A 115,343-nucleotide genomic window follows, 5' to 3' on the forward strand; every position below is an offset into this window, starting at 1 on the left:
CCCAGCAACTCGCGAACGTCCGGGTAGGCGTAGAACGCGCCGGTGGGAACGGGGCAGTGCACGCCCTCGATAGCGTTAAGACCCTCGACGATGGCGCGGCGGCGGCGGTCGAAGGCGGCGTGCATGACCTTCACGTCGTCCTGCGGGCCGGTCAGAGCGGCCAGGGCGGCACGCTGGGCGATGTTATTGACGTTGGAGGTCATGTGCGACTGCAGGTTAGAAGCCGCCGCGATAACGTCGCGAGGACCAATCATCCAGCCCACGCGCCAACCGGTCATGGCGTAGGTCTTGGCCACACCGTTGAGAATTACGCAGCGATCGGCCAGCTCAGGTACGGCCTTCAGAATCGAAACCGAGCCGGTGCCATCGTAGGTGAGGTGCTCGTAGATTTCGTCGGTCAGAACGAAGATGCCCTTCTCCAGAGCCCACTGGCCGATGGCGCGGGTTTCCTCTTCGGTGTACACGGCACCGGTCGGGTTGGAGGGGGAGACGAAGATGAGCGCCTTGGTTGCGGGGGTGTAGGCTTCCTCGAGCTGCTCGACGGTGACCTTGTAGTGCTGGTCGCTACCGGCAAAAACCTCGATGGGGTTACCGCCGGCCAGGCGGATGCATTCGGGGTAGGTGGTCCAATAGGGAGCCGGCAGCAGAACGTCGTCGCCCTCGTCAATGACCGTGGCGAAGGCCTGGTATACGGCCTGCTTGCCGCCGTTGGTCACGATGACCTGGGAGGGATCGACCTCAACGCCGGAGTCGCGCAGGGTCTTGTCCGCGATGGCCTTCTTCAGCTCGGGCAGGCCGGAGGCGGGGGAGTAGCGGAAGTTCTTGGGGTCCTTCAGCGCTTCGTGGGCGGCATCCACAATGTGTGCGGGGGTAGCAAAGTTGGGTTCGCCGGCGCCGAAGCCGATGACGGGGCGTCCCTGAGCCTTGAGTGCTTTGGCCTTTGCATCAACGGCAAGGGTTGCGGAGGGTGCAATGGCACCGATACGGCTGGAAATGCGCGCCATGGGGGCTCTCTTCTCTCTTGTTGTGTGTAGCGGGGGCGAAACGCCGGTGAGGTCGTAGCCGGCGGGCCCGTTGGAGGGCGTACGGGTGCGTCACCTCGTGCGTTCCTCGTGTGTAAAGATGCGTTCTTCCTTATAGGATACGGGGCATCGCCGGAGATAGGATACCTCCGAAAGAAAGAATGGACAGCCTTTTTCTGAAAAAATATTGCGTTTTGGAGTTGCACGAGCGCGTCGGCATGGTTTAGAGTTAGTTCTGCACCCGCAAGGGTGTAATTGTTTGCCCCTCTAAAGCCCACTGGCTTAGGAGGCAATGGAGGAGCGAACGAGTGAGAAGCAACTCTCACGCCGAAGCTCAGGCTTCAAAGGGTGGTGGCTCAATTGGTAGAGCAGCGGTCTCCAAAACCGCAGGTTGCAGGTTCGAGTCCTGTCCGCCCTGCTCAAATTGCCTCAATAAACGATTGTACGCCCGCACTCCGGGCGTACTTTTTTAGATACAGAAAGGGGCAGAAGAAATGGCATCGTCTGCTACTGCCACTCAGGCTGCTGAGTCTGGCGCATCCTCAAAGAGCGATGAGAAGCGCGGTTTCTTCGGCCGTATTTTTGCATTCCTTCGCGAAGTTATCGCGGAGTTGAAGAAGGTTACCACTCCCACCGGACGCGAGCTGATTGGTTACTTCCTCGCGGTTCTGCTGTTCGTCGTGGTGATGCTCCTGCTGATTTCCGGCCTGGATTATCTGTTCGGCCAGGGAGCATTCTGGATCTTTGGTAACGGAACGATTCAGCGTAACTAGCTAACCGATACCGAGCGCATCCCCGGTGGGGTGTTGCGCCGAGTATCATAATTTTTCCCGGATTATTGATTGGTGCTGCGTATGCAGCGCAGCCAGATCGTAAGCGATAGAAAGTAGGAGCGACGTGTCCGAGCAGGAACTGGTATCCGAGATTGAAGAGGTCGAGGTAGCCGCTGCTGAGGCTGCCGAAGAGGCCGAAGCTGTCGAGCAGCTGGCCGAGGAGGCTACCGAGGCTGTTGAGGCAGCCGAGGAAGCTGCCGAGGTGGCTGAGGAAGTCGACGCTCTGGAAGAATTCAAGTCGAAGCTGCGCCGTCAGGTGGGCGATTGGTACGTGGTGCACACCTACTCGGGTTACGAGAACAAGGTGAAGACCGGTATCGAGACCCGTATCCAGAACCTCGAGGCCGAGGATGAGATCTTCGAGGTCCAGGTTCCCATGGAGACCGTGGTCGAGTTCAAGAACACCGTGAAGAAGACCATCCGCCGCGTGCGCGTTCCCGGCTACGTGCTGGTCCGTATGGAACTGACCGACCACTCGTGGGGCGTTGTGCGCCACACCCCGGGCGTGACCGGCTTCGTGGGCCAGGATGCGTACAACCCGGTTCCGCTGCGCATGGAGGAGGTCTTCGAGATGCTCCTGCCCGTCTTTGAGGAGCAGCAGCAGAGCCAGGGCCTGCCCGTCTCCAAGCCCGTCGTTGAGTCCGACTACACCGTGGGTGAGAACGTCCGCGTGAAGTCCGGCGCATTCGAAGGTATGGACGCCACCGTGTCCGAGATTAAGGCCGAGGCTCAGCAGATTGTCGTGATGATTTCCGTCTTCGGCCGCGACACCCCCGTGACCCTGAGCTTCACCGAGATCGAGAAGATCTAGCGAGGCTGTAGCGCATGAGCGAGCCCGGTACCCGAAAGGGGCCGGGCTCGCTCTGCGTTAACCCGCATCTTTTCATTCCCGCCGCCGGTCGTTCGTTCCGGCGCGCGCCTCCGATATTAGTGAATACCGATGAACACTGGATTAAGCGGCGGATTAACGCTAAAATTTTGGTTTGTGTATGCGCACGTCACGCTTTCGTGCGCGCACGCCGATGGCCGCGCCACGGTCATCACCCTGCCGGCGTACGCTCCTGTGCGTCGGTTCCCAGCTAAGAAAAGGACCCTACATTGGCTCCCAAGAAGAAGGTCACTGGCCTCATTAAGCTGCAGATCCAGGCAGGCGCCGCTAACCCGGCTCCCCCCGTCGGCCCCGCACTGGGCTCGCACGGTGTGAACATCATGGAGTTCTGCAAGGCATACAACGCTGCAACCGAGTCGCAGCGCGGTAACATCATCCCCGTTGAGATTACCGTCTACGAGGATCGCTCCTTCACCTTCATCACCAAGACCCCTCCGGCTGCCCAGCTGATCAAGAAGGCTGCTGGCGTTGCTAAGGGTTCCGCTGTTCCCCACACCACCAAGGTTGGCTCGCTGACCGAGGCTCAGGTGCGCGAGATCGCAGAGACCAAGATGCCCGACCTGAACGCAAACGACCTGGATGCAGCATCCAAGATCATCGCAGGTACCGCTCGTTCCATGGGTATCACCGTCGAGTAATTTCGGTTCGCCGAATAGCCGAGTGATCGGCACCGTAGATTTTTCTACACAGAACTTGTAAATGCCCGTCGAGTGACGGGATGTGGCAGAGCCGAGCGCGGCTCACGAGACCACAACTGCATAAGGAGAAAAGCAGATGGCAAAGCGCAGCAAGGCGTACAAGGCAGCTGTAGCCAAGATTGAAGAGGGTAAGCTCTACACCCCCGCCGAGGCAGTCGCCCTGGCGAAGGAGACCTCTTCCACCAAGACCGACGCAACCGTTGAGGTTGCAATGCGTCTGTCCGTTGACCCCCGTAAGGCAGACCAGATGGTTCGCGGTACCGTGAACCTGCCCCACGGCACCGGTAAGACCGCTCGCGTGGTCGTTATCGCAGCAGGCCCCAAGGCTGCTGAGGCCGAGGCAGCTGGCGCTGACTTCGTTGGCTCCGACGACCTGATCGCAAAGATCGCCGGCGGCTGGACCGACTTCGACGCAGCGGTTGCAACCCCCGACATGATGGGTAAGGTCGGTCGCCTGGGTAAGATCCTGGGTCCCCGTAACCTGATGCCGAACCCCAAGACCGGTACCGTGACCATGGATGTTGCAAAGGCTGTTGCAGACATCAAGGGCGGTAAGATTGACTTCCGTGTTGACCGTAACTCCAACCTGCACTTCATCATCGGTAAGGCTTCCTTCACCGCTGAGCAGCTCGAGGAGAACTTCCAGGCAGCACTGGAAGAGATTAACCGTCTGAAGCCCTCTTCGGCTAAGGGTCGTTACATCTCCAAGGCAACCGTTGCTACCACCTTCGGCCCCGGTATCCCCGTTGATCCGGCTTCCGTTGCTGCCTAAGGTATGCACCTGTAGCGTCTAGCATTCGCTAGTGATCGCCCCTGACGTTTAGGCGTCGGGGGCGATTTTTTGTGCATGATTTTGTCTATGTGAGGATTCAAAACACAGTGTGAAGATTCAAGACATTGCGTGACCGGCGTCAGTTAAAGTGCGTCATGGACTTCCAGTTTTTATAGGCTTAAAACGTAGAATGAACTCCTGGCCGTGATTACCCCGGCACCTCTAAAACCGATGGCGGAGGAAGCCCAAGCGCTTCCTATCCGCTCCCAATCTATGACGAGAGATAGAACCCATGTCTTCTTCCACCCAGAACGCGCAGCTGGCCCGTTGCGGCCTCAGCCTGCCGGTCAACTATTTTGCCGTGGCACTGGGCACCGGGGCCCTGGGTGCGGCCTGGCGTACTGGTGCTTCGAAGGGTATGGCGCCTGACTGGGTGGGTGAGAGCATCCTGGCTTTTAACGCCGTGGTGTGGCTGCTCCTTGTGGGTTTCCTGGTTCACGCGGTGGTGAAGTACCGCGCATGGGTGTGTAGTTTTTGGGAGCATCCGGCGCGTACTTGCTTCTTTTCGCTGATTCCGGCGACGACGGCGCAGGTGGGCGCGGCTCTCTACCCGTATGCGGAGGTTCCGGCTCTCACGCTGGTTGTGCTGGGCGCTGTGGGTCAGTTGTATTTCGCCTCTCATCGTATTGCCGGTACGTGGCGTGGCGGGCATGCACCTGAGGCAACCTCACCGGTGCTGTATCTGCCGACGGTTGCGACAAACTTCGCGACTGCTACGGCGATGGGCTTTGTGGGTTGGCATGATATGGCGATGCTCTTCTTCGGCGCGGGCCTGATTTCGTGGTTTAGCATTGAGGGCGCGATTCTGAGCCGCCTGCGCACCCTGACCCCCTTGCCGCAGGGGGAGCGCGGCATTATTGGTATCCAGATGGCACCGCCTTTTGTGGGTGGTAACGCCTACCTTGCGGCTAACGGTGGCACGGTGGATTGGTTCTTCCTGGTGCTGACCGGCTACGGCATTTTGCAGCTGATTTTCCTGATGCGTCTGCTCCCGTGGACTCTTGAGGGTGGTTTCTCGATGAGCATGTGGGGCTTCTCCTTCGGTATGGCTTCCATGGCGGCGAGCGGTATTCGCTTGACGGCTGCTGGCTCGCTGGGGTTGGTGGGTCCTGCGCTAACGGTGGCGGGTACGGCTTTCTTGATTTTCCTGTGGGCGGGCACGCTGTACTTGGCTGTGAAGGGACGCCTGTTGGTGCGCCCGAACTAAGGTTCCCGTGTGAGGCGCCGGCGTGAAGTTAGTGTGCTGTTGTATGACGGCGCTTATCTTCTGCGCCTATGCCGTGGGTGGGTTTCGGCGATAATGGGGGAATGACTTCTGCATCCTATTCTTCTGCCGCGGCGGAGCCTTTTGAGGGCCTGCGTATTCGAGGCGTCGCGAAGACCTTTGGCGCCGGTACGACGGTTCTGAATGAGATTGACCTGGATGTGCACCCCGGCGAGTTGATTTCGCTGGTTGGTTCCTCGGGTACCGGTAAGTCAACGCTTCTTCGCATTATTGCCGGCCTGGAGGACCCCACGACGGGTCGGGTGACCTACGGCGGTCAGCCTCTGGAGCGCGGCTCGGTGGGTGTGGTGTTTCAGCGTCCCATTCTGTACCCGCACCTGAGCGTGAAGGATAATATTCTCTTCCCCACGCGTCTGCATGGTTTTTCCGGTGAGGCCGATATTGACTATTACCGCGAGCTGCTGGCAGCCCTGAAGCTTGAGGGCTTGGAGAACCGCAAGCCTTCGCAGCTGTCGGGCGGTCAGGCCCAGCGCGTGGGCATTGCCCGAGCCCTTATCCGTCGTGCTCCCGTGGTTCTTTTTGACGAGCCCTTGGCCAGCGTTGACGAGGAGATGAGCGCGAGCATCCGAGCCGATATTGTGCGCCTGCACGAGCGTTACGGTTTCACCGGCTTGTACGTGACTCACGATCAGAACGAGGCGCTCATGCTGGGTCATCGTGTGGCGGTCATGGACTCCGGCTACCTGGTGCAGGTGGATACCCCGGCTCGTCTTTTGGACTATCCTCACACCCTGCAGGTGGCGAAGCTGCTTTCGGCCCCCGCGCTGAATCTGCTGGATATCGAACCGGAGGATTCCCTGCCCGCCGATTGCCGCCTGGCGATTCGCGCCTCCTCCTTCTACGAACTGGGTGGGGGAGAATCCGAACAATTGCACGGTGTCCTGTCGGCGCAGGTTCTGGGGCAGCGTCACCTGGTGGGCGGTATGCTCTACCGCGCGGCCCTGAGTGAGACCGCAACTTTGCCTGTGGCCTCGGAACAGCTGGGGGCGGACGGTCATCCCGTGGAACCCTCGAATGTTGAAAATGCTGAGTACTCGGTGCGTGTGCCGGCCGGCCAGGAGCTGGAATTCTTCCTCTCTGATGCCGGGGGAATCTCCTACGCAATTGGTAGCGATGTGCAGCTGGGTGTTGCTCCGCAGCGGTGCTTCCTCTTCTCCGGGGGCAAACGCTTCTACCTGGGCGGATAGCTCGAGTTTCGGTGTTGTTTCGACGTCGAGCTGAGGCTGGTAAATCCCGCTGTTGGCGGAGGTTCTGAGCTTTTAAGTGATTAACCCCGCTTAACGGCGGGATTTTCCTGTTTTAACTTGCGGCCTGCCCGAGAACCTGAGATGATAAACGAACCAAAGACCGCCGGTCTAGAACTATGTCCTTTATCCCCACTTCGGTGGAGGTTAAGAACAGGGTTCTGATAAGAGCTGATTTCCCTCAAGAAATCGCCGCCCGCGTAGGTGCCTCGAAGTGAATAGCCGCAAACCCCTGAGGGTTTCGTCTATCGTGCCTCGTACGCCTGCGCGTCGAGGCATTTTTTATTGCTTGCAATAGTGCTTCGAGGCTCTACCGGCGACCTTACAAGAATCGGAAGAAGGAACTACCATGGCGACTCAGGAAAAGATCGCTGCAGTATCCGAGCTGAAGGAACTCTTCGAAGCTTCGAACGCAGTCATCCTGACCGAATACCGCGGTCTCACTGTTGCACAGCTCAAGGAGCTGCGTCGCGCACTCGGTGCAGAGACCGAATACGCCGTGGTGAAGAACACGCTGGCTGCTATCGCAGCTAAGGAAGTTGGCATCGACGCATTCGAAGGCCACCTCCACGGTCCCTCCGCACTGGCATTCATCAAGGGCGACCTGATCGATGCTGCCAAGGGCCTGCGTGACTTTGCCAAGGCTAACCCCCAGCTGATCGTGAAGAACGGTTACTACGAAGGTGCCGCTCTGTCCGAGGACGACGTCAAGCGTTACGCTGACCTGGAATCCCGCGAGGTTCTGCTGTCCAAGGTTGCAGGTGGTGCAAAGGCTACCATCGCACGCATCGCACAGGTTGTGGACGCACTGCGCGTCAAGCTGGAGGAGCAGGAAGGCGCAGCTCCCGCTGCTGCCGAGGAGGCTTCGGAGGAGGCATAAGCCCCTTCGTGCTACTGCACCAGCCGCTGAGATACTCAGCAGCGCACAACGCAACAGCGTATGCGCACCCTTAGTTTGACCGACCCCTACGGGGTGGGTACCCAAGATTTACACAGCGGGGCGACCCGCACAGATAGTGAAGGAGCCAAACAATGGCTAAGCTGTCCATCGAAGAACTCATTGCAGCATTCAAGGAACTGTCCCTGGTTGAGGTTTCCGAGTTCGTCAAGGCATTCGAGGAAGAGTTCGACGTCACCGCAGCTGCTCCCGTTGCAGTTGTCGCAGGCGGCGCAGCAGGCGAGGCTGCTGAAGAGAAGTCCGAGTTCGACGTTGTCCTGGAGTCCGCTGGCGACAAGAAGATCGCAGTGATCAAGGAAGTTCGTGCCCTGACCTCCCTCGGCCTGAAGGAAGCAAAGGACCTGGTTGACGGCGCTCCCAAGACCCTGCTCGAGGGCGTTTCCAAGGAAGACGCTGAGAAGGCTAAGGAGCAGCTCGAGGCTGCCGGCGCATCCGTCACCCTCAAGTAATCGACTTCTTCTCGATTCTTACGCGGGCGGTACATCCACTGGATGTGCCGCCCTGCGGCATTTAACGTCCTCTGTGGTGCCTCTCTCCTTGGCCCGGTACGGGGCTCCGGGGTGCCGTATGATGGGATGAGACAACCCAGACATTCTTCCTGACGAAAACGGATAAGACATGAGCGAGCAGAAGAAAAAGAATCAGAAGTCCTCGCCCCGCCCCGCCCGTGACCTGGCGGCAGAGGCACAGCAGATCCTGGATGCTTTTGGTGCCGGAGTTCGCGAAGATCGCGACTACCCCGCCCTGCACCTGGCTCCTCCGGTCGGCCGCCTGAACGACCCGAACGGCCTTGTCTTTGACGGCAAACGCTACCATGCTTTCTACCAGTACTCGCCCCTGCACCCCGAGCGCATGGTGTACTGGCGTCACGCCGTGAGCGAGGACCTGACCCACTGGACCGATGAGGGCACCGCACTGGTCCCGGACAGCCGCTACGACTCGCACGGTTGCTACTCGGGTTCCGGAATTAAGGTTCCCGGCGGTTTTGAGTTCTTCTACACCGGTAACGTCAAGGACTCCAAGGGCAACCGCGAGACCTACCAGATTCTTGCCACCGCCGGTGAGGACGCCAAGCCGACTCGTCAGCTGCCCCCGCTGATTTCCGGCCCCGAGGAGGGCTACACCGCCCACTACCGAGACCCGCACGTGTTCCAGCGTGACGGTCGCTGGTGGATGGTCATCGGCGCTCAGCGCGAGGATAAGACCGGTGCCGTGGTCGTGTACACCTCCGAGGACCGCCGCGAGTGGACCTTCCTCGGTGAGCTGGGCATTAAGGATAAGACCCTCAAGGGCACCTACATGTACGAGTGCCCCTCCCTGCTGAGCATGCGCGATGAGCTGACCGGCGAATTGCGTGATGTGCTGATCTTTAGCCCGCAGGGACTGGAGCCGCTGGGGGAGAAGTACAACAATATCTTCCAGAGCGGTTACATTGTGGGCTCGCTGGATAACAAGACCCTCAAGTTTAAGGTGGAGACCCCCTTCACCGAGCTGGATGCGGGCTTCGAGTTCTACGCCCCGCAAACCATCTCGGGCACCGGTCTGAGCGCCGACCCGGAGGCACCGCACACCGCAAGCGGCGATGCCCCGGTGATGATCGCCTGGCTCGGCAACGCGGATCAGGATGACCTGCCCTCGTGGAGCCACCGCTGGGTGCACATGTTCACCTACCCGCGTGAGCTACACCTGCGCAACGGTAAGCTCTTCCAGCGTCCGGTTCCGCAGCTGAACGACGCGATGGAGATGAAGCCGCTGTACCGCGAGGAGGAGAAGGGCAAGCTCGTCGAGCTGAAGAACGCCCTGACCTTCCGCCTGCGCGGCCGCGTGAACGTGGCTGATGAACGGGTGAAGATCAAGATTAAGGACACTCACGGCGTGGCCCTGAGCATCGTTCTGGATAAGGACTTTGTGCAGATGGACCGCGGCGGTACCCGCTACACCGAGGGTGGTAGCCTGCGCCGTCGCAGCCTGAAGCGTTCGAAGATTCGTGAGTTCGACCTACTGGTGGACGGCTCGGCAACTGAGCTGTACGTGGGCGGCAAGCTGGCCGCCTCTATGGGTGCAGAGGTTATGACGGCTCGCACCTTCTTCAAGGGGGATAAGCGCCGCGTTCGCCTGACCGGTGGCGAGGTGCTGTCCCTGGAGTACGGCCGCCTCTAAGCCGTTTTCTAAGCGTTAGGAGCCGCCCGCACGGGTGGTTTCCGGTAATTTCTGAATATGTCTGAGGGCTCACTTTCCGTGTGGAGGGTGGGCCCTCGCTTTTAAGAACTTTCCCGTGATACCATGTTTTACATCCGATATGTCAAACGTATGACATATGCATGACATGCACACACAGACATATCTCACCTCATTCACAAAGCATCATACGGTGGTGCTCCAAACAAAGGAGAGCGAGCGTGGACCACAAGTCAGTGGCACAGCGCGTGCTGAAGGACGTCGGGGGCGCCGGCAATATCGTTGCAGCCGCACACTGCGCAACCCGCCTTCGCCTCGTCCTGAAGAACCAGGACAAGGTCGACCAGGCAGCAATCGACAACGACGAAGACCTCAAGGGCAGCTTCCTTAACGCTGGCCAGTTCCAGATCATCGTCGGCCCCGGCGACGTCAACGAGGTGCATAAGCACCTCATCGCTGCTGGCGCACCCGAGGCATCCAAGGACGAGCTCAAGGAAATTGCTTCCAAGCAGGGCAACATTGTCTCCCGCTTCATCAAGACCATTGCTGACATCTTCGTGCCGCTCATCCCGGTGCTGGTCGGTGGCGGTATGCTGATGGCGCTGAACAGCGTGCTGACCTCCAAGGACATCTTCGGTCCCGAGAGCTTCATTGCAATGCACCCCGAATGGGCTGACTTTGCGGACATTGTTAACATGCTCTCCGCCGCTCCCTTTGCCTTCCTGCCCGTGCTGGTCGGCTTCTCCGCCACCAAGGTCTTTGGCGGTAACCCCTACCTGGGTCTGACCATGGGTGCCGCAATGGTCTCCCCGGCACTGATGAACGGCTACAAGGTCGCAGCATCCCTGGCGGGTGCTGAAGGCTCCGACCCGATGAAGTACTGGAACCTCTTCGGTCTGCAGGTTCAGCAGGCGGGCTACCAGGGTACCGTGCTGCCCATCATGCTGGTCGCCTTCATCTTGGCGAACATCGAGAAGTTCTTCCACAGGGTCCTCAAGGGCACCATCGACTTCATCTTTACCCCGACCCTGACCATCCTGATCACCGGCTTCCTGACCTTTATCCTGGTCGGCCCGCCCATGTTCGCAGCCGGTACCTGGCTGGGTGAAAGCATCAACTGGCTCTACACTGTTGCCGGCCCGCTGGGTGGTCTGATCTTCGGTACTGCATACGCATTCATCGTGATGACCGGTATGCACCAGGCATTCCCGCCCATCGAGATGAGCCTGTGGGCAACCGGCGGTTCCTTCATCTTCGTCGTTGCCTCCATGTCTAACGTGGCTCAGGGTGCTGCCGCAGCCGGCGTCGCACTGACCACCAAGAATAAGAAGATCAAGGGTGTTGCTACCGCATCCGCACCCTCCGCATTCCTGGGTATTACCGAACCCGCAATGTTCGGTGTCAACCTGGCTCTGCGCTGGCCCTTCTACATTGCAATCGTCTCCGCAGGTATCGGCGCAATGGCCGCATCCATCCTGAACGTGAAGGCAAAGGCACTGGGCGCTGCCGGTTACATCGGCTTCCCCTCCATTAACGCTAGTGTTGGTGCCGGTTGGGCTGGCTTCTTCGGCTGCCTCGTCCTGACCACCGTCATCGCCTTCGTCGCCTCCTTCATCTGGGGTAAGAAGGTTGAGGCTGGTAACACTGAGGAAGCCGAGGCTCCTGCCGCTCCTGTAGCTACCGAAGCTTCCGCCGAGGCTCCTTCGGCAGCTTCTGCTGAGACCTCCGGCGAAGGCGTTGAGCTGGGCGCTCACCTGGTGGGTACTGTGGTGCCTCTCGTAGACGTCAAGGACCCCACCTTCTCCTCCGGCGCGCTGGGCGCGGGTATCGCGGTCGAGCCCACCGAGGGTAAGCTCTACGCACCGGCTGACGGCAAGATCACCGTCGCCTTCCCCACCGGCCACGCATACGGTCTGCGCACCGAGGACGGCCTGGACCTGCTGATGCACATCGGAATGGACACCGTGGAGCTGGACGGCAAGCACTTCGAGCCCAAGGTTGCTAAGGGCGACACTGTCAAGCGCGGCGATGTCATCGCTGAGTTTGATATTCCCGCGATCAAGGCGGCTGGCTACCCGCTGGCCACTCCGTTGGTTATCACGAACTCCAAGAAGCTGGCCGAGTCGGTGCAGGACGCTCAGAATTCCGGCGCGGCTGTGACCAACGCTGACTCCGTGCTGAAGGTTGTTCTGAAGGCTAAGGCTAACGCATAGTCTGTACACAGAGTGAGTAGATAAACTCTCCATTTTTGAACACCCCGTATCTTTTCCTTGAAATGATGCGGGGTGTTCAAATTTTTTATGGGCGGCTAAATAGAAAGGGTGAATAACTATTCATATAAATTATGCATAATGGTGCAATATTTGCTGTCGGGAGTCTGTGCATATGCATGTAAAATGTCTTGATTAGGCACGATTCGTTAGCCATGAGGACGGAATACAGCTAATATTTATGTAGACTTCAAGCTTTCGTAAAGGGTGAATATGTCCTCGGAATCCTATACCGTCCGCACCGCCGAACCTCACGAGTACTCGGAGGTAGTGGAGGTGCTTATCTCGGCTTTTGACGGTGACCCCGCCATGATGGCCATCATCGGTGGCAAAAACCGCCGTAAGGAGATGGAAAAGCTCCGCGCTATTATGACCCTGCAGGTTTACGGTAATTTTAAGGACCGCGGACGAATCGACGTTGCCGTGGATGATTCCTCGGGCAAGATTGTTGGCGTCTGCCTCTGGAATAACCCGGAGTCCCAGGAAGGATCATTCCTCAACGAAATCAAGCAGATTAGTGCCTACTACCGTGGACTGGGGCCGGTTACCCTGGTTCGCGCCATCATGATGGAGCTGCACCTGCTCAAGTATCGCCCCTCGTACAAGCACTGGTACCTCTTCAACATTGGTGTGCTGGAGGAGCTGCGCGGCCGCGGTATTGGCAGCAAGCTCCTTGACTACGGCACCGCCCGCCTTGAAGGTTACCCGGCCTACCTCGAAGCGTCGACCTACGACAGCGCTCGCCTCTACGAGCGTCGCGGCTTCCTCTCCCTGGGGCCTCTCGGGGGTATCTTCCCGAAGGCTCACGCGGTCGGCATGGTGTATCCCGCAATCGGCCCCGCGGAAGTCGTCGCCCGTGCCGCCGGTCAGGCTTAGCGCGACGGCCCGGTCGTAATTCGGGTACTCAAGAGCCCCACAAGATCCTAAACGTAAAGATTTGCCCCGCCGCTCCACAAATGTGGAGTGGTGGGGCGAATCTTTGGAAGAAAAGCGGGGGAGAGCTACTGCAGCTCGTCCGGCGCCGAGGTGTCCGGCTCCACGAGCGAGAGATCGGGGATGGTTCGCACGGTAGCCCCCAGGTGCAGCTCGATGGGCAGCACATCCCCGGGAAGGTATGCGGAACCCTCGGAAGTCGAATCTGCGGGTGCCGCGGAGGCGGTCGATGCATCCTGTCTTTCGATAAGCTCCAGCAGGCGCTGAACGGCTCGTTGAGCGATTCCCTCGATGGGCTGAATGACGGTTGCGAGTTCCGGCATGAGCAGCTGAACGGTCTGTGTACCGTCGTAGCCGATGACCTGGAAATCCTCGGGAACGCGGCTACCTCGCGTGCGCGCCCAGCCCAAGGCCAGCGCGGCGTAGTTATCGTTGGAGGCGAACACTGCATCCACAGGCTCGGCGCTATCGGCTCGCTCGTCTAAGTAGCGGTATAGCATCTCGCGCTTAAGGCCGAGGGAGGGGCGGAAGCCAAGCTCCACAAACTCGGGGGTCAGGCCAGCATCGAGCATTGCTTCGCGGTAACCGCGCTGACGCTCATTGTGCTCGCCCAGGGTGGAGGTTACGTGCACAATTGTCTGGGCGCCCGTGGCGATAAGGTGCTCCGTGGCCGCGTGTGCGCCGCCGTAGTTATCGGAGCGGATGTTGGGGTAAAAACCGGTCTCGCGACGGTCTACCGTCACCAGGGGGGCCTGGGCATGCGGGACGTTCACGAGCGCATCCGAATGGGCGCCGGTGATGATGCCGTCCACCTGATTGGCGAAGAGCATATCGAGATAGCGCTTCTCCTGCTTGGGGTGGTCTTCACTATTGCAGAGAATCACCCTGTACCCGGCATCGGCCAGGTGATTCTCGAGCTGGTACACCATCTCTCCGTAGAAGGGGTTGGCCACGGTGGGGAAGATGAGACCCACCGTCTGGGAGCGCTGACCCTGCAGGCTTCGGGCGATGGCGTTGGGCCGGTAGCCGAGTTGCTGGACGGCCTCGTGCACCTTGGTGCGGGTGGCCTCGCTCAGGTAACCGCGGTTGTTGAGCACTCGGGATACGGTGGTGGGGGAGACGCCCGCCAGTGCGGCAACGTCGCTGAGTTTGGGCTTCGCCACGGGGCTCCTTTGTGGTTGAGACAGGATATGCTAAACGATTGACATATCTCTATCAACTATACCTTCTGCTGGATGGGAACGCCGATAACACCCACGGTGAAACCAGCCTTCCCACCCCGCATGAAGTGTCCCAGGCTTAGAAGACCGGAATAATGCGCGCGCGTGAACCCGCAGGATGCGCCCCGCCGGTTACCGTGGAATCGTCGAGCACCGCAAAGTGCGTGGCGGCTGCCAGGGAAGATAGCATGTGCGAAGCCGACTTCGGTAGCGGATAGGCCACGCCCTCGGTCACCCGGACGGGCACCAGGCGAGTCGTCACAGCCTTGCGCAACGTGGGAACATCCTCGGCAAGAACGGCCGCGTCTGCTGCGGGCAGGGGCATGGAGCGCAGGCCGGCCAGAAGAGGCGGCAGGTAGGAGTAGAGAGCCGTATAGGCGGCCAACGGGTTACCCGGAAGGCCCAGTACGAAACGCTGGTGACCGGCGTTCGGCCCGGTTTCGGGTACCGGCAGGCTTGCGGCCAGGGCCGGGTGGCCCGGACGCACATCCACCGACTCGAAGATATAGGTCGCTCCCAAATCGTTGAGGGCCTTACGCACCATATCCACGCCCGAGGTGCTCGAGCCGCCCGTAAACACCAGGATGCGCGCGGTGGAGGTCGTCAGGAAGGTCGAGAATTCGGACTCGACGTCGGCCAGGCGGGCCGAGGGGCGAACCTCGCATCCGGCCGCGGCGATGGCATGCTCCACGAAACCTCCGAAAGCGTCGCGCACCTGACCCGGGTCGGGCAGGCCAAAGGTAATCACCTCGTTACCGGTGAACGCGCAACGCACCGGGATGGGCGCGTAGACGGGCAGCTCATCGAAACCGTTCGTGCCCAGAAACGCTGCCATGCGGGAGGAGATGCGCTCGCCGTGGCGAGCCAGGTAATCACCGTGCTGTAGCTCCACGCCGGCGAAACGAATATCGGTTCCGGGGGCGGGCGGTTCAAATCCCTCAGCCATCTCCAGGTAGTGGATGCTGGCTCGGGTATCGGCGGAGGCCAGGGAATCGGCTCCCTCGTAGTTGCTGGTGTGCTCCTCGCGCACGATGGCCTCGGTGCCTTCGGGAATCAGGCCGCCGGTTAGAATCGGGGTGGCCTCGCCCGGGCTAATCGGCACGGTGAGACGGTGAATATTAGCTCGAGAATCCTCCGGGTAGGAAGGCCTCACCAGACGCCAGGGCGGGTTGCCCGCCACAGCGTAGCCGTCCATCGCGGAGGAGCTGTAGTGCGGCACCGGCATCATGGCGTGCACGTCTTCGGATAGGTAATGGTCAATCGTCGCTAAGAGAGGAAGAGCCTCGGCCTTGGTGTCCGGGGCGGCCTGTGTGCCGGCGGCGTGCAACAGCTCGCGCGCCTGATCCCATGAGACGGCGGGAATATGGTGGGACATGGTACCTCGTGTGTGCTGAAGCGGCGTTAGTTGGCCGCTGAAAGTAGATGCCCGTGGTAGCGGGGCGGTCTAGTAGCTAGACCACAGGGAAGTGGTGTACCCCAGTCGCTCCGCTTGCTCCCAGGTATCGACATCGGCGGTGTGCTGGGCGGAGAGCTCAACGCTGACCGGGTTGAGACGGCGCAGGAAGGAACGGACGGAGGCGTTGGTGGTGCCCTCTGAAAACACCGAACGGATGCTCTCATAACGGTAGATACCCACCAGCGGCTGGTAGATGCCCCCAGAAACCCCCCAGAAGCCCTCGGACGCGGGGGAATCCCCCTCATGGCTGAGAGGTCGGGCAGTCGCATCGTTGGCCGCGGCGGTACGCATAAGTAGCTGCACCGCGGGAGCGATGCGCGGGGTATCAACACCCAGGATGAGGCACCATTTCGGCGTCGGGGTGCCGGAGCCCTCGCATTGGGCCGCCACGCGTTCTAGGCCTGCGTGAATGGCCGCGGCCGGTCCAGAGAAGGGTGGGTCTTCTCGGGTGAGTAGAACGTCGGAGGGGACGGGCAGGGTATCGGGCCCGACCACAACTCGCGGCGAGGCCTGCCGTACCGCCTGTAAAGCGCAGCCGAGAAGCGTATTCGTGCCGTTCGAGAGCGAGGCCTTGGGCACATGCCCTAGGCGGCTGGACTGCCCGCCGGCCACGACAACCGCGGCGCAGGAGAACTCGGGGTACTCGGGAAGAATCGGGGGAATCGCGGCGGGCGACGGCGAAGAATCGCTCATCCTAACCACCCGCGAAGGGGGGAAGGACATCAACTCGATCGCCATCGGTTAGCGGCGCGTCGGCATCGGAGCGGGTGCCGTTGACCAGGAAGGAACACTGCTCCATAACCTGGGCCAGGGTCAGGCCGGAGGGGGTGGTCCCCGTAAGCTCCCGGCCCAGGTAGGCGATGAGCGCGCCCAGGGTCGGCGAATCAATGTCACTCGGGGCCATCGACAGCTCGGCGGTACCCGCCGCCGCGCGCGCGGCAGCAAAGAAATGAACCTGCATCATGCTCCTAATGCTATACGAGGGGGCGCGAAAAACAAGGGGGTGCGCGGGGCGGCTAGGGGTTAGCCTCCGATGGCGCTCATGGAGCGGCTCGCCTTGGCAAATTCCTCAATATCGAAGTCTGCGTCTTCCTTGCCGTGGGCGCGCGGTTTAAACCACATGCCTTCACGCCAGCGCAGGGCCAGCTCATCGTCCGTGGCACCGGAGCGCAATAGCTGCATGAGGTCGGTCTCGGTGTCGGAGAAGAGGCAGGAACGGATCTTGCCGTCGGCCGTTAGGCGGGTGCGGGTGCAGGCGCCGCAGAAGGACTCGGTCACCGAAGCGATGATGCCCACGCGGCCCAGGGATTCGGTGCCGTCGACGGGGAACCCCGCCTCATCCAGCACGGTGCCGAGCGGGTAGACCTCCCACAGCCGGGCGGGGGAATCGCCGCGTGCTTCGCGTACCGAACCGAGCACGTAGGCGGCCGAAAGCTTCTCTCGAATCTCAGCAGCGGTGATGGTACCCTCACGGGTCCAGCGGTTGTCTGCGTCCAGGGGCATCTGCTCGATGAAGCGCAGCTGGTAGCCACCCTTGAGCGCCCACTCGAGGAGCTCGGGAGCCTGCCCGTCGTTGAGGCCGGGCATGAGCACGGCATTAATCTTGATGGGCCACAGGCCGGCTTCGGCGGCGCCATCGATACCCTTGAGCACGGCTTCCAGCTTGTCGCGTCGGGTGAGCTCGGCGAAGGTCTCGCGGCAGATGGTATCCAGCGAGACGTTGATGCGGGTCAGCCCAGCCTCGGCAAGGGCTGCGGCCCGCTTGTCCAGGCCGATGCCGTTGGTCGTAATGGACAGGGGAACCTCGGGGTGCTCCTGATGGATGCGGGAGATAATGTCGACCAAATCAGCGCGGACGAGGGGTTCACCGCCCGTGAAGCGAATCTCTTCGACGCCCAGCTGGGAGATAGCAATATCTGCAAGGTGCGCAATTTCTTCGGCGGAAAGCAGGTTTTCCTTGGGGAGCCACTGCAGTCCATCGGCCGGCATGCAATAAATGCAACGAAGATTACATTTATCGGTTAATGAGATGCGCAGGTCGGTTGCGGTGCGTCCCCAGCGGTCGAGGAGCGGACCGCTGTTCGTAATATTTGGGAGCTTCCTCCGCGGCTTTGTGGAGGTCTCAGATTTTTCGGGCGTCACAAAAGCAGCACCGCTGTTATTCGCAGAAGATAAGGTGCTTAACAAAGGGCCTGCAATCAGCTGAGAGCGGCCAGAATCTGCCGTGTACGCCATGGAAAACCTATGTAGAAAATTAGTATATTTCGGGTAACAATATGATTATTCCACGTTCGAAGACCCATTACATAGTGTGTGAAGGGTAAGTTACATTCGCGGTGACCCAAAGAAACCGCGATAACGTGTCATGGTGTACGCAAGCTAGGGGGCGTACATAAATTGTCACAAAAGCCTCGCGTGGAGCACCTCACCTCATGCAACTAACACGACTAGTTCAAGGACAAAGTACTTTCATGAAGACTCCTCTCGCCGCTCTTAGCGCACTGGCTGCTGCAACCCTGACTCTGACCGGTTGCGGCTCTTCCCAGGCCTCTTCCTCCGCTGCATCTCAGGCATCCTCCGGCAAGATTCAGGTCTTCGCCGCAGCATCCCTGAACAATGCGGGCGCCGACCTGGAGAAGGCCTACGAGGCAGCTAACCCCGGCGTTGACATCACCTTCGTCTACGAGGGCTCCGCAAAGCTCGTCACCCAGATCGAGCAGGGCGCAACCCCCGACATGCTTATCACCGCAGACACCAAGAACATGGACAAGGCTAAGAAGCTGGACGAGTTCTCTGGATCCGACTCCACCGTTCTGGTCACCAACAAGCTGGTTCTCGTTACTGCTGAAGGCAACCCCGGTAAGATCAACAGCCTCGACGACCTGAAGACCACCGAAGGCGTCGTCGCAGTCTGCAAGGAAGACGTCCCCTGCGGCACCCTGGCACACGAAGAGCTGAAGAAGCACGACATCACCCTCAAGAACGCAACCACCGAGGGTAAGGTCACCGACGTGGCCACCAAGGTCACCACCGGTAACGCCGATGCGGGCTTCATCTACACCACCGACCTCGCAGCTGCCAAGAAGAAGGGCGTAAACCTCGGCTCTGTCGACCTGCCGGACGTTGAGCCCAACGAATACCCTGCAGCGCTGAGCAAGACCGGCGCATCCTCAGATGCCGCTAAGAAGTTCAACGAGTGGCTGAAGACCTCCGACGAGGCCAAGAAGATTCTCGCCGGCTACGGCTTCAACACCACCAAGTAGTCTGTAAACGCTAACCCGCCCGCTCAGCGGGGTTAGCGCGAAAAGCCGGGATGCGGTGGCACCTTATAGAAGTGTGCCACCGCATCCCGTCACGCCTTTTACCCACTACTTGTGGGATACCCACTCCCATTCACCGCCTTCGCATCCCAACCCCTCACGAATCTATGTCTGCATCTTCTTCTGCCCGTCGCGCGCAGCGATCTTCGGCTCGTCTTTTTGCGTCGGTTCCCCGATCCTTCACCATCCCAGCTTTCATTGGTCTTCTGGTGATTGCCGGTCCGCTCCTGGGCCTGTTCCTTAACGTCCCGTGGAGCCAGCTCGGGACCGTCTTCACTCCGCAGGTGATGGGCGCGGCTAATCTTTCGCTCTCAACGGCTGCCGTCTCAACCCTGATTTGCGGTCTTCTGGGTGCCCCCATCTCCCTGCTCCTGTCCAAGGTGCTGAATCGTTCGCGCCTGCACCGATTCGGTGCGGTTCTCTACGCCATCATCTACACCCCGGTGATTCTCTCCCCGGTGGTTTCGGGTCTGGGGCTGCTCTTCTTCTGGGGCCGTAAGGGTCTAATCGGCTCGTACCTCTATCAGGCTGGTATTTCGATTCCCTTCACCTCGAACGCCGTGATTATTGCGCAGACCTTTGTGGCTCTTCCCTTCTTCGTGGCCACCGCGGTTACCACGTTGCAGGCCATTCCCCGCGAGTACGAGGAAATCGCGCTGGTCGAGGGTGCCGGTCCCGCCGAGGTGACTTTTAAGGTGCTCCTGCCCCTGGCGGCTCCCGGTCTTGCCACCGCTTTTCTGCTCTCCTTTGCTCGTGCGCTGGGTGAGTACGGCGCAACCGTTACCTTTGCCGGTAACGTGCAGGGTAAAACCCAGACTATTCCCCTCGCGATTGACCTAGCCATCAACAGTAGTGACCTCCCGAGCGCCCTGGGTAGTGCCCTCATCCTCATCAGCCTCTACCTGGGAATCTTTGGCGTGCTGGGCCTGGCTCGCACGCTCAAGAAGCTACGCGAGCGCCTCGGGTAGCCAAGTTACGAGGGCAGGCCGTTAGGTGGCACTGTATTTACCCGCCCCCGGGTGCACCGTACACTGTTTATATCCGTATGTCGCACGATAGGAACCGCAATGATCGCTCCCGAGTTCAACGGAACTCCCAACACCGAGGAATACCGCGCCTACCTGGCCCTTCTCCTTCGAGAGGTCTTCATCGGCACGGCGGAGACCGTTCCTCTCGATCATGCGGCAGGCCGAATCCTCGCCCAGGATGTCACCGCCCGCATGGATGTGCCCAGCTTCGACAACTCGCAGATGGACGGCTACGCGCTCACCGCGGCTGCCGTCGATCGTGAGGACCGCATCTTTACGATCGGCCGCGAGATTCCCGCGGGTCGGCCCCTGCAGCGCTCCCGTGCATCCGATGACCTGACCTACCCGATTATGACCGGCGCTCCCATCCCCAAGGGATACGATGCGGTGATTCCCGTAGAGCAGTCGGAACGTATCGAGTACCCCGACCTTCCCGAGTCTTTCGGCCGTCCCAGCGAGAAGATTAAGCTGGCCACCGGCCGCGTGGGGCAGTTCGTGCGCCGCCGCGGCGAGGATGTTGTGACCGGCCAGGTGCTTGCCCGCGCCGGACAGCGTGTGACCCCCGCTCTGCTGGGCGCGCTCGCCTCCCAGGGGTACGCACGTTTGACCGTTGCGGCGGGCCCTCGCGTGCTGGTGTGCACCGGCGGCGACGAGATTCGCTCCGGTACCGCCGGTGAGGACAACGCCTCCCCGGACGACCTCGCGCAGGGCCAGATTTTTGACGCCAACGGTCCGATGCTCAGCGCCATGCTACGTGAGGACGGCGCGACGGTTCGCCGCATCGCAATCGGTGACGACCCCGTTGAACTGCTACACCGTCTGGCTGCCGAGTACGAATCCTTCAAACCGGACATCATTATTACGTCCGGCGGTATCAGCCACGGCAAGTACGAGGTTGTGCGTAACGCCATCGCTAAGGCGCACGAGGCGGACATCCTGGTGCCCGTCTCATGGTTCGGCCACGTGAGCCAGCAGCCCGGCGGTCCCCAGGGCGTGAACGTCCTGGACTTCAAGAGGCACCGCGTCCCCATGATTTCCTTCCCCGGCAACCCCGTGAGTACCCTCATCTCCTACGCGCTGATTCTGCGCCCCTACCTGCGCGCTGGCGGCCCCTACGGTGTACCCCACGCGGTAGCCTCCGAGCAGGCCACCCTTGATAACGCACCCCGCGGCGTGCTGGTGACCGATACTTCGCTCACCGCACCGCCGACTAAGCGCCAGTTCCTGCGCGGCACCCTCGCCATGGTGGAAACCGAGCCGGGCACCTACCGCGTGGAGCTGTATCCGGACGTCCTCTCCGGTTCGCACCTGCTACATCGTGCCGCTCAGGCCGACGTGCTCATCGAACTTTCCCCGGGCATGACGTACACCGGGGGAGAGGCCGTGCCCTACCACCGTATCCGCCTTACCGACGATTAATAGACACCCCTTGAGACGCGCCGAGGTAGCCCCTACGGTGCTCTATCGACGAACACGATACGTCAATTTATAGATTCCAGGAGACACGATGACCTCTACCCCCGAACAGGACCTCACCCATGTGCGCGCCGACGGCTCGGCACACATGGTCGATGTGACGGAAAAATCCGTAACCACCCGCACCGCGGTGGCTGAGGCAACCGTCCACACCCGCCCGGACGTCATCGAGAAGATTTTTGACGCCGACCTGCCCAAGGGCGATGCTCTGCCTGTGGCGCGCGTTGCGGGCATTATGGGCGCCAAGCGCACTCCCGAGATCATTCCGCTCTGCCACCCGCTGCCCCTGGGCAAGATTACGGTGGATTTCGAGCGCGGACCCGACTTTGTGCGTATCGAGGCGTCCGTCAAGACTCGCGGTGTGACCGGTGTTGAGATGGAGGCGCTGACCGCGGTTTCCTCGGCCGCGCTGACCGTCTTCGACATGATTAAAGCCGTTGACAAGCACGCCGTGATTACCGATATTCGGGTCCTGGAGAAGAGCGGCGGTAAGTCCGGCGATTGGTCCGTGCGCGCAGATTCGTAGAATGAAGAAACGGGGTTGGCGTAGTGGTGCGCCGTCCCAAAGGAGGAAAGTATTCAATGAGCACTGACGATTTCACGATGCCTGAGAACCTGACCGGTCTGGTGATTGTCGCCTCGACGCGTGCGGCTCGCGGTATCTACGAGGATAAGTCCGGCCCCATCGCGGTGGAGTGGCTACGCTCGCGCGGTTTCGAGACCCCGGATCCCGTGGTGATTGAGGACCGCGAGATTATCGATTACTTCAACAACCTGGTGGCCGAGGGTAAGAAGAACGGTAACCTGCCGACTTTTATTCTGACCAGCGGTGGTACTGGCTTGAACTCTGATGATCAGACCGTGGAGGCCGTGCGCCCGCACCTCGATAAGGAAATCCCCGGTATTATGCACGCCTTCTGGATGAACGGTCTGAAGAATGTTTCTTCAGCTGTTCTCTCTCGCGGTGTAGCCGGCGTGATTGACCGTACCTTCGTGATGACCCTGCCGGGATCGCGCGGTGGTGTAAAGGATGGCGTGACCACTCTTGATCCGCTGGTCGAGCACATTTGCCGCCAGATGGAGGACTACCATGACCACTAAGCCGAAGGTCGATTCTGCGGTTCCCGCCGAGGCTCCTCTGGACCATTCCGGTGATCAGGGCGCTGAACCCAGCGGCTCGACCGTTATCTTCACCGATATTACCGAGGCTCCGCTAGAGCCCCTGTACGCCGCCGCGAAGGCCGAGGTTATGACTGAAGCCATGGGAGCCCTCGTGATTTTTGACGGTATTGTGCGCAACCACGATCACGGTAGCGCGGTACGCGGGCTGTCGTACAGTGCGCATCCGCAGGCTCGCGAGTACATTGCTGAGGTGGCTGCCGAGGTGGCTGCCGAGCTGGACGGTGTGCGCTTGTGGGCGGTACACCGCGTTGGCCCCATCGCCATCGGCGAGTCCGCTCTGACCGTAATGGCCGCAGCCGCCCACCGCGGCCGCGCCTTCGATGCCTGCGAGCTGGTGGCGGATCGAGTCAAGGCTCGTGTACCCATCTGGAAGGAACAGGAACTGCTCGATGGAAGCATCGAGTGGGTTGGCGTGGACACCTCGCCCTGCTAATCCGCAATCCTACATATTCTTATATTTTCATATAAGCCTGCCAGAGAGGTATCCTCTGTGGCAGGCTTTCTTTTTCTCAATGTATCGCTTCGCTGAATACCCCTCAGAAAGGTTGCAGCAATGTCCCATGTTTCTTCACGTGATGTCGAGGAACTCTCCGATGCCGAGCGTGCGTTTTACTCTCGTCAGCTGATTCTGCCCGAGATGGGGTACGAGGCCCAGCTGGCACTCAAGGGCGCGCGTGTGGTGGTGCTGGGAGCCGGCGGCCTGGGGGCTCCTTCTCTGCTATATCTGGCGGGTGCAGGTGTGGGGCACATCGTTGTGATCGACGACGATCGGGTGGATACTTCCAACCTGCACCGCCAAGTGATTCACACGTATGCTCGCGTCGGCAACTCCAAGGCTGAGTCGGCGGCGGAGTCTCTTCGCGCTCTGAACCCTCACATTCAGGTTGATGCGGTGTGCGCACGCCTGGCGGCTGAGAACGTTGATGAACTGCTGGCCGGCGCAGATCTCGTGCTCGATGGCAGCGATAACTTTGAGTCGCGTTACCTGGTATCGGAGGCTGCAGCTCGAGCCGGTATTCCTCACGTGTGGGCCGCCATTCTTGGATTCGATGCGCAGCTCAGTGTTTTCTGGGCAGGCCACGGCCCGGTGTACGAAGACCTTTATCCTCATGCTCCCGCTGAGGGGAGCGTACCCTCGTGCAGTACCGCGGGGGTCGTGGGGGCTATGGCTGGTGTTGTGGGTGCCGCGATGGCGATGGAAGCTGTAAAGCTTTTGACGGGGGTGGGTAACCCCCTTATAGGTGAGGTAGGCCTATATTCGGCATTAGGTGGAAGGTGGGAATATATACCCCTTGTAGCTAGTGCGCAAGCTGAGCCTAAGAAAACGCCTGAATTGCCCCAAAAAACGAACAAGAAGGCCCAAAATCGCGTAATAATTCGTAATATTCCAAATGATTTAACTGGCTCTTCCATACCTTCTACCCCCTCTGTGGTGAGTGCTCGGGAGCTTAAAACGATGCCAGAGGGCGAAAAGATTGCCCTTTTGGATGTTCGAGAACGAGTCGAATTTGCTGCTTTTGCTATAGAGGGGGCGATTAACCTACCCCTGACGGAGATTCTGGAATCGTCTCGAAAAGGTGATTTAAAGGCGCTAATTGGGCGTAAAATCCCTCCAAACGCTCGAGAAATCGTTATTTACTGCACCGGGTATACGCGAACGGTTGAAGCGGCACGTGAGATAGCGCCCTTGGAAGACCGTCCGGTGCGTATGCTCGAAGGCGGAATCTCGGCCTGGCTTACGGTTTAGATAACCTTTTAAATTCTTAATTAGGGTAGGTTTTTATTCTGTATTTTCTATGCTGAGTTTCCGATATATTGGCAGTATGGAACAAGCATCACAGATTAAGGGCCCGGACGGCCCCCTTACCGATCAGCTGATTAAGTTCGGTAAGTTCTTCTCCCGCTGGGACGAGACTGACGACGGCCGCGCCGTCTTCCGTGAAGGCGGCCGCGAAGGTGACGCCTTCTACCGCGACCGTTGGAGCCACGATAAGGAAGTTCGCTCGACCCACGGCGTGAACTGCACCGGCTCCTGCTCCTGGAAGGTGTACGTCAAGGACGGCATTATCACCTGGGAGGCGCAGGAAACTGACTACCCCTCGGTTGGCCCCGATCGCCCCGAGTACGAGCCCCGCGGTTGCCCCCGCGGTGCAGCCTTCTCGTGGTACACCTACTCGCCCACCCGAGTTAAGTACCCCTACATTCGCGGTCCCCTGCTGGAAATGTACCGCGAGGCAAAGGCTATCCACAGCGATCCCGTGGACGCCTTCCACTCCATCGTGTCCGACCCCGCTAAGCGTTCCCGCTACGTGAACGCCCGCGGTAAGGGCGGTTTGGTGCGCTCGACCTGGGCTGAGGCTCTCGAGCTGATGGCCGCTGCCCACGTGCACACCATTAAGTACTACGGTCCCGACCGCAACACCGGCTTCACCCCGATTCCGGCAATGTCCATGGTCTCCTTCAGCGCGGGTGTTCGCTACATCCAGCTGATGGGTGGCGTGATGACCAGCTTCTACGACTGGTACGCCGACCTCCCCGTGGCTTCCCCGCAGGTCTTCGGTGACCAGACCGACGTTCCCGAGTCCGGTGACTGGTGGGACGCTGCGTACCTCATCATGTGGGGTGCAAACGTTCCGCTGACCCGTACCCCGGATGCCCACTGGGTCTCCGAGGTCCGCTACCGCGGTACCAAGGTTGTCACCGTGAGCCCCGACTACGCCGACAACACCAAGTTCGCTGACGAGTGGCTGCCCGCACAGGCAGGTACCGACGCAGCGCTGGCAATGGCTATGGGCCACGTCATCCTCAAGGAAAACTACGTCGACCAGCGTGTCGAGTTCTTCGAGGACTTCTCCCTGACCTACACCGACCTTCCCTTCCTGGTCACCCTGGAGACCCGTGAAGACGGTGTGAAGGTTCCCTCTAAGTTCCTGACCGCAGCTAAGCTCGCTGGCGAGGCTGAGCAGGCTAACTCCGACTTCAAGCCTGTCATGATGGACCGCGAGACCGGTGAGGTCTTCGTTCCTAACGGCACCATGGGTCACCGCTACGCAGCCGAGGACCAGGGCAAGTGGAACCTGGACCTGCAGGGCCGCAAGCCGATTCTGTCAATCCGCGACCTGCCCCAGGGCGAGTCCGCTGCCGTCGAGATTAAGATGCCGACCTTCGACGACCCGAAGGGTCACGGCGACGTCATCACCCGTGGTGTGCCTGTTGCCTACGTTGAGGGCCACGAGGTCACCACCGTCTTCGACATCATGCTGGCACAGTACGGTGTTGGTCGTAAGGGCCTGCCCGGTACCTGGGCTAAGGACTACGACGACTGGAGCGTTCAGAACACCCCGGCATGGCAGGAGCCGATTACCTCCGTGCCCGCCGAGGCCGTTATCCGCATTGCCCGTGAGTTCGCTAAGAGCGCCCTGGATTCCGGCGGCCGTTCCATGGTGATTTTCGGTGCGGGTATCTGCCAGTGGTACCACGCTGACACCACATACCGCGCTATCCTCGCCCTGCTGAACCTGACCGGTTGCCAGGGTCGTAACGGCGGCGGTTGGGCTCACTACGTGGGCCAGGAGAAGGCACGTCCGCTGACCGGTCTGACCAACATTGCAAACGCACTGGACTGGAGCCGTCCGCCGCGTCACATGATTGGTACCGGCTTCTGGTACATGCACACTGACCAGTTCCGTCAGGACGCATACTCCACCGACTACCTGCAGTCCCCGCTGGCTAAGGGCGAGCTGCGCAACGTTCACACCGCTGACGTCGTGGCACGCTCCACCCGCATGGGCTGGATGCCGTTCTACCCGCAGTTCCCCGAGAACTCGATGGACCTGGCAGACAAGGCAGAGCAGGCAGTGGCACGCGGCGAGGCATCCTCGAACGCAGACTACATTGCTCAGCGCCTGAACTCCGGTGACCTGGAGTTCTCCGTCGAGGACGTTGACAACCCCGTCAACTGGCCCCGTACCCTGACCCTGTGGCGTTCGAACCTCTTCGGTTCCTCTGCAAAGGGTGAGAGCTACTTCCTGAAGCACCTCGTCGGTAGCATGGACAACGTCCAGGGTGAAGACGCAGAGACCCACCCGAAGGAAGTTAAGTGGGTTGACGAGGCTCCCCAGGGCAAGCTGGACCTGCTGGTCACTTCGGACTTCCGTATGACCTCCACGACCCTGCTGTCCGATATCGTTCTGCCGACCGCTACCTGGTACGAGAAGCACGATATCTCCTCGACCGATATGCACCCGTTCCTGCACGCGTTCTCCCCGGCAATTGACCCGCCGTGGGAGGCAAAGACCGACCACGAGACCTTCAAGGCACTGGCGTTCGAGTTCAGCCGCCTGGCTAAGAAGCACCTCGGCGTCCGTAAGGACATCGTTTCGGTCCCGCTGCTGCACGACACCCCCGGCCAGATTGCTCAGCCTGGCGGCCACGCACCCGACTGGAAGAACACCCCCGGTATGGTGGGTGTACCCGGCAAGAACATGCCGAACTTCGTCACCGTCGAGCGCGACTACGGTGCACTGTACGACATGTACACCACCGTTGGTCCGCTGTTCGACAAGCTCGGTGCTACCACCAAGTTCGTGACTTACGACCTGAAGCACGAAGTTGCCAAGATGGCTAAGGAATTTGGTGTGATGGACTCCGGTAAGGGCGCAGGCCGTCCCGCACTGGACACCGACGTGAAGATTGCCGAATCCATCATGATGATTTCGGGTACTTCTAACGGTGAGGTTGCTGTCAAGGGCTTCAAGGAGCTCGAGAAGCAGACCGGTCTGCACCTGATGGACCTGGCAGAGGGTAACGAGGAACGTCGTATTACCTTCCCCATGACCCAGGCCGCACCGCAGCCCGTGATGACCTCTCCCGAGTGGTCCGGTTCGGAGACCGGCGGTCGCCGCTACGCTCCGTTCACTGTCAACATCGAGAAGAAGAAGCCGTTCCACACCCTGACCGGCCGTATGCACTTCTTCCTCGACCATGACTGGATGCACGAGATGGGCGAGGCCCTGCCGATTTACCGTCCGCCGCTGGACATGACCGGTCTGTACAACGAGCCCGAGCTCGGCACGACCGATGGTGTTTCGGTTGCTGTTCGCTACCTGACCCCGCACAACAAGTGGGCTATCCACTCGCAGTACTTCGACAACCAGTACATGCTGAGCATGTTCCGTGGTGGTCCGGTCGCTTGGATGAGCCCCCAGGACGCCGAGAAGATTGGCGTCAAGGACGGCGAATGGGTTGAGTGCGTGAACACCAACGGTGTCTTCGTGGGTCGTGCGGTTGTCTCGCACCGTATCCCCGAGGGTATCTCCTTCGTTTACCACGCTCAGGAGCGTATGGTCAGCCCGAAGTCTGAAATCACCGGCAAGCGCGGTGGTATTCACAACTCGGTGACCCGTATTCTGCTGAAGCCCACCCACATGATTGGTGGCTACGCTCACTTGGCGTTCGCCTTCAACTATCTTGGACCGACCGGTAACCAGCGAGACATCGTCTCGTACATCCGTCGCCGTAAGTCCCAGGAGGTAACTTTCTAATGCGCGTTATGGCACAAGTTGCTATGGTGATGGCACTCGATAAGTGCATCGGCTGCCACACCTGCTCCGTGACCTGTAAGCAGGCATGGACGAACCGAGCCGGTACCGAGTACGTCTGGTTCAACAATGTGGAGACTCGCCCCGGTCAGGGTTACCCCCGCCGTTACGAGGACCAGGAAAAGTGGAAGGGCGGCTGGGTGCTGAACAAGCGCGGTCGTCTGGAGCTCAAGAGCGGTAACCGCTTCCAGAAGCTCTTCTCGATCTTCGCTTCCCCGATTCAGCCCGAGCTCAGCGACTACTACGAGCCCTGGACTTACGATTACCAGAACCTGACCACCGCGCCCCTCGGTGATGACTTCCCGGCAGCAAAGCCGGTCTCCCTCATCACCGGTGAGGACACCAAGGTCGAGTGGGGTATGAACTGGGACGACAACCTGGCTGGTGCAACCGAGTATGGTCACCTGGACCCGCTGGTTGAGAAGGTCCGCAAGAAGGCTGAGGACAAGATTAAGTTCGAGTTCGAGCAGACCTTCATGTTCTATCTGCCTCGTATTTGTGAGCACTGCCTGAACCCCTCCTGCATGGCTTCCTGTCCCTCCGGCGCTATCTACAAGCGCGCCGAGGACGGTATCGTGCTGGTGGACCAGGACCGTTGCCGTGGTTGGCGTCAGTGCATCACCGGTTGCCCCTACAAGAAGGTGTACTTCAACCACAAGACGGGTAAGGCTGAGAAGTGTACCTTCTGCTACCCCCGTATTGAGGCTGGTATCCCGACCGTGTGTGCTGAGACCTGCGTGGGTCGTATGCGCTACATCGGTGTCTTCCTGTACGACGCAGACCGTGTGACCGAGGCTGCTTCGGTTCCGGACGAGAAGGATCTCTACGAGGCTCAGCTGTCGCTGATGCTTGATCCTTACGACCCGGCCGTGATTGAGCAGGCGCGTAAGAACGACATCCCCGATGCGTGGATTACTGCGGCTCAGAAGTCTCCCGTGTACAAGCTGGCCAAGGAGTGGAAGGTGGCTCTGCCCCTGCACCCCGAGTACCGCACCATGCCGATGGTTTGGTACGTGCCGCCGCTGTCCCCGATTGTCGACCTGCTCAAGGAGCAGGGCCACGACGCTGAGAACAGCAACAACCTCTTCGGTGCTATTGAGGCTCTGCGTATTCCGGTGGAATACCTGGCTGAGCTGTTCACCGCAGGTGATACCGAGGTCGTGACGAACGTTCTGCGTCGCCTGGCTGCTATGCGTTCGTACATGCGTGACATCAACCTCGGTGGCGAAGGCAATGAGGAGATTGCCCAGGCGGTTGGCATGACCGGTCAGCAGATCTACGAAATGTACCGTCTGATGGCTATCGCAAAGTACAACGAGCGTTACGTCATTCCGAAGGCTCACATGGAGGACGCCCACAACCTCGAGGAAATGGGCTGCTCCCTGAGCGTGGATGGCGGACCCGGCATGTACGGCGATGCGTTCAACGACATGGAGGGTCGCCCGACCCCCGTGTCCACCGGTGTCTACGAGGCTAACAACAAGGTCAGCTTGTTCAGCTGGGACGGTTCTTCCCGCCCCGACGGCCTCTTCCCGAATACCACCGGAAAGAAGTAATAAGTGGCTGGATTCTTTTCCAAGCTCATGGGCAAGGCCGGTTCCGAGGCTCAGGCCTCGGAACCGGCTCAGCCGGAGAATCCGTTCGATATCGACTACGGACCCGGCGAAGACAAGGACTCGGTGATTTACCAGGTCAGCGCTATGCTCCTGGGCTATCCCGATGAGCAGATGCTGGAGGTTCTCCCCGAACTGGTCGCCATCACCGCGGCTACTGAGGACGAGTCCTTCATCGCAGCTGTTGATGCGATGCAGAAGTGGCTTACCTCCAAGGATTTGGAGGACGTGCAGTCTGAGTACGTGCAGGAATACGATCTTTCGCGTCGTCACTCCCTGCACCTGTCGTACTGGACTGATGGTGATACTCGCCGTCGCGGTGAGACCCTTCTGCGTTTCAAGCAGATGTACCGCGACTCCGGCATGCTGACCGTTTTGAACGGTGAGCTTCCGGATTACCTGCCGCTGGTGCTCGAATTCTGTGCGCTGGTTGATCGCCGTAAGGGTCGCTCGGCTCTGCAGGCGTACCGTCCTTCCCTTGAGCTTCTCCGCCTTGCAATGAAGGACGGAAGCTTGCCCCACTACGGGTTGTTGCAGAGCATCTGCGCGACTCTTCCCGGCGTCTCTCCCGAGACCCAGGAAGAGGTCCAGCGGATGGCCGGCTACGGCCCGCCCGTCGAGACTGTTGGCCTGAATGGTTACGCTGATCATCAGCTGCTCCAGCAGGCGCAGGCTCGTTCTAACTAGTTTTATCCCTGAGGAGACAACACGTGTACGTACTTGCTTCTGAGAGCGCAGAACACGCTGCACACGCTGTAGCCGACCCGGGCGTCGTAGACATCCTGCTGTGGGGCGTTTTGCCCTATGTTGCACTGGTCGTTCTGATTGGCGGCACCATTTGGCGTTACCGTACCGACCAGTATGGCTGGACGACCCGTTCGTCGCAGATTTACGAAGGCAAGTGGCTTCGCATCGGTTCGCCGCTGTTCCACTACGGCCTGGCCGCCGTCTTTATGGGCCACGTTGGTGGCCTGGTGGTCCCCAAGTTCCTGACTGACCTCGTCGTTTCGGATGAGACTTACCACATTGTGGCGCTGGTTGCAGGTTCTGTAGCGGCTGTTGCCACCATCGTTGGTATGTTTATCTTGCTGGGTCGCCGTGCAACGAACTCTGAGGTTCGTGCGGCTACCACCCGCAATGACGTTTTCATGTACATCGTCCTGGTTCTGGTGATTCTTGCCGGTACCGCGGCTACCCTGATTTCGGCAGTGAACCCGTCGGGCGGTCTGCCCCCGGTCAATGGCCACGAAGTTCACTTCAACTACCGTGAAACCATTGCCGTGTGGTTCCGTTCGCTGTTCTACTTCCACCCCGAGGTGGCTCTGATGGTGAACATCCCTGTAGCTTTCAAGATTCACATCATTGTGGCTATGGTCCTGTTCATTATTTGGCCCTTCACCCGCCTGGTGCACGCACTGACCGTGCCGCTGCACTACGTCTTCCGCCCCTACACCGTGTACCGCACCCGTGGCGGTCAGCGTGTGGGTGCACGTCGAGGCTGGGACCCGATTGGTACTCTCCCGCGTGAGCGTGCCGACCGCTAATACACATATCCATATTGCAAAAGAGGAAATATGAGCACCCCTGCTGCACCGAGCTACGACCTAAAGAAGGGTCAGCTTTTTAACGTTCTGCTGGCAACGTTCATCTCGACCATCGGCTTCTGGGCCTGGACTATTGTTGGTCCGCTGGCCAAGCTGTACGCCAAGCAGATGCACCTGGACACTGGTATGACCAGTGTTCTGGTGGCTATGCCGATCTTCATCGGCGCTATCGGCCGTATTCCCGCTGGTGGTCTGACTGACCGTTACGGTGGTCGTATTATGTTCACCATTGTTCTGGCTGTCAGCGCACCGCTGGTTCTGCTGGTGGGCGTGGCTGGTCAGATGAACTCTCTGCCCATGCTGCTGATTGTCTCCTTCTTCCTGGGTATTGCGGGTACCGTGTTCGCTGTGGGTATTCCCTTCAGCTCGGCATGGTATGACGCATCGAAGAAGGGCTTCGCAACCGGCGTGTTCGGTGCAGGCATGGTGGGTACCGCGGTTTCCGCATTCGCTACCCCCCGCCTGGTGCAGGGTATCGGTTACTTCCCGACTCACATCCTGATTGCTGTGATTTGTGCAGTAACCGCCGTGATTTCTTTCGTGTTCCTGAAGGATTCCCCGGCAACCATTGGCCGTGAGGTCACCCCGCTGATGCCGAAGATTATTCGCGCATTCAAGGTGAAGACCACTTGGCAGCTCTGCTTCCTCTACGCAGTTGTGTTCGGTGCCTTCGTGGCATTCTCGAACTACCTGCCCACTTACCTGAGCAACATCTACCACTTCGACGCTAATGACGCTGGTCTGCGTGCGGCTGGCTTTACCGCTGCCGCTGTGGTGGCTCGTCCCTTCGGTGGTGTTCTGGCTGATAAGTTCGGTCCGAAGATTATCTCCCTCATCTCCCTGGGCGGTGTGGTGATTCTGGCAGTTATTACCGCATTCCAGCCTAATGCTGAGCACGTGTACGGTGCTGTCTTCATCCTGATGGGTGCTCTGCTGGGTCTGGGCCACGGCTCGGTCTTCGGCTGGTTGGGTCGCGTTGCTGACCCGAAGAACGTTGGTGCGGTGTCCGGTGTGATTGCTGCTACTGGCGCGCTGGGTGGCTTCTTCCCGCCGCTGGTGATGGGTGCAACCTACAACCAGGAGCACAACAACTACTTCATCGGTCTGATGCTGCTGGCCGTGACCGCGTTCCTCGCCTTCCTGTCGGTATTCCTCGTGCCGCACGGTGGCAAGCCGGATCACGCTAAGAAGTAATCCATTGAAGATATTTAGATATTCCTCGTAAGAGGTATATCTGAGCTTGTTTTCATAGGGGCCCCGGTTCGTTCTTCCGGTAACGGAGAATGAACCGGGGCCTTGCTCTGTTCGGTATCAGGGGCGAGAGAATCCTTCGAGTCGTCAATATGAGGGTTAGGAGAAGAGTTATCGTCTCCGAGCATGTCGAATCGTGATAATGGTGAGAAAAATGTGCGGAGATGTGGGACACTTAAAGCGTTCGACTCGTCGCAATAGCGCGACGTGACCCCTCTACGGTTTGCGCCGACCAATAGGAGAATCCTATGTCCTTTATTGATCGTCATCTCGGCCCCCGTTCCGCAGACGCAGAGCAGATGCTCGAAACCCTGGGATATTCTTCCCTGGATGCGCTGATGGACGCTGTCGTCCCCTCGCAGATTCGCCTCGACGGCGAGCTGCAGCTTCCTGCCCCTCTGTCGGAGCATGAAGCTCTTTCGAAGATTGCCGGCTACGCCGCTAAGAATAAGGTCCTGGCACAGATGATTGGCGCCGGTTACTACGACGCTGTGACCCCCGCTGTTCTGCGCCGCAATATTCTGGAGAACCCCGGTTTCTACACTTCCTACACTCCCTACCAGGCTGAGATTTCTCAGGGTCGCCTGGAAGCTCTGCTGAACTTCCAGAACACCGTGATGGAGCTGACCGGCCTGGAGATTGCTAACTCCTCGCTGCTGGATGAGGCTTCCGCTGTCGCTGAGGCCGCAGTTATGATGTACCGTGCAAACCGCAAGGTGAAGAACGGCTTCTTTGCTATTGACTCTCGATGCCTGCCCCAGGTTATTTCGGTGACCCGCGGCCGTGCGGAGATGCTCGGTATTCCCTTTGTCATCACTGATTTCTCCGAGGGCCTGCCCGAGGGCGACCTGTACGGCATTATCCTGGCTTACCCCGCCCAGGACGGCGAAATCCGTGATATCGAACCGCTCATCAAGGCTGCTAAGGAACGTAACGCCCTGGTGACGGTGGACGCCGACCTGTTGGCTCTGACCCTGCTGAAGTCTCCCGGTGAACTGGGCGCAGATATCGCAGTTGGTAACACCCAGCGCTTTGGCCTGCCCTTCTTCTTCGGCGGCCCGCACGCCGGCTACATGGCCGTTCACAAGGGCATGGAGCGCACCATGCCGGGCCGTCTGGTGGGTGTCTCGAAGGACCCGACCGGCAAGCCGGCCTACCGCCTGGCCCTGCAGACTCGTGAGCAGCACATCCGCCGCGAGAAGGCTACCTCTAACATCTGTACCGCTCAGGCTCTGCTGGCCATCGTCGCGGGTGCTTACGCGATGTACCACGGTCCCGAGGGGCTGCGCGCTATCGCGAACCGCCTGCACACGAACGCTGCACGTATGGCAACCGCTCTGGAGGCTGCAGGCTACGGCATCGCTCACGAAACCTTCTTCGACACCATCGTGGTAGAAGCCCCCGGCCGCGCTGATGAGCTCGTCGCAAAGGCCCTGGACGCCGGTATCAACATCCGTCGCTTCGACGAGGACCGCGTAGGTATTTCGGTGGGCGAGTCCCACGACGACGAGGTGCTGAAGGCCCTAGTTTCCGCTCTGGGCGGCACCCTCGGTGAGGCAGATTCGAAGTACGATCTGGCCTCCGACCTGCTGCGTACCGACGACTATATGCAGCACCCGGTCTTCCACAAGTACCGCTCCGAGACCGAGATGATGCGCTACCTGCGTCACCTGGCAGACAAGGACCTGGCCCTGGATCGCACTATGATTCCGCTGGGCTCGTGCACCATGAAGCTGAACGCCGCAGCTGAGATGGAACCCATCTCCTGGCCCGGTTTCGCCAACATCCACCCGCTGGTTCCTGAGGACCAGGCAGAGGGCTGGCACGAGCTGATTAAGGACCTGAGCGATTGGCTGGTTGCTATTACCGGTTACGATGCAGTGTCCCTGCAGCCGAACTCGGGCGCTACCGGTGAGTACGCCGGCCTGCGCGCTATCCGTTCCTTCCACGAGGCTAACGGTGACCACGAGCGCGATACCGTTCTGATTCCGCTGTCTGCTCACGGCACCAACGCTGCATCTGCAGCTCTGGCTGGTCTGAAGGTTGCCGGTGTGGCAACCGCTGCTGACGGTTCGATTGATGTTGATGACCTGAAGGCAAAGATCGAGAAATACGGTCCCAAGGTTGCCGGCATCATGATTACCTACCCTTCCACTCACGGTGTGTTTGAGGAGCAGGTTGCTGAGGTCTGCCAGCTGGTTCACGAGGCGGGCGGCCAGGTGTACCTGGATGGCGCGAACCTGAACGCTCAGATGGGCTTCGCTCAGCCGGGTAAGTTCGGCGGCGACGTTTCGCACCTGAACCTGCACAAGACCTTCTCCATTCCTCACGGTGGTGGCGGCCCCGGTGTTGGCCCGTTGGCTGTTCGTGAGCACCTGGCGAAGTTCCTGCCCGGCGACGCATACCGTGCTGACTCTGAGGGTAAGCTCCCCAACGACGCTGCACTGCCGATTTCGCAGGCGTTCTTCGGTTCTGCCGGCGTTCTGCCGATTAGCTGGATGTACATTGCGATGACTGGTGCTCAGGGTCTGAAGGACTCTTCGCAGTACGCGGTGCTGAACGCAAACTACATTGCGAAGAAGCTTAACGACAAGTACCCGGTGCTGTACACCGGCCCCGGCGGTCTGGTCGCTCACGAGTGCATCCTGGACCTGCGTCACCTGACCGATAAGTCTCACGTGACCGCAGAGGACGTCTGCAAGCGTCTGATGGACTACGGCTTCCACGCACCGACCCTGGCGTTCCCGGTTCCCGGCACCCTGATGGTTGAGCCGACCGAGTCCGAGTCCAAGGAAGAGCTCGACCGCTTCATCGAAGCGATGGAGACCATCTACGACGAGATCATCGAGGTCGCCGAGGGTAAGGTCGCCGTTGAGGATTCCGTCCTGCGCAACGCACCGCACACCGTTGATGTGGTCAGCGCAGACGAGTGGGATCGTGCGTACACCCGCACCCAGGCTGCCTTCCCGGTTCCGAGCCTGCGCGTCAACAAGTACTTCACTCCGGTGGGTCGTATTGACGGTGCCGGCGGTGACCGTAACTTCGTGTGCGAATGCCCCCCGATGGAGGCTTTCGACCTGGAAGCATAAGGAGCGTTTGACGCTCTAGGGGTAGCCACTGGGCTCACCCCGCCCCGCCCGTCTCCTCGTGAGACGGGCGGGGTAGGCTCCCTACCTGGTCCTCTGCCGGAGAGGGAGATATAACCACAATGATTGCAATAACAGCACAAAGCTGTGCGTGAGGAGAATCTAATGTCCCCTAAGAAGACCTCCCTGTACCCGGTTCACGAGAAGCTGGGCGCATCCTTCACCGATTTCGGTGGCTGGGATATGCCCCTGAAGTACTCGAACGACGTTGCCGAGCACGAAGCCGTTCGTACCCGCGCGGGTATCTTCGACCTCTCTCACATGGGTGAGTTCCGTGTGACCGGTCCGGACGCCGCAGCATTCCTTGACTACGCTCTGGTGTCGAACATGTCCATCCTGAAGGTTGGCAAGGCAAAGTACTCCATCCTGGTCAATGACAAGGGTGGCGTTATCGACGATCTGATTACCTACCGCCTGGGCGACGAAGAGTTCATGGTTGTTCCCAACGCGGCCAACATTGACACCGATTACGCTGCTATGAGCGAGCGCCTGGGCGACTTCAACGTTGAGTTCGTCAACGAGTCGGATCAGACCTCCCTGATTGCTGTTCAGGGCCCTCGCGCGGAGGAGATTCTGCTGGCAGCCGGTGCCTCTGACGAGAATGCCGTGCGCGAGCTGAAGTACTACGCATCCGTGCCGCTGACCATCGCCGGCGTTGACGTTCTGCTGGCCCGCACCGGCTACACCGGTGAGGACGGCTTCGAGCTGTTCGTACCGAACGAGCACGCAGTTGAGCTGTGGGACAAGCTGGCTGCCGCCGGTGAGCCCTTTGGCCTGACCCCCGCGGGTCTGGCTTCCCGCGACTCCCTGCGTCTTGAGGCCGGTATGCCCCTGTACGGCCACGAGCTGAGTCTGGACATCACCCCCTTCGAGTCCGGCCTGGGCCGCCTGGTTGAGATTGCGCTGGAGAAGAAGGCCGCCGACTTCGTGGGTCGCGAGGCACTGTCCGAGCTGGCAAAGTCCGAGTCTAAGCGTATCCTGGTGGGTCTGAAGGCTCAGGCGAAGCGTCCTGCTCGTGCCGGCTCCAAGCTGGTGGACTCCGAGGGCAATGAGATTGGTGAGGTTACCTCCGGTATTCCTTCCCCGACTCTGGGCTTCCCGATTGCTATGGCTCTGGTGAACCGCGAGTTCTCGGAGCTTGGCTCCACCGTCGACGTGGACATTCGCGGTAAGCGTGCACCCTTCGACGTTGTGGCTCTGCCCTTCTACAAGCGCGAAAAGTAACGAAATATACTGCGTGAGGTAACCTCCGCGAGGTGAATGGCGCCGTGTTTCCGAGAGGACACGGCGCCTTTCGCGTGTCGGGGCGGCAACTGAGACGAAGCAGCCGGGGGAGAGAGGAGGAACCGAGGCGTACCCTCACCTTAGTTTCTGCATCCTCGGAAGTGCGTTAGGATTAGAGCGGTTAGTCAAGGAGGACTGTCCGTTATCACTACCTCATATGAATTAGGTGGAATACCGGGCCGGATAGTTTTCGGTAACCGGTATTCCGCGCGACTGCGCCCCGCAGGGCGCAATGACTTCGAAAGACAGAACGTGGCGATTAATCAGAGCACCCCCAGCAGCGCCCAGAAAAAGGCGGAGGCCCTTCCCTACGACATCAGCGTTTTTGAGCTGTTCAGTATTGGTGTTGGTCCCTCCAGTTCCCACACCGTGGGTCCCATGCGTGCGTCGAATCGTTTCGTGGCTGAGCTGATTGATGAAGGTCTGCTGGACCGCGTGACCGGCGTACATATCGATTTGTACGGTTCGTTGGCGGCAACCGGTGCCGGTCACGGTACGATGAGCGCCGCGTTGAAGGGGCTGTGCGGCTTCGTTCCCGAGACGATTGATATCGCCGCTGCGGAAGCGATGATTGAGCGCAATAGTGTTGACGGTACCCTGCCTCTGGCCGGATATCCTTCCTCCTCATACGGAGTGAATGCTCCCGGCGGCGAGGAGAACAAGGTATACGGCCCGGTGGTGCACTACCGTGAGATTGACATGACTCTGCGCCCTCTGACTGTTCTTCCGCGCCATACGAACGGCATGAAGATTGCCGCGTTTGCGGGGGAGGAGCTACTGCTGGAGCGTACCTACTACTCGATTGGTGGTGGCTTTATCGTTGAGGGAGACGAGGAAGCTACCGGCGGTGCCTCGCTCACGAACCCGCCCTACCCCTTTGGGTCGGGTGCCGAGCTCGTCGAGATGGCGAACGAGGCTGGCCTGTCGATTGCACGGCTGAAGATGGCGAATGAGTGTTCGCTACGCACGGAGCAGGAGGTGCGCGCGGGCATCCTGCATATCTATCGCGTCATGAAGGAGTGCATCGGCTCCTCTCTGGCTCGTGTGGGGTATCTGCCCGGTCCGCTGAAGGTGCGTTGCCGTGCGGGTGCGTGGCACCGTGACCTGATGGTGGAGGATCCCGGCAAGTCTCCGGAGTTTGCGATTGACTGGGTGAACCTGATTGCTCTGGCTGTAAACGAGGAGAACGCCTTTGGCGGCCGTGTGGTGACGGCCCCGACGAACGGTGCATCCGGCATCATTCCGGCGGTGCTGCACTACGCGATGAACTACACCCCGGGTATCCGCCATTGCGGCCAGGCCGCCCGTGAGCAGGCGATCGTGGACTTCTTCCTGGCTTCGGCCGCCGTGGGTGTGCTGTACAAGAAGCGCGCCTCGATTTCTGGCGCCGAGGTAGGTTGCCAGGGCGAGGTGGGCAGCGCCAGCTCGATGGCTGCTGCAGGCTTGGCCCAGGTGCTGGGCGGAACCCCCGAACAGGTGGAGAACGCGGCCGAGATTGCGATGGAGCACAACCTGGGTCTGACGTGTGACCCGGTGGGTGGGCTGGTGCAGATTCCGTGTATCGAACGTAATGCGATGGCCGCGTCGAACGCCGTGACTGCAGCGCGCATGGCTCTGCGCGGAGATGGTATGCACCGTGTGTCGCTGGATCAGGTGATTGAGACGATGCGCCAGACCGGTCTGGATATGTCGCACCGTTACAAGGAAACTTCGATGGGCGGCCTGGCCGTTAACGTGGTGGAGTGCTAGGTTCCTTGCGGTAGCGGGCGGGATCTCAGGAGGATGAGCCCTCGAGAACCGACCGGCGACCATCCGTGTATGGTCCTTCTTCGGGATGGAAAATACATTTCTGTGTCAGGTTTGCACTCGCTCTTTGGGTATGGTAGACAAAATAGATTTCTTCCTGTATCGTTAGTATTTACGCTTTCCCTAACCTTTGTGCCTTCATATAGCGGTGGGCACGGGCTGAAGGTGACGTTTTCCGTCCGACATCTGTAGCTTCGAGCACCGTTTATGCGGGGGCCGAGGTCGTCATGTCGCCGGTAAAGTCGCCGGGAGGCTGATTGCTAACAGACATGTCTGTGGAAGGATCCCCATTTTGGTCGCTTCGAGCACCTCTAACCATGACGCCGCTAACGGCGCAGAGAACGTCTCGCGCCGAATTTCATTCGCGAAGATTAACGAACCGCTGAAGGTTCCCAACCTGCTTGCTATCCAGACCGATAGCTTCGACCGCCTCGTAGGTAACGAGCGTTGGCTGGAGCGTCTGGAGTCCGCGCAGGCTGCTGGTGACACCTCTGTTCCCGCAAAGTCCGGTCTGGCTGAGATCTTTGAAGAGATTTCCCCGATTCGCGACTTCCAGGAGACCATGCAGCTCTCCTTCTCCGAGCCCGAGTTCGCCGACCCCAAGTACTCCGTCGAGGAGTGCAAGGACCGCGACGCAACCTACTCGGCACCGCTGTATATCAAGGCTGAATTCATGAACCTCGCTACCGGCGAGGTTAAGCAGCAGACCCTGTTCATGGGCGACTTCCCCCTGATGACCGAGGCCGGTACCTTCGTGATTAACGGTACCGAGCGCGTGGTTGTCTCCCAGCTGGTGCGTTCCCCCGGCGCCTACTTCGAGAAGGCTCCGGACCGCACCTCCGATAAGGACATCTACTCGGCCCGCGTGATTCCCTCCCGCGGTGCATGGTTTGAGCTTGAGATTGACAAGCGCGACCAGGTGGGCGTTCGTCTGGACCGCAAGCGTAAGCAGTCCGTGACCGTTCTGCTCAAGGCTCTGGGCTGGACCGAGTCCAAGATTCTGGCTGAGTTCGGTCAGTACGACTCCATCCGCGCAACCCTCGAGAAGGACTCCGTCAAGGACCGCGATGAGGCTCTGCTGGACATCTACCGTAAGCTGCGCCCGGGTGAACCCCCGACGGTTGAGGCTGCCCAGGCTCTGCTGGACAACATGTACTTCACCCCGCGCCGCTACGACCTGGCCAAGGTCGGCCGTTACAAGCTGAACCGTAAGCTTGGCGTGGACGTTCCCCTGGATTCCCCCGAGGCCTCCGTGCTCAGCCAGGATGACATCGCCCAGATGATCCGTTACCTCTGCGCTCTGCACGCTGGCGAGACCAGCATCCCGGGCGTACGCGACGGCAAGGAAATCTCCCTGAAGGTCGACATCGACGATATCGACCACTTCGGTAACCGCCGCATCCGCACCGTGGGCGAGCTGATTGAGAACCAGATCCGTACCGGCCTGTCCCGTATGGAGCGTGTGGTCCGCGAGCGCATGACCACCCAGGACGTTGAGGCTATCACCCCGCAGTCCCTGGTGAACATCCGCCCCGTCGTGGCAGCTATCAAGGAGTTCTTCGGTACCTCTCAGCTGTCCCAGTTCATGGACCAGAACAACCCGCTGGCGGGTCTGACCCACAAGCGTCGTCTGTCCGCTCTGGGCCCTGGTGGTCTGTCCCGAGACCGCGCAGGCATGGAAGTGCGAGACGTGCACCCCTCGCACTACGGCCGCATGTGCCCCATCGAAACCCCTGAAGGCCCGAACATTGGTCTGATTGGTTCGCTGGCAACCTACGGTCGCATCAACTCCTTCGGTTTCATCGAGACCCCCTACCGCGTGGTGACCGATGGTCGCGTGACCGATGAGGTCCGCTACCTGACCGCTGACGACGAGAAGTCTGTTGTTATCGCGCAGGCAAACGCGCCTCTGAACCCGGACCGCACCTTCGCTGAGAACGAGGTTCTCTGCCGTGCAGGCGATGGTTCTGGTGAGGCCGTTCTGGTTGCTCCCGGTGCCGTTCAGTACATGGACGTCTCCCCGCGCCAGATGGTGTCCGTGGCTACCGCCCTGATTCCTTACCTGGAGCACGACGACGCTAACCGAGCACTGATGGGTGCTAACATGCAGCGTCAGGCTGTGCCCCTGCTGGAGTCTGAGGCTCCCGTGGTTGGTACCGGTATGGAGAAGTACGCAGCACTGGACTCCGGTGACTCCGTGCTCGCGAAGAAGCCCGGTGTGGTTTCCTCCGTGGACGCTAAGACCGTTATCGTCCGTAACGACGACGGCTCTGTCTCAACCTACCCGATCATGAAGTTCTCCCGCTCGAACCCGGGTAACTGCTACAACCAGCGCGTTGTGGTGAAGGAAGGCCAGCGCGTCGAATACCGCGACGTTATCGCTGACGGCCCCTCCACCGACGGTGGCGAGCTGGCACTGGGTAAGAACCTGCTCGTGGCATACATGCCGTGGGAAGGCCTGAACTACGAGGATGCGATCATCCTCTCCCAGCGCATGGTTTCTGAGGACGTGCTGACCTCGATTCACATCGAGGAGCACGAGATTGACGCCCGCGACACCAAGCTGGGCCCCGAGGAGATTACCCGCGACATCCCGAACGTGTCCGAGGATGTTCTCTCGGCTCTGGACGAGCGTGGCATCATCCACATCGGTGCCGAGGTTGAGGCTGGCGACATCCTCGTTGGTAAGGTCACCCCCAAGGGCGAGACCGAGCTGACCCCCGAGGAGCGCCTGCTGCGCGCAATCTTCGGTGAGAAGTCCCGCGAGGTTCGCGATACCTCTCTGAAGGTTCCTCACGGTGAGTCCGGTACCGTCATCGGCATCCGCATCTTCGACCGCGAGAACAACGACGAAGACGATCTGCCCCCGGGCGTGAACCAGCTGGTCCGCGTGTACGTGGCTCAGAAGCGTAAGATTACCGACGGCGACAAGCTTGCAGGCCGCCACGGTAACAAGGGTGTTATTTCTAAGATTCTGCCGATCGAGGATATGCCCTTCCTGGAAGACGGTACCCCCGTGGACGTCATCCTGAACCCGCTGGGCGTGCCCGGTCGTATGAACATTGGTCAGGTTCTGGAAGTCCACACCGGTTGGCTGGCTAAGCAGGGCTGGAAGATTGAGGGCGAGCCCGAGTGGCTCAAGCACATGCCGAACTTCCCGAAGGAATCCGGCCCGACCCGCCTGGCAACCCCGGTGTTCGACGGTGCCCACGAGGACGAGCTGTTCGACCTTATGGACCACTCGAACCCGAACCGCGATGGCGACCGTCTGATCAACCGTTCCGGTAAGGCACGTCTGATTGACGGCCGTTCCGGTGAGCCGTTCCCGGACCCGATTTCGGTTGGTTACCAGTACATCCTGAAGCTGCACCACCTGGTGGACGACAAGATTCACGCTCGTTCCACCGGTCCGTACTCGATGATTACCCAGCAGCCCCTGGGCGGTAAGGCTCAGTTCGGTGGCCAGCGCTTCGGTGAGATGGAAGTGTGGGCGCTGGAAGCATACGGCGCCGCATACACCCTGCAGGAAATCCTGACCGTCAAGTCCGATGACGTGGCGGGCCGTGTGAAGGTTTACGAGGCTATCGTGAAGGGCGAGAACATCCCCGAGCCGGGTATCCCCGAATCCTTCAAGGTTCTGATCAAGGAAATGCAGTCCCTGTGCCTGAACGTTGAGGTGCTCTCCACCGACGGCAAGATTATTGAGATGAGCGACTCGGAGGAAGAAGGCTTCCGGGCAGCAGAAGATATGGGCGTGAGCCTGACCCACGACGAGCCCAGCTCGGTCGACGAGGCATAAGCACCGCCTCCTTCTAGGGTGGGGAACCCCGCATGCGCTCGCATGCGTTGTGGGGTTCCCACCCACCAACCCAAGTCTTCAGAAACTTACAGAAAGAGATTAGGACCGATATGTCCAACGAATCTTCGCTTGGTTTGATGCGAATTGGCCTCGCCACCGCCGACGACATCCGTCGTTGGTCCTACGGTGAGGTTAAGAAGCCCGAGACCATCAACTACCGTACCCTGAAGCCCGAGAAGGACGGCCTCTTCGACGAGCGTATCTTCGGCCCCACTAAGGACTGGGAGTGCTACTGCGGTAAGTACAAGCGCGTGCGCTTCAAGGGCATCGTGTGTGAGCGCTGTGGCGTTGAGGTGACCCGCTCCAAGGTGCGTCGCGAGCGCATGGGCCACATTGAGCTGGCCGCTCCCGTGACCCACATTTGGTACTTCAAGGGTGTTCCTTCCCGCCTGGGTTACCTGCTGGATCTGGCTCCGAAGGACCTGGAGAAGGTCATCTACTTCGCTGCGTACATGATTACCAGCGTTGACGAGGAGGCTCGCCACGAGGACCTGCCCATGCTGCAGGCCGCTCATGACCGTGAGAAGCAGGAGCTTGAGGCCGCTCTGAACGCCGATGTGAACGCCATCAGCCGCGAGGTTGAGTCCGAACTGGCTCGTATTGAGGCAGAGGGTGGCAAGGCTGCTGAGAAGCGCAAGCTGCGCGATAACGCTGAGCGTCAGCTTGCCTCCGTGCGTAAGCGCTACGAGCGCGAGGCTGCTCACCTGGAGAACGTGTGGGAGCGTTTCAAGTCCCTGAAGGTCGCTGACCTCGAGGGTAACGAGGCTCTGTACCGTTCTATGGTGGACAAGTACGGCATGTACTTTGAGGGTGCCATGGGTGCCGAGGCTATCAAGAAGCGTCTGGAGTCTTTCGACCTGGAAGCTGAGGCCGAGGCTCTCAAGGAGATCATTCAGACCGGTAAGGGCCAGAAGAAGACCCGTGCCCTGAAGCGTCTGAAGGTTGTTAACGCCTTCCTGACCACCAACAACTCCCCGCTGGGTATGGTTCTGGACGTTGTTCCGGTCATCCCGCCGGAGCTGCGCCCGATGGTTCAGCTGGACGGTGGCCGCTTTGCGACCTCCGACCTGAACGACCTGTACCGTCGTGTGATCAACCGTAACAACCGCCTGAAGCGTCTGCTGGAGCTGGGCGCTCCCGAGATCATCGTGAACAACGAGAAGCGTATGCTGCAGGAAGCTGTGGACTCGCTCTTCGACAACGGCCGTCGTGGCCGTCCGGTGACCGGCCCCGGTAACCGTCCCCTGAAGTCTCTGTCGGACATGCTCAAGGGTAAGCAGGGCCGTTTCCGTCAGAACCTGCTGGGTAAGCGCGTGGACTACTCCGGTCGTTCCGTGATTGTGGTTGGTCCGCAGCTGCAGATGCACCAGTGTGGTCTGCCCAAGCAGATGGCGTTGGAGCTCTTCAAGCCCTTCGTCATGAAGCGTCTGGTGGAGCTGAGCCACGCTCAGAACATTAAGAGCGCTAAGCGTATGGTTGAGCGTTTCCGCCCGCAGGTTTGGGACGTTCTGGAAGAGGTTATCGCCGAGCACCCCGTGCTGCTGAACCGTGCACCTACCCTGCACCGCCTCGGTATTCAGGCATTTGAGCCGAAGCTGGTTGAGGGTAAGGCTATCCAGCTGCACCCGCTGGTTTGCTCCGCGTTCAACGCTGACTTCGATGGTGACCAGATGGCAGTTCACCTGCCGCTGTCTCCCGAGGCCCAGGCTGAGGCTCGTATCCTCATGCTGTCCTCGAACAACATCCTGAAGCCGTCGGATGGCCGTCCCGTGGCCGTTCCCTCGCAGGATATGATTATCGGTCTGTACCACCTGACCACTCCTCGCGATGGTCAGAAGAACGAGGGCCACGCTTTCTCCTCGGTTTCTGAGGCTCTGATGGCGATGGATCGTCACGAGATTGAGCTGTACACCAAGGTGAAGATCCTGCTGGACGGCGACCAGTTCGTTGCTCCCGAGGGCTGGGAAGCTCCCGAGGGATATAAGCCCGGCGACCCCGTGTTGCTGGACTGCACCGTTGGCCAGGTCCTGTTCAACCAGGCTCTGCCGAAGGACTACCCCTGGTTCACCGGTGTGGCAGACAAGAAGGGTCTGGGTAGCCTGATTAACGATCTGGCTGAACGTTACCCGATGGATGTTGTGGCTCGTGCCCTGGATAACCTGAAGAACGCAGGTTTCTACTGGGCATCCCGTTCGGGCGTGACCGTGGCCGTCTCCGATATTGCTACTCCCTCCGAGAAGCCGGCAATCATGGAGCGCTACGAGAAGCAGGCTGCCGCAATTCAGGACGACTTCGAGATCGGTACCATTGACGATGAAGAGCGTCGTCAGGAGCTGATTAAGGTTTGGACCGAGGCTACCGACGTGGTTGCTGAGGCTATGCGTGAGAACCTGAGCTCTCACGGCGGTCTGAACACCATTTACCGCATGGTGACCTCTGGTGCACGTGGTAACTGGATGCAGGTCCGTCAGATTGCGGGTATCCGTGGTCTGGTGTCGAACCCGAAGGGTGAGATTATGCCTCGCCCGATTAAGTCCTCCTACCGTGAGGGCCTGTCGGTTCTGGAGTACTTCATCGCAACCCACGGTGCACGTAAGGGTCTGGCTGATACCGCACTGCGTACCGCTAACTCGGGTTACCTGACCCGTCGTCTGGTGGATGTGTCGCAGGACGTTATCGTGCGTGAGCATGACTGTGGCACCCGCCGCGGTCTGATGCTCCCGCTGGTTGACGCCGACGGCAACCTGCACCCGGATGTTGAGACTTCGATTCACGGTCGTACCCTCGCGGTGGACGTGAAGGACGAGGCTGGCAACGTTTTGGCTGAGGCTGGCGCTGACGTTTCCGATGAGCTCATCGAGAAGCTGTTCAAGGCTGGTGTGAAGGAGCTGCGTGTCCGCTCGGTTCTGACCTGTGAGTCGGCTATCGGCGTGTGCGCACTGTGCTACGGCCGTTCGATGGCTTCGAACGTTCTGGTCGACATTGGTGAGGCTGTTGGTATTATTGCGGCTCAGTCGATTGGTGAGCCCGGTACCCAGCTGACCATGCGTACCTTCCACACCGGTGGTGTGGCGTCGGCAGACGATATTACCCAGGGTCTGCCCCGTATTCAGGAGCTGTTCGAGGCCCGTACCCCCAAGGGTGTCGCCCCGATTTCTGAGGTGTCCGGTCGCGTGACCATTGAGGATACCGAGAAGTCCTACAAGATTGTGGTGACCCCGGACGACGGTTCTGAGCCCCAGTCCTACACCGTTCTGCGCCGTGCGGCTTCTAAGCTGCAGAATGGCGATTACGTCCACGTCGGCGACCAGCTGGCTACCGGTTCTGTTGATCCGAAGGAGGTCCTGCGTATCCGCGGTCCTCGTGAGGCTCAGAAGCACCTGGTGAGTGAGGTTCAGGGCGTGTACAAGTCGCAGGGTGTGGAAATCCACGACAAGCACGTCGAGGTTATCGTCCGCCAGATGCTGCGTCGCGTGACCGTGATTGAGTCCGGTGACACCGACCTTCTGCCGGGTGAGCTGGTCGATAACATCGTCTTCCAGACCGCAAACCGCAAGGCTCTGCTCGAGGGCAAGAAGCCTGCTGCCGGTCGTCCCGAGATGATGGGTATTACCAAGGCTTCGCTGGCTACCGAGTCCTGGCTGTCGGCGGCCTCCTTCCAGGAGACCACCCGCGTTCTGACTCAGGCAGCTATGGAGGCTAAGACCGACCCGCTGCTCGGCCTGAAGGAGAACGTGATCATCGGTAAGCTGGTTCCTGCCGGTACCGGTCTGGCACGTTACAACGATATTGAGGTTGAGCCGAGCGCTCAGGCTACCGCTGAGCGTCTGCAGTCTCTGGACACCTTCGGCGGCGGTTACCCGAGCGCTTTCCAGATCGACAGCGAGGTGTACTCCTACGGTAACAACGGCGGTTTCCGTGCCGTTTCGCTGGATGAGTACGGCCGTGGCCTGGAGCTCTAAGCTTCCTGCTGCTCGCTAGGTCTGAAGCCTAAGCATTCATAAAAGCGCGGATACTCGAGATTTCTCTCGGGTATCCGCGCTTTTGCATATTCGCGTGTGGGTGGGATATGAGAGAGAAGGAACCCAGGCTTTTCCAATCACGATGGTTGTGACAGGGGTTAAGGGTTTTCTGAATCCTGTCTTTAAGATTTGATACGGGTGCGCGTTGAGTTCGTTGTTTCTCCAAAATATTTTGGGAGGATCTCGGCGGAAACAGAATTTACGCAGAGGGAAAAATTCTCTTGATTGCAAATTTTTGCGGTGGGGGAGGGTGGTTAGGTTTACTGAGTTTACTAGAGTAATCACCCCTTTATAGACCATTCATTCGTTTTTATTGAGCAATATAAAGAATATATATTCTTGTATATTAGGATGATTGGGTGATTGGAAAACGCTCTGACTTGGATTTACTCTTGAAGGCATGCATATCACTCCAGTCACTTCCGGATCGGGGGGAAATAGCTTCACCCTGCATACTTCCGGTATCGCTCCGTGTCCCTCGTTCCAGCAGGTATTCACGTCCTCGTCGGCAACGAAGGCCAAGAACTCTCTGTTTTCACGACTCGTCATGCCCAAACGATCTCTGGCACGTGTGGGCGCCGCCTGCCTGATTGCCGCCTCTGCAATTTTGCCTTCCGGCCAGATGGCCGGGGTGGCCCCCGCGGCTCAAGCCTCCCAAGCCACGCCCTACCTCGTGGGTGCCGGCGCAGCCGATATTACCGGTGAACCCGGCGAGGTCGGTTTCATGGGCTACGGCGAGACTTCCCAGAAGGGTAGTGGCGTGCATACCCGTCAGTATGCTCGCGCCTTTATTGTTGTTGACCGTGCCAGCGGTCAGCGTAACCTCATCGTGGTGTTGGATGCTCTCACTGGCTGGCAGTCTCTCCGAGATGAGCTGGTCAAGCGTATCCGCGCCGAGTATGGATCTGAATACTCGGAATCGAACATCATGATTACCGCAACTCATACGCATGCGACCCCGGGCGGCATTACCCACCAGAGCCTGTACAACATCACGACCCTGGGATTTCACCAGGACACCTTTAATGCCCAGGTTGAGGGAACCATGAAGGCCGTGCGTCAGGCAACGAGAGACCTGGCCCCTGGCAACCTGACGGTCTCGACCTCTAAGCTCACGGGTGTGGGTGTGAACCGTTCGCGCGAGGCTTATAACCGAGATTCGCAGGAGCTGCGTTCCAAGCTTCCGAACGGTACCGACCCGACTAACATGACCCTGCGTCTGGAGCGTAACGGTAAGACTCGCGCGGTGCTGAATTGGTACGCGTTGCACCCGACCTCTCTGACCTCGAAGAATACCCTGATTTCAAGCGATAACAAGGGCTACGCCGAGTATCTGCTGGAGAACCAGGATCACGGCATTGACCGTAATGTCCCGGGTAGCGGAGATGGTTTTGTGGCCGCTTTTGCCAATGCAAACGCCGGTGACGTTTCTCCGAATACGTGGCTCAAGCCGGGTCAGGGGCCCACCAAGGATGACCATCAGAACCTGAAGATTCAGGGGCAGAAGCAGGCAGATGCCGTGCGTGCCCAGCTCAAGAGCGCAGGTAACTCGGTAGGCACCGGCCTGGATTCGCGAATCTCCTACTTCAACTTCTCAGGTATGAACGTTGACGCAAAGTACACCGGAACCGGCCGTAACGAACGCACCTGTCAGGGATTCTTGGGCACCGCTTTTGGTGCCGGCTCGACCGAAGATGGCGGTGGCGGCTGGGATGTGTATAAGGAAGGTTCCGGACGTCCCTCGATTTTGGGATTCCTTGCTTTTACTCCGAGCTCCGCTCAGATTAGCTGTCAGAAACCGAAGGGTGTCCTCTTCTCTGCTAAAAATGGAACGATCATTCAGGAGAAGTTCCCCGTTCAGATTATGCGTTTCGGTGACTACTACCTGCTCGGTATGCCGGGCGAATTTACCGGCGCGGTGGGCGTGCAGTATCGTCAGGACGCCGCTAAGCTCTTCGGCGTGCCCGAGTCGCATATTATTCTGCAGGGGTACACCAACGCCTATGACCACTATGTGACGACCCCCGAGGAGTACGATTCGCAGCAGTACGAGGGCGGCGCAACCCTCTTTGGTCGTTATACCTCCAGCGCTTTCCGCCAGACGATTAACGAAGTGGGTACCTCCCTGAAGAACGGTACTTCTCTGAGTATCGGCGATCGTCCGCAGGATCGTCGACCGGTCTCCAGCGCTCAGGGCAAGGTCGTCTATGACAGCCCGATGTTTGGCACGCGATATGGGCAGGTCACTCAGCAGCCGCAGGACGCTATTGCCGGTCGGCAGGAGGTTTCCGCGCGCTTTGTCGGCGCTCACCCGAATAACAATATTCATCACGACGGTAGCTACTTCGTGATTGAGCGTCGAGAGGGCAATGCGTGGAAGTACTACACGGGCGATAACAACCCGGATACCTTCTACGAGTGGAAGCGCATGGGTATTGCCGCCTCGCAGGTGACGGTTCGTTGGAAGGTTCCCTTGAATACCCCAAAGGGCCAGTACCGCATTCGTTATTTCGGCACCGCAAAGAAGATTACGGGTGCGAAGACCAACTTTGAAGGTCAGACTCGCCAGTTCCAGGTTGTCTAAATACTGACAGCAACGGGATTGGGCGATGCTTGCGCCTTTGCCGGTACATGAGAAGTCGCCAAGAACTCGGGTTCTTGGCGACTTTTCGTATATTCGTATAACGGGGTGTCGGGGTGATGCCGTGGGAGTCGACAAGGACAGAATTGCAAACATGTAATTTAAGTGGTGCAAATCACTGGAAACTGCCTTCAATATCTGCTTAAAAGTGGAAAATCCGCGCAGTCCCGCTAGATTAAGCCGAGTTTAACCTGTATAGTCTTATGCGAAGTACTTGAGCTCGGTGTACTGGATCCACCCTTGGTGGGTTCCCTCGGGACTTTCCGAGGATACGGGCAAACGAATCAATGGCAGTATGGATACCGTCCTTTGGCGTTGCTTTTTGCTGACGCCTAAATGCCATTTTTACGTGTGCCCAAAAACTTTTCGTCTTCGGATGAAAAGGAGACAGAACTCGCCGAGAGTTGAGGAACCTATAGAAACCAACCGGAGTGCCCAGTGCACCCGAGCGTTTCTGATAACCGAGAGCACCCATCCGCCGCGATGGGGGCCAGTAAGTTTATACGGGCTTCTCTAACGAGAAACCCGATCAAGCAACGGAGAAAACGTGCCTACTATTCAGCAGCTGGTCCGTAAGGGCCGGACTCCCAAGGTCGTTAAGACCAAGGCGCCCGCACTGAAGGGCAACCCCATGAAGCGTGGCGTGTGCACCCGTGTGTACACCACCACCCCGAAGAAGCCGAACTCGGCACTGCGTAAGGTCGCTCGTGTCAAGCTCAACGGCGGCGTCGAGGTTACCGCATACATCCCCGGTGAGGGCCACAACCTGCAGGAGCACTCGATTGTGCTCGTTCGCGGTGGTCGTGTGAAGGACCTCCCCGGTGTTCGCTACAAGATCGTTCGTGGCGCTCTGGATACCCAGGGTGTTAAGGGTCGCGGCCAGGCTCGCTCCCGCTACGGCGCTAAGAAGGAGAAGAAGTAATGCCTCGTAAGGGTCCCGCTCCCAAGCGTCCCCTCGTAAACGATCCTGTTTACGGTTCTGCGCTGGTCACTCAGCTGATCAACAAGGTTCTGCTGGACGGTAAGAAGTCCGTCGCAGAGCGCATCGTCTACGGTGCCCTCGAGGGCGTCGAGAAGAAGACCGGTTCCGATCCGGTCGCAACCCTGAAGAAGGCTATGGACAACATCAAGCCTTCTCTCGAGGTTCGCTCCCGCCGCGTTGGCGGTGCAACCTACCAGGTTCCGGTTGAGGTTCGCCCCGGCCGTTCCACCGCTCTGGCTCTCCGCTGGCTCGTTGGCTTCTCCAAGCAGCGCCGCGAGAAGACCATGACTGAGCGTCTGATGAACGAGATCCTGGATGCGTCCAACGGTCTCGGTGCCGCTGTGAAGCGTCGCGAGGACACTCACAAGATGGCCGAGTCCAACAAGGCCTTCGCACACTACCGCTGGTAATTCTCCGTTTAGAGCCTGCCGAGTCGATTCGAGTCGGCAGGCTTTCGGAGTATCTCATTTAGGGAGAATAACGTGGCACTTGACGTGTTCACCGACCTTAACAAGGTCCGCAACATCGGTATTATGGCGCACATCGACGCCGGTAAGACCACCACCACTGAGCGCATTCTGTTCTACACCGGTATTAACCACAAGATCGGTGAGACCCACGACGGCGCTTCCACCATGGACTGGATGGCTCAGGAGCAGGAGCGAGGTATTACCATTACCTCCGCAGCAACCACCTGCTTCTGGAAGGACAACCAGATCAACATTATCGACACCCCCGGTCACGTCGACTTCACCGTTGAGGTTGAGCGCTCCCTGCGCGTCCTCGACGGCGCAGTTGCTGTGTTCGACGGCAAGGAAGGTGTTGAGCCCCAGTCTGAGACCGTTTGGCGCCAGGCTGACAAGTACGATGTCCCCCGTATCTGCTTCGTCAACAAGATGGACAAGATGGGTGCTGACTTCTACTTCACCGTTCAGACCATCATCGACCGCCTGGGCGCACGTCCGCTGGTTGTTCAGCTCCCCATCGGCGCTGAGAGCGACTTCCTCGGTGTTGTTGACCTGCTCGAAATGAAGGCATACGTCTGGCCCGGCGACGCCAAGGGTGACGTGAGCATGGGTGCTTCTTACGAGGTTCAGGACATTCCTGCTGACCTGGTTGAGAAGGCTGAGCAGTACCGCTCCGAGCTGGTTGAGGCTGTTGCTGAGTCCAGCGAAGAGCTCATGGAGAAGTACCTCGAAGAGGGCGAACTGACTATCCCCGAGATCAAGGCTGGTATCCGTCAGCTCGTGATCGCAGGCGAGGCATTCCCCGTTCTCTGTGGTTCTGCATTCAAGAACCGCGGTGTTCAGCCCATGCTGGACGCTGTGATCGAGTACCTGCCCTCCCCGCTGGACGTTCCGGACGTTGTCGGCTCCAACCCCTCCAACGAGGAAGAGAAGCTGACCCGTAAGGCATCCGCAGACGAGCCCTTCGCAGCACTGGCGTTCAAGGTTGCAGCTCACCCGTTCTACGGTCAGCTGACCTACACCCGTGTTTACTCCGGTGTTGCAGCTCAGGGCCAGCAGGTTCTGAACTCCACCAAGGGTAAGAAGGAGCGCATCGGTAAGCTCTTCCAGATGCACTCCAACAAGGAGAACCCTGTTGAGGAGATCACCGCAGGTCACATTTACGCAGCAATCGGTCTGAAGGACACCACCACCGGTGACACCCTGTGCGACCCCGCACACCCGATTGTTCTCGAGTCGATGACCTTCCCCGACCCCGTGATCTTCGTGGCTATTGAGCCCAAGACCAAGGGCGACCAGGAGAAGATGTCCACCGCTATCCAGAAGCTTTCCGCTGAGGACCCCACCTTCACCGTTTCGCTGAACGAAGAAACCGGTCAGACCGAAATTGGTGGTATGGGTGAGCTGCACCTGGACATCATCGTTGACCGTATGAAGCGCGAGTTCAAGGTTGAGGCTAACGTTGGTAAGCCTCAGGTTGCTTACCGCGAGACCATCAAGAAGGCAGTCGAGAAGGTCGACTACACCCACAAGAAGCAGACCGGTGGTTCCGGTCAGTTCGCAAAGGTGCAGGTCTCCTTCGAGCCCCTGCCCCTGGATGGCGAAGAGCTGTACCTGTTCGAGGACAAGGTCACCGGTGGCCGCGTTCCTCGCGAGTACATCCCCTCGGTCGACGCTGGTATCCAGGACGCCATGAAGTTCGGTGTCCTCGCTGGCTACCCGATGGTGGGCGTGAAGGCAACCCTGCTCGACGGTGCTTACCACGACGTCGACTCCTCCGAAATGGCGTTCAAGATCGCCGGTTCGATGGTCTTCAAGGAAGGCGCTAAGCGCGCTAACCCGGTCCTGCTCGAGCCGCTGATGGACGTTGAGGTTCGTACCCCCGAGGAGTACATGGGCGACGTGATCGGCGACCTGAACTCCCGCCGTGGCCAGGTTCGTTCCATGGAGGACGCATCCGGCGTGAAGATCATCAAGGCTCTCGTGCCGCTGACCGAAATGTTCGGTTACATTGGCGACCTGCGTGGTAAGACCCAGGGTCGTGCAGTGTTCTCGATGGCATTCGATAGCTACGGCGAGGTTCCCAAGAACGTCGCTGACGAGATCATCCAGAAGAGCCGCGGCGAGTAATTCTCGCGACTCACCCGTGGGCCACGGGGTAAAACCCGTGGCCCACAGCGAAATTTTTCCATTAAATCCATCATTGAGAGCATGGACAGTTTCATCTCTGCGGTGTAATCCGCTATTGTAGACGCTAGACCGTTTTATAACGGGATGCGCCGGAGTGAAGATCCGCGTGCATGTTTTCAATCGTTCTAGGAGGAACACTCTTGGCTAAGGCTAAGTTCGAGCGCTCCAAGCCTCACGTTAACGTCGGTACCATTGGTCACGTTGACCACGGTAAGACCACCCTGACCGCAGCAATCTCCAAGGTTCTGGCTGACAAGTACCCGGACCTGAACGAGAAGCGCGACTTCGGTATGATCGACTCCGCTCCCGAGGAGCGCCAGCGCGGTATTACCATTAACATTGCTCACATTGAGTACCAGACCGAGAAGCGCCACTACGCACACGTTGACGCTCCCGGCCACGCTGACTACGTCAAGAACATGATTACCGGTGCGGCTCAGATGGACGGCGCAATCCTCGTGGTTGCTGCTACCGACGGCCCCATGGCACAGACCCGCGAGCACGTTCTGCTCGCTCGCCAGGTTGGCGTCCCCACCCTGCTGGTTGCACTGAACAAGGCAGACATGGTTGACGACGAAGAGCTCCTCGACCTCGTCGAGATGGAGGTCCGTGACCTCCTCTCCTCGCAGGAGTTCGACGGCGACAACGCCCCTGTCATTCGCGTTTCCGCACTGAAGGCTCTCGAAGGCGATCCCGAGTGGGTTGCTAAGATCGAGGAGCTCATGGACGCAGTCGACACCTACATCCCGGACCCCGTGCGTGAGAAGGACAAGCCCTTCCTCATGCCCATCGAGGACGTCTTCACCATCACCGGTCGTGGCACCGTGGTGACCGGCCGTGCAGAGCGCGGTACCCTGAAGCTGAACTCCGAGGTCGAGATCGTTGGTATCCGCCCGATCCAGAAGACCACCGTTACCGGTATCGAGATGTTCCACAAGCAGCTCGACGAGGCATGGGCAGGCGAGAACTGTGGTCTGCTGCTGCGTGGTCTGAAGCGCGACGATGTTGAGCGTGGTCAGGTTGTCGTGGAGCCGGGCTCCATCACCCCCCACACCGAGTTCGAGGCAAACGTCTACATCCTCTCCAAGGATGAGGGTGGCCGTCACAACCCCTTCTACTCCAACTACCGTCCTCAGTTCTACTTCCGTACCACTGACGTGACCGGCGTTATCACCCTCCCCGAGGGCACCGAGATGGTTATGCCCGGTGACAACACCGAGATGACCGTTGACCTGATTCAGCCCATCGCAATGGAAGAGGGCCTCGGCTTCGCTATCCGTGAGGGTGGCCGCACCGTTGGTTCGGGTCGCGTTACCAAGATCATCAAGTAATTGCCGTAAACTTTACGACAATTCGCTGGTGACCTGCCGGAGGGTTTTCCCCTCCACCAGGTAGCGATACTTAAGGACCCCCGCAGTTTTGCGGGGGTCCTTTTGTTATGCCCAGAACCGGTCTCGTAGTGGTCTTGCCATAGCACCTAGACAAAATCGTAGGCCGACCAGCGCAGGACCGGGCCGGATAACCCCCTCACGGTACCCGAGCATTTAGAAGGGACCACACAGAAAAATACGGGGGAAGAAAATCTAGAAGAAGAGCAACGGGGCGGAGGACAGGCCACGAAAGTGCGCGGGGCTTCGGAAACGTTCTGCCCTGTGACCGCAGACCTTGCTAGTTGTTCCTCGTCGCAATGGGGGATGGCGGAAGCGACAAAGAAGCGGCCCTCAGCCGTATGAAGCTGAGGGCCGCTTGAAGGTGGGGCGCCTTGGAAAACACGGCTTACCGTGACTTCTCAGGGCGTTAGCGAGGCAACGTCACTACGCCGAACGCCCGTCCCCTTCAGGAACGGAGTAGCCGCCACCGGGAGGCGGGGTCTGCGCCGGCGGAATAGACTGGCTATTCACCGATTGTGGTGCCTGCCCGCTGGGAGACTGCCCAACATATCCCTCGGCCGGGGGAAGAGCGGTAGCTTGAGAAACCGGAGTCTGCTCCACCGGAGTCGACGGGACGCCGCTGTCATCCTGGTGGCCACTTTGACGGGCAAGGAGCCTCCAAATGACGCCGGCAATAAGAATCACCGAGATGATGAGCAGGAAGAGCGGGTTGAGACCATTGAGCGAAATGGCAAGATCCACCGTCACCAGTACGGCCGATACGTATGCCCACGCCTTGGGGAGTACAAGACCGGCCAAGAGGGTCAGGCCAATGCCCAGTACGAGGAGGATAACGTCAGGGCCCCCGGTCGGAATTCTCCAAAGAACCAGCGTCAGGAGCGCCTGAAGACCCAGAGCGCAGTACAGGAGAGTAGACGACACCTGTTCATTGACGGGACGATGCGCTGCCAAATTCTTGAAAACACCAACCGCAGCGATGGCGAGAACAATCAAAAGGGCAATCTCCAGCACCAGGACGATGCGAGGTGCATCAGAATAATGCAGCATCAGCCGGGAGATAGAGAGGCAGAAAGCCGTCGTTGCGATGGTAGGTACCTGCTCCACTCGGCATACGGACATCAGACACAGCGTGCTTAGACCCCATAGGAGGGCGTTGAGCTCTACGTGAGTGGAGCTTAGCAGGCCCATTAGCGTGGCGAAATAGAGTACGCCCAGTGCGGGAACCATCAGCAGATAGTTGATCGGACCAAAAATACCCTGAGCCAGGGGGAGACGGGGCGCAAACTGCGAGGTGGGTGCAGGCAGGGGACCGTGCATCGGAAGAACAATGTTCCTAGAGCCCGCCTGGACGACTATGGAAGGACGTACGTTAGGATGCAGAACGGGATTCTCTCGGGGGATGAGGACCTTCAATACCCACAGAATAACGACAGCCAGAAGTGCGGAGTAGCCGAAGAACTCGGCGTGGTCCGAAGGAGCCGGAACCCCGGAGACATTCCAGAGAGCAGTGATACAGAACGTGCTCACGCTCAGAGAAGCACCGGGCTGTAGGTACGGAACCTTCAGAGCAACGCCAACACCCCAAACAGCAATCAGCAGAGCCGGAGCACCGACGGAGAGAATGGGATCCTCAAGATATAGCAGGCCGCCGGTGAAAGCGCTGTAGCAGGCCGCCACCGTAAAGACTCCCGTCGCGATGTATAGCTCGGCAATGCGGCGAGTGCGGGCATAGAGGAGAACACTGTACAGGGTTTGCGCAGCCATTAGAGCAACGAAGAAGAAATGGACGACCATCGTCTTCACATCGTTATTCATGGACAGAAGCAATAGCGACCAGCAGATAGGCAGACGAGAAACAGTCAGAATCTCGGTGCGGATTGCTGAACGAGGGGGCAACATAAGACCGAGCGCCGCGTATAGCACGGTGATCAAAGTCGGGAGAACAGCGACCCACAGCGTGTACCCTGCGATATCCAAGGTACCTGTTATCACCGTGGCGAGGGCGCTACGGTAGTACAGGGTCCCGACCAATCCGATCAGAAGAAGCCCGTAGAGACCAATACGCGTCAGAACCAGCAGGGTGTAGCGCATATCGTCACGGTTTGAAATGCCGAAGATACGCCCCAACAGCAGAATGGCCAAAAGGCTGAGTAGAAGAAGCGCTGCGGAGAACATACCGAAGTAGGCCCAGAAATGCTGGGCAATCGTCTTGACGGTAATGTCCACGAACATCGAGGCGAGCAACGACAGAGAACCAAGGAACAGGTAAGCCAGCCCCTCGGGGGTTCTCCGTAGACCCGGGATCCCCTGAATCTCAGCAGAGGGAAGAGCGAAGATGAGCAGGCCCGCAAGTGCAAATACGAGTGCGAAGACCAGACGCATCTCGATGGGCTGCATGTCAGGGAAGAGGGTCGTCGCAAGCAGGAAGAAACCTAGCGCATACCCGAGGGTGCTCATCATGGATCCCGCGAAGCGTAGTTTGACGTCGCTGCGGCTCAAAATATAGATGATGGTAGATGCGCCAAAGAAGAGGTAGAAATCGCCCTGGGTGTTCCCATTCGCGATATTGATCAAGAGGGCGATGCAGGGGAGAAATGCCGAGAGGGCCAGCAACGCCATCGGCCGAAGAGCCTTACGGTAGGTCAGGCAGCTAATCAGATAGAAGATACCGATACCCCAGGAAGCGGGGAAGATCGTGTGGGGAGTCTGCACGTACGGTAGAAGCTCGGCCCAGCCGCTTTCTACATAGGGGGAAGCTATGGCGAGGGCGGCTACAAACGCACAAGAAAGGAGGATGAGACCGAAGCCTGCGTCGTAGGTAGGAAGCCACTCGAACTTCTCGCGAGGCAACTGAGCAGCAGAAGAGCTCCAAGGAATCTTGGATACCGTAGCCTCCTGATGCTGAATGGGACGTTGCGCATTAGCCGTAGTGCGCACGCGGGGGACGAAGACGTACACAGAAACAATGTTGGTGACGAGTACGGTAATCGCAAAAATCGAGGGAGTCCAGACAATTTGGTTCAACTCATCAGCAAATGCCAGGACAGCAATAAGCGGGTAGATTCGTGCCTGAACAAAGTAGTCAATCTTCCCCTCCATGCACAGGAAGAGGATAGCGTGGACAGACATCACCGTGAAGGCGATACCCATGTCCAGAGAGGACATCTCATAGGTAAAGAAGAAAATGGACGCCGCGGTGACCGGAACAAAAATTCGTGATGAATCAACGAGACCTTCGCGGATACCCCGTGGAGCGGCTTCGGGAACAAAGTGAAGTACGAGTCCCAAGACAATCGCTACGACCGTGAGGACAATGAAGTACCAAACGAAGGGGAGCTCAACCACCCTCGTGGCGGCCAACGAATCTGAAATAAAGAAAGAAATTAGGAGATAACCCATGACACGGTTACGCATCAGAGTACATGCTCCAATAATTGCGGCGGTACCGATCAGAGAAGTGATAAGCCAGATGAAACGGCCCTGATCCCAGATACCGAGGATATACGTGGCAATACCCGTGAGGGGGATGAAAGCCAAGCCGGTCGCCGTAAAGGAATAGGAAGCGATGCGCAGACGCTTCACGAAACGGTAGGTCAACAGGCCCGCACCGTAAAAGACAACGGCTCCCAGCGCTAACGCGAGGACGCGAATCAGCGCCGTCTCGTCGGTCGAGGAAGTAACCGAAGTAATGAAAAGGGCAGCAGCTCCAATGAGCAGAAGCGAACCGATGTACAGAACAATATTGAGGAAGAGGTCCTCGTTCATCCGCTGAGGATGCGGTGTTTGATGAGAGTACATTTCTCCGCGGGTGACCTGCGACGGTGCAGGGGAGGGAGGGAACGGTGCTTGCTCGTTATAGGGTTGGTTGATGGGGGAGTGCGTGTGACTGGGTGCCCGGTGAGGTTGTGTCGGCTGAGACATGATTTCTCCTTAGGCTAAGTGGTACTTCTACCATACGAGTACTACTAGGCTTGAAAGCTATATTTCGGGGTATAAACTGCATGGAAAATACTGAAAGTAGGTTTAGAAGTCTCTGTGAAGGACACACCGGGCGATGATGTCTGGTTACGGAGAGGGGCAGGAAGGTCTTTTAAGTGTTCTTAACCACTTAATGAACGTTGGCATTGCGAGAACCCCCGAATATTTGAGAGAATTGACGACGTTGTCAAAGTGTCTATCTGTATCAGATAGGCCCACGTATGACCCGGTCCGAAGGATGACGGGACGAGTTTGTCTAGAATATAGACGACACGCCCGAGTTCGGGGGTCGGTACTCAGGCGGGGTGAGGAACCCGGCAAGGCCGGATTCAGTCCGTTCTGGGTGGCGCACGTGATGAATATATCGCGTTCCTTAAGCGCTATAACAAAGGAGCAAAAGCTCCGATACAGGGAATACATCAAGAAAGAGAGTCCGACAGATGGCGGGACAGAAAATCCGCATCCGTCTGAAGTCCTATGACCACGAGGTCATCGATTCTTCGGCACGGAAAATCGTCGAAACGGTCAAGGGCGCAGGCGCAACTGTAGTTGGCCCCGTGCCGCTGCCGACCGAGAAGAACGTCTACTGTGTTATTCGTTCTCCCCACAAGTACAAGGACAGCCGCGAGCACTTCGAGATGCGTACGCACAAGCGTCTGATCGACGTTGTTGATCCGACCCCCAAGGCTGTTGATGCCCTCATGCGTCTCGACCTGCCGGCAGACGTAAACATCGAGATCAAGCTGTAGAGGATCGCATCTAATGACTAACAAATTCGAGCGCCAGGTGAAGGGCCTGCTGGGCACCAAGCTCGGCATGACCCAGGTCTGGGACGAGGACGGCAAGTTTGTGCCCGTCACCGTCGTCAAGGCTGATTCTAACGTTGTTACCCAGATCCGTAACCAGGAGACTGACGGCTACGAAGCTGTTCAGATTGGTTTCGGTGCAATCGACTCTCGCAAGGTTACCAAGCCCCTGGCTGGTCACTTCGAGAAGGCCGGTGTTACCCCCCGTCGTCACATTGTCGAGCTGCGTACCGCAGATGCTTCTGAGTATTCCCTCGGTCAGGAACTGACCGTTGAGCTCTTCGAAGCAGGCCAGAAGGTCGACGTCGTTGGCAAGACCAAGGGTAAGGGCTTCGCAGGTGTTATGAAGCGTCACGGCTTCAAGGGTGTTGGCGCGTCTCACGGTCAGCACAAGAACCACCGCAAGCCCGGTTCCATCGGTGGCGCATCCTACCCCGCACGCGTGTTCAAGGGTATGCGCATGGCTGGCCGTATGGGCGCAGCACGTCACACTACCTTGAACCTGACTATCCAGGGTGTGGACGCAGAGAACAATGTCCTGCTGATCAAGGGCGCAATCCCCGGTCCCAAGGGCGGCGTTGTTCTGGTTCGTACCGCTGTGAAGGGAGCCTAATACATCATGGCTGTTAAGACCCTTAAGGTAGACCTGCCCGCAGAGATTTTCGACGCGCAGGCATCCGTGCCCCTGCTGCACCAGGTTGTCGTTGCACAGCTCGCAGCAGCACGTCAGGGCACCCACAAGGCTAAGAACCGCGGCGAGGTTTCCGGTGCAGGCCGTAAGCCCTTCAAGCAGAAGGGTACCGGTAACGCACGTCAGGGCTCCATCCGTGCACCGCACATGACTGGCGGTGGCGTTGTTCACGGTCCGACTCCGCGTAACTACGCACAGCGCACCCCCAAGAAGATGATCGCCGCTGCACTGCGCGGTGCTCTCTCTGACCGCGCTCGTCACGACCGCGTCCACGTTGTCGAGAACTTCATCTCCGGTGAGACCCCCTCGACCAAGGCTGCAAAGGCTGCATTCGCAGCTATCACCGAGCGCAAGAACATCCTTCTTGTGATTGCTCGTGCAGAGGACGTTGTGGCTCTGTCCGCACGTAACCTGGAGAACGTCCACGTTCTGTACGTCGACCAGCTCAACACCTACGATGTGCTGGTTTCGGACGACGTGGTCTTCACCAAGGCAGCATTCGACGCATTCGTTGCTGCAGCTCAGAAGAAGGAGGGCGCTAAGTAATGAGCGTTTCCACCAAGTCTGTATACGACGTGATCATTGCTCCCGTCGTTTCCGAGAAGAGCTACGGTCAGCTCGACGAAGGTAAGTACACCTTCGAGGTCGCTACCGATTCCAACAAGCTGGAAATCAAGCAGGCCATCGAGAAGATCTTTGACGTCAAGGTTGCATCCGTCAACACCATCAACCGTCAGGGCAAGCGCAAGCGCACCCGTTTCGGTTGGGGCGCTCGCAAGAACACCAAGCGTGCGATTGTGACCCTCAAGGAAGGCACCATCGACATCTTCGGCGGTCCGCAGGCATAAGCCCCGCGGAGACCACTTTAACGAAGGAAGAAATATCTAAATGGGTATTCGTAAGTACAAGCCGACGACCCCGGGTCGCCGCGGTTCGAGCGTTGCTGATTTCGCTGAGATCACCCGCTCCACCCCGGAGAAGTCCCTGCTTCGTCCGCTTCACAAGACCGGCGGCCGTAACAACACCGGCCGCATCACCACCCGTCACAAGGGTGGCGGCCACAAGCGCCAGTACCGTCTGATCGACTTCCGTCGTCACGACAAGGACGGCGTGAACGCACGCGTTGCACACATCGAGTACGATCCCAACCGTACCGCACGCATCGCACTGCTGCACTACGTCGATGGTTCCAAGCGTTACATCATCGCTCCGAACAAGCTCGCTCAGGGCGACATCGTCGAGTCCGGTCCCGCAGCTGACATCAAGCCCGGCAACAACCTGCCCCTGCGCAACATCCCGGTTGGTACCGTGATTCACTGCGTCGAGCTCCGCCCCGGTGGCGGCGCAAAGCTGGCACGTTCCGCTGGTGCTTCTGTCCAGCTGGTTGCTAAGGAAGGCAAGTACGGCCAGCTCCGTCTGCCCTCCGGCGAAATCCGCAACGTGGATGTTCGCTGCCGCGCAACCGTGGGCGAGGTCGGCAACGCCGAGCAGTCCAACATCAACTGGGGTAAGGCTGGCCGCAACCGCTGGAAGGGCATCCGCCCGACCGTCCGTGGTGTGGTTATGAACCCGGTTGACCACCCGCACGGTGGTGGTGAAGGTAAGACCTCCGGTGGTCGTCACCCGGTTAACCCCAACGGTAAGCCCGAGGGTCGTACCCGCCGTCCCAACAAGGAAAGCGACAAGCTCATCGTTCGTCGCCGTCGTACTGGCAAGAAGCGCTAAGGAGCCTGAAACATGCCTCGTAGTTTGAAGAAGGGCCCTTTCGTTGATCAGCACCTCTACCTGAAGGTTGCAGCTCAGAACGAGAAGGGCACCAAGAACGTAATTAAGACTTGGTCGCGTCGCTCGATGATTATCCCCGACATGCTCGGTCACACCATCGCAGTGTACGACGGTCGCAAGCACGTGCCGGTGTTCATCACCGAGTCGATGGTTGGTCACAAGCTCGGTGAGTTTGCTCCGACCCGCACTTTCCGCAGCCATGTGAAGGACGACCGTAAGGGCAAGCGTCGCTAATCGGTTCATACCGATAAGCTAACGTTTCCCTTTCGGCAATAGACGAAAGAGAGATAGGCAATGGAAGCCAAGGCATCAGCGCGTTTCGTTCGCGTTACGCCTATGAAGGCCCGCCGTGTCGTCAACCTGATCCGTGGTAAGCAGGCGGAAGAGGCTCTGGCGATTCTGAAGTTCGCCCCCCAGGCAGCTTCGGAACCGGTATACAAGATCGTTGCTTCGGCAGTAGCTAACGCTCGTCAGAAGGCAACCCAGCAGGGTCTGCCCTTCCGCGAGGAAGAGCTGTTCATCAGCGAAGCATTCGTGAACGAGGGCCCGACCATGAAGCGCATTCAGCCCCGCGCTCAGGGTCGTGCATACCGAATCAACAAGCGCACCAGCCACATCACCGTGGTAGTTGCTACCCCGGAGAAGGAGGAGGACCGCTAAATGGGTCAGAAAATTCACCCGAACGGTTTCCGACTGGGCATCACCACTGACCACGTCTCCAAGTGGTTCGCTGATTCCAACAAGCCCGGCGAGCGTTACGCAGACTTCGTCCGTGAGGACGTGAAGATCCGCGAGCTGCTGGCAAAGAACCTGGATCGCGCAGGCGTTGCAAAGGTCGAGATTGAGCGTACCCGTGACCGCGTGCGTGTGGACATCCACACCGCTCGTCCCGGTATCGTGATTGGCCGTCGTGGCGCAGAAGCAGACCGCATCCGCGGCGAGCTCGAGAAGCTCACCGGCAAGCAGATTCAGCTGAACATCCTCGAGGTTGCTAACCCCGACCTCTCCGCTCAGCTGGTTGCACAGAGCATCGCAGAGCAGCTCGCATCGCGTGTTGCATTCCGCCGTGCAATGAAGAAGGCAATCCAGTCCGCACAGCGTGCAGGCGCAAAGGGTATCCGTATCCAGTGCTCCGGCCGTCTGGGTGGCGCTGAAATGTCCCGTTCCGAGTTCTACCGCGAAGGCCGTGTGCCCCTGCACACCCTGCGCGCGAACATCGACTACGGCTTCTTCGAGGCCAAGACCACCTTCGGCCGCATCGGTGTGAAGGTCTGGATCTACAAGGGCGACCTGACCGACAAGGAGCTGGCAGCTCAGCAGGCAGCAAACAACCGCCGTGGCAACCGCCGCGATGGTGACCGCCGCCGCCAGGGCAACCGTGGTCCTCGTCGCGAGCGCCGCAACGAGAACGCTTCGGCAAAGGTCGAGGCCAAGACTGCAGAGAACGGTGAGGCATAAATGCTTATTCCCCGTCGAGTAAAGTACCGTAAGCAGCACCACCCCAAGCGTAGTGGTCTCGCAAAGGGCGGCACCGAGGTTAGCTTCGGTGAGTGGGGCATCCAGGCCCTGACCCCCGCATACGTGACCAACCGTCAGATTGAGGCTGCACGTATCGCAATGACCCGTCACATCAAGCGTGGCGGTAAGGTCTGGATTAACATTTACCCGGACCGCCCCCTGACCAAGAAGCCCGCCGAAACCCGTATGGGTTCCGGTAAGGGTTCGCCCGAGTGGTGGGTCGCAAATGTCAAGCCGGGTCGAGTCATGTTTGAACTCGCCGGTGTGTCCGAAGAGGTGGCTCGCGAGGCAATGCGCCTGGCAATCCACAAGCTCCCGATGAAGGCACGTATTGTGCGTCGCCGTGAAGGTGGTGAATAAGCGAGATGGCAGTAGGCTCCAAGGACCTGAGCATCGAGAAGCTCGCAGCACTCTCTAACGAGGATCTGGCTGCAAAGCTGAGCGAAGCGAAGAAGGAACTCTTCAACATCCGCTTCCAGGAAGTCACCGGTCAGGCTAATGCAGGTCGTCGCCGCACTATTAAGCGCGACATCGCACGTATCTACACCGTGCTGCGTGAGCGCGAGCTCGGTATTCGTCCCGCAACTGAAGGTGAGTCCAAGTGAGTGAAGTAAAGAACGAAGAGCGCGGCTACCGTAAGACCCGCCGCGGCTACGTTGTCTCCGACAAGATGGACAAGACCGTTGTCGTCGAGGTCGAGGACCACGTGAAGCACGCTCTGTACGGCAAGGTTGTTCGCCGTAGCTCCAAGATCAAGGCACACGATGAGCAGAACACTGCAGGCATCGGTGACCTCGTTCTGATTGCAGAGACCCGTCCGCTGTCCGCTTCCAAGCGTTGGCGCGTCGTGGAGATTCTGGAGAAGGCTAAGTAAGCCTTTCCGCAGAATCATCTGCTAGAGCAATAATGGCCCCTTCCCCACAACTGTGGGGGAGGGGCCATTGCTATACCCCGAGATGAGAAACATCGCGAGCTAAAGAACGTCATATTTGGAGATTGGTCGTCATATATAGAAACAGTACTTTTGCCGGGGTCGGCTTTCTGTAGAGCATAAATAATGATCTGACCTGGATAAATATGGGAAAAGGCAGATTTTACGGGCAGTAGATGGGCAACAGGTACTGGGGGAAGACTTAGACAGAGCTGAAAATAGGTTGAAAACCTCCTGAGAAGGTGTTTATCATCGACTCTATAAGTGCTTAGCTATGCCTTGCCTATATATTAGGGGTAGTCGAGCACCTAATCCGGAGGTTGCACGACCTTTGGAGAAGTATCATCAACACATCATCGAGGATTACCATGACTTCTTCACCCAAGCCCTCACGCAAGCTGCTCGCCGTTGCCAGCGCCCTCTCCGTCGTCGCAGGATCGATGACCATGATTCCCGCATCTTTTGCGGCTAACGGCAATTCCTCCCTGCCCGCAGCATCCAGCGCACAGAACTCTAATGACGAGTGCCGTCATTTTAGCGTAAGCGCTACCCAGTATCAGGGTCTGCCCGGCCAGTACCAGCTGGCTTACGCACCGGCTACCTCTACCCTGTTCACTTCCTTCTCCTCCGGCCGTCCTCCGATCCTGACCGGCGGTTTGGGCTCCTGGAATGTCTCCTCCACACCGAGCCTTGCATCGGTCTACCAGTTCCCGACCGTGGACTTCACCCCTCGCGGAGCCACCGAACCCTCGGGTAAGCAGATTGCATCCCCCTACGGTGTCGGCTATGACGAGGCTACCGGTTACGTGTGGGTGACCCAGACTCGTAACAGCACCGTATCCGTGGTGGATCCCTCGACCAAGAAGGTGATCTGGACCAGCGCAGAAGGCGAAGTTGATCATCCTCGTGAGGTGCGCATCGACTCCGCAACCGGTAAAGCTTTTGTTTCCGGCTCCGGCGGCATTAGCGTCTTCGACACCACCCAGCACACCCTGGTCAAGAAGATTGAATTCACCAATGCCAAGGGCGAACCTGACACCGCAATGAACATGCACGTAGACTCCGCTGATGGCAAGGTCTACGTCCCTACCCTGAGCGCAGGCACCCTGAAGGTAATTAATGGCAAGACTCTCGAGGTTGAGAAGACCATTGAGCTGCACAAGGACAGCGCAGATATCGCTCTGAACGCCTCGGACGTCACTATCGACAAGTCCCTGAAGGAAATCTACGTAAGCTCTCAGGGCGACCGAAAGACCGGGGCCAACTCCGGTGTGACCGTCTACGATCTGGAGACCGGCGCATATAAGAAGTCCATTCCCTTCGGTAAGCAGGCTCTTGCCATCACCTCTGACGAAGCTCGTGACCTGCTCTACGTTACCGATTACGGTACCGGCAACGTGGGCGTGATTGATGCGCGTACCGGCACCGTTGTCTCCGAAGTCTCCACCGGCGCTACTAGCGGCGCAAATGACGTGCTGGTTACTCCCGATGGCTCGGCCTACGCCTTGGCTCGAAGCACCGAGGACGCCTCCCCGATCGAGACCAACTACACCATCGACCCGGCTACCGGTGAATACCGAACCTCCAGCACCGAACCCAAGGGCAAGGACAACGCCGACAGCCCGATTACTCCCGGTGTCATGGTGAAGCTCAATACCACCATCGAGACCACCGCAAAGTCTGCCTCGCAGGCCTCTTCTGAGGAGCTGGTGAAGACCTACACCGACGGCGCCAAGCTGTACACCACCAAGGATTGGACCAAGGGCGAGACCCTGAAGCTGCGCGGTGAGGGCTTCAAGACCCAGGACGGCAAGGGCTCCGTTGTTGCCGTCAAACTGAACAAGGGCAAGATCAGCGCTAAGGAAGAGCCGAAGCTCAACGGCAAGGAAGGCAACAGCGCGGGCGTGTGGGCCTACATTCAGGCCGATAAGAACGGCAACTTCACCGCCGAGCTGCCCTACCCCACCACCGCTAACTCCAGCCTGAAGGACAATCTGAATACCGGTGACCAGATTTCCGTGGCTCTGCTCTCCGGTTCGATGGTTGAGAATGACACCCCGCGTGGTGGTGAGGCCCTGAAGGCAACCGTCACCGAGCAGAAGGCCGCAGACACCACCTGCGCAACCGTCGAAACCTCCAAGGTTGCTGCTGCTCCTTCCGGTGTGACTACTCAGTACCCTGCGGGTACTCCGCTGACCATCGCCAAGAACGATGAGCCTACCCCCACGCCGAGTGATTCGGCTAAGCCTGAGCCGACTACTCCGGCCCCGAGTGATTCGGCTAAGCCTGAGCCCTCCACCCCCGCCCCGAGTGATTCGGCTAAGCCTGAGCCCTCCACCCCCGCCCCGAGCGATTCGGCCAAGCCTGAGCCCTCCACCCCCGTACCGAGCGATTCGGCCACTTCGAACGAGGTTGTGCACGAGTACAAGGATGGCGCTAAGGTTTACTTCCCCAAGACTTGGGAAGGCGAGAAGCTGACCTTCCGCGGTGAAGGCTTCAAGACCAAGGACGGCAAGGGCTCGGTTATCGCAGTCAAGCTGAACAAGGGCACCATCTCAGCCAAGGAAGAGCCGAAGCTGGAGGGTGCAGAAGCTAACAGCTCGGGCGTGTGGGCCTACATCAAGGCCGACGAGAACGGTAACTTCACCGCGACTATCGATCGTCCGACCGTTGCCAACTCCAACCTGAAGGAAGAGCTCAAGACCGGTGATAAGGTAGCTATTTATCTGCTCTCCGGCTCCCTGACCGAGAACGATAACGCACGTGGCGGCATGGCCGTCGAGTACACCTTCACGACCGAGAACCAGCCGAAGAAGGATGAAGCTAAGGACGCCCCCGTGAACCCCTCGGCTCCTGAGCCCTCCGCACCGGCCGAGTCGAAGGATCAGGCTAAGGACCAGTCCAAGGCTCCTGCAGATTCCCTGAAGCCCTCGGCCCAGGAGAAGGGCAACAGCGCTTCGAAGACCTCCGCTTCTTCGTCGCAGAACACCTCTTCTTCTAACGGCTCGAACTCTTCGAAGTCCTCGAAGTCTTCGCTGGCTAACACCGGTGCCTCCGGCGTCTTGATTGCATCTGGCCTGGGTGCCCTGGCTCTGGTCGCGGGTGCCGGTATTCTGGTGGCTCGTCGCCGCAAGGCATAAACGTCGATGAAGCCATGCGGTCTTCCCAACGCTGTTCTGGGGAGGAGGAGCATGCTTCCATAATCGGTTTGCGTAAACCGTAAAATAGCCCAGGGGCGGTTCCCTTCCTTATGAAGGGAGCCGCCCCTGGGCTATGCCCGGAGGAATGTCTCGGGCAAAAAGAAAACCCGCACCGAAGTGCGGGCTTAATGGTCAAAGCGAGGTTCGGTCCCTAGACAAACGGATTAGCGAGGAAAAAGGGACCCAAGAAATCTGTCCGATAAGGACCGAACCTCTTGTTTGACGCATGCGTCTCTTCTATTATGGTACATCTCGCTGAATTTCGCACCTTCAGCGGGAGTTTTTGGCAAAAAACTTGGTTTTTGAAAAAATCGCCCTAAATTTCTAAACTTTTTGGCCGATTTTTGCAGAAACTCGATATCCCGGGCCGTTATCTGAAGAAATGTTACGAAATCACTGCCGGATTCCCCACCGTTCTTCTGTGGCTACAGCCGATGTAGAAGAGGTGGCTCTCAAGCTTGGGTTCCCCGCAAGGCCATGATTTTCGGAAACCTTTGGAAATGCGTGGGCTCACCGGGCCGCAGACGACCCGAGGTCGTTTATCCCCGCGGTCACGTCCTCCACAGCGTATGATGTAGAGCAGCATTGCGAGGTATAAGACCCATGCTGCCTCTCATCTTGCGGCTGTGGTACTTGAGCTGCACATATCTGTTCCCCCTACACACAGACCTTCGGAGGAAGAATGTCCCAGTCGAATAACGAAACACAGCAGGGAGTCTCAGGTGCTCGCCAGATCGTGGAGCGACAGCCCGGACTAGCCGGGCAATATCAGGTTGCTTACAACCCCGAACGGGATGTTCTCTTCGTGACCGGTAGCTTCAACCACACCAAGACCCATGGCACCCTGTGCGCCACTCTTGCACGCCTGAATGCCCACACCTTGGAGACTGAACTCACCGCGTATCTGCCCGTGGTCGAGGACCATAACCCCGGCCAGGAAGGCCTCTACCAAATTCAGGCCGCTTACGGGCTGGCCCTCGACAATCAACGCGGTCTGGTATGGGCCGGAGGAACCCGAACCCAAACGGTCACCGCGTACTCTCAGGATGACCTTTCGCTCGTGTGGGATTCACGCTCCGAGGATATTGAGATGCTCACCCCGCGCGAGCTCTACGTGGCTCCTGACGGATCTGTACTCGTGACCGGTGCCGGCGGTTACCAGGTTATTTCTGCTGCTAACGATAAGGGGGAGCGCACCGTCAGCCCCCTGCGGGATTTTGGTCCCGCAATGCTACTCGGTCCCATTGCCGATGAGGAAAGCGGCCTGCTGTATGTCCCGAATATTATCAAGGACGAAATCTGGGTTATCGATCTGAAGACCTGGGAGCGGGTTAATGTTTTTCCCGTGCGGGGTGGTCAGGATGCTGAAACCTCCGTTATGGTACACGGCGCGGAGATTGACCCCGCCCGTGGGGAGCTTTATATTTCGGCACAGGGAGCTGAAAGCAAGAACTCCGGCCTGTACATTCTGAGCCTGGAGGGCGAACAGCTGGCTTATATTCCCTTTGGCCGGATGCCCACCGATATTCTCTTCGATTCGAAGCGTCATCTGCTCTACGTCGCGGACTTTGGCGGTAAGGGAGAGCCCTCCATCGCCGGTGGTGGCACCATCACGGTGATCAACTCTTTGACCCGAGAAGTTGTTGAGACGATTCAAGTAGCTCCTACCCGCATCAATCATCAGGTGCTGCTCTCCGACGGCTCGGTAATCGCTATCGACAAGGCCGGAGACTATCCCGCGGCTACCGTACCCTACGTGCTGGATGCTCGTAGCGGTCAGTATTACGAGTCGAAGAACGAATCACGCCCCGGAGAAGAACTGAACTCTATCGTTCGCGATGGGTTGGCTCGTGTGCGTGTTACGGGGGAATAGTCGGAGGACTCAGAGGGCTCTGGCTCGTTGAACCTTGGGCGGCAGCCCGTGTTTTCCAGTGGGGGAGAGGCCGAGATGTTAGCGCGAATAGCGCTCGCGATGCGTAGAAAATAGGCCGGATGCGCGATGTATTTAAAGTATCCTCGGCAAGCCTGTCACGGGATATATCAAAAAGTAGTAAAATATAAATATCTACCACCTTTGTTTGACACATTGCGCGGTAGATTTCTCGAGGCCCCTTCAGTTTCTTATGCGTCAGGAACTACACGAAGGGGCCTCCTGCTTTAACTGTCTAATAAGGAGTTCACTCCCGCTAGGCCCGATGCATGGGCGGAAGATGTCTGCAATGATGCGGTAAGACTGGGGTAAGACAGGCGCAGAAGAGACGGTAATCATGTTTGTGAAACCCTTGCAATGCCCGAGTGGTTCCTGTAGAGTATTAAGACTGTGCGGCTGTATCCAAATAGCCGCGCAACCACGGGCTTCTCGTGCCAGTGCATAATGCCGCTAATTACGGGTGGATACGCCCGCTTCACGCGGGTCCAAATGCTTCTGGCATGGGTTTGCCCCAGGCGTTTCCGCTAACCCCTTCCCTAGAGCTGGGGCCCGGGGCGTCAACCAATCCCGTAAAAATGTTCCGCAAGGCTGGCTCACGCCTCAAGTGAGTCGGAACCGGCGAGACGACAGGAGAAATATGATTCAGCAGGAGTCGCGACTGAAGGTCGCCGACAACACTGGTGCGAAGGAAATCCTGACCATCCGTGTTCTCGGTGGTTCCTCGCGTCGCTACGCAGGCATCGGCGACATCATTGTCGCAACCGTCAAGGATGCAATCCCCGGCGGTACCGTAAAGAAGGGTGACGTTGTCAAGGCAGTCGTCGTCCGCACCAAGAAGGAAACCCGTCGTCCCGACGGCTCCTACATCAAGTTCGACGAGAACTCCGCAGTGATCCTGAAGAACACTGATGGTGATCCCCGTGGTACCCGTATCTTCGGCCCCGTGGGTCGTGAGCTTCGCGACAAGAAGTTCATGAAGATCGTTTCGCTGGCTCCGGAGGTGCTCTAATTCATGGCTAAGATCAAGTCCGGCGACCTGGTTCAGGTTATTTCCGGTGCAGATAAGGGCAAGCAGGGCAAGGTTCTGAAGGTTCTCCCCAAGGAAAACCGCGTGATTGTTGAGGGCGTTAAGGTCGTCACCAAGCACACCAAGGCTAACCCCCTGACCGGCGCAGCAGGCGGCATTCAGAAGGTTGAGGCACCGATCCACGTTTCTAACGTTGCGATTGTTGACCCCGAGACCAAGAAGCCGACCCGTGTTGGTTTCCGCCTCGAGACTGTAGAGCGTGACGGCAAGGAGCGCACCGTTCGCGTGCGCGTTGCTAAGCGTTCGGGTAAGGACATCTAATGACCGAAACCAAGATCACCCCCCGCTTCAAGACCAAGTACGCTGAGGTCGTCGTTCCCGCTCTGCAGGAAGAGTTCAAGTACGAGAACGTCATGCAGACCCCGAAGATCGTTAAGGTCGTCGTAAACATGGGTGTTGGCGAGGCAGCTCGCGACGCAAAGCTCATGGATGGCGCTATTCGCGATCTCACCGCAATCACCGGTCAGAAGCCGATTGTTACCCGCGCTAAGAAGTCCATCGCACAGTTCAAGCTGCGCGAAGGTATGCCCATCGGTGCACACGTCACCCTGCGTGGCGACCGCATGTGGGAATTCCTGGACCGCCTCGTCACCCTGGCACTGCCCCGAATCCGCGACTTCCGCGGCCTCTCGGATCGCCAGTTCGACGGTAACGGTAACTACACCTTCGGTCTGACCGAGCAGTCCATGTTCCACGAAATCGATCAGGACTCGATCGACCGCGTGCGTGGCATGGACATTACCGTGGTGACCTCCGCGAAGACCGACGACGAGGGCCGTGCCATTCTGAAGGCACTGGGCTTCCCGTTCAAGACCAAGTAACGACTACGTTGTAGGTCCAGACCCCGTTACCGCGGGGTAGGGAAACCACAACGAGGAAGGGCACAAGCCCACAATGACTATGACTGATCCGGTCGCAGATATGCTGACCCGTTTGCGCAACGCAAACTCCGCATACCACGACACCGTATCCATGCCCTACTCCAAGCTGAAGTCTCGCATCGCCGAGATCCTGAAGGCTGAGGGTTACATCGCCGACGTTAAGGTTGAGGATGCAAAGGTCGGCAAGACCCTGACCCTCGTCCTCAAGTACGGTCCGTCCCGCGAGCGTTCCATCGCTGGCGTGCGTCGTATTTCCAAGCCGGGCCTGCGTACCTACGCAAAGTCCACCAACCTGCCCCAGGTTCTGGGTGGCCTCGGCATCGCAATCCTGTCCACCTCTTCGGGTCTGCTGACTGACAAGCAGGCTGCGAAGAAGGGTGTGGGCGGCGAAGTCATCGCTTACATCTGGTAGTCGGTTAGAAGAGAAAGGAAGAGAATAATGTCACGTATTGGACGTCTCCCCATCTCGGTTCCCGCCGGCGTTGAGGTTAAGGTCGATGGCAACCTGGTCACCGTTAAGGGCGCAAAGGGCGAGCTCTCCCACAAGGTTGCTTCCCCCATCACTGTCGCTCTGAACGACAACGAGATCGTCGTGTCTCGTCCCAACGACGAGCGCCTGTCTCGCTCGCTGCACGGTCTGACTCGTACCCTGATTCAGAACCTGATCATCGGCGTGACCTCCGGCTTCGAGAAGAAGCTGGAAATCGTCGGTACCGGTTACCGTGTGACCCCGAAGGGTAACGACCTGGAGTTCGCTCTGGGCTACTCCCACCCGATCAACATCACCGCTCCCGAGGGTATTACCTTCGCAGTGGAGGGTGCTAACAAGCTGACCGTGTCGGGTATCGACAAGCAGCTTGTTGGTCAGGTTGCAGCAAACATTCGTGGTCTGCGTAAGCCCGATCCCTACAAGGGCAAGGGTGTTCGCTACGCAGGTGAGCACATCCGCCGCAAGGTCGGAAAGGCTGGTAAGTAAACATGGCTATCAAGTCGAAGGCAGCGCAGCGTGCACGTCGTCACGCTCGCATCCGCAAGTACGTTTCGGGTACCGCTGCGCGTCCGCGCCTGTGCGTCACCCGTTCGACCCGTCACATGTTCGTTCAGGTTATCGACGATGTCAAGGGCGTGACCCTGGCATCCGCTTCCACCATGGAAGCAGAGCTGCGTGCAGCTGACCTGGACAAGACCGCTAAGGCAAAGCGCGTTGGTGAGCTCGTTGCAGAGCGCGCCAAGGCAGCAGGCGTTGAGGCAGTCGTGTTCGACCGCGGTGGTAACAAGTACCACGGCCGTGTTGCAGCCGTTGCTGACGGTGCACGCGAAGGGGGTCTTGCACTCTAATGAGCGAGCAGAACGTAAAGGAAACTCAGGTGAGCGAAGCAGTAGTAGCTGAAACCGCTGAGACCTCCAACCAGCGCGAGGAGCGCCGCAACAACCGCGGCGAGCGTCGTGGCCGTGGCGAGCGCCGCAACAACCGCGCTCGCGAGGAGGAGAAGGACAAGTACATCGAGCGCGTTGTGACCATCAACCGCGTTTCCAAGGTCGTCAAGGGTGGTCGTCGCTTCAGCTTCACCGCACTGGTCGTCGTTGGTGACGGTAACGGCCTGGTCGGCGTTGGCTACGGTAAGGCTAAGGAAGTCCCCGCAGCAATCTCCAAGGGTGTCGAGGAAGCAAAGAAGAACTTCTTCCGCGTTCCCCGCATCGAGAACCGCACCATCCCGCACCGCGTGCAGGGTGAGGCAGCTGCAGGCGTTGTGATGCTCCGTCCGGCAACCGCTGGTACCGGTGTTATCGCAGGTGGCCCCGTGCGTGCAGTACTCGAGTGCGCAGGCATTCACGATGTGCTGTCCAAGTCGCTCGGTTCCTCGAACCAGATCAACATCGTTCACGCAACCGTTGCAGCACTCAAGCAGCTTGAGGAGCCCCTGGCAGTGGCAGCCCGCCGTGGCCTGCCCACCGACGAGGTTATCCCCAGCTACCTGCGCAACACCAAGTCTGATAAGGCAGGTGCGTAGTAATGGCCAAGCGTATTCAGCCCAGCGACGCAAAGCTGGAAATCACCCAGGTCAAGTCCTATGTTGGTCAGAAGCAGAACATGCGTGAAACCCTCCGTTCCCTGGGCCTCAAGCGCCCCGGTAACAAGGTTGTTCGCACTGCTGACCCCGTCACCGTTGGCATGGTTAACACCGTTGCTCACCTGGTGAAGGTTGAGGAGGTCAAGTAAAGATGGCAGAAGCTATCAAGATTCACGATCTGCGCCCGGCACCGGGTGCCCACAAGGCAAAGACCCGCGTTGGCCGCGGTGAAGGCTCCAAGGGTAAGACCGCAGGTCGCGGTACCAAGGGTACCAAGGCACGCTACCAGGTTCGTGCAGGCTTCGAAGGCGGCCAGCTGCCGCTGCACATGCGCCTGCCGAAGCTGCGCGGTTTCAAGAACCCCTTCCGCACCGAGTACCAGGTTGTTAACCTGGACCGCATCCAGGAGCTGTTCCCCAACGGTGGCGACGTCACCGTTGAGGCACTGGTTGCCAAGGGCGCCGTTCGCAAGAACGAGCTCGTGAAGGTTCTGGGCAACGGCGAAATCTCCGTCAAGGTGAACGTTGTTGTCGACAAGGCATCGGCTTCCGCTATCGAGAAGATCGAGGCCGCTGGCGGTTCCGTAACCGTTAAGTAGTCTTAGCTACTGAAAGCCCCCGCTCGGATGATTCGAGCGGGGGCTTTTGCATGAAAAGTTATTCTGAAGGTTCTATATATCTGTTTTGGTATATATCGATAGGTTGCTTGAAGGCCCTTTGACAGTGCGCGAGAGGTAAAAATCACGCTAGAAGAATATAAAACATACATATTCTCGTGAGAAGTTATCTTTCATCCGCCCAAACACGATAGACTGGAAGATGTGTTTACTGCGCCCTAAAACTCTTTGAGGGGAGGGGCGCCCCATAGATTTACAGGAGGACATGTGCTGAGCGCAGTGGGGCGAGTCTTTAAGACTGCCGATTTGCGGCGTAAGCTGCTGTTTACCCTGGCAATGATTGTGCTGTACCGTTTGGGTACCTTTATCCCCGCACCGGGTGTTTCCTATGGAAACGTGCAACAGTGTCTTGAAGCCAACACTACCAGTGGTGGAGTCTACGATATTGTGAACCTCTTCAGCGGTGGCGCCCTGCTGCAGCTGTCAATCTTTGCCCTCGGCGTGATGCCGTACATTACTGCATCCATTATCATTCAGCTGCTGCGCGTGGTCATCCCGCGATTCCAGGAGCTGCATGAAGAGGGTGCCCAGGGTCAGGCAAAGCTAACGCAGTACACCCGTTACCTCACCATCGCTCTCGCACTGCTGAACGCTACCACCATCGTCTCGATGGCGCGCTCCGGCGTTCTGCTGGGTAATTGCCCCGGCATCATCCCCCAGGATGACGTGATGCACATTCTGCTCATCATCGTCACCCTGTGCGCCGGTACCACCGTCATCATGTGGATGGGCGAGCAGATTACCGAGCGCGGCGTGGGCAACGGTATGTCCTTGCTGATTTTCACCTCTATCGCCTCCTCCTTCCCGAATGCTTTGGGCTCCATCCAGAGGACCCACGGTTGGGGTATTTTCGCAGCGGTCTGCGGTATCGGCCTCGTCGTGATGCTTGCCGTGGTGTACGTGGAGCAATCGGTTCGCCGTATCCCCGTGCAGTACGCCAAGCGTATGATTGGTCGTCGCACCATCGGCGGAACCAGCACCTACATTCCGCTGAAGGTCAATATGGCCGGTGTGATTCCGCTGATTTTTGCCTCCTCCCTGTTGACCCTGCCCGGTCTGCTGGCTCAGTTCAACACCCCTACCGACGGCTCAACCCCGCCGGACTGGGTGAACTGGATTAACGCATACCTGGTGCGTGGCGATCACCCGCTGTACATCGTTCTCTACTTCTTCATGATTATTGGCTTCGCCTACTTCTACGTGGCGGTTACCTTTGATCCGGTTGAGGTCGCGGACAACATGAAGAAGTACGGCGGTTTCATCCCCGGTATTCGTGCGGGCAAGCCGACCGAGCGTTACCTCAGCTACGTGCTTAACCGCATCACCCTGCCCGGTGCGCTGTACCTGGGCGTCATCTCCATGATTCCCCTCGTTGCGCTGATTCTGTTCAACGCAAACCAGAACTTCCCGTTCGGCGGCGCGTCGCTGCTGATCGTGGTGGGTGTTGGTCTTGATACTCTCAAGCAGATTAACGCCCAGCTCCAACAACGAAACTACGAAGGATTGCTCCGATGAACCGTCTGCTCATCGTTGGCCCTCCCGGTGCCGGTAAGGGCACCCAGGCCGTCAAGATTGCTGAAGCGCTGAAGATTCCCGCCATCTCCACTGGCGATATCTTCCGCAAGAACATTAAGGAAGAGACCGAGCTCGGTAAGGAAGCGAAGTCGTACATCGACTCCGGCAACCTGGTTCCCGACTCTGTCACCAACAACATGGTGCGTGCCCGCCTCGATGAGGGCGACGTCTCCAACGGATTCCTGCTGGATGGCTACCCCCGCAACACCGCACAGGTGCACGAGCTCGACTCCATCCTGGAAGCCAAGGGCGAGAAGATCGACCGCGTTCTGCTGCTGGTGGCCGACAACGACGAGCTGGTCGAGCGTCTGCTCAACCGCGCCGCTGAGCAGGGTCGCACCGATGACAACGAAGAGGTCATCCGTCACCGCCTGAAGGTCTATGAGGAAGAGACCGCACCGCTGATCGCGATTTACCGTGAGCGCGGTATCGTCAAGGAAGTGAACGGCCTGGGCGAAATCGCCGAGGTGACCGAGCGCATCCTCGACGCACTGAAGTAACCCTCTGCTGTACCCCCGCGATTGTGGTGCCTGATGCATCACAAAGACTTGCGGGGGTACAGTGCTGTCTGTAGAGTTCTAAGCTTGGGCGTGTAGCCCCCCCAACCCAGAAGGAGCCGTATCGTGGCACGAGTCGAAATCAAAACCAACGCACAGCTTCAGCAGATGGCTCGTGCCGGAGTCATCACCAGCCGCGCCCTCGATGCGGCTGTCGCTGCCGCGCGCCCCGGCGTGACTACGGCCGAGGTGAACGCGGCCTTCGAGCGCACCATGCTGGAACTGGGAGGAACCTCCAACTTCTACGGGTACTACGACTACCCGGCTACCGTATGCACCTCCGTCAACCACGAGGTGGTGCACGGAATCCCCGGCGACTATGTTCTGAAGGACGGCGACATCCTTTCGATTGACGGTGGCGCATATGTGATTGACCCCGCCACCAACCGTCAGTGGCACGGCGATTCTGCACGCACCGTACTGATCGGCAACGCGAGCGAAGCCCGCGCCGAGCTGTCCGCCGTTACCCGCGAAGCCATGTGGCACGGTATCGCCGCACTGGCCACGGCAAAGAAGGTCGGTGAAATCGGCCTGGCTATCGAAGCATACGTTACCGAAGAATACGGCGATAAGTACGGCATTATTGAAGACTACGTGGGCCACGGTATCGGTTCGCAGATGCACATGGCTCCGGATGTGCTGAACTACGCCGTGCGCGACTTGGGCCCCCGAATTAAGCCCGGTATGGCTTTCGCTATTGAGCCGATGCTTGTCACCGGGTCCATTGAAACTAAGGTCCTTTCTGATGATTGGACTGTTGTGACCGTTGACGGATCCGATGCCTGCCAGTGGGAACACTCGGTTGCCGTGCACAGCGAAGGTATCTGGGTTCTGACTGCAGAAGACGGTGGCGCAAGCGAGCTGGCCCGTTTCGGCATCACCCCCGTGCCCATCCCCGCCTAATACAGTCGCCAGTGGGAAGTAGCCCACGCGACGCATCCCAAGCATCAACCACACAGGAAGAAGCTCCATGAGCGAAACTCTTACCGGGTGCGAGAAAACCGAGCCTACCTCGACGAAGGTACCGGTCGAAATCTCCACCACCCGCCCCAAGCCCGGGCAGATTACCCTCAAGGCCCCGCGCCGCACGAAACCGCCGAAGCATATTGCGGATTTCGACATGGCCGGCCGCCGTGAATTTCTGAAGGAACTGGGTTACCAGCCCTTCCGTGCGTCCCAGCTATCGAAGCACTACTTTGAGCGTTTGGTGACCGACCCCGCCGAGATGACGGATCTGCCCGCCAAGGAACGCGAGCAGATGGTCGCGCAGGCCATGCCCCGACTGCTGACTCCGGTACGCACGCTGGAAGCAGACGGTGGGGATACCATCAAGGTCGTGCACCGTCTCTTTGACGGTGCGCTCATTGAGTCCGTCATTATGCGCTATGACAACCGCGTGACCATGTGCATCTCCTCGCAGGCTGGCTGCGGTATGAACTGCCCCTTCTGTGCAACCGGTCAGCAGGGTTTGACCCGTAACCTCTCTACTGCAGAAATTGTGGAGCAGGTCGTAGCTGGTGCCCGATATCTGAAGCAGATGAAGGGCCTGGAAGAAGCAGAAGGCGGTTCTGAGGATACTCGTCCGCTGCGTGTTTCCAACATTGTCTTCATGGGTATGGGTGAGGCGCTCGCTAACTACAAGTCGACGATGGGGGCCATTCACCGCCTGATTGATCCGGCTCCGGAGGGCCTGGGTATCTCGGCGCGCGGTCTGACCATGTCGACCGTGGGCCTGGTTCCGGGTATCCGCAAGTTCGAGATGGAGAAGCTGCCCATCACTCTGGCGCTGTCTCTGCACGCGCCGGATGATGAGCTGCGTGACGAGCTGATCCCGATTAACCAGCGCTGGAAGGTCGACGAGACTCTGGACGCCGCCTACGACTACTACCGCACGACCGGTCGTCGCATCTCGATTGAGTACGCGCTGATTCGCGATATTAACGATCAGGGCTGGCGCGCTGATCTGCTGGGCAAGAAGCTGGCGCAGCGCGGCCGCGGTTGGGTACACGTGAACCCGATTCCGTTGAACCCGACCCCGGGTTCGAAGTGGACGGCTTCTCGCAAGGGCGTGGAGCAGAACTTCGTGGAGCGCCTGCGTGCCCACGGTATTCCGACGACGATTCGCGATACTCGCGGTTCCGATATTGACGGTGCATGCGGCCAGCTTGCTGCTAAGGAAGAGGAAGAGTAGCAGATGTGTGGACGGGGCGGTGCCCCTCCTCCTTGAAAAATGTCAAGGCGTTTTTCGGGGACTTGCTCGGGAATGAGCCGGGTGAGGGGGGCCGCCCTTCTGTCTTCCGCGGAGTCGTGATATGCGGGATGCTTTACCTCTTAGCATTGCGGGTTAAGTGCCAGATGTCATAAATATCACGGTTGTTTTTAAAGATGATTTGCCGTAGAGTTATGAGTTGGTTGTTTATGCCGGTGTTAAGTGCGCCTTAAAACGCCTGCACCTCACCTCGGTGAGCTCATAAACAGAAGATACATTTGTCCGACGCAACTGCGCCGGGCACCGACGTTAGCGGAGGATATGGCTAAGAAAGACGGCGTCATCGAGATCGAAGGCTCTGTGGTTGAAGCTCTGCCCAACGCGATGTTCCGTGTTGAGCTGGATAACGGCCACAAGGTTCTCGCACACATCTCGGGCAAGATGCGTCAGCACTATATTCGAATCCTGCCTGAGGACCGAGTGGTAGTGGAACTGAGCCCCTACGACCTTTCCCGAGGTCGTATCGTCTACCGTTACAAGTAAACCCGAGATAAACGTCGCCCACCGGCGGCGTTTAAATCGTGTTCAAAGGGATAAATAGTTCCCCAACGTAAGTGAGGGAACCTCTTATCTCGCCAGTAATCAAGTTGCAATCAAAAGGAATGCGATGAAGGTCAAGCCGAGCGTTAAGCCGATCTGCGATAAGTGCAAGGTGATCCGCCGTCACGGTGTGGTCATGGTGATCTGCGAAAACCCGCGCCACAAGCAGCGCCAGGGCTAATCCCTAGCAGCTGACTTCATAACCGCCTACGGGCGGAATTGTCATAGGCACCGCTCCGAAGTAGCGTCCAATGTGGCGACTTCGGATACCTCCGGACTCAGAGGCCGGGGACCGGGACAGAACAACCCGGGCAGTGATGCTAAAGACCTCTGGAAAACAACAAGGAGAAGCCAGTATGGCACGTCTCGCTGGAGTTGATATTCCCCGCGAAAAGCGCGTGGAAGTTGCTCTCACTTACATCTACGGCGTGGGTAAGACCCGTGCACACGAAACCCTCGCTGCTACCGGCGTCAACCCTGACACCCGCGTCAAGGACCTGACCGACCAGGAGCTCGTGGCACTTCGTGACTTCATCGAAGGCAACTACAAGGTTGAAGGTGATCTTCGCCGCGAGGTTGCAGCTGACATTCGCCGCAAGGTCGAAATCGGCTCCTACCAGGGCCTGCGCCACCGCCGCGGCCTGCCGGTTCACGGTCAGCGCACCAAGACCAACGCACGTACCCGTAAGGGCCCGAAGCGTACCGTCGCAGGTAAGAAGAAGTAAGACACGTTGCTCTGTTGGGTATCTCTACCCGACCAACGTATTAGTAAACCTTTGTAGGAGAATCAAAAATGCCTCCCAAGACTCGCGCTGCGGCAGCTCGTAAGACCAACCGCCGCAAGGTTAGCAAGAACATCGTTGCTGGTCAGGCTCACATCAAGTCGACCTTCAACAACACCATCGTCTCCATCACCGATCCCACCGGTGCAGTGATTTCCTGGTCCTCCGCTGGCGACATGGGCTTCAAGGGCTCCCGTAAGTCTACCCCCTACGCCGCTCAGCTGGCTGCCGAGGCCGCTGCAAACCGCGCCAAGGAGCACGGCGTCCGCAAGGTCGACGTCTTCGTCAAGGGCCCCGGTTCCGGTCGCGAAACCGCAATCCGTTCCCTGCAGGCTGCAGGCCTCGAGGTCGGTTCGATTCAGGACGTTACCCCCGTTGCACACAACGGCTGCCGTCCTCCGAAGCGTCGCCGCGTCTAATTAGGTTTCGTCCTAATCCCTCGACGGGTACACTCCACGGAGCGTACCCGGAGAGCACAGACACCCGTCTGCTTCCTAAGATATGTTTTCCCCAACCTGTGGGCTCATATAGCGGAGCTCACCGAAAGGAAACAAAGTGCTCATTGCACAGCGCCCCACTCTGACTGAAGAGGTCGTAGCGCCCAACCGCTCGCGCTTCACCATCGAGCCTCTGGAGCCCGGTTTCGGCTACACCATGGGTAACTCCCTCCGCCGTACTTTGCTGTCCTCCATTCCTGGCGCCGCTGTTACCAGCGTCCGCATCGATGGTGTACTGCACGAGTTCAGCACTGTTCCCGGCGTGACCGAGGACGTCACCGAGATCATCTTGAACATCAAGAAGCTCTCCATCTCTTCTGAGAACGACGAGCCCGTCGTGGCCTACCTGCGCAAGCAGGGCGAAGGTGAACTGACCGCAGGCGACATCGAGGTTCCCGCTGGCGTGGAGATCCACAACCCGGACCTGCACCTGGCAACCCTGAACGCCTCGGCAAACTTCAACGCTGAGCTGGTTATTGAGCGTGGTCGCGGCTACGTGACCGCTGCACAGAACAAGGTCGGTGACGGTGAGATTGGCCGTATTCCGGTTGACTCCATCTACTCCCCGGTTCTGAAGGTTACCTTCAGCGTGAACGCGACCCGTGTTGAGCAGCGCACCGACTTCGACAGCCTGACCCTGGACGTCGAAACCAAGGAAGCCATCGCACCGCGTGACGCCGTTGCTTCTGCAGGCAGCACCCTGGTCGAGCTCTTCGGCCTGGCACGTGAGCTGAACATTGCAGCTGAGGGTATCGAAGTTGGCCCGTCGCCCGCCGACGAGTCCATGGCCGCCGATCTGGCACTGCCGATCGAGGACCTGAACATGTCCGTCCGCTCCTACAACTGCCTCAAGCGCGAGGGCATCCACACCGTGGGTGAGCTCGTGACCCGCAGTGAAGCTGACCTGATGGACATCCGTAACTTCGGTGCTAAGTCCATTGACGAGGTCAAGGCAAAGCTCATCGAGCTCGGCCTGGCCCTGAAGGACTCCCCTCCCGGTTTCGAGCCTGCTGCACGCCCGCTTGATGACGAAGACGGTTCCGGCGAATAATTTCGACCGAATAGTTCACCCGGTTCCACCGGGATCAGTCAAACTTGATTCCCTAAGAGGCTCCGCTGCTGGGGCGTTAGGGAACGCAACTATGGAGATTTAACTATGCCTACTCCCACTAAGGGTCCCCGCCTCGGCGGTTCCCCGACCCACGAGCGCCACATGCTCAACAACCTGTCGGCGCAGCTGTTCCAGCACAAGCGCATCACCACCACCCTGACCAAGGCAAAGCGCCTGCGTCCGGTGGCAGAGCGCTTCATCACCTTCGGTAAGAAGGGCGACCTGGCTGCTCGCCGTCGCGTGCTGCGTTCCATCACCGACAAGTCCGTCGTGCACGAGCTCTTCACCGTTATTGCTCCGGCAATGGCAGAGCGCCCCGGTGGTTACACCCGCATCATCAAGATCGGTAACCGTAAGGGTGACAACGCTCCCATGGCAGTCATCGAGCTCGTCATGGAGCCCGTTGCAACCAAGGGTGCAGTTGCTGAGGCAACCAAGGTTGCTGAGAAGGCAGCTGAGGCTCCCAAGGCTGAAGCAGCTGAGGGCCTGCCCGCAGGTTCCCACGCACCCCTGGAGTCCGGCGAGGCTCCCGAGGGCTTCGAGGTTAAGGGTAACGCCGATTCCATGAAGTACCACGTGCCCGGTTCTCGCTGGTACTCCAGCACCAAGGCTGAAATCTGGTTCGACTCCGCTGAGTCGGCAGAGGCTGCAGGTTACGCCCCCGCAGGTGGCGCAGCAGCACAGAAGGTTTCCGAGTAATACGGATCCCAGCTGATTTAGGCTAAGCCTAAAATATGTCAATCCGCCGTCCACTGCTGTGGGCGGCGGATTGGTGTATCTGCATACTTAACGAGGAGACGGTTCTTTGCGCATTCGCTATACAAGAACCGATCCGTATTCTTCAACCGTCCTTTACCGCTGAAAGGCACACCAATGCATAACGCTACTGCTTTAGAGAACCGTGAAGAACAGCCCTTCACTGCTACGCACCGCGTGCGAATTGATTGTGCCTACGACGGTTCTCTTTTTAGCGGGTGGGCTGCCCAACCGAATCTGGTTACCGTGCAGGGGGTCATTGAGAACGCCCTTGAACTGATTTTGCGGGCGCCTCACCGTGTGGTGGTCGCGGGCCGAACCGATGCCGGTGTGCATGCGGAGGCCCAGACCCTGCATTGCAATCTGAACGATGAGGATTGGACTCGCCTGCAAGGTCGAACGGGGGAGGACGACCCGACGGCTGCCCTGGGCCGCCGCCTCACCGGCGCTCTTCAGCGTTGTCTTTACGAAGCGGAAGAGCAGTTGAACTTGCCGAAGAACGTTCGCGGTATTCTGCAGGGCGCTATTCAGATTCATCGCGTGAGCGAAGTTTCTTTTGAATTTGATGCGCGCTTTTCGGCTACCGGTCGCCGCTACGTATATCGCATTGCAGATGGCGCGGCGGATGGTCTTAACCCCCTGCACCGTACCTACACCTGGGCAGTACCTGAGCGTCTGGATTGCGCTGATCTTAACGAATCGGCACAGCAACTACTCGGTCTGCGCGATTTCCTCTCCTTCTGTAAGCCGCGTGAAGGCGCGACCACGATTCGTGAACTGCGAGAGCTTAGCTTCACTCGCACAGAGAGCGGTCTTATTGAGGTGCGTGTGGTGGCTGATGCCTTCTGTCATCACATGGTGCGTTCGCTTGTGGGCGCGCTGGTGCTCTACGGCACGGGTAAACGTGACGCCGCCTGGTTGCGTGAGCGGATCGAGAACCCGGGACGCGAGGCTTCACTGACTCTGGCGCCTCCGCATGCTCTGGCACTAGCTGAGATTTACTACCCTGCCCCGGAGTTGTATGGAGAGCAGGCGGAACGTGCTCGAGCAAAGCGCGAGGACTACGAAGCACAGAGCGCTTAACACCCTGTGTATATTGAGTCTCGTCACATGCTGAAAGTGATGAGGGGCTCAACAGGGGAGTGCAATCGTCGAGGGTGAATTACACGGATGGAATTTAAAATGTGTTTAAGGCAAAAAAGCCCTATTTTTAAGGCTTTGGCGGTGGATTAAGCACTCGACGTCCTGTATAGTCTTGATATGTTGTGCGTGTTCTACCCGAGCGCGCTCTAAATCGCTGTCTAGTTGCAGGACGTTAAGGCGGTCTAGAGTACGGGCAGAACGGGCGGCAGCTCGGTCCTCACCCGGGTGTTCGTCATGCACGTAAGTAAAAGGCGCGATACCCAACTAAGCGCCGTATGTACATTTCGAGACAAAGGCCAATATTTTGCGCACTTATACTCCCAAGCCCGGCGAAGTCGAGCGCCAGTGGCACGTCATTGACGCCACCGACGTTGTTCTCGGCCGCCTCGCAAGCCAGACCGCTATCCTGCTGCGCGGTAAGCACAAGCCGACTTTTGCTCCCCACGTTGACACCGGTGACTTCGTTATCATCGTGAACGCTGAGAAGGTCGCCCTGACCGGTGCAAAGCTCGAGCAGAAGCGTGCATACCGCCACTCGGGTTACCCCGGCGGTCTGAAGTCCGTGAACTACGCAGAGCTGCTTGAGACCAACCCCGTTCGCGCGGTTGAGAAGGCTGTTAAGGGCATGCTGCCCAAGAACAAGCTTGCTGCACAGCAGCTCAAGAAGCTGAAGGTCTACGCTGGCCCCGAGCACCCGCACGCGGCACAGCAGCCCAAGACCTACGAATTCAACCAGGTCGCCCAGTAATTCGGGCCTACGAAGAAACAATAGGAGAAATCGTGGCTCAGAACGAAGAGCAGATCGTAGTCGAGGAAGAGCTGACCAGCTACACCTCGGAGTCCGCTGCCCCCGCAGCGGCTAAGGCAGCACGTCCGGCACTGACCGTTGCAGGCGCAGCAGTTGGTCGCCGCAAGGAAGCAGTGGCACGCGTTCGCGTTGTGCCCGGTTCCGGTAACTGGACCATCAACGGTCGTAGCCTGGAAGACTACTTCCCCAACAAGCTGCACCAGCAGGACGTCAACCAGCCCTTCAAGCTCCTGGAGCTCGAGGGTGCATACGACGTCATCGCACGCATCAACGGTGGTGGCCCCTCCGGTCAGGCAGGTGCTCTGCGCCTGGGTATCGCTCGTGCACTGAACGAGATTGACCGCGAGAACAACCGCCCCGCACTGAAGAAGGCTGGCTACCTGACCCGTGACGCACGCGTCATCGAGCGTAAGAAGGCTGGTCTTAAGAAGGCACGCAAGGCTTCGCAGTTCTCCAAGCGTTAATCGCTGGTTTTTACGAAGCGTTACGCCCCGCTTCTCCTTCGGGAGATTCGGGGCGTTTTGCGTATCTACTGACCGTGAGCGTTACAAGGTTATAGGGTGCATATAACTGTTACGTTTGTTCATCGAAGAGCACACCGGTAGAGTTAAAGAGTCAAAGCAGACAGGAAGAAAAGAGTACTCATGGCAGAGCAGAATCCCTCCACCCAGCCCGAAGAGAAGGCAGTGGAGGCTCCTCAGACTGAATCCCACCACCACGCCGCTGAAGGCGCACACGCACACACCGGTTCTGAGAAGAAACAAGCCATCAAGGAAGCCCTGAAGCCCCAGGCACGCCGCACCTCCGTTGTCGAGGACTACTCGGCAGAGCTGGACGAAATGGCTTCCCTTACCCGCGCCCTCGGCAAGGACAAGAAGGACGACGAAACCTCGCAGGCATGGAAGAAGGGCTACCCCTACGACACCAAGCTCAGCCGTAAGGCATACGAGAAGGAAAAGCGCGCCCTGCAGATTGAGCTGCTGAAGCTGCAGCTCTGGGCGAAGTCCACCGGTCAGAAGATCCTCATCATCTTTGAGGGCCGTGACGCAGCAGGTAAGGGTGGCTCCATCAAGCGCTTCACCGAGCACCTGAACCCCCGTGGCGCTCGCGTTGTGGCACTGGAGAAGCCGACCGATATCGAGCAGACCCAGTGGTACTTCCAGCGTTACATCAAGCACCTGCCCTCCGGCGGCGAAATCGTCCTGATGGACCGCTCCTGGTACAACCGTGCCGGCGTTGAGCGCGTTATGGGCTACTGCACCCAGGCACAGTACTTCGAGTTCATGCGCGAAGTTCCGGACCTGGAGCGCATGCTGGTGAACTCCGGTATCCATATCATCAAGTTCTGGTTCTCCGTCACCCGCGAAGAGCAGCTCGCACGCTTCACCTCCCGCCGTACCGACCCGGTTCGCCAGTGGAAGCTTTCCCCCACCGACCTGGCATCCCTGGACAAGTGGGACGACTACACCGCGGCGAAGGAAGCAATGTTCTTCTACACCCACACCGGTGACGCCCCCTGGACCGTTATCAAGTCCAACGACAAGAAGCGCGCACGTCTGGAAGCAATGCGTTACGTGCTCTCCCAGTTCGACTACCCCTCCAAGGACGAGGCAGTCGTGGGCGAGCTCGACTCGCTAATCGTCCGCTCTGCATCGGACGTTTTCGAGGATGAGTCCGGTGACTCTCCCGACGGCTTCCCGGTCGTCAAGTAAGCGTTGATAGATAGGGGAGAGCAACAACTCAACCCTGCGGCGATATAACCGACAAACAGCTTGCGCTGTGAAGGTGCCTGCCTCTCTTTTCCCTCTCTGGGAACTGAGAGCAGGCACCTTTGCGTGTCTATAGAAACATTGGCTATGAAGCAGATATGTAGCCGCTGAAAATCACTTTCTGATTCTGAAGAAAATGCGGTGTATACGCCTGAGGAGAGTTATGCGCATCGTAAAATGAAAGGGTGACTGAACGACTTTTTGGAACCGACGGCGTACGCGGTCTGGCAAACGATGTAATTACTCCCGCCCTGGCTATGGAGCTCGCGCAGGCGGCCTCTATTGTGCTGGGCTTTGACACGGTAGAAGAGGGCGTACGCCCCCGTGCCGTAATCGCAAATGACTCCCGATCCTCTGCAGACTTTATTGTCTCTGCGATGAAGGCTGGCTTCGCTAGCGCAGGTGTTGACGTGCTGGACGCCGGCATTGTCCCCACCCCCGCAGCAGCTTACCTGGTGGCACACACCGGTGCTGACTTCGGCGTGATGATTTCTGCATCGCACAACCCGGCAGCGGACAACGGCATTAAGTTCCTGGCCCGAGGCGGCCAGAAGCTGGAAGACTCCGTTGAGGACGCCATTGAACGCGTTTATCGCGAGAAGTCCTTCCGCTACCCGACCGGTGGTGCTGTGGGTACCGTCAAGCCCCTGGAGAACGGTACCGAGGCTTACGTGAAGCACCTGGTCTCCACCCTGCCCGAAGGCAAGCCCCTCGCAGGCAAGAAGATTGTTCTGGACTGCGCAAACGGTGCGGCATACGCAGCATCTCCCGCAGCTTTCGAAGCGTTGGGTGCAGAGGTCATCGCACTGGCTGTAGAGCCCAACGGCACCAACATCAACGACGGCGTGGGTTCCACCCACCCCGAGAAGCTGCAGGCAGCAGTCGTTGAGCACGGCGCGGACCTCGGCATCGCCCACGACGGCGACTCCGACCGTTGCCAGGCAGTTGACGAAAAGGGCAACCTGGTAGACGGCGACCAGATTATGGCTATCCTTGCTGTTGCTGCTAAGCGCGAAGGCAAGCTCGCAAAGGACACCCTCGTCGCAACCGTGATGAGCAGCCTGGGCCTGGAGCTGTACTTGCGCGAGCACGGCATTACCCTCGGCCGCACCGCTGTGGGCGACCGCTACGTCCTCGAGTCTATGCGCGAGCACGGCTACAACCTCGGCGGCGAGCAGTCCGGCCACGTTATCATGAGCGACTACGCAACCACCGGTGACGGCGTTCTGACCGGCATCCAGCTGGCAACAGAGGTGGCTCGTAGCGGTCAGACCCTCTCGGAACTGGCATCCCGCATGCAGCCCACCCCGCAGCGCCTGATTAACGTCAAGGGCGTTGACCGTGCGGCGGTCAAGACCAACGAGGCGCTCGCTACCGCTGTCAGCGAGGCTGAAGGCGTACTGGGTGCCAGCGGCCGCGTGCTGCTGCGTGCATCCGGCACCGAGCCTCTGGTGCGCGTGATGGTTGAAGCTGCCACCCAGGAGCAGGCTGATGAGGTTGCTCAGCAGCTGGCTGACGTTGTGGCTAAGGAACTGGCACTCTAAAGGTATTCTTCCCTAACGGAGGATCGAGAAAGGGCTGGGAAGGTGTAGAGATACCTTCCCAGCCCTTCTGCGTTATCGGGAACAGGCACAGGGGAAGAGGATGCGGAAAACCCCCGTATCCACAGGGGATACGGGGGTTGAAAGTTAGTGGTAGAGAGCAGAGAAATTACTTCTTTGCCAGAGCGTCGCGAATCTCCTTCAGGAGTGCGATCTCGGTCTCTTCCTCTTCTTCCTCTTCCTCAGCCTTGTTCTTTGCAGCCAGCTCGGTCAGCTTCTGAACGGGCACAACAACTGCGAAGTACACAGCAACTGCGATCAGGATGAAGTTGACAACAGCGGTCAGGAACACGCCAACCTTGATCTGGTCGAAGACCAGGAATTCATCGAAGTTGGGGGACTTAACCAGCATCGAGATAGCCGGCATCAGGACGGACTGGACAAGTGCGTTCACCACAGCGGTGAAGGCGGTACCCATAATCAAACCAACTGCGAGGTCGATGACGTTACCGCGGATCAGAAAATCTTTAAAACCCTTAAGCATGAGATATAGAATAGCGCCTTTTAGGTGTTCAAAAAGCAGTATCTTGAGAAAATTTTCGTTGTAAAGCATGTGTTTTTCTTCACAGCAGTTCTATGGTGCCCAATACTTAAGGTCTAGGTAACATAAAGTATGAGTAAAAATCTCTGAAACCTGCGAAAAATCGCGGATATACGGGACCTGTCCGCGAAAAAATATGCATCTACTGTGCCTATTTATTTCCGACACGGAAGCTAGAAATACGATACACATCACCACTCGACGCACCGGGCAAAGCCGAAAGCTTAGCCCAGACCCTAGTTAGCATTTGCATAATCGGGTGCCGCACCCGTACCGATAAACTCCTCAAAAGTCTTCGCACCCGAAGACACATACTCCTGAGCAATCTGCACACCCACATAGCGGTAATGCCACGGCTCAAAACGATAACCGGTCACCGACTGACGACCATCAGGGAAACGCAAAATATATCCGTAACGCGGAGCATTCTTCGCCAACCACTGACCAGCCAGCGTATCGCGGTAACACTCCTCCAAACGGCAACCCTCAGGAGAAGCAAAATCAATCGCCAAGCCCGTCTGATGCTCCGAATAGCCGGGACGAGCCGACAACTGGTCCGCCACCTGCTGACCGTTCACCGAAACCCAATACTGATAGGTTTGCTGCTGCACCGCATACGAACGATACGCGCTAGAAACAAGCAGAGTCACGCCATCAGTAGCGGCCGCATCAATCATCGTATCCGCCGCCTTCGCCGCCTCAGCACGCAATTGATGACCGTAGAACTCCACCAGGTCACTCGGCTCCCAATCCTGCTGCGCAAAGGGGCGCATCTTATTCACGAGGCAACGCAACGAGTCCGGCTGCGACTCAACACTGGGCTGAGCAAGAGCCAGTGGGGAAGAAGAGGCGCTCGCAGAAGCACTGGTAGCAGAAGTAGCAGGGGAGGGTGCGGCAGAAGAAGTCGCCGCAGTGGAAGAGGCGCTAGACGAAGCCGCCGGAGCCGCCGCAGACTCAGAAGCAGAAGCGCTCGCTGCAGAAGATGAAGAAGACGCCCCTTGACCCTGTGAACCACAAGCCGCCAACAATGCGGTACCGCCAACCCCCAAAGCGGCACCCAAGAGAGTGCGGCGGTTCACTGCAGAACTATTAACCGCAGAACTATTAAGAGACTCCTGAGTGGTAGACGTACGGTGCAGAGACTTCACAATAACTCCTCATCATGGCGTAGACGCAAACAAAAGCGCCGGAAGCCTAAACCCATCCCGCGAGGGAGTGGGCCTCCGGCGCTCTCTACTAGAATGCACCACAATACCGGCTAAAAGCCGCACGCGAACACTAAAAACCTAAAGAACCTCTAGTTCTTACGCAGAAGAACCTGCTCCACGGTATGCTCGGCACCCTTCTGCAGAATCAAATGCGCACGAGCGCGAGTCGGCAAAACATTCTGCACCAGATTAGGCTCATTCACGCTCTTCCAAATGCCGGTCGCTACCTCAACCGCCTGCTCATCGCTCAGCTCCGCATAACGTTTGAAATATGACTCCGGATTCGCAAAAGCCGAAGAACGCAGAGTCAAGAAACGATTCACATACCAGCGCTCAATATCCTCAGTGCGGGCATCCACATAAATAGAGAAATCAAAGAAATCACTCAGCGTCAGATCGGAAGTCTCCGGACCCTCAGCCTGCGAAGGTGCCAAAACATTCAAACCCTCAAGAATCAGAACATCCGGTGCGGTGACCTCAATATGCTCATCCGGCATGATGTCGTAATACAGGTGTGAATACTTCGGCGCCACCACACGCTCGGCACCGGACTTCACCTGCGACACAAAATTCAACAGGGCACGGCGATCATAAGACTCCGGGAAACCCTTACGGTGCATAATGCCGCGACGCTGAAGCTCCGCATTCGGGTACAAGAAACCATCCGTAGTCACCAGCTGAACCTTCGGAGTAGAAGGCCAACGGCTCAAAAGAGCCTGCAAAATACGTGCCGTCGTCGACTTGCCCACAGCAACAGAACCCGCCACACCAATAATGAACGGGACACGCCGCTGAGACACATGCAGAAAATCATTCGTCATATGGTTCAACGAAGAAGCAGCAGTCACATACAGATTCAGAAGACGAGAAACCGGCAGATAAATACGCTGCACCTCTTCAAGGTCGACAGTTTCACCCAGACCACGAAGAGACTCAATTTCCTCAGCACTGAGGGGGACAGAAATCTCATCGGCTAGGTGCGACCAACGGGAACGGTCAAGATGCATGAAGCGGTCATCGCCAGAAAAATACGGTGCGGTGCTCATTTATCTAAGTGTACGAACTTTCAGCCTGCGGGGAAAATACCCGCCCTCACGGTTTGTTTGTAGAAATAAATGTATGAGAAGAAAAGGACAAAACCCAATAAAGCTAGGAAAGCCACAATAAACGTGACGTATAACGGCATTTCACCGTGCGCATATCTGGATACTTGTGGGATAAACTTATAGCATGTGTGGAATCGTAGGATATGTAGGTCTGGACACTGCTCCGGACGGTAACAAGTTTGACCACAACGCATACGATGTGGTCCTCGAAGGTCTGCGCCGCCAGGAATACCGCGGCTATGACTCTGCTGGCGTGGCACTCGTGTGCCCCGACGGTATCGTATTCCGTAAGAAGGCAGGTAAGCTCCTGAACCTTGAAAACGAGGTCAAGGAACACCCCCTGCCGGACTCCCAGATTGGTATCGGTCACACCCGTTGGGCAACCCACGGTGGACCCACCGACAACAACGCTCACCCCCACGTTGTCGACAACGGCCGCCTCGCCGTCGTACACAACGGTATTATCGAAAACTTCGCAGAACTGCGTGCCGAACTACTCGCCGAAGGCGTAGAGTTCGCATCTCAGACCGACACCGAGGTAGCTGCAGCAACCATCGCAAGCATCTACAACAAGCTCGGTACCGGTGACCTCACCGAGGCAGTACGCGTCGCATCCAACCGCCTCGAAGGTGCATTCACCATCCTGGCTATCCACGCCGACCACCCGGACCGCGTCGTGGCAACCCGCCGCAACTCCCCGCTGGTCATCGGCCTGGGCGAGAACGAGAACTTCCTCGGTTCGGACGTCTCCGCGTTCATTGACTACACCAAGGAAGCCGTCGAAATGGGTCAGGACCAGATCGTGACCATCACCGGCACCGACTACTCGATTATCGACTTCGAGGGCAACCCCGCAGAGGGCAAGCCCTTCCACATCGAGTGGGATGCAGCCGCAGCCGAAAAGGGCGGCTACAACTCCTTCATGGAGAAGGAAATCCACGAGCAGCCGACCGCCGTTGAGCAGACCCTCATGGGCCGCCTCGACGAGAACGGCAACCTGACCCTCGACGAGCTGAACATCGACGACTCGGTGCTGCGCTCGATTGACAAGATCATCGTGGTTGCTTGCGGTACCGCCGCATACGCGGGCCAGGTGGCACGCTACGCCATCGAACACTGGTGCCGTATCCCCACCGAGGTTGAGCTCGCCCACGAGTTCCGCTACCGCGACCCGATCGTGAACGAGAAGACCCTGATTGTGGCCCTCTCGCAGTCCGGCGAAACCATGGACACCCTGATGGCCGTGCGCCACGCACGCGAACAGGGCGCAAAGGTTATCTCCATCTGCAACACCCACGGTTCGACCCTGCCCCGCGAATCCGACGCTGCGCTGTACACCCACGCCGGCCCCGAAATCGCAGTTGCCTCGACCAAGGCATTCCTGGCACAGATCACCGCAGCATACCTGCTCGGCCTGTACCTGGCACAGCTGCGCGGCAACAAGTACAAGGACGAGATTGCCTCGATCCTCTCTGAGCTGCAGCAGATGCCCGAGAAGATTCAGAAGGTCATCGACAACGACGCACCGGTTAAGGAACTGGGCGTCGAGATGAAGGATGCCTCCTCCGTCATCTTCCTCGGCCGCCACGTGGGCTTCCCCGTTGCTATGGAGGGCGCACTCAAGCTCAAGGAAATCACCTACATCCACGCTGAAGGCTTCGCCGCTGGCGAGCTCAAGCACGGCCCGATCGCTCTGATCGACGAGGGTCAGCCCGTGATTATTGTGGTTCCCTCCGCAAGCGGACGCGACTCCCTGCACGGCAAGGTCGTCTCCAACATCCAGGAGGTGCGCGCTCGCGGCGCCTTCACCATCGTCATCGCTGAGGAAGGCGACGAGGCAGTCAAGCCCTACGCAGACCGCCTCATCACCGTCCCGGCTTGCCCCTCGCTGCTGCAGCCGCTGCTGGCCACCGTGCCCCTGCAGATTTTCGCCTGCGCACTGGCTGAAGCCAAGGGCCTGGACGTTGACCAGCCGCGTAACCTCGCAAAGTCCGTGACCGTGGAGTAATCACACGGCTCGAACGTTGCTCGATTGGGTGGTGGTTGAGTTCCCTAGGGAACTCAACCACCACCCTTTGCATTTATCCGAAAGACGAGTACAAGACAACGCGCAGAGTAACCGAACAGGAACGTCAGGAGATTTGAAACGCGTCATATTTGACGCTTAGCCGCACAGAAGCGTGGAAGCTCGCTAGACTTAAAACAAGAGAAGCCGCAACGACCGCGGCCGTAGTACCCGCCAAGGGAAGGTGTACCTCATGATCATGGGAATCGGCGTAGATACCGTCAATATTGAGCGTTTCGAACGGATCATCACCGAAACGCCGGCCTTCGTACGCCGCATTTTCACCCCCAACGAGCGAAGCCGTAACGTGCGTTCCCAAGCTGTGCGATTCGCCGCCAAGGAAGCCGTCGCCAAGGTTCTCGGAGCGCCCGCCGGGCTCAACTGGCAGGACTGCGAGGTCGCCACCGCCGAAAGCGGGCAGCCCTACCTCATCATTCGCGGTACTATCGCCGACCGCGCTCGAAAGCTCGGGATTAACCGCATCCACCTTTCACTCACCCACGATGAGCCCATGGCTATTGCCATCGCTACCGCAGAGTATCTGAGCGACGCCGAGCTGGAGCACCTGCGGAAGTTCAACCCCGAAAGCTACCGGCTCAGCGTCATCACCGAAACCTCCGCTGACGAGGGGTAGAAGAGGATTCTTCGCGCCATCGTTTAGCCGCAGATCCCACCCGCCGCGCCCCGCGGCACCCCGGTCCATCCGCCGCCACTAAGGAGACAGCAATGAAGCTTATCTACACCGCATCCCAGATTCGCGAAGCGGAAAAGCCCTACATCGAGGCACCCGACTACGACGGCTACCTCATGCAGCGTGCCGCCGACGCGGTCGCTACCGAAGCCATTGGCCTGCTCGATGGCCGACAGGGAGCCTCCGTACTTCTGCTCGTTGGCCCGGGCAACAACGGATCTGACACCGTTTATGCCGGCGCTCGACTGAGCGCTAACGGGCACCGTGTGGACGCCGTGGTCTTCGAACCCAGCGAAAAGAACCTAGAGCTTATCGCCCGTGAGGGCGGCGAAGGCACGCGGGTGCTCGACCCCGCCAAAGCCCTGGAACAGGTGAAGGAATACGACCTCATCATTGACGGCATCCTCGGAACTGGCTCGAGCGGCGCCGTGCGAGGAGAAGCGGGGGAGTTCCTGCGTACCCTGTGCGCAACCCAGAAGAAGGGTCGCCTCGGCCGAGTGCTTGCCGTTGACACCCCCTCTGGTATCGACAACAACCGAGGGACCGTTCACGAACCCGTTCTGCGCGCTGACCGCACCGTCACCTTCATCGGCCGTAAGCTACCGCTCGGAACCGTTCACAGCGAGCACGCCGGCGACGTTAAGCTCTACACCCTGGGTGTGCCGGAAGCCCTCAACCGCTTCAAGCCCGCCATGCGCGTCATGGAACGACAAGACTTCCGCGATACCCTCGAGGTCCCCAACGCCCACTCTCATAAGTACACCCGCGGGGTGCTCGGTATGCTCACCGGAAGCCTCGAGTACCCGGGGGCGGCCCTGATGAGCGTGCGCGCCGCGCTCAATTGCGGCGTGGGTATGGTACGTTTTGGCACGAACTCCCACGAGCTACGCCAGCTCATGATTGCCCACAACCCCGAGGCCGTCTACTTCTCCGGAACCCCCGCAGTGCAGCGGGTGACCGTATGGGCCGGTGGCTCCGGATCCGGCCACGACTCGCTGGATAAGAACCGCTACCTACTGCACGCGCCGGAGCCGGCCATCCTGGATGCCGGTGCCTGCGACCTGGCCGCTGAATACCTGGCCACCGGTAAGCGCCTCGGACCCCACAAGATTCTGACCCCGCACGCCGGCGAGCTTGAACGCTTCCTGCGCATCGTGCACGAGGTTGCTCCCAGCGATTGGGAAGCTCATCTGGGGGATGCCATCGTGCCCAGCCGCCGCGATATCGACGCTGAACCCTTCCGCTGGGCGCGTGCCGCCTCCGAGCTCTCCGGCGCAACCGTCATGCTCAAGGGCGGATACACGATTATCGCGGCCCCCAACGGCGCCACCTACAGCGTGGCCGGCGGAACCCCCTGGCTGGCCACCGCCGGTAGCGGAGATACCCTAACCGGTATCTACGGCGCTCTGCTGGCCCAAACCATTGCAGTGCTCAACGCCGGCGACGAGCCCATCGAGGTGTGTACCTACTCCGCAGTGGGCGCCCTCGCCGTCTACCTGCACGGTCAGGCCGCCCGAGCCAGCGTCACCGGAAATACCGCAGACCCCCTGGATGGGCCCGCACCCGCCACTCGAGTGGCTCAGATGTTGCCGGAGGTAATCGCACGACTCCTCGCGGATTAGGGAAAGAATCTCCCGCGCGGCCCACTGCCTAAACGATTGAGGCTTTCAATCGCAGCATGAATACGGCAGATAAACGCAGAAGGGGCGTGAACCCAACGGGTTCACGCCCCTTCGACGCATTTACGTATCGGCGTGCGATGCTCGAGATGCCTGTGCCGGGACAACCTCTCTAGAGCGGCATACACACCGGTGGGAAAACCCACGGCGTACCTTAGTACGCGCCCTCCTTCGCAAAGACCGCACGAACGGTGCGCAGGAGAATGATGAAGTCGCCGGTCAGCGACCAGTTCTCAACGTAGTAGAGGTCCAGGCGAACCGACTCTTCCCAAGAGAGGTCGCTACGACCCGACACCTGCCACAGGCCCGTAATACCGGGCTTCACCAGCAGGCGACGGTACGCGATATCCTCGTACTGCTCGACCTCTTCCACCAGCGGCGGGCGGGGGCCCACCAGCGACATATCGCCGATGAACACGTTCCACAGCTGGGGCAGCTCATCAATCGAGTACTTGCGGATGAACTTACCAATAGGGGTAATACGCGGGTCATCCTTCATCTTGAAGAGCACGCCGTTACCCTCGTTCTGCTCCATGAGGCGCTTCTTGACCTCTTCCGCATCGGTGCGCATGGAACGGAACTTCACCATCTTGAACAGCTCACCGTTCAGACCCACACGACTCTGCAGGAAGAAGACAGGGCCACCATCACGCTTAACCAGCAGAGCAACCACCAGGAACAGCGGGGACAGCAGAATCAGACCCAGGCCCGAAGCGATGACGTCCACGGAGCGCTTGAAGAAGGCCGACAAGCCGGTGATGCGCGGGGTCGACACGTGCACCAGCGGCAGGCCGTTCAGCGGCTGCATGTGCATACGGGGGCCGGCGATATCGGTCGTAGCGGGAGCCATAATCAGTGAGATGTGGGCGTCCGCGAGCTTCCAACCCAGCAGGCGAACCTGATCCGGGCTCAAGTGGTGACCATTCGTAACAGCAACCATGTGAATATCGTTCTCGCGGATAGCATCCATAATATCGGCCGGGGAGGTGCTGTAACCGAGCACCGGAATCGGTGCACCAGCAACAGTGGTACCCGGGGTGAAACCGGGCAGATAGAACGCAGCGGGGGACAGGCCGGAAGCGATCACGCCCTCCAGGTTCTTGTACAGGTGCTGACCGGTCGTCACATCAGAAATAATCATGACGCGAGTGAGCGCACGACCGCGGGTACGCGAACGCACCAGACCCTGACGAATCAGCCAACGCTCGATGAGCAGGAGGAGAAGGCCCAGCGGGTAAGCAATCAGCAAGTACATGCGGGTGACGTCAACCTTGAGGAAGAACGCCAGAATAATAAGCCCGCAGAAGAAGTAGGTAGTGCCGCGAGTGATGAGGCGGTACTCCTCGGTGCCGAAGCCCATGATGCGCAGGCTACGAGAGCCATTGAGCTGGAGGATAATCCACCAGCCGATAATCATGCCGACGCCCAGGAAAATGTAATCCATAGCGGGCACTCGGCCGTCCAGAACGTTAATGGGCCAGACATTCACGTAGGGCAGGTCTGCGTTTTCTAGGCCGAAGCGAATAAGGTGGGCAGCGAGAACCGCCAGGGTGATGGATGCAAAATCACCCAGGTAGAGGGCACGCTGAACCTTCGGGTGCCAGCTTCGCTTAACAACGAAGTCTGCGCCCCACATTTTTTTGAGACGATCTTGTACTTTCAACGGTGTAATCTTCCCCGGAAATTTGTCCTGTGCTGCGGACAGAGAGCGGCGAATAGGCACATTTACCCCTAAATATCGGTGCAAGGAGCCGTATTCTTATCTTTGTCTGTTGAATGAGTGAACAGTAACCGTGCTGAGTAAACAATGGCAGGGATTACGGTAAAGGCGCTGGTGAGGCGCCTAATGGAGCGTTATATCGAGCCAGAAGCACAATAACGTGTTCCGTAAACTATTCTACGGGTTTATGGGTCTTCCGTCCCGAAGAACGATAGCGATATCTGTCGCCTATAGTGATGAAATCAATCACAGAGGGTGAAAGATGTATAAGCTTTCTCGACTAGGAGATAACTAAATGATGGGCGCTATATTTGGCACCCGCGTGTATCTTTCCGGGGGGGATTCTCAGAACAGTGTAAAAGCCCGTCCGCGGTAGGTCGAGTACGAGAACAGCGACAACAAACGATACCCCGGACCTTGCGAGGCGGGAACCTGCGAATCCGGGGTATCGAGTTACACACGGCAACCCGACCAGCGGGGTAAACCATGACGAAAACGGCGAGAACCTACTAGGGGCGCTCGAGGCCCGCGCGGTCCAGGATGAAATCAATCATCGGCTCGTAACGGCGCGGCGGGACGTTATCGTCCATCGGCACGCACACCGGCAGATCCCCCTGCTCCGCGGCCACGAACAGGCCCGGATCGTTACAATCGGCGATACCAATCGTCAGCAGCTTGCGAGTCGACGAGGCGTAGCCGGCCATGCCGTGATCGGAAACCACCAGGTCGGGGACCACGCCGCGGGCCTGCAACTGGTCCAGGGCGATGCGCATCGGGCCGGGGAAGTGCGTGTGCTGCAGATTGCCGTACTGCTCGAACATCACGACGTCCATAATCTGGCGGACATCGCCGTCCAGGAAACGCTCGCCCTCTTCAATCTGAAGGACCTCGGCACCCGCGGCACGGGCCGCCGCGGCCAGCACCGCATAAATTGGGAAGAGGCCCGCCGGGTGACCGGTCGCAAACAGGATACGGGAGCCGGAGCGCACCGCATCACCGAAGATACGGGCGTACTCCTCCAGGGCGCTGATGCACTGCTCCGCACCGATCGTGTCCTGGCCGTGCGTGTGGGAGCGGTCGGGGTTCAGGCCGGCGCGGCGAACCATCACCTCAAACACAGAGTCGTAGTCCCAATCGCGGGTCCACTGCACGCCAAACTCGAGGTGCTCGTTGCCGTCAAGGAAACCCTGAATATGGTCCAGGTTGTTTTCGCGGGGGGTTGCCACCTCGCCGGTGATGCGGGCGGAGTCCAGGTAAGCGGCGAATTCATCGCGGCTCATGGAGAAGGGCATGAAAGCTCCTTTGGGGAAATCGGTAGAAGTAGAAAAGTCGAGGGTGATGTAAGCTTCGCGAAGCGGCTATGTTTCAGCGGGCCGAGGCACCGGCACGGCGGTCTCGTAGACGTCCAGAGTCTTGCGGGCCGTGGATTCCCAGCTCATCGAACGGGCGCGGGCCGCCGCGTTCGCCCCCAGAGAGTGGCGTAGGTACGGGGCGCGCACGAGGCGTTCGATAGCCACCGCCCAGCGTTCGGCGGTGCGGGGCGCCACAAGCAGACCCGTACGGTGGTTTTCCACGGCAAAACGTAGGCCGTCAACGTCGGAGGCGAGGACCGCCGCACCGCAGGCCTGCGCCTCCAGGGCGACCAAACCAAAGGTCTCAGACGAGGAAGGACAGGCCACGATATCGGCACTGCGGAAGATGCGGGCGAGCTCCTCCGGCGGTACCGGATCCTTCAGCCGAACCCGATCGGCGAGGCCGAGCTCGGCGGCGCGTTCCAGCAGACGCTGCTCGTAGTTCGACTCGGAACGGCCAATAATATCGAGCTCCACCTGAAGGTCCCGGGGGAGCAGGGAGAGCGCCTCCACGAGCAGGTGCGGCCCCTTCAACGGCTGGGGTCGGCCGGCAAACACGATGCGGCACCGGGTCTCGGAGGTGTCGTGATCGGGGTGAACGCCGGGGAGCGGGCGGAAGATATCGGTATCCACTCCCGGGGTGATAATGCTGATTCGCCCGGAGAGGCTCGGGTGGCTTTGCGCCAGTTCCTCGGCCTCCAGCGGGGTGTTCACAATGTACCCGTCCACGAAGGCCGGTAGTCGGTTCTCGATGCTGTGGCGAATACGCGGTTCGGCGGGTTCGCCCGGGCCGCGCCGCGCATCCTTAGCGGCCGCGGTGGTGTGCGGGGTGAAGAAAATTGCGACGGCCCTGGTCGAGAGGCGATGCTCGCCGGAACTGCCGGAGCTACCGGAGCCGTCGGGAACCCGCCCGGGAAAGAGCCTGCGGCTCCACGCGCCCTCTGCCTGCACCGCAGCCCAGCCGGAGAGCCAATAGTGCGCGTGAATCACATCGGGAACATTCATGGCCTGGGTGACGCAGGATTGGGCGAAGTCCTCCAGGTATTCGGCAAGGTCATTCTTTGTCGCTTCGCGCGCCGCGGGAACGTCAATGTAGTGACGTACCAGGCGCGAACCCCACTCGGGGTCCTCGACGTGCGCCCGTTCGGGAGCCTGCGGGGTGCGGTTCAGCGTAAAAACCTCAACCTTCAGCTGAGGATTAATGGTGAGCATAGCCCGCACGGACTGCGCGATGTAGACGTTCATGCCGCCCGCATCCCCGCTACCGGGCTGTGCAAAGGGGTCGGTGTGCATAGAGTACACGTGAACCGTTCGGACTGCCTCGGGGCTACTCATCGACGCTTTCCTCTCTATAGCACAGCGCAAAGACCTACCCGCCTAGTGTATCGCGACAGGACTTTCACACGTCGGGAGGTCTAGAATTTAGTACAGACCGGCCGCCTCACGGCGGCCCACGAAAGAACCCACCACGAGAAAGACCTCGACGGACATGACCCACCCCTCCGAGCAACAGGCCGCACCGCTGTACTGCCCGCCCTGCACCCCCGAGCGTGAGGAACGCACCGCGTACATTGACCTCGACGCCATCGAGCACAACGTGCGCCGCCTCAAGGAGCTGATTGGCCCCCGCGTGCTCATCGCCATCGTCAAGGCGGACGCCTACGGCCACGGTGCCTACCCGGTGGCTCGTTCCGCTCTGGCCGCCGGCGCCGACATGCTCGGTCTCGTGCACGTCAACGAGGCCCTGGATCTGCGTGCCGACGGTATCGAAGCCCCCCTCATCGCCTGGCTGCACACTCCCTCCACCGACTTTGACGCGGCCCTGCGCGAGGGCGTTCGCCTGGGCGTCTCCGGCTGGGACCTGGAGGCGGTTGCCGCCGCCGCCGAACGCACCGGCGAGCGCGCCATCGTGCATCTAGCGGCCGATACCGGCCTGGGCCGCAACGGCGCCACGGTCGAAGAGTGGCCGGCCCTCGTGGCCCGCGCCGCCCAGCTGGAACGCGAGGGCCTGGTCCGCGTGGAGGGAATCTTCAGCCACCTGGCCGTGGCCGACGAACCCCTCCGCTCCGAAACCGCGGAGCAGCTGAAGGTTCTGGAGGGCTTCGTCGCCCGGGCGAAGGATGCGGGTTTGACTCCCGAGCTCGTGCACCTGGCCAACTCTCCCGCAACCCTGACCGCCGCCCTGGACGGCTGGCAGGCCGATGAGAGCCTGCTCGTCGACGGCGTGCGCTGCGGCCTAGCCCTCTACGGCCTCTCTCCGCTTCCCGAGGCGACCTCCGCGGACCTGGGGCTTGAACCGGCCATGACGGTGAGCAGCTACATCGCCAACGTGAAGGAAGTTCCCGCAGGTCAGGGCGTTTCCTACGGGCTGCGCTACCACACCGAGAAGCCCACGACCCTGGCTCTGGTGCCCCTCGGCTACGCCGACGGCGTGCCCCGTATCGCGGAGAACGCGCCGGTGCGCATCTACCCCGGCGCACAGGACGAAGCGGCCGGGCGTATCCCCGTGGGACCGGAGGGTAAGAACTACCGAGTGGTGGGTCGCATCGCCATGGACCAGATGGTTGTCGACCTGGGCGAGGCGGGCCTGAGCGACCCCGCTCTGGGCTACCTGGGAGCCCCGGTGGTTCTCTTCGGAGCCGGCGAGAACCCTCCCGTCGAAGAATGGGCCGAGGCCGCGCAGACCATTAACTACGAAATCGTGACCCGCATTTCGTACCGCGTGCCCCGCGTGTACGTGGGTGGCTCCTGGGTGGAGGCCGAACTCGACGGGCTCTGGGGCACCGAGACCGCCGAGACCGCAAACGAAGAGCGCGAGGGGTAAAGATGTCTGAGTATGTCTCCGCCGCCCTCGACCTGGACGTGACCGGGCCCGAGCACACGCGCCGCCTGGCGCTCGCCCTGGCGGAATACCTCAAGGCCGGGGACGTGCTCCTACTCTCCGGTGAGCTCGGCGCGGGCAAGACCACGTTCACCCGCTCCCTGGGGGAGGGGCTGGGCGTGCGCGAGGGCGTTATCTCCCCGACCTTCGTGCTCTCGCGCGTTCACCCGAACCTGCCGGAGGGCCCCCGACCCGGTGGCCCCGACCTGGTGCACGTGGACGCCTACCGCCTCTCCAGCGCCGAGGAGCTCGACGACCTGGACCTGGAGTTCTCCCTGCCGCGCTCGGTGACCGTCATCGAGTGGGGTCGCGGCAAGGCCGAGCACCTGAGCGATTCCCGCCTGGAGCTGGACTTTACCCGCCTGACCGGTGCCGATGCGCGCTTTGCCTACTCGGAGGAATTCAGCTGGGACGACGAAGATGAGAGCGTAGCCGAGGACGGCTCGGATGGTGAGGACCTCGAGGCGGATGTGCCCGAGCCTCGCCTGCTGCGCGTGCGCGCCTTCGGCCCTCGCTGGGAGGGTACCTTCGAGGAGCTCGCCGACCGACTCCGCGAGGCCTAGCCCCCGCACAGATATGGCGGGCGGCCCGCTGAGGGATAAGCCTCCCGGAGCCCCTCGGGCACCGCGTATCGCTCCCGGCGCACCCGCCGGGGGCCTCGGCGGGTGCGCGTTAGAATGGGAGGGTGCTAGTACTTGCCCTTGATTCATCCGCCACCGCATCCGTGGCGCTCGCCCGCGTGCACGGCTCCGAAGCCGGTGCTTCCTTTGATATTCTGGCCCGCTTCGAGAGCGAAGATACCCGCTCCCATGCCGAAGTCATGGCCCCCTTCACCCGCGCCGCCCTGCAGGAGGCCGGCGTGCGCGGCGAGGAGCTGGACGCGATCCTGACCGGTACCGGCCCGGGCCCCTTCACCGGCTTGCGCGCCGGTATTGTCACCGCGCGCGCCCTGGGATTTGCTTGGTCCGTGCCCGTGTACGGCATGATGAGTCTGACCGCTCTGGCCGAGCGTGCCTATCAAGAACGGGTATTCGCTCAGGGCGGGGAAGCCGGCGAGGCGGAAGGCGCTGAGCTGCTGGTCGCCTCCGATGCGCGCCGCCGCGAGGTCTACTCCGCACGCTACCGCGTCAACACCGAGGGCTACAGCCTGGTGGACGGGCCGACCGTGAGCCCCGCCTCCGAAATTCTGCCCGGTGAGGGCCCCTCCTACGCCTACGGCTACGGTGCCGGCCTGTACGCCGAAACCCTGCGCGAATTGGGCTGGGATCTTGTGGAAGCGGGGGAGGGAATCCACCCCCACGCCGAGTACCTGCTGGCTGCCGCGGCACGACGGGGCCTTAACGCCCTGAGCCTCGACACCTCAGCCCTGTACCTGCGTGACTCCGATGCGAAGATCCCCGCCGCGATGCTGGCCCGCCAGCAGAAGCAGGCCGCACGGGCTACCGCACAAACTGTCGGGCAGAGGGAGGGCTAAATGAGTGCAGCCGAGAACTCCACTGAGAACTCTGAAAACATCGTGCGGGACGGTCTGGCCATAGGCGCTCGCCTGCGCGTGGCTGAGCTGCCCGATGTGCAGGCCATGCATGCCATGGAGACCACCCTATTCCCCGCCGACGCCTGGCACATCGACATGTTCCTGGCGGAAATCACCCACCCGACCCGCACGTACTACCTGCTGGAGATCCCTACGAAGAACGCGGCGGGCGATGACCCGGATGCCGTTACCGAACGGTACTTCACCGATGGGGAAGATACCTGGCTCGCTATCGGCTATTGCGGCACCATGGTGGTCGCCGATACCGCTGACGTGCAGACCATCGGTGTGCTTCCCGAGTACGAGGGGCATGGCTTCGGCCGGGCCATGCTCGAGCAGATGCACGCGAGAGCCCGCGAGCTGGGGGCCGAGCGCATCCTGCTGGAGGTGCGTGCCGACAACCCGCGCGCCCAGCGCCTCTACGAACGTAACGGCTACCGCCAGATTCACGTGCGCCGCCGCTACTACGATGACGGGACCGACGCCATTATCATGGAATGTACGTTCTAGATAGCACGGTATTCCCCTCATTCCTCAGCCATTTTCTTCACCACAGCATTACTACGCGCGGCCGACGTGAGGCCGCGCGACAGAAAGACGAACTATGAGCACTCGCGAACCCCTCGTGTTGGGCATTGAATCCTCCTGCGACGAGACCGGAATCGGCATTGTGCGCGGCGCGCAGCTGCTGAGCAACACCATTTCCTCCTCGATGGAGGAGCACGTGCGCTTCGGCGGCGTGATTCCTGAGATCGCCTCTCGCGCCCACCTGGATGCGATGATTCCCGCCCTCAAGGCGGCACTCGCCGAAGCGGACATTACCCTCGACGAAGTGGACGCCATCGCCGTGACCGCGGGTCCCGGTCTGGCCGGTGCCCTCATGGTGGGTGTTTCCGCGGCAAAGGCGCTCGCCATCGCCACCGGCAAGCCCCTCTACGGCATTAACCACCTGGTCGCGCACGTTGGCGTTGGCCTGCTCGAGGACAACGGCACCGAGGACGGCTCCGACCTGCTGGCCAACGCCGGCTCGGGCGGCCTGGGCGCGCTTCTGGTTTCTGGTGGTCACACCGAAATCCTGCAGGTGCGCGACATTACCTCCGATGTGCGCCTGCTCGGCGCAACCCTGGATGACGCCGCCGGCGAGGCCTACGACAAGGTCGCCCGCCTGCTCGGCCTCAACTACCCGGGCGGCCCCGCCATCGACCGCGCCGCCGCAGAGGGCAACCGCAACGCCTTCGTGTTCCCGCGCGGCCTGTCGAACCGCAAATTCATGGGCACCGCCGAGAACCCCGGAGAGCATCGCTACGACTTCTCCTTCTCGGGCCTGAAGACCGCCGTGGCGCGCGTGATTGAGAGCTTCGAAGCCGCCGGTGAAGAGGTCCCGGTTGCTGATATCGCCGCCTCCTTCCAAGAAGCGGTCGTGGACGTCATCACTAAGAAGGCGATGCTCGCCTGCCGCGAGCAGGGCATGAAGACCCTGCTACTCGGCGGTGGCGTGGCGGCAAACTCGCGTCTGCGCGAGCTGCTGGCCGCCCGATGCGCCTCCGAGGGTGTGCGCCTAATCATTCCGAAGTTCACCCTGTGCACCGACAACGGCGCGATGGTTGCCGCCCTGGGCGCCCGCCTGGTCGCCGCGGGCCGCGAGCCTTCGGGCGTGGACTTCACGACGGACTCCTCGCTGCCGGTGACCACCGTCTGCTTCTAAACTGCCTGCTTCTAAAAAAGCTCGTAGAAATGCCTCGGCACAGTCTCATGATGACTGCGCCGAGGCATTTTACGTATCTAAGTTTTCTTCCCGCGAGGGGTTAGCGCAGCGCTCGCGCACGAGACTGCGCGGCAACGTCTAGTGCCACCTCACGCATCGAGCCGGTGCGCTCGAACACTGCACGCTGGCGGTCGGCTCCCGTACCTTCCGCAAGGATGCGGCGCACCTGTGCCAGCTCCACCTCGCAGTCCAGGTCGCGGGCCACCGGCTCCAGCTCGGGCAGCAACAGTTCAAAGTCCTCGCGCAAGGTGCGCTGCTCCGGCGCGTTGGAAACCACGATCTTTGCGTCCAGGCCGTAGCGGGCCACGCGCCACTTATTCTCCTGCGCGTGCCAGGGGGCCAGCACCTCGGGCTTGTCGCCGGCCTCAATGCGGCGGGAGAAGTACTCCACCAGGCACTGCGTGAACGCCACAACCGCGGCAACATCCGGCAGGGAGGCCAAGCCGTCGCAATAGCGCATCTCGATGGTGCCGTAGCGCGGAACCGGGCGCACATCCCAGCGGTCCTCACTCGGGTCGTTAATCACGTCGGTCGCCACCAGTGAATCCAGGTACTCGTTGTACTGCTCCCAGGTGTCGAAGTGGAAGGGCAGGCCGTTGGTCGGCAGCTGCTGGTAGAGCTGGGTGCGGTGCGAGGCGTAACCGGTGTCGATGCCCTCCCAGTATGGGGAGGAGCAGGAGAGCGCCAGCAGGTGCGGCCCGTAGTTGGTGAGCGCGTCAACGAGCGGCAGAACCTTATCGCGAGAATCCACACCCACGTGCACGTGCACGCCGTAGATGACCATGTGGCGGCCCCAATACTGGGCGCGCTCCACGACGCGCCGATAGCGTTCTTTGGCCACGACGGGCTGCTCGGACCAGCGGGAGAACGGATGCGTGCCCGCCGGGTAGAACTCGATACCCAGCCCGTCGGTAATCTCGCGAATGGTGTCGGTCAACTCCTGCAGCTGGCGGCAGGCCTGCGCCACGGTCGTGCAGACGCCGGTGATGATCTCGATGGTGTTCTCCAGGAATTCCCCGGTCACGTGTGCCCGGTCGGAGGCGGGCTCCAACAGTTCGGGGCGGCGCTCGCGCAGGATGCCGAGCACCTCTGCGGCGCGCTGGGTCAGTTCGCCGCTTTCACGGTCGATGAGTGCAATCTCCCATTCCACGCCGAGGGTGGACTGAGGGGAGGAAGCAAAGTCGATCATAGGACCTTTCCTGCGTCTGGAAATAGTGTCGTACACAGTGCCGACTACGGAAGTTTGCTATCGGTGAGATCTGCCCGGCAGGGGACTAGCTGGTGAGAGCCTACTCCGCGGGGGAGTACCTCTACTGGGCAGCATGTCTTTATCAGGCCCCGTATCTTTATTAGGCACCGTATCTAGTGTACGGTCTGGCGGTGCTCAACGCCCTGTCGAGCGCAGAATCCGGAACCGGTACCGTAACGAATCGTCACGAACGGTAACCGAGTACGGTACTGGGCAGTCGGGGTTGGACGAGGCTAGAGCGGACGCACGTGCCAGCCGACTCGGCGGGAATCTCTGCCCGCGCCGATGCGCGTGAAGACCAGCGTTGCCGGGCGGTACGAGGACTCCCGCGCGCCACCAGAAGAATTAGCGTTCTTTTTCTGTTTCTTCTTAGAAGGCTTGGAGCCCGCCGAACCCAGCAGTCGCGCACGCAGCTGCTCGGGAACAATATCTACGCCGCGCTTCTTAATCGTTAGCGCGGTAAAACCCTGCTCGCGCACCCACCGCTTCAACTGCTTCTCCTGCAGGGGAATCTCCTCCAGCACCTCGTAGCAGGCGACTAGCGGATGCTCCACCGGCTCAGCGGAACGCAGGTAGGCCAGGTGCTCGTCCAGCAGCTGCGCGCCGATACTCTGCGCAAACTCGGCCACCAGGTGCGAGCGCACAATCGCGGGGGCGGGCTCCAGCAGGTATTCGCCCGGCTGCGGCAGGGATACCGGAACCTCCACGCTCCGCTCAGCCTCAGCCGCCGTGAGGGCGCTGCGGAAGCTCACCGCCTCGTAGGGCGGCAATAGGTCGGCAACCTCGTCGACCGCCTCGGTCGCGGACGGTACCTTGTCAGCGGGGTCGGCGGGATCAGCGGGCAGTTCGCGCACCGAGGTTGCGGTGCGGGCCACGCCCTCCTGCGCCAGCGCGTTAAACCAGAGGACGAGCTCGGCGAGGGAACCCTCCGACTGGATCCACTCCGCCTCAACGCGCGGGGCGGGGTTCGCCTCCGAGGCGATGTCCTCGGGGGAGGGGATACCCTCGTGCGGAAAACCGGGCCCCAGCTTCACACCCATCGGCATGCCGGTGCGCGCCAGGCCCAGCACGAACGAGAACGGGGGCGAGAACGCCTCAGGGTCGAAGAGGCGCTCCGTCTGCGCCTTCTTGGCCCCTCGCAGCTCGCGGCGGGCCGGGTCCAACCACAGAATGGCGGGGGAGGCGCCCGCGCCATCGGTGAGGGGAGCCACCGAGTCCGCACCGTTGGTGGGGTCGTAGGCGGTGACATCGCCCGAGTACACGCGTGCCCGCGGGCAGAACGCCAGGTTTGCCGCGGCGAATGAGGCGGTCAGCGGATCAAGCTCCACCGCCACGGCGGAACCGCGAGCCGCGGCGTAGACGGCGGTATCCGAGCCGATGCCGCACCCCAGATCGGCCACGAGCCCCGGAACCCGCGCGAGGCGGTCGGCGCGGTAGTGCGCAATCACCGGGCGGGTGGCCTGCTCTGCGGCCTCCTGCGTGAGCATGAGCGTGCGGGCGCGCTCGCCGAACTTGGCGCGCGCACGGGTGCGAGCCTGCGCCAGGGAGATGATGGCGGAGGATTCCTCGGGGTTGAACCCGCGTGAACGCAGGGAGGTGACGGCGCCGAGGGTGTCGGAGCCCAGCGGGTAGAGCTCATCGGCTGCCGCGAGCGCATGGTCGCTGAGGGGCAGCGGAGGAGCGGGAGAAAAACCGAGCGGGTATTCTCCTGAAGGAAGAGCTTCGGGGGATGCGTTAGGGCTGTGGGGCATGTCCCCATTTTACGGGCCTTCGCCCGGGGATCTGTGCCCCCTGCCGGAGCCCGCCCGCCAGGCCGCCCAGACCCGGTGTCGACCCCTGTTCGCCTTGCGGTGAAACGCTCCGGCGGAGGGCGGGTTTTCTTGACCGAAAGCACCGGTGAAACTAGAGTTGAGGTAGCACTCGAGACGGCGTTTGGGTGCATCACCGCGCCGCCGTCTCGCATCAAACGTTAATCCACAATCCGGAGGAACCGATTATGGCCATCAAGCCGCTGGAAGACCGCGTCGTTATCAAGATCGAACAGGCTGAGCAGACCACCGCATCCGGTCTGGTCATCCCCGAGACTGCGAAGGAAAAGCCGCAGGAAGCACGCGTTGTCGCCGTTGGCCCCGGCCGCGTGGATGAGAAGGGCAACCGCATCCCCGTTGACATCAAGGAAGGCGACGTTGTCGTGTTCTCCCGCTACGGTGGCACCGAGGTCAAGTACCAGGGCGAGGAGTACCTGATTCTCTCCGCACGCGACGTTCTGGCAATCGTCGACTAATTACTTCGAATACTCATGCGCCGTACCGCTCATCCGGTGCGGCGCATGAGCTATCATCTGCCCCCTCATTTTCTTTCTGTGACGCACTAGGAGTAGCGAACACATGGCTAAGCAGCTTGAATTCAACGATGCAGCCCGCAAGTCCCTGCAGGCCGGCGTCGATAAGCTGGAAAACGCGGTCAAGGTAACCCTTGGCCCGCGCGGGCGCAATGTTGTGCTCGACAAGCAGTGGGGTGCGCCCGTCATCACCAACGACGGCGTGTCCATTGCCCGCGAGATTGAACTGGACGACCCGTACGAGAACCTGGGCGCCCAGCTGGCGAAGGAAGTCGCCACCAAGACCAACGACGTTGCCGGTGACGGCACCACCACCGCAACCGTGCTCGCGCAGGCGCTGGTGAACGAGGGCCTGCGCAACGTGACCAGCGGTGCGGCTCCCGCCGACGTCAAGCGCGGCATTGAGGCGGCCGTGGAGGCTGTCTCCGCACGCCTGCTTGAGAACGCACGCCCTGTGCAGGGCCCCGAGGTGGCGCACGTTGCCGCTATCTCCGCCCAGTCCGAGCAGATTGGTGAGTTGCTGGCTCGCGCCTTCGAGAAGGTCGGCCAGGACGGCGTTATCACCATCGAGGACGGCTCCTCCACCGAAATTGAGCTGGAGATTACCGAGGGCATGCAGTTCGACAAGGGCTACCTCTCGCCCTCCTTCGTCACCGACGCTGAGCGCGGCGAAGCAGTGCTGGAGAACAGCCTCGTGCTGCTCTACCAGGGCAAGATTTCCACCATCGCAGAGATCATGCCCGTGCTCGAGAAGATCGTTCAGGCGAAGAAGCCGCTGACCATCATCGCAGAAGACGTTGACGGTGAGGCGCTCTCCGCCCTGGTCGTGAACAAGCTGCGCGGCACCATCAACGTGGTTGCTCTGAAGGCCCCCGGTTTCGGCGACCGCCGTAAGGCAATCATGCAGGACCTGGCAATTCTGACCGGCGGCACCGTCGTGACCGGCGAGCTCGGTATTGACCTGCCGCAGGTCACCCTGGAGCACCTGGGTTCGGCACGCCGCGTGACCGTGACCAAGTCCCACACCACCATCGTGGACGGCGGCGGCGACCCCGAGGCCATCGAGGACCGCGTGCAGCAGCTGCGCCGCGAAATCGAGCGCGTGGACTCCGAATGGGATCGCGAGAAGCTCAAGGAGCGCCTGGCTAAGCTGGCCGGCGGCGTGGGCGTCATCAAGGTCGGCGCCGCAACCGAGGTTGAGGCGAAGGAACGCAAGCACCGCATCGAGGATGCTGTCTCCTCCACCCGTGCCGCTCTGGAAGAGGGCATCGTCTCCGGTGGCGGTTCCGCGCTGGTCCACGCTCTCAAGGCGCTGGACGGCCTGGAGCTGGATAACCACGACGCAAACGTGGGCGTGCAGATCGTTCGCCGCGCCCTGGTCCAGCCGCTGCGCTGGATTGCGGAGAACGCCGGCGAGGACGGCTACGTCATCGTTTCCAAGGTCTCCGAGCTGCCCGTGGGTCACGGCTTCAACGCCAAGACCGGCGAGTACGGCGACCTGATTGAGGCCGGCGTGATTGACCCGGTGAAGGTGACCCGTTCGGCCCTGCAGAACGCCTCCTCCATCGCGGCTCTGGTGCTGACCACCGAGACCCTGGTGGTTGAGAAGCCCGAAGAAACTGAAGAAGACTAAATAGTGTGTGTGCCCGGTACTGCCCCCTGAACTGGAGGCGGTACCGGGCACTAGCTATCCCCTCAACGCCGCAGCATCGGGGTCTTCGCGTGCAAGAACCCCGTGCCCACCGCCATTCTTCGGGCGGCTCGGTATCTTCCGAGCGAAGAAACCCTAAGCGGCTTATCATAGAAGGTAGACTGTCCGTTTCCGCACCCTCCCCGGAGCATCCGGCGGACGCGCCCGCTCAGAACCCGCGTGGGCCTCCGCCCGGTACTCGCGCCGGGGGAGTGGGGTACATACCGCGACACCGTATAAAGCGCTTCCCCACGGCAAAATCGCACCGGCGAAGCACACCATCCGAAAGGTAGACAATGACCATCCCCACCGCTCTGTCCGAGGATCCCTTCGGCTTCACCGGCCTGACCTACGATGACGTGCTGCTGCTGCCCGGCAACACCGACGTCATTCCTTCCGAGGCTGACACCTCCACTCGCCTGTCCAAGCGCATTAACCTGAACATCCCCATCATTTCTGCGGCAATGGACACCGTGACCGATTCCGCTATGGCCATCGCCATGGCGCGCCTGGGTGGTCTCGGCGTGATTCACCGTAACCTTTCCATCGAGGACCAGGCCGCACACGTGGACCGCGTGAAGCGTTCCGAATCCGGCATGATTATCAACCCCGTGACCATCGGCGCGGACGCCACCATCGCCGAGTACGACGAGGTGTGCGGTTACTACCGCGTCTCCGGCCTGCCCGTCGTGAGCGAAGAGGGCGTGCTGGAAGGCATCATCACCAACCGCGATATCCGCTACATGTCCCGCGGTGACTTTGAGAACATCCGCGTTCGCGACATCATGACCCCCATGCCGCTGGTGACCGCCCGCCCCGGCGTTTCCAAGGACGAGGCTTTCGCCCTGCTCTCCCACAACAAGATTGAGCGTCTGCCCCTCGTGGACGAGGCAGGCAAGCTGGCCGGTCTGATCACCCTCAAGGACTTCGTGAAGACCGAGCAGTACCCCCGCGCCACCAAGGACGAGGACGGCCGCCTGCGCGCAGGTGCCGCTATCGGCTTCTTCGGTGACGGCTACGAGCGCGCCATGACCCTGGTCGAGGCCGGCGTGGACGCCCTCTTCGTGGATACCGCAAACGGCCACTCCCAGGGCGTGCTGGACATGATTGCCCGCCTGAAGAAGGACCCCGCCGCCGCACACGTGGACGTTATCGGCGGTCAGGCCGCAACCCGCCAGGGTGCTCAGGCCATCATTGACGCCGGCGCCGACGCCGTGAAGGTTGGCGTGGGCCCGGGTTCCATCTGCACCACCCGCATCATTGCGGGCGTGGGCGTGCCCCAGGTGACCGCGGTCAACGAGGCCGCTAAGGCAGCTATCCCCGCCGGTGTTCCCGTGATTGCCGACGGCGGTATGCAGTACTCCGGTGAGATTGGCAAGGCCCTGGTGGCCGGTGCTGACTCCGTGATGCTCGGCTCCCTGCTGGCCGGCACCACCGAATCCCCCGGCGACCTGATTCTCGTGAACGGCAAGCAGTTCAAGGCGTACCGCGGCATGGGTTCGCTGGGCGCTATGCAGACCCGCGGCCGCCACAAGTCCTTCTCGAAGGACCGTTACTTCCAGGCCGACGTCTCCAGCGAGGAGAAGCTGATTCCCGAGGGTATCGAGGGTCAGGTTCCCTTCCGCGGCCCGCTCTCCGCCGTGATTCACCAGCTCGAAGGTGGCCTGCGCCAGACCATGTTCTACGTCGGTTCGCGCACCATCGAAGAGCTCAAGAACAAGGGACAGTTCGTGCGCATCACCCCCGCGGGCCTGAAGGAATCGCACCCGCACGACATCACGATGACCGTTGAGGCACCGAACTACCGTCGCTAAGACGCATCACCAACGATGATTCGCCGCACGGCGTGCACACCGTGCGCCGTTGAGCCCGTCCCGTACCCTCCCGGGTGCCGGGGCGGGCATCGGTGCGAATAACGCCCGGCGGCACCCCTCAAACCGAATTCGAAAGGATTCACCTATGTCTGAAATTCAGATTGGCCTCTCCAAGAGCGCCCGCCCCACCTACTCCCTGGACGATGTGGCGCTGGTACCCACCCGCCGTACCCGCGATCGCCGCGATGTCGACACCTCCTGGCAGATTGACGCCTTCAAGTTCGACACCCCGATTATTGGTGCGCCCATGGACTCGGTCATGTCCCCGGCGACCGCTATTGCCCTGGGCAAGCTGGGCGGTCTGGGTGTGCTGAACCTCGAGGGCCTGTGGACCCGCTACGAGGACCCGCAGCCGCTGCTCGACGAGATCGTTGAGCTGCCCGAGGCGGACCCCGCCTCCGCAACCACCCGCATGCAGCAGATTTACTCCGAGCCGATCAAGCCGGAGCTGATTACCGCACGCCTGGAAGAGATTCGCGATTCCGGCGTGGTGGTTGCCGGTTCGCTGAGCCCGCAGAATACTCAGGAGCACTACGAGACCGTGGTGAAGGCCGGCGTTGAGCTGTTCGTTATCCGCGGTGCATCCGTCTCTGCCGAGCACCTTTCGACCTCGCACGAGCCGCTGAACCTGAAGAAGTTCATCTACGAGCTGGACGTTCCCGTCATTGTCGGTGGCGTGGCCGGTTACTCGCAGGCTAAGCACCTGATGCGCACCGGTGCCGCCGGTGTGCTGGTGGGCTTCGGCGGTGGTTCCGCTCAGACCACCCGCCAGGGCCTGGGCATTTCCGCACCGATGGCAACCGCCATAGCCGACGTGGCTGCGGCACGTTCGGACTACCTGGACGAGTCCGGCGGCCGCTACGTGCACGTGATTGCTGACGGCTCCCTGGGTCGCTCCGGCGATATGGTGAAGGCGCTCGCGCTGGGTGCTGACGCCGTGATGCTGGGCGCTCCGCTGGCTCGCGCCTCCGAGGCGCCGGGCCAGGGCCTGTACTGGGGCAACGAGGCGCACTCGCTGGACTTCCCGCGCGGCGTGCGCACCCCGCTGGGTGTTGTCGGCACGCTGGAGGAGGTCCTGTACGGTCCTTCGCACCACGTGGACGGAACCAGCAACATTGTCGGTGCGCTCAAGCGCGCGATGGCTAACTGCGGCTACCTGGAGCTGAAGAAGTTCCAGAAGGCCGAACTGACCGTGGTACCTTCCTACCGCGGCTAATGTAGCGTCATGAATCACCGCTCGGCGGCTACGGGGCTATCCCCGCGGCCGCCGGGCGGTGCCTGCTATCTGCAGCGTAAAAAGAACGGTCGTAGGCGGAATAGTCCCCGCGCCACGGGCGTTCAAGCTCACACCGCGATAGCGTAAAATAGATATATCCCCGCGCAAGTGCGCGGATTAGCACCAACACGTTGAGGTAATTTTCGTGACCAATTCTGTGAACCTGGACCAGCTCGAAGAGCGTCCCGTCCTGGTGGTGGATTACGGTGCTCAGTACGCGCAGCTCATTGCTCGACGCGTGCGTGAGGCCGGCATCTACTCCGAAATCGTCCCCCACTCCATGAGCACCGAGAAGATGCTCGCCAAGAACCCGGCAGCCATCGTGCTTTCCGGCGGCCCCTCCTCGGTTTACGCCGACGGCGCCCCCAAGGGTGATAAGGCCCTCTTCGAATCCGGCGTGCCGATCTTCGGTATCTGCTACGGCTTCCAGATCATGGCCCAGACCCTCGGCGGTACCGTGGCCCAGACCGGCCTGCGCGAATACGGCGCAACCGACGCCGTCGTCTGCGCTGAGAACTCCTCCTTCCTGACCGGCACCCCCACCACCCAGAACGTGTGGATGTCTCACGGCGATTCCGTAACCGAGGCCCCCGAAGGCTTCGAGGTTCTGGCCAAGACCCCCGGCGCATCCGTGGCAGCGTTCGTGGACGAGTCCCGCAAGCTCGGCGGCGTGCAGTGGCACCCCGAGGTGAAGCACTCCGACTACGGCCAGGTCGCCCTGGAGAACTTCCTCTACAACGTGGCTGGCTTGAAGCCCACCTGGTCCACCAATAACATCATCGAGGAGCAGGTCGCTAAGATTCGCGAGCAGGTCGGTAGCGACCGCGTTATCTGCGCGCTCTCCGGCGGCGTTGACTCCTCCGTGGCGGCAGCCCTCGTGCACAAGGCTGTTGGCGACCAGCTCACCTGCTTCTTCATCGACCACGGTCTGCTCCGTGAGGGCGAGCGTGAACAGGTCGAGCAGGACTACGCAGCATCCATGGGCATCAAGGTCATCACCATCGACGAGTCGGAGCGTTTCCTCTCCGCACTCGAGGGTGTTACCGAGCCCGAGGCGAAGCGTAAGGCTATCGGCCGCGAGTTCATCCGCTCCTTCGAGGAGGCACAGCGCAAGCTGATTGCAGAGGCCGGCGAAGAGGGCGCAGACATCAAGTTCCTGGTCCAGGGCACCCTGTACCCGGACGTTGTCGAGTCCGGCGGCGGCGACGGCACCGCAAACATCAAGAGCCACCACAACGTGGGCGGCCTCCCCGACGACCTGACCTTCGAACTGGTTGAGCCGCTGCGCACCCTGTTCAAGGACGAGGTCCGCGCCATCGGTCGTGAGCTCGGCGTTCCCGAGAAGATTGTGGCACGTCAGCCGTTCCCCGGCCCCGGCCTGGGCATCCGCATCGTCGGCGAGGTTAACCGCGAGAACCTGGAAACCCTGCGTGCCGCTGACGCTATCGTGCGTGAAGAGCTGACCGCGGCTGGCCAGGACGAGCACATCTGGCAGTGCCCCGTGGTTCTGCTGGCTGGCGTTCGCTCCGTGGGCGTTCAGGGCGACGGTCGTACCTACGGTCACCCGATTGTTCTGCGCCCGGTCTCGTCTGAGGACGCGATGACCGCTGACTGGTCGCGCCTGCCTTACGACCTGCTGGCTAAGATCTCGAACCGCATTACGAACGAGGTCAAGGACGTTAACCGAGTGGTGCTGGACGTTACTTCCAAGCCCCCGGGAACCATCGAGTGGGAGTAATCCCTGCGTGGGAGTGATCCCCGAGTGGGAGTGAAGCTCCTCCCGTGAAGAAGCCGCCCGGTGCATCCTGCTGTGGATGCGCCGGGCGGCTTCTTATATACGTATGTGTGTTACGGATGCCGAGGATGAACGGAAATATAATGTGTTTATGCATGTTGGCCTGATACATGCTGAGCGCTGGCCTAACATCATAAGGAGGGACCGATGACGTCGAAAATCGATGAAGAGCACGCTCAAAAGCAGGAGACTAAATCTTCCTTATATGAATTTTTCGCCAGCTTACCCAGCTCTTCAGATGACGTAGAAAATCCTGAAGAATTCCCCTTGGTGGCACGCTCTGCTTTGCAGCGTCCTTCTCCAGAGTTTTAGATTAGGAAGGAACCGCCCGGTGCATCCTGCTGTGGATGCGCCGGGCGGCTTTAGCTATGGGGCAGAGAAATATTAATGCGAAACGGATATTTTCTTCGAAATTAAAGAAAACCGCTTATTTTTTTAAACTGCGAGTCTAAATAAAAGAAATACACTCCGGAAAATTCCGCAAAACTAAGCGGGACAGAAATATTTAATACGGCCGATTCGGATGGCGAATCGAACTACGCCAATGCGCGCTCGAGCCCAGGCCAAAATGCAGACCAAAGAAGGCCCCAAAACACAGGAACCCAAAAGCGCAGGCCATGTACACGCCGTAGGTCAGCACCAAGAACTCAGAGTCGTGCTCCAGACCGGAGAGCACCAGGTGCGTCAGGTTCACGCCCAGAACGGCAAGCCACGCGATGCTCGCCACCGCAATCAACCAGGACAGAAGGCTCAGCACTGGGTGCGGAACCCTGAACGTGCGCTCCTCGACAAGGGCTTCTGAGGGGGCAACACGGGACGCGGGGGTAACCGCTGAGGCGCTCGTAGCGGCGGACGCGGAACGCCGCGGGATACGCACCCCGGCGTGGGGATGGGCGGCGCGGTGCGGGGTTTTCTGACGCGCTACCTTGGGGG

Annotated in this window: 100 protein-coding genes and 1 tRNA gene (1 of these 101 running past the window's edge); 85 read left to right on the top strand and 16 right to left on the bottom strand. The window is 59.7% G+C overall.

The genetic code is table 11. The features are described 5' to 3' along the window. On the bottom strand, positions 1-1,004 hold the 5' portion of the coding sequence (locus tag AC3E6W_RS02005; protein WP_049343270.1) for a pyridoxal phosphate-dependent aminotransferase. It extends 199 nt beyond the left edge of the window; 1,004 of the gene's 1,203 nt are visible here — the first part of the coding sequence; it begins with the start codon at positions 1,002-1,004; its stop codon lies beyond the left edge, outside the window. Positions 1,005-1,367: 363 nt separating this feature from the next. Here AC3E6W_RS02005 and AC3E6W_RS02010 point away from each other — a divergent pair. From AC3E6W_RS02010 to AC3E6W_RS02065, 12 genes are all read left to right on the top strand, one after another. Continuing rightward, positions 1,368-1,440, top strand: a tRNA-Trp gene (locus AC3E6W_RS02010). Positions 1,441-1,516: 76 nt separating this feature from the next. Beyond that, the gene (secE, locus tag AC3E6W_RS02015; protein WP_049331833.1) at positions 1,517-1,795 is read left to right on the top strand and encodes a preprotein translocase subunit SecE; all 279 of its coding nucleotides are present in this window, start codon (positions 1,517-1,519) and stop codon (positions 1,793-1,795) included. Between the two features lie 124 nt (positions 1,796-1,919). After that, positions 1,920-2,666: a transcription termination/antitermination protein NusG gene (gene nusG / locus AC3E6W_RS02020; RefSeq protein WP_049343269.1), complete on the top strand. Its 747-nt coding sequence runs from the start codon at positions 1,920-1,922 to the stop codon at positions 2,664-2,666. A 287-nt stretch (positions 2,667-2,953) separates the two neighbouring features. Further along, positions 2,954-3,382: a 50S ribosomal protein L11 gene (gene rplK, locus AC3E6W_RS02025; protein WP_049331838.1), complete on the top strand. Its 429-nt coding sequence runs from the start codon at positions 2,954-2,956 to the stop codon at positions 3,380-3,382. Positions 3,383-3,518: 136 nt separating this feature from the next. Next, complete coding sequence (gene rplA, locus AC3E6W_RS02030; RefSeq protein ID WP_049331841.1) at positions 3,519-4,214, top strand: 50S ribosomal protein L1; 696 nt, start codon at positions 3,519-3,521, stop codon at positions 4,212-4,214. Between the two features lie 292 nt (positions 4,215-4,506). Beyond that, the gene (locus tag AC3E6W_RS02035; protein ID WP_049343268.1) at positions 4,507-5,481 is read left to right on the top strand and encodes a TDT family transporter; all 975 of its coding nucleotides are present in this window, start codon (positions 4,507-4,509) and stop codon (positions 5,479-5,481) included. A gap of 101 nt (positions 5,482-5,582) precedes the next feature. After that, entirely contained in the window at positions 5,583-6,746 is a 1,164-nt protein-coding gene (locus AC3E6W_RS02040; protein ID WP_049343267.1) for an ABC transporter ATP-binding protein, read from the top strand. A gap of 406 nt (positions 6,747-7,152) precedes the next feature. Next, positions 7,153-7,683: a 50S ribosomal protein L10 gene (gene rplJ / locus AC3E6W_RS02045; protein WP_049331849.1), complete on the top strand. Its 531-nt coding sequence runs from the start codon at positions 7,153-7,155 to the stop codon at positions 7,681-7,683. 152 nt (positions 7,684-7,835) lie between these two features. Beyond that, on the top strand, positions 7,836-8,210 hold the full coding sequence (gene rplL / locus AC3E6W_RS02050; RefSeq protein ID WP_049331852.1) for a 50S ribosomal protein L7/L12: 375 nt from the start codon (positions 7,836-7,838) through the stop codon (positions 8,208-8,210). A 169-nt stretch (positions 8,211-8,379) separates the two neighbouring features. Further along, positions 8,380-9,921, top strand: a complete 1,542-nt coding sequence (locus AC3E6W_RS02055; protein WP_049343266.1) for a glycoside hydrolase family 32 protein — start codon at positions 8,380-8,382, stop codon at positions 9,919-9,921. 239 nt (positions 9,922-10,160) lie between these two features. After that, positions 10,161-12,152 carry a PTS sucrose transporter subunit IIABC gene (locus AC3E6W_RS02060; protein WP_490652208.1) on the top strand — a complete coding sequence of 664 codons (1,992 nt, stop codon included), beginning with the start codon at positions 10,161-10,163 and terminating at the stop codon, positions 12,150-12,152. Between the two features lie 270 nt (positions 12,153-12,422). After that, positions 12,423-13,085: a GNAT family N-acetyltransferase gene (locus AC3E6W_RS02065; protein ID WP_049331860.1), complete on the top strand. Its 663-nt coding sequence runs from the start codon at positions 12,423-12,425 to the stop codon at positions 13,083-13,085. Positions 13,086-13,210: 125 nt separating this feature from the next. Here AC3E6W_RS02065 and AC3E6W_RS02070 read toward each other — a convergent pair whose 3' ends face one another. The 5 genes from AC3E6W_RS02070 to moaA form a co-directional block, all read right to left on the bottom strand. Then, positions 13,211-14,305, bottom strand: a complete 1,095-nt coding sequence (locus AC3E6W_RS02070; RefSeq protein ID WP_490652209.1) for a LacI family DNA-binding transcriptional regulator — start codon at positions 14,303-14,305, stop codon at positions 13,211-13,213. 136 nt (positions 14,306-14,441) lie between these two features. Then, positions 14,442-15,737, bottom strand: a complete 1,296-nt coding sequence (locus AC3E6W_RS02075; RefSeq protein ID WP_049331865.1) for a molybdopterin molybdotransferase MoeA — start codon at positions 15,735-15,737, stop codon at positions 14,442-14,444. A gap of 69 nt (positions 15,738-15,806) precedes the next feature. After that, entirely contained in the window at positions 15,807-16,511 is a 705-nt protein-coding gene (gene mobA, locus AC3E6W_RS02080; RefSeq protein ID WP_490652210.1) for a molybdenum cofactor guanylyltransferase, read from the bottom strand. A 1-nt stretch (position 16,512) separates the two neighbouring features. Continuing rightward, positions 16,513-16,779, bottom strand: a complete 267-nt coding sequence (locus AC3E6W_RS02085) for a MoaD/ThiS family protein (protein WP_490652211.1) — start codon at positions 16,777-16,779, stop codon at positions 16,513-16,515. A 62-nt stretch (positions 16,780-16,841) separates the two neighbouring features. Beyond that, entirely contained in the window at positions 16,842-18,053 is a 1,212-nt protein-coding gene (gene moaA, locus AC3E6W_RS02090) for a GTP 3',8-cyclase MoaA (protein WP_049343260.1), read from the bottom strand. A 236-nt stretch (positions 18,054-18,289) separates the two neighbouring features. Here moaA and modA point away from each other — a divergent pair, with 236 nt between their 5' ends. From modA to tuf, 22 genes are all read left to right on the top strand, one after another. Further along, positions 18,290-19,081, top strand: coding sequence for a molybdate ABC transporter substrate-binding protein (modA, locus tag AC3E6W_RS02095; RefSeq protein WP_070680165.1), 792 nt, complete (start codon positions 18,290-18,292; stop codon positions 19,079-19,081). Between the two features lie 164 nt (positions 19,082-19,245). After that, positions 19,246-20,106, top strand: a complete 861-nt coding sequence (locus tag AC3E6W_RS02100) for an ABC transporter permease (protein ID WP_490646080.1) — start codon at positions 19,246-19,248, stop codon at positions 20,104-20,106. A 99-nt stretch (positions 20,107-20,205) separates the two neighbouring features. Continuing rightward, positions 20,206-21,585 carry a molybdopterin molybdotransferase MoeA gene (locus AC3E6W_RS02105; protein ID WP_490652212.1) on the top strand — a complete coding sequence of 460 codons (1,380 nt, stop codon included), beginning with the start codon at positions 20,206-20,208 and terminating at the stop codon, positions 21,583-21,585. Positions 21,586-21,673: 88 nt separating this feature from the next. Further along, complete coding sequence (moaC, locus tag AC3E6W_RS02110) at positions 21,674-22,168, top strand: cyclic pyranopterin monophosphate synthase MoaC (protein WP_049345775.1); 495 nt, start codon at positions 21,674-21,676, stop codon at positions 22,166-22,168. A 56-nt stretch (positions 22,169-22,224) separates the two neighbouring features. After that, positions 22,225-22,743 carry a MogA/MoaB family molybdenum cofactor biosynthesis protein gene (locus AC3E6W_RS02115; protein ID WP_049345777.1) on the top strand — a complete coding sequence of 173 codons (519 nt, stop codon included), beginning with the start codon at positions 22,225-22,227 and terminating at the stop codon, positions 22,741-22,743. Then, complete coding sequence (locus tag AC3E6W_RS02120; protein WP_049345778.1) at positions 22,733-23,257, top strand: molybdenum cofactor biosynthesis protein MoaE; 525 nt, start codon at positions 22,733-22,735, stop codon at positions 23,255-23,257. Before AC3E6W_RS02115 ends, AC3E6W_RS02120 begins: the two co-directional genes overlap by 11 nt. Before the next feature lie 120 nt (positions 23,258-23,377). Continuing rightward, on the top strand, positions 23,378-24,571 hold the full coding sequence (locus AC3E6W_RS02125; protein ID WP_371555490.1) for a ThiF family adenylyltransferase: 1,194 nt from the start codon (positions 23,378-23,380) through the stop codon (positions 24,569-24,571). Between the two features lie 76 nt (positions 24,572-24,647). Further along, entirely contained in the window at positions 24,648-28,367 is a 3,720-nt protein-coding gene (locus AC3E6W_RS02130; RefSeq protein ID WP_294646346.1) for a nitrate reductase subunit alpha, read from the top strand. Then, positions 28,367-29,980, top strand: coding sequence for a nitrate reductase subunit beta (gene narH / locus AC3E6W_RS02135; protein WP_049343399.1), 1,614 nt, complete (start codon positions 28,367-28,369; stop codon positions 29,978-29,980). Before AC3E6W_RS02130 ends, narH begins: the two co-directional genes overlap by 1 nt. Positions 29,981-29,983: 3 nt before the next feature. After that, positions 29,984-30,724, top strand: a complete 741-nt coding sequence (gene narJ / locus AC3E6W_RS02140; protein WP_049343398.1) for a nitrate reductase molybdenum cofactor assembly chaperone — start codon at positions 29,984-29,986, stop codon at positions 30,722-30,724. A 23-nt stretch (positions 30,725-30,747) separates the two neighbouring features. Further along, the gene (gene narI / locus AC3E6W_RS02145) at positions 30,748-31,581 is read left to right on the top strand and encodes a respiratory nitrate reductase subunit gamma (protein WP_070680182.1); all 834 of its coding nucleotides are present in this window, start codon (positions 30,748-30,750) and stop codon (positions 31,579-31,581) included. A gap of 30 nt (positions 31,582-31,611) precedes the next feature. Next, positions 31,612-32,835 carry an MFS transporter gene (locus tag AC3E6W_RS02150; protein ID WP_490652213.1) on the top strand — a complete coding sequence of 408 codons (1,224 nt, stop codon included), beginning with the start codon at positions 31,612-31,614 and terminating at the stop codon, positions 32,833-32,835. Positions 32,836-33,140: 305 nt separating this feature from the next. Continuing rightward, positions 33,141-35,981 (top strand): aminomethyl-transferring glycine dehydrogenase, encoded by a 2,841-nt coding sequence (gene gcvP, locus AC3E6W_RS02155; protein ID WP_490652214.1) that lies wholly within the window; start codon positions 33,141-33,143, stop codon positions 35,979-35,981. Positions 35,982-36,143: 162 nt separating this feature from the next. Continuing rightward, complete coding sequence (gene gcvT / locus AC3E6W_RS02160) at positions 36,144-37,262, top strand: glycine cleavage system aminomethyltransferase GcvT (protein ID WP_490652215.1); 1,119 nt, start codon at positions 36,144-36,146, stop codon at positions 37,260-37,262. Positions 37,263-37,574: 312 nt separating this feature from the next. Then, positions 37,575-39,071, top strand: a complete 1,497-nt coding sequence (locus AC3E6W_RS02165; protein ID WP_294646336.1) for an L-serine ammonia-lyase — start codon at positions 37,575-37,577, stop codon at positions 39,069-39,071. A gap of 349 nt (positions 39,072-39,420) precedes the next feature. Further along, positions 39,421-42,927 (top strand): DNA-directed RNA polymerase subunit beta, encoded by a 3,507-nt coding sequence (gene rpoB / locus AC3E6W_RS02170; RefSeq protein ID WP_049331898.1) that lies wholly within the window; start codon positions 39,421-39,423, stop codon positions 42,925-42,927. A gap of 110 nt (positions 42,928-43,037) precedes the next feature. Further along, complete coding sequence (locus tag AC3E6W_RS02175; RefSeq protein WP_070649847.1) at positions 43,038-46,949, top strand: DNA-directed RNA polymerase subunit beta'; 3,912 nt, start codon at positions 43,038-43,040, stop codon at positions 46,947-46,949. Positions 46,950-47,556: 607 nt separating this feature from the next. Then, complete coding sequence (locus AC3E6W_RS02180) at positions 47,557-49,593, top strand: neutral/alkaline non-lysosomal ceramidase N-terminal domain-containing protein (RefSeq protein ID WP_490652216.1); 2,037 nt, start codon at positions 47,557-47,559, stop codon at positions 49,591-49,593. 604 nt (positions 49,594-50,197) lie between these two features. Beyond that, positions 50,198-50,572, top strand: coding sequence for a 30S ribosomal protein S12 (gene rpsL / locus AC3E6W_RS02185; RefSeq protein WP_005504939.1), 375 nt, complete (start codon positions 50,198-50,200; stop codon positions 50,570-50,572). Continuing rightward, entirely contained in the window at positions 50,572-51,042 is a 471-nt protein-coding gene (rpsG, locus tag AC3E6W_RS02190; RefSeq protein ID WP_005504941.1) for a 30S ribosomal protein S7, read from the top strand. Before rpsL ends, rpsG begins: the two co-directional genes overlap by 1 nt. Before the next feature lie 72 nt (positions 51,043-51,114). After that, positions 51,115-53,229, top strand: coding sequence for an elongation factor G (fusA, locus tag AC3E6W_RS02195; protein WP_490652217.1), 2,115 nt, complete (start codon positions 51,115-51,117; stop codon positions 53,227-53,229). A gap of 200 nt (positions 53,230-53,429) precedes the next feature. After that, positions 53,430-54,620 carry an elongation factor Tu gene (gene tuf / locus AC3E6W_RS02200; RefSeq protein ID WP_049331906.1) on the top strand — a complete coding sequence of 397 codons (1,191 nt, stop codon included), beginning with the start codon at positions 53,430-53,432 and terminating at the stop codon, positions 54,618-54,620. Between the two features lie 483 nt (positions 54,621-55,103). Here tuf and AC3E6W_RS02205 read toward each other — a convergent pair whose 3' ends face one another. After that, entirely contained in the window at positions 55,104-58,601 is a 3,498-nt protein-coding gene (locus AC3E6W_RS02205; RefSeq protein ID WP_490652218.1) for a Fe2+/Zn2+ uptake regulation protein, read from the bottom strand. A gap of 497 nt (positions 58,602-59,098) precedes the next feature. Here AC3E6W_RS02205 and rpsJ point away from each other — a divergent pair, with 497 nt between their 5' ends. The 37 genes from rpsJ (at position 59,099) to glmM (ending at position 87,586) form a co-directional block, all read left to right on the top strand. Continuing rightward, entirely contained in the window at positions 59,099-59,407 is a 309-nt protein-coding gene (gene rpsJ / locus AC3E6W_RS02210; protein ID WP_004005287.1) for a 30S ribosomal protein S10, read from the top strand. A 13-nt stretch (positions 59,408-59,420) separates the two neighbouring features. Beyond that, complete coding sequence (gene rplC, locus AC3E6W_RS02215) at positions 59,421-60,077, top strand: 50S ribosomal protein L3 (protein ID WP_005504955.1); 657 nt, start codon at positions 59,421-59,423, stop codon at positions 60,075-60,077. Between the two features lie 6 nt (positions 60,078-60,083). Next, a complete protein-coding gene (gene rplD / locus AC3E6W_RS02220) occupies positions 60,084-60,701 on the top strand; it encodes a 50S ribosomal protein L4 (protein ID WP_049331907.1) in 618 nt (205 codons plus the stop codon). Continuing rightward, on the top strand, positions 60,701-61,003 hold the full coding sequence (rplW, locus tag AC3E6W_RS02225; RefSeq protein ID WP_005504959.1) for a 50S ribosomal protein L23: 303 nt from the start codon (positions 60,701-60,703) through the stop codon (positions 61,001-61,003). Before rplD ends, rplW begins: the two co-directional genes overlap by 1 nt. 40 nt (positions 61,004-61,043) lie before the next feature. Further along, entirely contained in the window at positions 61,044-61,880 is an 837-nt protein-coding gene (gene rplB / locus AC3E6W_RS02230) for a 50S ribosomal protein L2 (protein ID WP_049331908.1), read from the top strand. A 12-nt stretch (positions 61,881-61,892) separates the two neighbouring features. After that, positions 61,893-62,174, top strand: coding sequence for a 30S ribosomal protein S19 (gene rpsS / locus AC3E6W_RS02235; protein ID WP_004005282.1), 282 nt, complete (start codon positions 61,893-61,895; stop codon positions 62,172-62,174). A gap of 60 nt (positions 62,175-62,234) precedes the next feature. Then, entirely contained in the window at positions 62,235-62,600 is a 366-nt protein-coding gene (gene rplV, locus AC3E6W_RS02240; RefSeq protein ID WP_005504964.1) for a 50S ribosomal protein L22, read from the top strand. After that, on the top strand, positions 62,601-63,398 hold the full coding sequence (rpsC, locus tag AC3E6W_RS02245) for a 30S ribosomal protein S3 (RefSeq protein WP_049331911.1): 798 nt from the start codon (positions 62,601-62,603) through the stop codon (positions 63,396-63,398). Continuing rightward, the gene (gene rplP, locus AC3E6W_RS02250; RefSeq protein WP_049331913.1) at positions 63,399-63,818 is read left to right on the top strand and encodes a 50S ribosomal protein L16; all 420 of its coding nucleotides are present in this window, start codon (positions 63,399-63,401) and stop codon (positions 63,816-63,818) included. It begins immediately after the preceding gene. Positions 63,819-63,823: 5 nt separating this feature from the next. Beyond that, positions 63,824-64,063 (top strand): 50S ribosomal protein L29, encoded by a 240-nt coding sequence (gene rpmC / locus AC3E6W_RS02255; protein ID WP_049331915.1) that lies wholly within the window; start codon positions 63,824-63,826, stop codon positions 64,061-64,063. Next, entirely contained in the window at positions 64,060-64,332 is a 273-nt protein-coding gene (rpsQ, locus tag AC3E6W_RS02260; protein ID WP_049331917.1) for a 30S ribosomal protein S17, read from the top strand. The genes rpmC and rpsQ overlap by 4 nt, the downstream gene beginning before the upstream one ends. Before the next feature lie 425 nt (positions 64,333-64,757). Continuing rightward, positions 64,758-67,529 (top strand): YncE family protein, encoded by a 2,772-nt coding sequence (locus tag AC3E6W_RS02265; RefSeq protein WP_490652219.1) that lies wholly within the window; start codon positions 64,758-64,760, stop codon positions 67,527-67,529. 742 nt (positions 67,530-68,271) lie between these two features. Further along, a complete protein-coding gene (locus AC3E6W_RS02270; RefSeq protein WP_490652220.1) occupies positions 68,272-69,462 on the top strand; it encodes a YncE family protein in 1,191 nt (396 codons plus the stop codon). A 694-nt stretch (positions 69,463-70,156) separates the two neighbouring features. Further along, the gene (gene rplN / locus AC3E6W_RS02275; protein ID WP_005504986.1) at positions 70,157-70,528 is read left to right on the top strand and encodes a 50S ribosomal protein L14; all 372 of its coding nucleotides are present in this window, start codon (positions 70,157-70,159) and stop codon (positions 70,526-70,528) included. 3 nt (positions 70,529-70,531) lie between these two features. Next, positions 70,532-70,867 (top strand): 50S ribosomal protein L24, encoded by a 336-nt coding sequence (gene rplX, locus AC3E6W_RS02280; RefSeq protein ID WP_005504988.1) that lies wholly within the window; start codon positions 70,532-70,534, stop codon positions 70,865-70,867. Continuing rightward, on the top strand, positions 70,867-71,427 hold the full coding sequence (gene rplE, locus AC3E6W_RS02285; protein WP_049331923.1) for a 50S ribosomal protein L5: 561 nt from the start codon (positions 70,867-70,869) through the stop codon (positions 71,425-71,427). Before rplX ends, rplE begins: the two co-directional genes overlap by 1 nt. Before the next feature lie 73 nt (positions 71,428-71,500). Then, on the top strand, positions 71,501-71,899 hold the full coding sequence (gene rpsH, locus AC3E6W_RS02290) for a 30S ribosomal protein S8 (RefSeq protein WP_049331925.1): 399 nt from the start codon (positions 71,501-71,503) through the stop codon (positions 71,897-71,899). Positions 71,900-71,926: 27 nt separating this feature from the next. Then, positions 71,927-72,463 carry a 50S ribosomal protein L6 gene (gene rplF, locus AC3E6W_RS02295; RefSeq protein WP_049331926.1) on the top strand — a complete coding sequence of 179 codons (537 nt, stop codon included), beginning with the start codon at positions 71,927-71,929 and terminating at the stop codon, positions 72,461-72,463. Between the two features lie 2 nt (positions 72,464-72,465). Continuing rightward, positions 72,466-72,825 (top strand): 50S ribosomal protein L18, encoded by a 360-nt coding sequence (gene rplR / locus AC3E6W_RS02300; protein ID WP_005505006.1) that lies wholly within the window; start codon positions 72,466-72,468, stop codon positions 72,823-72,825. Between the two features lie 29 nt (positions 72,826-72,854). Continuing rightward, the gene (gene rpsE, locus AC3E6W_RS02305; protein ID WP_490652221.1) at positions 72,855-73,499 is read left to right on the top strand and encodes a 30S ribosomal protein S5; all 645 of its coding nucleotides are present in this window, start codon (positions 72,855-72,857) and stop codon (positions 73,497-73,499) included. Between the two features lie 2 nt (positions 73,500-73,501). Beyond that, a complete protein-coding gene (gene rpmD, locus AC3E6W_RS02310) occupies positions 73,502-73,708 on the top strand; it encodes a 50S ribosomal protein L30 (protein WP_049331928.1) in 207 nt (68 codons plus the stop codon). A gap of 2 nt (positions 73,709-73,710) precedes the next feature. Next, positions 73,711-74,157 (top strand): 50S ribosomal protein L15, encoded by a 447-nt coding sequence (rplO, locus tag AC3E6W_RS02315; protein ID WP_005505008.1) that lies wholly within the window; start codon positions 73,711-73,713, stop codon positions 74,155-74,157. Between the two features lie 285 nt (positions 74,158-74,442). Next, a complete protein-coding gene (secY, locus tag AC3E6W_RS02320; RefSeq protein WP_490652222.1) occupies positions 74,443-75,750 on the top strand; it encodes a preprotein translocase subunit SecY in 1,308 nt (435 codons plus the stop codon). Further along, on the top strand, positions 75,747-76,310 hold the full coding sequence (locus AC3E6W_RS02325; RefSeq protein WP_049331931.1) for an adenylate kinase: 564 nt from the start codon (positions 75,747-75,749) through the stop codon (positions 76,308-76,310). Before secY ends, AC3E6W_RS02325 begins: the two co-directional genes overlap by 4 nt. A 123-nt stretch (positions 76,311-76,433) precedes the next feature. After that, entirely contained in the window at positions 76,434-77,270 is an 837-nt protein-coding gene (gene map / locus AC3E6W_RS02330; protein WP_080975240.1) for a type I methionyl aminopeptidase, read from the top strand. A 67-nt stretch (positions 77,271-77,337) separates the two neighbouring features. Continuing rightward, the gene (gene rlmN, locus AC3E6W_RS02335) at positions 77,338-78,558 is read left to right on the top strand and encodes a dual-specificity RNA methyltransferase RlmN (RefSeq protein WP_049343387.1); all 1,221 of its coding nucleotides are present in this window, start codon (positions 77,338-77,340) and stop codon (positions 78,556-78,558) included. Positions 78,559-78,897: 339 nt separating this feature from the next. Then, positions 78,898-79,119, top strand: a complete 222-nt coding sequence (infA, locus tag AC3E6W_RS02340; RefSeq protein WP_005505018.1) for a translation initiation factor IF-1 — start codon at positions 78,898-78,900, stop codon at positions 79,117-79,119. 124 nt (positions 79,120-79,243) lie between these two features. Beyond that, positions 79,244-79,357, top strand: a complete 114-nt coding sequence (gene rpmJ, locus AC3E6W_RS02345; protein ID WP_004005257.1) for a 50S ribosomal protein L36 — start codon at positions 79,244-79,246, stop codon at positions 79,355-79,357. 175 nt (positions 79,358-79,532) lie between these two features. Continuing rightward, positions 79,533-79,901 (top strand): 30S ribosomal protein S13, encoded by a 369-nt coding sequence (gene rpsM / locus AC3E6W_RS02350; protein ID WP_005505026.1) that lies wholly within the window; start codon positions 79,533-79,535, stop codon positions 79,899-79,901. A 68-nt stretch (positions 79,902-79,969) separates the two neighbouring features. Next, the gene (gene rpsK / locus AC3E6W_RS02355; protein ID WP_005505028.1) at positions 79,970-80,377 is read left to right on the top strand and encodes a 30S ribosomal protein S11; all 408 of its coding nucleotides are present in this window, start codon (positions 79,970-79,972) and stop codon (positions 80,375-80,377) included. Positions 80,378-80,513: 136 nt separating this feature from the next. Beyond that, entirely contained in the window at positions 80,514-81,506 is a 993-nt protein-coding gene (locus AC3E6W_RS02360; protein WP_455116538.1) for a DNA-directed RNA polymerase subunit alpha, read from the top strand. A gap of 105 nt (positions 81,507-81,611) precedes the next feature. Then, complete coding sequence (rplQ, locus tag AC3E6W_RS02365; protein ID WP_005505032.1) at positions 81,612-82,265, top strand: 50S ribosomal protein L17; 654 nt, start codon at positions 81,612-81,614, stop codon at positions 82,263-82,265. A 174-nt stretch (positions 82,266-82,439) separates the two neighbouring features. After that, positions 82,440-83,405 (top strand): tRNA pseudouridine(38-40) synthase TruA, encoded by a 966-nt coding sequence (truA, locus tag AC3E6W_RS02370; protein ID WP_490652223.1) that lies wholly within the window; start codon positions 82,440-82,442, stop codon positions 83,403-83,405. Positions 83,406-83,769: 364 nt separating this feature from the next. Continuing rightward, positions 83,770-84,213: a 50S ribosomal protein L13 gene (gene rplM, locus AC3E6W_RS02375; RefSeq protein WP_005505035.1), complete on the top strand. Its 444-nt coding sequence runs from the start codon at positions 83,770-83,772 to the stop codon at positions 84,211-84,213. A 32-nt stretch (positions 84,214-84,245) separates the two neighbouring features. After that, positions 84,246-84,737: a 30S ribosomal protein S9 gene (gene rpsI, locus AC3E6W_RS02380; protein WP_005505036.1), complete on the top strand. Its 492-nt coding sequence runs from the start codon at positions 84,246-84,248 to the stop codon at positions 84,735-84,737. A gap of 180 nt (positions 84,738-84,917) precedes the next feature. Continuing rightward, a complete protein-coding gene (ppk2, locus tag AC3E6W_RS02385) occupies positions 84,918-85,985 on the top strand; it encodes a polyphosphate kinase 2 (protein ID WP_049331943.1) in 1,068 nt (355 codons plus the stop codon). 242 nt (positions 85,986-86,227) lie between these two features. Beyond that, entirely contained in the window at positions 86,228-87,586 is a 1,359-nt protein-coding gene (gene glmM, locus AC3E6W_RS02390) for a phosphoglucosamine mutase (protein WP_490652224.1), read from the top strand. Between the two features lie 166 nt (positions 87,587-87,752). On the opposite strand, the gene mscL is transcribed toward glmM, so the two are convergent. The 3 genes from mscL to coaA form a co-directional block, all read right to left on the bottom strand. After that, entirely contained in the window at positions 87,753-88,127 is a 375-nt protein-coding gene (mscL, locus tag AC3E6W_RS02395; protein WP_314365010.1) for a large conductance mechanosensitive channel protein MscL, read from the bottom strand. Between the two features lie 293 nt (positions 88,128-88,420). Continuing rightward, the gene (locus tag AC3E6W_RS02400; RefSeq protein ID WP_490652225.1) at positions 88,421-89,332 is read right to left on the bottom strand and encodes a M15 family metallopeptidase; all 912 of its coding nucleotides are present in this window, start codon (positions 89,330-89,332) and stop codon (positions 88,421-88,423) included. Positions 89,333-89,481: 149 nt separating this feature from the next. Beyond that, positions 89,482-90,438 (bottom strand): type I pantothenate kinase, encoded by a 957-nt coding sequence (gene coaA, locus AC3E6W_RS02405; RefSeq protein WP_005505041.1) that lies wholly within the window; start codon positions 90,436-90,438, stop codon positions 89,482-89,484. Between the two features lie 184 nt (positions 90,439-90,622). On the opposite strand from coaA, the gene glmS reads away from it, so the two are divergent. From glmS to AC3E6W_RS02420, 3 genes are all read left to right on the top strand, one after another. Then, positions 90,623-92,506 (top strand): glutamine--fructose-6-phosphate transaminase (isomerizing), encoded by a 1,884-nt coding sequence (glmS, locus tag AC3E6W_RS02410; RefSeq protein ID WP_490652226.1) that lies wholly within the window; start codon positions 90,623-90,625, stop codon positions 92,504-92,506. 250 nt (positions 92,507-92,756) lie between these two features. Beyond that, positions 92,757-93,197 (top strand): holo-ACP synthase, encoded by a 441-nt coding sequence (locus AC3E6W_RS02415; protein WP_049331954.1) that lies wholly within the window; start codon positions 92,757-92,759, stop codon positions 93,195-93,197. Positions 93,198-93,289: 92 nt separating this feature from the next. Beyond that, positions 93,290-94,876, top strand: a complete 1,587-nt coding sequence (locus AC3E6W_RS02420; RefSeq protein ID WP_070483663.1) for a bifunctional ADP-dependent NAD(P)H-hydrate dehydratase/NAD(P)H-hydrate epimerase — start codon at positions 93,290-93,292, stop codon at positions 94,874-94,876. Between the two features lie 211 nt (positions 94,877-95,087). Here the strand turns inward: AC3E6W_RS02420 and AC3E6W_RS02425 are convergent, their stop codons facing one another. From AC3E6W_RS02425 to AC3E6W_RS02435, 3 genes are all read right to left on the bottom strand, one after another. Further along, positions 95,088-96,569 (bottom strand): sugar transferase, encoded by a 1,482-nt coding sequence (locus AC3E6W_RS02425; protein ID WP_490652227.1) that lies wholly within the window; start codon positions 96,567-96,569, stop codon positions 95,088-95,090. Positions 96,570-97,162: 593 nt separating this feature from the next. Continuing rightward, complete coding sequence (locus AC3E6W_RS02430) at positions 97,163-97,945, bottom strand: phosphatase (RefSeq protein ID WP_490652228.1); 783 nt, start codon at positions 97,943-97,945, stop codon at positions 97,163-97,165. Positions 97,946-98,011: 66 nt separating this feature from the next. Further along, positions 98,012-99,340 carry a glycosyltransferase gene (locus AC3E6W_RS02435; RefSeq protein WP_490652229.1) on the bottom strand — a complete coding sequence of 443 codons (1,329 nt, stop codon included), beginning with the start codon at positions 99,338-99,340 and terminating at the stop codon, positions 98,012-98,014. 154 nt (positions 99,341-99,494) lie between these two features. Here AC3E6W_RS02435 and alr point away from each other — a divergent pair, with 154 nt between their 5' ends. The 5 genes from alr (at position 99,495) to tsaD (ending at position 104,125) form a co-directional block, all read left to right on the top strand. Then, positions 99,495-100,829 (top strand): alanine racemase, encoded by a 1,335-nt coding sequence (alr, locus tag AC3E6W_RS02440; protein WP_490652230.1) that lies wholly within the window; start codon positions 99,495-99,497, stop codon positions 100,827-100,829. A gap of 2 nt (positions 100,830-100,831) precedes the next feature. Next, positions 100,832-101,449 carry a tRNA (adenosine(37)-N6)-threonylcarbamoyltransferase complex ATPase subunit type 1 TsaE gene (gene tsaE, locus AC3E6W_RS02445; RefSeq protein WP_049343377.1) on the top strand — a complete coding sequence of 206 codons (618 nt, stop codon included), beginning with the start codon at positions 100,832-100,834 and terminating at the stop codon, positions 101,447-101,449. A gap of 122 nt (positions 101,450-101,571) precedes the next feature. Next, on the top strand, positions 101,572-102,360 hold the full coding sequence (gene tsaB, locus AC3E6W_RS02450) for a tRNA (adenosine(37)-N6)-threonylcarbamoyltransferase complex dimerization subunit type 1 TsaB (RefSeq protein WP_070680250.1): 789 nt from the start codon (positions 101,572-101,574) through the stop codon (positions 102,358-102,360). Next, on the top strand, positions 102,361-102,930 hold the full coding sequence (gene rimI, locus AC3E6W_RS02455; RefSeq protein WP_490652231.1) for a ribosomal protein S18-alanine N-acetyltransferase: 570 nt from the start codon (positions 102,361-102,363) through the stop codon (positions 102,928-102,930). Positions 102,931-103,024: 94 nt separating this feature from the next. Beyond that, complete coding sequence (gene tsaD, locus AC3E6W_RS02460) at positions 103,025-104,125, top strand: tRNA (adenosine(37)-N6)-threonylcarbamoyltransferase complex transferase subunit TsaD (RefSeq protein ID WP_049345721.1); 1,101 nt, start codon at positions 103,025-103,027, stop codon at positions 104,123-104,125. Between the two features lie 100 nt (positions 104,126-104,225). Here tsaD and AC3E6W_RS02465 read toward each other — a convergent pair whose 3' ends face one another. Together AC3E6W_RS02465 and AC3E6W_RS02470 are read right to left on the bottom strand one after the other, a co-directional pair. Continuing rightward, positions 104,226-105,374, bottom strand: coding sequence for a glutamate--cysteine ligase (locus tag AC3E6W_RS02465; protein WP_490652232.1), 1,149 nt, complete (start codon positions 105,372-105,374; stop codon positions 104,226-104,228). A 293-nt stretch (positions 105,375-105,667) separates the two neighbouring features. Then, the gene (locus AC3E6W_RS02470) at positions 105,668-107,185 is read right to left on the bottom strand and encodes a THUMP-like domain-containing protein (protein ID WP_294646628.1); all 1,518 of its coding nucleotides are present in this window, start codon (positions 107,183-107,185) and stop codon (positions 105,668-105,670) included. Positions 107,186-107,430: 245 nt separating this feature from the next. On the opposite strand from AC3E6W_RS02470, the gene groES reads away from it, so the two are divergent. From groES to AC3E6W_RS02500, 6 genes are all read left to right on the top strand, one after another. After that, complete coding sequence (gene groES, locus AC3E6W_RS02475) at positions 107,431-107,718, top strand: co-chaperone GroES (protein ID WP_005505066.1); 288 nt, start codon at positions 107,431-107,433, stop codon at positions 107,716-107,718. Positions 107,719-107,821: 103 nt separating this feature from the next. Beyond that, complete coding sequence (gene groL / locus AC3E6W_RS02480; RefSeq protein WP_490652233.1) at positions 107,822-109,408, top strand: chaperonin GroEL; 1,587 nt, start codon at positions 107,822-107,824, stop codon at positions 109,406-109,408. A 353-nt stretch (positions 109,409-109,761) separates the two neighbouring features. Beyond that, positions 109,762-111,279, top strand: coding sequence for an IMP dehydrogenase (gene guaB, locus AC3E6W_RS02485; protein ID WP_049331981.1), 1,518 nt, complete (start codon positions 109,762-109,764; stop codon positions 111,277-111,279). Between the two features lie 145 nt (positions 111,280-111,424). After that, the gene (locus tag AC3E6W_RS02490) at positions 111,425-112,555 is read left to right on the top strand and encodes a GuaB3 family IMP dehydrogenase-related protein (protein WP_049331984.1); all 1,131 of its coding nucleotides are present in this window, start codon (positions 111,425-111,427) and stop codon (positions 112,553-112,555) included. 205 nt (positions 112,556-112,760) lie between these two features. Then, positions 112,761-114,353 (top strand): glutamine-hydrolyzing GMP synthase, encoded by a 1,593-nt coding sequence (gene guaA, locus AC3E6W_RS02495; protein WP_049343370.1) that lies wholly within the window; start codon positions 112,761-112,763, stop codon positions 114,351-114,353. A gap of 204 nt (positions 114,354-114,557) precedes the next feature. After that, complete coding sequence (locus AC3E6W_RS02500; protein WP_160310624.1) at positions 114,558-114,722, top strand: hypothetical protein; 165 nt, start codon at positions 114,558-114,560, stop codon at positions 114,720-114,722. A 193-nt stretch (positions 114,723-114,915) separates the two neighbouring features. Here AC3E6W_RS02500 and AC3E6W_RS02505 read toward each other — a convergent pair whose 3' ends face one another. Next, positions 114,916-115,167: a hypothetical protein gene (locus AC3E6W_RS02505; protein ID WP_314700896.1), complete on the bottom strand. Its 252-nt coding sequence runs from the start codon at positions 115,165-115,167 to the stop codon at positions 114,916-114,918. Positions 115,168-115,343: the final 176 nt, after the last annotated feature.

The sequence above is a fragment of the Rothia sp. SCPM-O-B-18226 (M350) genome (assembly GCF_058213595.1).

What these genes read in the sequence shown, in the direction of transcription:
- AC3E6W_RS02035 (WP_049343268.1), top strand. Translation starts at nt 4,507, where the DNA reads ATGTCTTCTTCCACCCAGAACGCGCAGCTGGCCCGTTGCGGCCTCAGC.
- rlmN (WP_049343387.1), top strand. Translation starts at nt 77,338, where the DNA reads ATGAGCGAAACTCTTACCGGGTGCGAGAAAACCGAGCCTACCTCGACG.
- rplD (WP_049331907.1), top strand. Translation starts at nt 60,084, where the DNA reads ATGGCTGTTAAGACCCTTAAGGTAGACCTGCCCGCAGAGATTTTCGAC.
- moaA (WP_049343260.1), bottom strand. Translation starts at nt 18,053, where the DNA reads ATGGCGTACACGGCAGATTCTGGCCGCTCTCAGCTGATTGCAGGCCCT.
- AC3E6W_RS02075 (WP_049331865.1), bottom strand. Translation starts at nt 15,737, where the DNA reads ATGTCCCACCATATTCCCGCCGTCTCATGGGATCAGGCGCGCGAGCTG.
- rplA (WP_049331841.1), top strand. Translation starts at nt 3,519, where the DNA reads ATGGCAAAGCGCAGCAAGGCGTACAAGGCAGCTGTAGCCAAGATTGAA.
- AC3E6W_RS02100 (WP_490646080.1), top strand. Translation starts at nt 19,246, where the DNA reads ATGTCTGCATCTTCTTCTGCCCGTCGCGCGCAGCGATCTTCGGCTCGT.
- rplB (WP_049331908.1), top strand. Translation starts at nt 61,044, where the DNA reads ATGGGTATTCGTAAGTACAAGCCGACGACCCCGGGTCGCCGCGGTTCG.
- rpsH (WP_049331925.1), top strand. Translation starts at nt 71,501, where the DNA reads ATGACTATGACTGATCCGGTCGCAGATATGCTGACCCGTTTGCGCAAC.
- AC3E6W_RS02430 (WP_490652228.1), bottom strand. Translation starts at nt 97,945, where the DNA reads ATGCCCTTCTCCATGAGCCGCGATGAATTCGCCGCTTACCTGGACTCC.
- truA (WP_490652223.1), top strand. Translation starts at nt 82,440, where the DNA reads ATGCATAACGCTACTGCTTTAGAGAACCGTGAAGAACAGCCCTTCACT.
- AC3E6W_RS02470 (WP_294646628.1), bottom strand. Translation starts at nt 107,185, where the DNA reads ATGCCCCACAGCCCTAACGCATCCCCCGAAGCTCTTCCTTCAGGAGAA.
- moaC (WP_049345775.1), top strand. Translation starts at nt 21,674, where the DNA reads ATGACCTCTACCCCCGAACAGGACCTCACCCATGTGCGCGCCGACGGC.
- AC3E6W_RS02175 (WP_070649847.1), top strand. Translation starts at nt 43,038, where the DNA reads ATGTCCAACGAATCTTCGCTTGGTTTGATGCGAATTGGCCTCGCCACC.
- groL (WP_490652233.1), top strand. Translation starts at nt 107,822, where the DNA reads ATGGCTAAGCAGCTTGAATTCAACGATGCAGCCCGCAAGTCCCTGCAG.
- rplN (WP_005504986.1), top strand. Translation starts at nt 70,157, where the DNA reads ATGATTCAGCAGGAGTCGCGACTGAAGGTCGCCGACAACACTGGTGCG.
- AC3E6W_RS02425 (WP_490652227.1), bottom strand. Translation starts at nt 96,569, where the DNA reads ATGTGGGGCGCAGACTTCGTTGTTAAGCGAAGCTGGCACCCGAAGGTT.
- AC3E6W_RS02115 (WP_049345777.1), top strand. Translation starts at nt 22,225, where the DNA reads ATGAGCACTGACGATTTCACGATGCCTGAGAACCTGACCGGTCTGGTG.
- AC3E6W_RS02490 (WP_049331984.1), top strand. Translation starts at nt 111,425, where the DNA reads ATGTCTGAAATTCAGATTGGCCTCTCCAAGAGCGCCCGCCCCACCTAC.
- AC3E6W_RS02130 (WP_294646346.1), top strand. Translation starts at nt 24,648, where the DNA reads ATGGAACAAGCATCACAGATTAAGGGCCCGGACGGCCCCCTTACCGAT.
- AC3E6W_RS02500 (WP_160310624.1), top strand. Translation starts at nt 114,558, where the DNA reads ATGACGTCGAAAATCGATGAAGAGCACGCTCAAAAGCAGGAGACTAAA.
- glmS (WP_490652226.1), top strand. Translation starts at nt 90,623, where the DNA reads ATGTGTGGAATCGTAGGATATGTAGGTCTGGACACTGCTCCGGACGGT.
- rplF (WP_049331926.1), top strand. Translation starts at nt 71,927, where the DNA reads ATGTCACGTATTGGACGTCTCCCCATCTCGGTTCCCGCCGGCGTTGAG.
- AC3E6W_RS02270 (WP_490652220.1), top strand. Translation starts at nt 68,272, where the DNA reads ATGTCCCAGTCGAATAACGAAACACAGCAGGGAGTCTCAGGTGCTCGC.
- coaA (WP_005505041.1), bottom strand. Translation starts at nt 90,438, where the DNA reads ATGAGCACCGCACCGTATTTTTCTGGCGATGACCGCTTCATGCATCTT.
- rpsS (WP_004005282.1), top strand. Translation starts at nt 61,893, where the DNA reads ATGCCTCGTAGTTTGAAGAAGGGCCCTTTCGTTGATCAGCACCTCTAC.
- rplR (WP_005505006.1), top strand. Translation starts at nt 72,466, where the DNA reads ATGGCTATCAAGTCGAAGGCAGCGCAGCGTGCACGTCGTCACGCTCGC.
- mobA (WP_490652210.1), bottom strand. Translation starts at nt 16,511, where the DNA reads ATGAGCGATTCTTCGCCGTCGCCCGCCGCGATTCCCCCGATTCTTCCC.
- rplO (WP_005505008.1), top strand. Translation starts at nt 73,711, where the DNA reads ATGGCAGAAGCTATCAAGATTCACGATCTGCGCCCGGCACCGGGTGCC.
- guaB (WP_049331981.1), top strand. Translation starts at nt 109,762, where the DNA reads ATGACCATCCCCACCGCTCTGTCCGAGGATCCCTTCGGCTTCACCGGC.
- rplX (WP_005504988.1), top strand. Translation starts at nt 70,532, where the DNA reads ATGGCTAAGATCAAGTCCGGCGACCTGGTTCAGGTTATTTCCGGTGCA.
- AC3E6W_RS02150 (WP_490652213.1), top strand. Translation starts at nt 31,612, where the DNA reads ATGAGCACCCCTGCTGCACCGAGCTACGACCTAAAGAAGGGTCAGCTT.
- AC3E6W_RS02120 (WP_049345778.1), top strand. Translation starts at nt 22,733, where the DNA reads ATGACCACTAAGCCGAAGGTCGATTCTGCGGTTCCCGCCGAGGCTCCT.
- alr (WP_490652230.1), top strand. Translation starts at nt 99,495, where the DNA reads ATGACCCACCCCTCCGAGCAACAGGCCGCACCGCTGTACTGCCCGCCC.
- tsaE (WP_049343377.1), top strand. Translation starts at nt 100,832, where the DNA reads ATGTCTGAGTATGTCTCCGCCGCCCTCGACCTGGACGTGACCGGGCCC.
- rpsJ (WP_004005287.1), top strand. Translation starts at nt 59,099, where the DNA reads ATGGCGGGACAGAAAATCCGCATCCGTCTGAAGTCCTATGACCACGAG.
- rplE (WP_049331923.1), top strand. Translation starts at nt 70,867, where the DNA reads ATGACCGAAACCAAGATCACCCCCCGCTTCAAGACCAAGTACGCTGAG.
- AC3E6W_RS02055 (WP_049343266.1), top strand. Translation starts at nt 8,380, where the DNA reads ATGAGCGAGCAGAAGAAAAAGAATCAGAAGTCCTCGCCCCGCCCCGCC.
- ppk2 (WP_049331943.1), top strand. Translation starts at nt 84,918, where the DNA reads ATGGCAGAGCAGAATCCCTCCACCCAGCCCGAAGAGAAGGCAGTGGAG.
- AC3E6W_RS02180 (WP_490652216.1), top strand. Translation starts at nt 47,557, where the DNA reads ATGCCCAAACGATCTCTGGCACGTGTGGGCGCCGCCTGCCTGATTGCC.
- AC3E6W_RS02125 (WP_371555490.1), top strand. Translation starts at nt 23,378, where the DNA reads ATGTCCCATGTTTCTTCACGTGATGTCGAGGAACTCTCCGATGCCGAG.
- narH (WP_049343399.1), top strand. Translation starts at nt 28,367, where the DNA reads ATGCGCGTTATGGCACAAGTTGCTATGGTGATGGCACTCGATAAGTGC.
- secE (WP_049331833.1), top strand. Translation starts at nt 1,517, where the DNA reads ATGGCATCGTCTGCTACTGCCACTCAGGCTGCTGAGTCTGGCGCATCC.
- infA (WP_005505018.1), top strand. Translation starts at nt 78,898, where the DNA reads ATGGCTAAGAAAGACGGCGTCATCGAGATCGAAGGCTCTGTGGTTGAA.
- AC3E6W_RS02105 (WP_490652212.1), top strand. Translation starts at nt 20,206, where the DNA reads ATGATCGCTCCCGAGTTCAACGGAACTCCCAACACCGAGGAATACCGC.
- rplQ (WP_005505032.1), top strand. Translation starts at nt 81,612, where the DNA reads ATGCCTACTCCCACTAAGGGTCCCCGCCTCGGCGGTTCCCCGACCCAC.
- rplW (WP_005504959.1), top strand. Translation starts at nt 60,701, where the DNA reads ATGAGCGTTTCCACCAAGTCTGTATACGACGTGATCATTGCTCCCGTC.
- AC3E6W_RS02065 (WP_049331860.1), top strand. Translation starts at nt 12,423, where the DNA reads ATGTCCTCGGAATCCTATACCGTCCGCACCGCCGAACCTCACGAGTAC.
- rplJ (WP_049331849.1), top strand. Translation starts at nt 7,153, where the DNA reads ATGGCGACTCAGGAAAAGATCGCTGCAGTATCCGAGCTGAAGGAACTC.
- rplP (WP_049331913.1), top strand. Translation starts at nt 63,399, where the DNA reads ATGCTTATTCCCCGTCGAGTAAAGTACCGTAAGCAGCACCACCCCAAG.
- AC3E6W_RS02435 (WP_490652229.1), bottom strand. Translation starts at nt 99,340, where the DNA reads ATGAGTAGCCCCGAGGCAGTCCGAACGGTTCACGTGTACTCTATGCAC.
- AC3E6W_RS02040 (WP_049343267.1), top strand. Translation starts at nt 5,583, where the DNA reads ATGACTTCTGCATCCTATTCTTCTGCCGCGGCGGAGCCTTTTGAGGGC.
- modA (WP_070680165.1), top strand. Translation starts at nt 18,290, where the DNA reads ATGAAGACTCCTCTCGCCGCTCTTAGCGCACTGGCTGCTGCAACCCTG.
- AC3E6W_RS02465 (WP_490652232.1), bottom strand. Translation starts at nt 105,374, where the DNA reads ATGATCGACTTTGCTTCCTCCCCTCAGTCCACCCTCGGCGTGGAATGG.
- AC3E6W_RS02325 (WP_049331931.1), top strand. Translation starts at nt 75,747, where the DNA reads ATGAACCGTCTGCTCATCGTTGGCCCTCCCGGTGCCGGTAAGGGCACC.
- AC3E6W_RS02265 (WP_490652219.1), top strand. Translation starts at nt 64,758, where the DNA reads ATGACTTCTTCACCCAAGCCCTCACGCAAGCTGCTCGCCGTTGCCAGC.
- rpmD (WP_049331928.1), top strand. Translation starts at nt 73,502, where the DNA reads ATGGCCAAGCGTATTCAGCCCAGCGACGCAAAGCTGGAAATCACCCAG.
- AC3E6W_RS02085 (WP_490652211.1), bottom strand. Translation starts at nt 16,779, where the DNA reads ATGCAGGTTCATTTCTTTGCTGCCGCGCGCGCGGCGGCGGGTACCGCC.
- rplC (WP_005504955.1), top strand. Translation starts at nt 59,421, where the DNA reads ATGACTAACAAATTCGAGCGCCAGGTGAAGGGCCTGCTGGGCACCAAG.
- rimI (WP_490652231.1), top strand. Translation starts at nt 102,361, where the DNA reads ATGAGTGCAGCCGAGAACTCCACTGAGAACTCTGAAAACATCGTGCGG.
- gcvT (WP_490652215.1), top strand. Translation starts at nt 36,144, where the DNA reads ATGTCCCCTAAGAAGACCTCCCTGTACCCGGTTCACGAGAAGCTGGGC.
- rpsK (WP_005505028.1), top strand. Translation starts at nt 79,970, where the DNA reads ATGCCTCCCAAGACTCGCGCTGCGGCAGCTCGTAAGACCAACCGCCGC.
- rplV (WP_005504964.1), top strand. Translation starts at nt 62,235, where the DNA reads ATGGAAGCCAAGGCATCAGCGCGTTTCGTTCGCGTTACGCCTATGAAG.
- rpsM (WP_005505026.1), top strand. Translation starts at nt 79,533, where the DNA reads ATGGCACGTCTCGCTGGAGTTGATATTCCCCGCGAAAAGCGCGTGGAA.
- groES (WP_005505066.1), top strand. Translation starts at nt 107,431, where the DNA reads ATGGCCATCAAGCCGCTGGAAGACCGCGTCGTTATCAAGATCGAACAG.
- rplL (WP_049331852.1), top strand. Translation starts at nt 7,836, where the DNA reads ATGGCTAAGCTGTCCATCGAAGAACTCATTGCAGCATTCAAGGAACTG.
- tsaD (WP_049345721.1), top strand. Translation starts at nt 103,025, where the DNA reads ATGAGCACTCGCGAACCCCTCGTGTTGGGCATTGAATCCTCCTGCGAC.
- rpsC (WP_049331911.1), top strand. Translation starts at nt 62,601, where the DNA reads ATGGGTCAGAAAATTCACCCGAACGGTTTCCGACTGGGCATCACCACT.
- mscL (WP_314365010.1), bottom strand. Translation starts at nt 88,127, where the DNA reads ATGCTTAAGGGTTTTAAAGATTTTCTGATCCGCGGTAACGTCATCGAC.
- AC3E6W_RS02205 (WP_490652218.1), bottom strand. Translation starts at nt 58,601, where the DNA reads ATGTCTCAGCCGACACAACCTCACCGGGCACCCAGTCACACGCACTCC.
- rpsG (WP_005504941.1), top strand. Translation starts at nt 50,572, where the DNA reads ATGCCTCGTAAGGGTCCCGCTCCCAAGCGTCCCCTCGTAAACGATCCT.
- AC3E6W_RS02420 (WP_070483663.1), top strand. Translation starts at nt 93,290, where the DNA reads ATGAAGCTTATCTACACCGCATCCCAGATTCGCGAAGCGGAAAAGCCC.
- gcvP (WP_490652214.1), top strand. Translation starts at nt 33,141, where the DNA reads ATGTCCTTTATTGATCGTCATCTCGGCCCCCGTTCCGCAGACGCAGAG.
- rpmJ (WP_004005257.1), top strand. Translation starts at nt 79,244, where the DNA reads ATGAAGGTCAAGCCGAGCGTTAAGCCGATCTGCGATAAGTGCAAGGTG.
- AC3E6W_RS02415 (WP_049331954.1), top strand. Translation starts at nt 92,757, where the DNA reads ATGATCATGGGAATCGGCGTAGATACCGTCAATATTGAGCGTTTCGAA.
- rpmC (WP_049331915.1), top strand. Translation starts at nt 63,824, where the DNA reads ATGGCAGTAGGCTCCAAGGACCTGAGCATCGAGAAGCTCGCAGCACTC.